General features: G+C 72.1%; 93 protein-coding genes, 2 tRNA genes, 1 other RNA gene, 1 pseudogene and 1 riboswitch (1 of these 98 running past the window's edge). Of the genes and pseudogenes, 28 read left to right on the plus strand and 69 right to left on the minus strand.

The genetic code is table 11. The annotated features are described in order from the left end of the window. The 6 genes from ACFWUZ_RS13545 to ACFWUZ_RS13570 all read right to left on the minus strand — a co-directional run. Positions 1–806, minus strand: partial view of an ABC transporter ATP-binding protein gene (locus ACFWUZ_RS13545; protein ID WP_384371553.1) — the 5' portion only. The gene continues 244 nt to the left of window position 1, outside the view; 806 of the gene's 1050 nt are visible here — the first part of the coding sequence; the start codon lies at positions 804–806; its stop codon lies off the left edge, out of view. Next, positions 803–1546, minus strand: coding sequence for a phosphonatase-like hydrolase (locus ACFWUZ_RS13550; RefSeq protein ID WP_384371555.1), 744 nt, complete (start codon positions 1544–1546; stop codon positions 803–805). Before ACFWUZ_RS13550 ends, ACFWUZ_RS13545 begins: the two co-directional genes overlap by 4 nt. 5 nt (positions 1547–1551) lie before the next feature. Next, complete coding sequence (locus ACFWUZ_RS13555) at positions 1552–2673, minus strand: TIGR03364 family FAD-dependent oxidoreductase (RefSeq protein ID WP_384371557.1); 1122 nt, start codon at positions 2671–2673, stop codon at positions 1552–1554. A gap of 148 nt (positions 2674–2821) precedes the next feature. Continuing rightward, positions 2822–3586: a GntR family transcriptional regulator gene (locus tag ACFWUZ_RS13560; protein ID WP_384371559.1), complete on the minus strand. Its 765-nt coding sequence runs from the start codon at positions 3584–3586 to the stop codon at positions 2822–2824. A gap of 206 nt (positions 3587–3792) precedes the next feature. Beyond that, the gene (locus ACFWUZ_RS13565; RefSeq protein WP_384371561.1) at positions 3793–4539 is read right to left on the minus strand and encodes a hypothetical protein; all 747 of its coding nucleotides are present in this window, start codon (positions 4537–4539) and stop codon (positions 3793–3795) included. Positions 4540–4742: 203 nt separating this feature from the next. Continuing rightward, positions 4743–6026: an ROK family protein gene (locus ACFWUZ_RS13570; protein WP_384371563.1), complete on the minus strand. Its 1284-nt coding sequence runs from the start codon at positions 6024–6026 to the stop codon at positions 4743–4745. A gap of 56 nt (positions 6027–6082) precedes the next feature. Between ACFWUZ_RS13570 and ACFWUZ_RS13575 the strand changes: the two genes are divergently transcribed. Next, a complete protein-coding gene (locus ACFWUZ_RS13575; RefSeq protein WP_384371565.1) occupies positions 6083–7210 on the plus strand; it encodes a Gfo/Idh/MocA family oxidoreductase in 1128 nt (375 codons plus the stop codon). 134 nt (positions 7211–7344) lie between these two features. On the opposite strand, the gene ACFWUZ_RS13580 is transcribed toward ACFWUZ_RS13575, so the two are convergent. Continuing rightward, positions 7345–8202: a fumarylacetoacetate hydrolase family protein gene (locus ACFWUZ_RS13580; protein ID WP_384371567.1), complete on the minus strand. Its 858-nt coding sequence runs from the start codon at positions 8200–8202 to the stop codon at positions 7345–7347. 524 nt (positions 8203–8726) lie between these two features. After that, positions 8727–9572: a class E sortase gene (locus ACFWUZ_RS13585; protein ID WP_384371569.1), complete on the minus strand. Its 846-nt coding sequence runs from the start codon at positions 9570–9572 to the stop codon at positions 8727–8729. A 47-nt stretch (positions 9573–9619) separates the two neighbouring features. On the opposite strand from ACFWUZ_RS13585, the gene ACFWUZ_RS13590 reads away from it, so the two are divergent. Next, a complete protein-coding gene (locus ACFWUZ_RS13590; RefSeq protein WP_384371571.1) occupies positions 9620–10618 on the plus strand; it encodes a tetratricopeptide repeat protein in 999 nt (332 codons plus the stop codon). 18 nt (positions 10619–10636) lie between these two features. Here ACFWUZ_RS13590 and ACFWUZ_RS13595 read toward each other — a convergent pair whose 3' ends face one another. Continuing rightward, a complete protein-coding gene (locus tag ACFWUZ_RS13595) occupies positions 10637–11014 on the minus strand; it encodes a very short patch repair endonuclease (RefSeq protein WP_384371781.1) in 378 nt (125 codons plus the stop codon). Between the two features lie 126 nt (positions 11015–11140). Then, the gene (locus tag ACFWUZ_RS13600) at positions 11141–11299 is read right to left on the minus strand and encodes a hypothetical protein (protein WP_384371573.1); all 159 of its coding nucleotides are present in this window, start codon (positions 11297–11299) and stop codon (positions 11141–11143) included. A gap of 242 nt (positions 11300–11541) precedes the next feature. On the opposite strand from ACFWUZ_RS13600, the gene ACFWUZ_RS13605 reads away from it, so the two are divergent. From ACFWUZ_RS13605 to ACFWUZ_RS13615, 3 genes are read left to right on the plus strand one after another with little or no spacing between them, the layout of a single operon-like run. After that, on the plus strand, positions 11542–13632 hold the full coding sequence (locus ACFWUZ_RS13605; RefSeq protein WP_384371575.1) for a helix-turn-helix transcriptional regulator: 2091 nt from the start codon (positions 11542–11544) through the stop codon (positions 13630–13632). Next, positions 13629–14603: a hypothetical protein gene (locus ACFWUZ_RS13610; protein WP_384371577.1), complete on the plus strand. Its 975-nt coding sequence runs from the start codon at positions 13629–13631 to the stop codon at positions 14601–14603. Before ACFWUZ_RS13605 ends, ACFWUZ_RS13610 begins: the two co-directional genes overlap by 4 nt. Further along, positions 14603–15499 (plus strand): DUF6339 family protein, encoded by an 897-nt coding sequence (locus ACFWUZ_RS13615; protein WP_384371579.1) that lies wholly within the window; start codon positions 14603–14605, stop codon positions 15497–15499. The genes ACFWUZ_RS13610 and ACFWUZ_RS13615 overlap by 1 nt, the downstream gene beginning before the upstream one ends. A gap of 296 nt (positions 15500–15795) precedes the next feature. Here ACFWUZ_RS13615 and ACFWUZ_RS13620 read toward each other — a convergent pair whose 3' ends face one another. Further along, a complete protein-coding gene (locus tag ACFWUZ_RS13620) occupies positions 15796–16860 on the minus strand; it encodes a DNA cytosine methyltransferase (RefSeq protein ID WP_384371581.1) in 1065 nt (354 codons plus the stop codon). A gap of 1151 nt (positions 16861–18011) precedes the next feature. Continuing rightward, the gene (locus tag ACFWUZ_RS13625) at positions 18012–18548 is read right to left on the minus strand and encodes a GNAT family N-acetyltransferase (protein WP_384371583.1); all 537 of its coding nucleotides are present in this window, start codon (positions 18546–18548) and stop codon (positions 18012–18014) included. Positions 18549–18715: 167 nt separating this feature from the next. Between ACFWUZ_RS13625 and ACFWUZ_RS13630 the strand changes: the two genes are divergently transcribed. Both ACFWUZ_RS13630 and ACFWUZ_RS13635 read left to right on the plus strand, forming a co-directional pair. Next, on the plus strand, positions 18716–18892 hold the full coding sequence (locus tag ACFWUZ_RS13630; RefSeq protein ID WP_384371585.1) for a hypothetical protein: 177 nt from the start codon (positions 18716–18718) through the stop codon (positions 18890–18892). Between the two features lie 50 nt (positions 18893–18942). Continuing rightward, complete coding sequence (locus tag ACFWUZ_RS13635) at positions 18943–19242, plus strand: hypothetical protein (RefSeq protein ID WP_384371587.1); 300 nt, start codon at positions 18943–18945, stop codon at positions 19240–19242. A gap of 821 nt (positions 19243–20063) precedes the next feature. On the opposite strand, the gene ACFWUZ_RS13640 is transcribed toward ACFWUZ_RS13635, so the two are convergent. The 5 genes and pseudogenes from ACFWUZ_RS13640 to ACFWUZ_RS13660 all read right to left on the minus strand — a co-directional run bounded on the left by ACFWUZ_RS13640 (position 20064) and on the right by ACFWUZ_RS13660 (position 25124). Next, complete coding sequence (locus tag ACFWUZ_RS13640; protein WP_384371589.1) at positions 20064–21410, minus strand: DUF445 domain-containing protein; 1347 nt, start codon at positions 21408–21410, stop codon at positions 20064–20066. A gap of 263 nt (positions 21411–21673) precedes the next feature. Continuing rightward, positions 21674–22309: pseudogene (locus ACFWUZ_RS13645) on the minus strand (DUF1707 domain-containing protein); the annotation flags it as partial. A 148-nt stretch (positions 22310–22457) separates the two neighbouring features. Beyond that, positions 22458–23426, minus strand: a complete 969-nt coding sequence (locus ACFWUZ_RS13650; protein ID WP_384371591.1) for an ATP-binding cassette domain-containing protein — start codon at positions 23424–23426, stop codon at positions 22458–22460. Positions 23427–23431: 5 nt separating this feature from the next. Next, a complete protein-coding gene (locus ACFWUZ_RS13655) occupies positions 23432–24334 on the minus strand; it encodes an ABC transporter permease (RefSeq protein ID WP_384371593.1) in 903 nt (300 codons plus the stop codon). Next, a complete protein-coding gene (locus ACFWUZ_RS13660; protein WP_384371783.1) occupies positions 24327–25124 on the minus strand; it encodes an ABC transporter permease in 798 nt (265 codons plus the stop codon). The genes ACFWUZ_RS13655 and ACFWUZ_RS13660 overlap by 8 nt, the downstream gene beginning before the upstream one ends. Positions 25125–25416: 292 nt before the next feature. On the opposite strand from ACFWUZ_RS13660, the gene ACFWUZ_RS13665 reads away from it, so the two are divergent. Further along, on the plus strand, positions 25417–27870 hold the full coding sequence (locus ACFWUZ_RS13665) for a transglycosylase domain-containing protein (RefSeq protein WP_384371595.1): 2454 nt from the start codon (positions 25417–25419) through the stop codon (positions 27868–27870). 3 nt (positions 27871–27873) lie between these two features. On the opposite strand, the gene ACFWUZ_RS13670 is transcribed toward ACFWUZ_RS13665, so the two are convergent. The 3 genes from ACFWUZ_RS13670 to ACFWUZ_RS13680 form a co-directional block, all read right to left on the minus strand. Continuing rightward, the gene (locus ACFWUZ_RS13670) at positions 27874–28194 is read right to left on the minus strand and encodes a multidrug efflux SMR transporter (RefSeq protein WP_030158619.1); all 321 of its coding nucleotides are present in this window, start codon (positions 28192–28194) and stop codon (positions 27874–27876) included. Positions 28195–28225: 31 nt separating this feature from the next. Then, positions 28226–28300, minus strand: a riboswitch (guanidine-III (ykkC-III) riboswitch). 86 nt (positions 28301–28386) lie between these two features. Then, entirely contained in the window at positions 28387–28689 is a 303-nt protein-coding gene (locus tag ACFWUZ_RS13675; protein WP_048475576.1) for a co-chaperone GroES, read from the minus strand. Positions 28690–28777: 88 nt separating this feature from the next. After that, positions 28778–29095: a DUF3618 domain-containing protein gene (locus ACFWUZ_RS13680; protein WP_384371597.1), complete on the minus strand. Its 318-nt coding sequence runs from the start codon at positions 29093–29095 to the stop codon at positions 28778–28780. A gap of 103 nt (positions 29096–29198) precedes the next feature. On the opposite strand from ACFWUZ_RS13680, the gene bcp reads away from it, so the two are divergent. The 4 genes from bcp (at position 29199) to ACFWUZ_RS13700 (ending at position 31259) form a co-directional block, all read left to right on the plus strand. Beyond that, positions 29199–29666 carry a thioredoxin-dependent thiol peroxidase gene (gene bcp, locus ACFWUZ_RS13685; protein WP_384371599.1) on the plus strand — a complete coding sequence of 156 codons (468 nt, stop codon included), beginning with the start codon at positions 29199–29201 and terminating at the stop codon, positions 29664–29666. A gap of 151 nt (positions 29667–29817) precedes the next feature. Beyond that, positions 29818–30465, plus strand: a complete 648-nt coding sequence (locus ACFWUZ_RS13690; RefSeq protein ID WP_384371601.1) for an HNH endonuclease signature motif containing protein — start codon at positions 29818–29820, stop codon at positions 30463–30465. Next, positions 30462–31127 (plus strand): HNH endonuclease, encoded by a 666-nt coding sequence (locus ACFWUZ_RS13695; protein ID WP_384371603.1) that lies wholly within the window; start codon positions 30462–30464, stop codon positions 31125–31127. Before ACFWUZ_RS13690 ends, ACFWUZ_RS13695 begins: the two co-directional genes overlap by 4 nt. 48 nt (positions 31128–31175) lie before the next feature. After that, a tRNA-Leu gene (locus tag ACFWUZ_RS13700) sits at positions 31176–31259 on the plus strand. A gap of 56 nt (positions 31260–31315) precedes the next feature. On the opposite strand, the gene rdgB is transcribed toward ACFWUZ_RS13700, so the two are convergent. The 4 genes from rdgB to ACFWUZ_RS13720 form a co-directional block, all read right to left on the minus strand. Beyond that, positions 31316–31930, minus strand: coding sequence for an RdgB/HAM1 family non-canonical purine NTP pyrophosphatase (gene rdgB, locus ACFWUZ_RS13705; RefSeq protein WP_384371605.1), 615 nt, complete (start codon positions 31928–31930; stop codon positions 31316–31318). A gap of 43 nt (positions 31931–31973) precedes the next feature. Beyond that, positions 31974–32369 (minus strand): hypothetical protein, encoded by a 396-nt coding sequence (locus ACFWUZ_RS13710; RefSeq protein WP_384371607.1) that lies wholly within the window; start codon positions 32367–32369, stop codon positions 31974–31976. A gap of 105 nt (positions 32370–32474) precedes the next feature. Continuing rightward, positions 32475–33200: a ribonuclease PH gene (gene rph / locus ACFWUZ_RS13715; protein WP_384371609.1), complete on the minus strand. Its 726-nt coding sequence runs from the start codon at positions 33198–33200 to the stop codon at positions 32475–32477. 152 nt (positions 33201–33352) lie between these two features. Next, complete coding sequence (locus tag ACFWUZ_RS13720; protein ID WP_008742596.1) at positions 33353–33586, minus strand: glucose PTS transporter subunit EIIB; 234 nt, start codon at positions 33584–33586, stop codon at positions 33353–33355. 230 nt (positions 33587–33816) lie between these two features. Between ACFWUZ_RS13720 and ACFWUZ_RS13725 the strand changes: the two genes are divergently transcribed. From ACFWUZ_RS13725 to ACFWUZ_RS13735, 3 genes are all read left to right on the plus strand, one after another. Then, positions 33817–35115 carry a PTS transporter subunit EIIC gene (locus ACFWUZ_RS13725; RefSeq protein WP_384371611.1) on the plus strand — a complete coding sequence of 433 codons (1299 nt, stop codon included), beginning with the start codon at positions 33817–33819 and terminating at the stop codon, positions 35113–35115. Between the two features lie 311 nt (positions 35116–35426). After that, the gene (locus tag ACFWUZ_RS13730; protein WP_384371613.1) at positions 35427–36707 is read left to right on the plus strand and encodes a PTS transporter subunit EIIC; all 1281 of its coding nucleotides are present in this window, start codon (positions 35427–35429) and stop codon (positions 36705–36707) included. Between the two features lie 93 nt (positions 36708–36800). Next, positions 36801–37709: a hypothetical protein gene (locus ACFWUZ_RS13735; RefSeq protein ID WP_384371615.1), complete on the plus strand. Its 909-nt coding sequence runs from the start codon at positions 36801–36803 to the stop codon at positions 37707–37709. A 240-nt stretch (positions 37710–37949) separates the two neighbouring features. On the opposite strand, the gene ACFWUZ_RS13740 is transcribed toward ACFWUZ_RS13735, so the two are convergent. Then, positions 37950–38702, minus strand: coding sequence for an MBL fold metallo-hydrolase (locus ACFWUZ_RS13740; protein WP_384371617.1), 753 nt, complete (start codon positions 38700–38702; stop codon positions 37950–37952). Between the two features lie 195 nt (positions 38703–38897). Between ACFWUZ_RS13740 and ACFWUZ_RS13745 the strand changes: the two genes are divergently transcribed. After that, positions 38898–39320 carry a hypothetical protein gene (locus ACFWUZ_RS13745; protein WP_384371619.1) on the plus strand — a complete coding sequence of 141 codons (423 nt, stop codon included), beginning with the start codon at positions 38898–38900 and terminating at the stop codon, positions 39318–39320. Positions 39321–39939: 619 nt separating this feature from the next. Here ACFWUZ_RS13745 and ACFWUZ_RS13750 read toward each other — a convergent pair. The 7 genes from ACFWUZ_RS13750 to clpS form a co-directional block, all read right to left on the minus strand. Then, complete coding sequence (locus ACFWUZ_RS13750) at positions 39940–40890, minus strand: PLP-dependent cysteine synthase family protein (protein ID WP_384371621.1); 951 nt, start codon at positions 40888–40890, stop codon at positions 39940–39942. Continuing rightward, entirely contained in the window at positions 40890–41177 is a 288-nt protein-coding gene (locus ACFWUZ_RS13755) for a MoaD/ThiS family protein (RefSeq protein WP_384371623.1), read from the minus strand. Before ACFWUZ_RS13755 ends, ACFWUZ_RS13750 begins: the two co-directional genes overlap by 1 nt. A gap of 92 nt (positions 41178–41269) precedes the next feature. Next, on the minus strand, positions 41270–41377 hold the full coding sequence (locus ACFWUZ_RS13760; protein WP_310941867.1) for a putative leader peptide: 108 nt from the start codon (positions 41375–41377) through the stop codon (positions 41270–41272). Positions 41378–41454: 77 nt separating this feature from the next. Beyond that, entirely contained in the window at positions 41455–41877 is a 423-nt protein-coding gene (locus tag ACFWUZ_RS13765) for a Mov34/MPN/PAD-1 family protein (RefSeq protein ID WP_384371625.1), read from the minus strand. A gap of 83 nt (positions 41878–41960) precedes the next feature. Beyond that, a complete protein-coding gene (locus tag ACFWUZ_RS13770; RefSeq protein WP_384371627.1) occupies positions 41961–43415 on the minus strand; it encodes an amino acid permease in 1455 nt (484 codons plus the stop codon). A gap of 318 nt (positions 43416–43733) precedes the next feature. Then, positions 43734–44336 (minus strand): DUF2017 domain-containing protein, encoded by a 603-nt coding sequence (locus ACFWUZ_RS13775; RefSeq protein WP_384371628.1) that lies wholly within the window; start codon positions 44334–44336, stop codon positions 43734–43736. Then, positions 44336–44650 (minus strand): ATP-dependent Clp protease adapter ClpS, encoded by a 315-nt coding sequence (gene clpS, locus ACFWUZ_RS13780; RefSeq protein ID WP_384371630.1) that lies wholly within the window; start codon positions 44648–44650, stop codon positions 44336–44338. Before clpS ends, ACFWUZ_RS13775 begins: the two co-directional genes overlap by 1 nt. An 80-nt stretch (positions 44651–44730) precedes the next feature. Between clpS and ACFWUZ_RS13785 the strand changes: the two genes are divergently transcribed. Beyond that, positions 44731–46059, plus strand: coding sequence for a nicotinate phosphoribosyltransferase (locus tag ACFWUZ_RS13785; RefSeq protein WP_384371632.1), 1329 nt, complete (start codon positions 44731–44733; stop codon positions 46057–46059). 119 nt (positions 46060–46178) lie between these two features. Beyond that, positions 46179–46772, plus strand: a complete 594-nt coding sequence (locus tag ACFWUZ_RS13790; protein ID WP_384371634.1) for an isochorismatase family protein — start codon at positions 46179–46181, stop codon at positions 46770–46772. A gap of 64 nt (positions 46773–46836) precedes the next feature. Here the strand turns inward: ACFWUZ_RS13790 and ACFWUZ_RS13795 are convergent, their stop codons facing one another. Together ACFWUZ_RS13795 and ACFWUZ_RS13800 are read right to left on the minus strand one after the other, a co-directional pair. Beyond that, on the minus strand, positions 46837–47148 hold the full coding sequence (locus ACFWUZ_RS13795) for a hypothetical protein (protein ID WP_384371636.1): 312 nt from the start codon (positions 47146–47148) through the stop codon (positions 46837–46839). A gap of 112 nt (positions 47149–47260) precedes the next feature. Beyond that, positions 47261–49615, minus strand: a complete 2355-nt coding sequence (locus ACFWUZ_RS13800) for an immune inhibitor A domain-containing protein (protein ID WP_384371785.1) — start codon at positions 49613–49615, stop codon at positions 47261–47263. Positions 49616–50054: 439 nt separating this feature from the next. Between ACFWUZ_RS13800 and ACFWUZ_RS13805 the strand changes: the two genes are divergently transcribed. Then, positions 50055–50318 carry a hypothetical protein gene (locus ACFWUZ_RS13805; RefSeq protein ID WP_384371638.1) on the plus strand — a complete coding sequence of 88 codons (264 nt, stop codon included), beginning with the start codon at positions 50055–50057 and terminating at the stop codon, positions 50316–50318. Between the two features lie 205 nt (positions 50319–50523). Here the strand turns inward: ACFWUZ_RS13805 and ACFWUZ_RS13810 are convergent, their stop codons facing one another. After that, positions 50524–51228, minus strand: a complete 705-nt coding sequence (locus tag ACFWUZ_RS13810) for an RDD family protein (protein ID WP_384371640.1) — start codon at positions 51226–51228, stop codon at positions 50524–50526. Positions 51229–51317: 89 nt separating this feature from the next. Then, entirely contained in the window at positions 51318–52856 is a 1539-nt protein-coding gene (locus tag ACFWUZ_RS13815; protein WP_384371642.1) for an RDD family protein, read from the minus strand. Positions 52857–53133: 277 nt separating this feature from the next. Between ACFWUZ_RS13815 and ACFWUZ_RS13820 the strand changes: the two genes are divergently transcribed. Further along, positions 53134–53613 carry an SsgA family sporulation/cell division regulator gene (locus tag ACFWUZ_RS13820; RefSeq protein WP_384371644.1) on the plus strand — a complete coding sequence of 160 codons (480 nt, stop codon included), beginning with the start codon at positions 53134–53136 and terminating at the stop codon, positions 53611–53613. Between the two features lie 36 nt (positions 53614–53649). On the opposite strand, the gene ACFWUZ_RS13825 is transcribed toward ACFWUZ_RS13820, so the two are convergent. Then, positions 53650–55053, minus strand: a complete 1404-nt coding sequence (locus tag ACFWUZ_RS13825) for an FAD-binding oxidoreductase (RefSeq protein ID WP_384371646.1) — start codon at positions 55051–55053, stop codon at positions 53650–53652. Between the two features lie 96 nt (positions 55054–55149). Here ACFWUZ_RS13825 and ACFWUZ_RS13830 point away from each other — a divergent pair, with 96 nt between their 5' ends. Next, on the plus strand, positions 55150–56727 hold the full coding sequence (locus ACFWUZ_RS13830; RefSeq protein WP_384371648.1) for a tetratricopeptide repeat protein: 1578 nt from the start codon (positions 55150–55152) through the stop codon (positions 56725–56727). A 274-nt stretch (positions 56728–57001) separates the two neighbouring features. Here ACFWUZ_RS13830 and hppD read toward each other — a convergent pair whose 3' ends face one another. Further along, complete coding sequence (gene hppD, locus ACFWUZ_RS13835) at positions 57002–58156, minus strand: 4-hydroxyphenylpyruvate dioxygenase (protein ID WP_384371651.1); 1155 nt, start codon at positions 58154–58156, stop codon at positions 57002–57004. 134 nt (positions 58157–58290) lie between these two features. Here hppD and ACFWUZ_RS13840 point away from each other — a divergent pair, with 134 nt between their 5' ends. After that, positions 58291–58767: an Lrp/AsnC family transcriptional regulator gene (locus ACFWUZ_RS13840; RefSeq protein WP_384371653.1), complete on the plus strand. Its 477-nt coding sequence runs from the start codon at positions 58291–58293 to the stop codon at positions 58765–58767. A 107-nt stretch (positions 58768–58874) separates the two neighbouring features. Here ACFWUZ_RS13840 and ACFWUZ_RS13845 read toward each other — a convergent pair whose 3' ends face one another. Beyond that, the gene (locus ACFWUZ_RS13845) at positions 58875–59672 is read right to left on the minus strand and encodes a S16 family serine protease (RefSeq protein ID WP_384371655.1); all 798 of its coding nucleotides are present in this window, start codon (positions 59670–59672) and stop codon (positions 58875–58877) included. A gap of 45 nt (positions 59673–59717) precedes the next feature. Continuing rightward, complete coding sequence (locus ACFWUZ_RS13850; RefSeq protein WP_007264382.1) at positions 59718–60359, minus strand: IclR family transcriptional regulator; 642 nt, start codon at positions 60357–60359, stop codon at positions 59718–59720. A 376-nt stretch (positions 60360–60735) separates the two neighbouring features. Here ACFWUZ_RS13850 and ACFWUZ_RS13855 point away from each other — a divergent pair, with 376 nt between their 5' ends. Continuing rightward, positions 60736–61773, plus strand: a complete 1038-nt coding sequence (locus tag ACFWUZ_RS13855; protein ID WP_384371657.1) for a hypothetical protein — start codon at positions 60736–60738, stop codon at positions 61771–61773. A gap of 71 nt (positions 61774–61844) precedes the next feature. Here ACFWUZ_RS13855 and ACFWUZ_RS13860 read toward each other — a convergent pair whose 3' ends face one another. From ACFWUZ_RS13860 to ACFWUZ_RS13875, 4 genes are all read right to left on the minus strand, one after another. After that, the gene (locus ACFWUZ_RS13860; protein WP_384371659.1) at positions 61845–63629 is read right to left on the minus strand and encodes a DEAD/DEAH box helicase; all 1785 of its coding nucleotides are present in this window, start codon (positions 63627–63629) and stop codon (positions 61845–61847) included. A gap of 136 nt (positions 63630–63765) precedes the next feature. Next, the gene (locus ACFWUZ_RS13865) at positions 63766–64149 is read right to left on the minus strand and encodes a type II toxin-antitoxin system death-on-curing family toxin (RefSeq protein WP_384371661.1); all 384 of its coding nucleotides are present in this window, start codon (positions 64147–64149) and stop codon (positions 63766–63768) included. After that, positions 64150–64347 (minus strand): Arc family DNA-binding protein, encoded by a 198-nt coding sequence (locus ACFWUZ_RS13870; protein ID WP_362056460.1) that lies wholly within the window; start codon positions 64345–64347, stop codon positions 64150–64152. A 43-nt stretch (positions 64348–64390) separates the two neighbouring features. Continuing rightward, positions 64391–65854 (minus strand): MFS transporter, encoded by a 1464-nt coding sequence (locus ACFWUZ_RS13875; protein WP_384371663.1) that lies wholly within the window; start codon positions 65852–65854, stop codon positions 64391–64393. Positions 65855–66035: 181 nt separating this feature from the next. Between ACFWUZ_RS13875 and ACFWUZ_RS13880 the strand changes: the two genes are divergently transcribed. Beyond that, positions 66036–66110: transfer RNA gene (locus ACFWUZ_RS13880), tRNA-Cys, on the plus strand. Between the two features lie 99 nt (positions 66111–66209). Here ACFWUZ_RS13880 and ACFWUZ_RS13885 read toward each other — a convergent pair. From ACFWUZ_RS13885 to ACFWUZ_RS13940, 12 genes are all read right to left on the minus strand, one after another. After that, positions 66210–66677 (minus strand): hypothetical protein, encoded by a 468-nt coding sequence (locus ACFWUZ_RS13885; RefSeq protein WP_384371665.1) that lies wholly within the window; start codon positions 66675–66677, stop codon positions 66210–66212. 260 nt (positions 66678–66937) lie between these two features. Further along, positions 66938–69271, minus strand: coding sequence for a hypothetical protein (locus ACFWUZ_RS13890; protein ID WP_384371667.1), 2334 nt, complete (start codon positions 69269–69271; stop codon positions 66938–66940). A 74-nt stretch (positions 69272–69345) separates the two neighbouring features. Next, positions 69346–69765, minus strand: coding sequence for a hypothetical protein (locus ACFWUZ_RS13895; protein ID WP_384371669.1), 420 nt, complete (start codon positions 69763–69765; stop codon positions 69346–69348). 53 nt (positions 69766–69818) lie between these two features. Continuing rightward, complete coding sequence (gene mycP / locus ACFWUZ_RS13900) at positions 69819–70988, minus strand: type VII secretion-associated serine protease mycosin (protein ID WP_384371671.1); 1170 nt, start codon at positions 70986–70988, stop codon at positions 69819–69821. A gap of 21 nt (positions 70989–71009) precedes the next feature. Further along, positions 71010–72467, minus strand: coding sequence for a WXG100 family type VII secretion target (locus ACFWUZ_RS13905; RefSeq protein WP_384371673.1), 1458 nt, complete (start codon positions 72465–72467; stop codon positions 71010–71012). Beyond that, positions 72467–72898 carry a hypothetical protein gene (locus ACFWUZ_RS13910; protein WP_384371788.1) on the minus strand — a complete coding sequence of 144 codons (432 nt, stop codon included), beginning with the start codon at positions 72896–72898 and terminating at the stop codon, positions 72467–72469. The genes ACFWUZ_RS13905 and ACFWUZ_RS13910 overlap by 1 nt, the downstream gene beginning before the upstream one ends. Positions 72899–73128: 230 nt before the next feature. Continuing rightward, positions 73129–75426, minus strand: a complete 2298-nt coding sequence (locus tag ACFWUZ_RS13915; protein ID WP_384371790.1) for a xanthine dehydrogenase family protein molybdopterin-binding subunit — start codon at positions 75424–75426, stop codon at positions 73129–73131. A 44-nt stretch (positions 75427–75470) separates the two neighbouring features. Next, complete coding sequence (locus tag ACFWUZ_RS13920; RefSeq protein ID WP_384371675.1) at positions 75471–77582, minus strand: 2Fe-2S iron-sulfur cluster-binding protein; 2112 nt, start codon at positions 77580–77582, stop codon at positions 75471–75473. Between the two features lie 20 nt (positions 77583–77602). Further along, complete coding sequence (locus ACFWUZ_RS13925) at positions 77603–78502, minus strand: FAD binding domain-containing protein (protein WP_384371677.1); 900 nt, start codon at positions 78500–78502, stop codon at positions 77603–77605. 254 nt (positions 78503–78756) lie between these two features. Continuing rightward, positions 78757–80388, minus strand: a complete 1632-nt coding sequence (locus tag ACFWUZ_RS13930) for a beta-N-acetylhexosaminidase (protein ID WP_384371679.1) — start codon at positions 80386–80388, stop codon at positions 78757–78759. A gap of 203 nt (positions 80389–80591) precedes the next feature. Then, on the minus strand, positions 80592–80876 hold the full coding sequence (locus tag ACFWUZ_RS13935; protein ID WP_384371681.1) for a DUF3039 domain-containing protein: 285 nt from the start codon (positions 80874–80876) through the stop codon (positions 80592–80594). A gap of 28 nt (positions 80877–80904) precedes the next feature. Further along, positions 80905–81465, minus strand: a complete 561-nt coding sequence (locus ACFWUZ_RS13940) for a YqgE/AlgH family protein (RefSeq protein WP_384371683.1) — start codon at positions 81463–81465, stop codon at positions 80905–80907. A gap of 262 nt (positions 81466–81727) precedes the next feature. On the opposite strand from ACFWUZ_RS13940, the gene murA reads away from it, so the two are divergent. Continuing rightward, complete coding sequence (murA, locus tag ACFWUZ_RS13945; RefSeq protein ID WP_031150226.1) at positions 81728–83071, plus strand: UDP-N-acetylglucosamine 1-carboxyvinyltransferase; 1344 nt, start codon at positions 81728–81730, stop codon at positions 83069–83071. A 319-nt stretch (positions 83072–83390) separates the two neighbouring features. Here murA and ACFWUZ_RS13950 read toward each other — a convergent pair whose 3' ends face one another. From ACFWUZ_RS13950 to ACFWUZ_RS13985, 8 genes are all read right to left on the minus strand, one after another. After that, positions 83391–83672, minus strand: coding sequence for an HU family DNA-binding protein (locus tag ACFWUZ_RS13950; protein WP_007264399.1), 282 nt, complete (start codon positions 83670–83672; stop codon positions 83391–83393). Positions 83673–84024: 352 nt separating this feature from the next. Further along, a complete protein-coding gene (locus ACFWUZ_RS13955; RefSeq protein WP_384371685.1) occupies positions 84025–85428 on the minus strand; it encodes an NAD-dependent malic enzyme in 1404 nt (467 codons plus the stop codon). Between the two features lie 472 nt (positions 85429–85900). Beyond that, the gene (locus tag ACFWUZ_RS13960; protein ID WP_384371687.1) at positions 85901–88207 is read right to left on the minus strand and encodes a HelD family protein; all 2307 of its coding nucleotides are present in this window, start codon (positions 88205–88207) and stop codon (positions 85901–85903) included. A 126-nt stretch (positions 88208–88333) separates the two neighbouring features. Continuing rightward, positions 88334–88903 carry a CGNR zinc finger domain-containing protein gene (locus ACFWUZ_RS13965; protein ID WP_384371689.1) on the minus strand — a complete coding sequence of 190 codons (570 nt, stop codon included), beginning with the start codon at positions 88901–88903 and terminating at the stop codon, positions 88334–88336. A gap of 282 nt (positions 88904–89185) precedes the next feature. Next, the gene (locus tag ACFWUZ_RS13970; protein ID WP_384371691.1) at positions 89186–89743 is read right to left on the minus strand and encodes a GNAT family N-acetyltransferase; all 558 of its coding nucleotides are present in this window, start codon (positions 89741–89743) and stop codon (positions 89186–89188) included. Positions 89744–89786: 43 nt separating this feature from the next. Continuing rightward, positions 89787–90938 carry a uroporphyrinogen-III synthase gene (locus tag ACFWUZ_RS13975; protein WP_384371693.1) on the minus strand — a complete coding sequence of 384 codons (1152 nt, stop codon included), beginning with the start codon at positions 90936–90938 and terminating at the stop codon, positions 89787–89789. Positions 90939–91043: 105 nt separating this feature from the next. Next, entirely contained in the window at positions 91044–92411 is a 1368-nt protein-coding gene (locus ACFWUZ_RS13980; RefSeq protein ID WP_384371695.1) for a nitrate/nitrite transporter, read from the minus strand. Between the two features lie 97 nt (positions 92412–92508). Continuing rightward, on the minus strand, positions 92509–93483 hold the full coding sequence (locus ACFWUZ_RS13985) for a LysR family transcriptional regulator (RefSeq protein WP_384371792.1): 975 nt from the start codon (positions 93481–93483) through the stop codon (positions 92509–92511). Positions 93484–93576: 93 nt separating this feature from the next. On the opposite strand from ACFWUZ_RS13985, the gene ACFWUZ_RS13990 reads away from it, so the two are divergent. Both ACFWUZ_RS13990 and ACFWUZ_RS13995 read left to right on the plus strand, forming a co-directional pair. Beyond that, positions 93577–94929 carry an MFS transporter gene (locus ACFWUZ_RS13990; protein ID WP_384371697.1) on the plus strand — a complete coding sequence of 451 codons (1353 nt, stop codon included), beginning with the start codon at positions 93577–93579 and terminating at the stop codon, positions 94927–94929. 46 nt (positions 94930–94975) lie between these two features. Next, entirely contained in the window at positions 94976–96340 is a 1365-nt protein-coding gene (locus ACFWUZ_RS13995; RefSeq protein WP_384371699.1) for an SH3 domain-containing protein, read from the plus strand. Positions 96341–96601: 261 nt separating this feature from the next. On the opposite strand, the gene ssrA is transcribed toward ACFWUZ_RS13995, so the two are convergent. The 5 genes from ssrA to ftsE form a co-directional block, all read right to left on the minus strand. Continuing rightward, positions 96602–96990: a transfer-messenger RNA gene (gene ssrA, locus ACFWUZ_RS14000) on the minus strand. A 127-nt stretch (positions 96991–97117) separates the two neighbouring features. Continuing rightward, entirely contained in the window at positions 97118–97603 is a 486-nt protein-coding gene (smpB, locus tag ACFWUZ_RS14005; protein WP_384371701.1) for an SsrA-binding protein SmpB, read from the minus strand. Positions 97604–97621: 18 nt separating this feature from the next. Then, positions 97622–98848, minus strand: coding sequence for a S41 family peptidase (locus tag ACFWUZ_RS14010; RefSeq protein ID WP_384371703.1), 1227 nt, complete (start codon positions 98846–98848; stop codon positions 97622–97624). Between the two features lie 67 nt (positions 98849–98915). Then, complete coding sequence (ftsX, locus tag ACFWUZ_RS14015) at positions 98916–99881, minus strand: permease-like cell division protein FtsX (protein ID WP_384371705.1); 966 nt, start codon at positions 99879–99881, stop codon at positions 98916–98918. A 9-nt stretch (positions 99882–99890) separates the two neighbouring features. After that, positions 99891–100580 (minus strand): cell division ATP-binding protein FtsE, encoded by a 690-nt coding sequence (gene ftsE, locus ACFWUZ_RS14020; RefSeq protein ID WP_384371708.1) that lies wholly within the window; start codon positions 100578–100580, stop codon positions 99891–99893. A 235-nt stretch (positions 100581–100815) separates the two neighbouring features. Here ftsE and ACFWUZ_RS14025 point away from each other — a divergent pair, with 235 nt between their 5' ends. Next, positions 100816–101007 (plus strand): hypothetical protein, encoded by a 192-nt coding sequence (locus ACFWUZ_RS14025; RefSeq protein ID WP_384371710.1) that lies wholly within the window; start codon positions 100816–100818, stop codon positions 101005–101007. The last annotated feature ends 144 nt before the right edge of the window (positions 101008–101151 follow it).

The following is a 101151-nucleotide window of genomic DNA, read 5'->3' on the forward strand; positions in this document are numbered from 1 at the left end:
GTGGAGCCGGGCGCCGCGCGACCGCGGTCGAGGGTCAGGGCCCGGCCCTCGAAGACCGCACCGGCTTCGGCCACGGTCACCGGCAGCAGGTTCGCGTTGCCGACGAAGGAGGCGGTGAACTCGGTGCGCGGGGCCCGGTACAGCTCCTGCGGGGTGCCGCAGTCCTGGAGCCGGGCCCTGTCCATGACGGCGATCCGGTCGGCCAGGGTGAGCGCCTCGACCTGGTCGTGGGTGACGTACAGGAGGGAGACGTCCGGGAGTTCGCGGTGCAGCCGGGCCAGCTCCGCCAGCATCCCGGAGCGCAGCTGCGCGTCGAGCGCGGACAGCGGCTCGTCGAGCAGGAGCACCCCCGGGCGGATGGCGAGGGCGCGGGCGATGGCCACGCGCTGCTGCTGGCCGCCGGAGAGTTCGCGCGGGTAGCGCCGGGCGTAGGCTCCCATCCCGGTCAGTTCCAGCGCTTCGGCGACCCGGCCGGGGACCTCGGACCTGGGCGTCTTCCGGGCCCTGAGGCCGAAGGCCACGTTGTCCTCCACCCGCATGTGCGGGAAGAGCGCGTACTGCTGGACGACCATGCCGATGCCGCGCTTGTGCGGCGGGAGCGCGGTGACGTCCCGGCCGCCGATCAGCACCCGCCCCGCGGCGGGGCGTACGAAACCGGCGACCGTGCGCAGGGCCGTGGTCTTGCCCGATCCCGACGGACCGAGCAGCGCCATCACCTCGCCGGGCTCGACCGTGAGGTCGAAGGAGTCCAGGACGGTCGTGCCGCCGTAGGCGACGGAGACGGACTCGAAGCGGATGCCGCTCATTCCGGCGCCGCCAAGGGGTCCAGGATCGCGGGGAGTTCGGCGACGGACCCGAGGACGTGGGTGGCGCCGTGCTCCGCGAGCGCCGCACGGTCGTGGGCGCCGGTGAGGACCCCGGCGACCAGGCCCGCACCGGCGCGGCGGCCGCTGAGCACGTCGTAGGCGGTGTCGCCCGCGACCGCGACCTCGCGCACGTCGGCCGCCGCGCCCGTGCGCAGGAACGCGGCCAGCACCATGTCCGGGTACGGACGCCCGCGGCCGCCCGCATCGGCGGGGCAGAGGGTGAGGTCGGCCAGGTCCTGCCAGCCCAGGGCGTCGAGGATCGCGTCCTGGGTGACGCGGGCGAAGCCGGTGGTCAGGACGACGGTGCGGCCTTCGCCACGGAGCTGTTCGACGGCCGCGCGGGCGCCGGGGAGCGGGGCGACGAGACCGCCCTCGACGAGCTCCGCGTAGGCCTGCTCGAAGGCTGAGTTGGCGCGCCGGGCGAGCTCCTCGGTGCCGAACAGGTGGCGGAAGACGGAGATCTTCGACTCGCCCATGGTGTCGCGGACGTACTGGAGCTTCTCGGCGTGGCCGGGGGTGCCCGGTTCGACGCCGAGGACGGCGGCGGCCCGTTCGAAGGCGCGCTCGACGAGGCCGCCGTCGGCGACGGTGGTGCCGGCCATGTCGAGGACGACCAGCTTGTACGCGGGGGTCGCGGGGTGTGTGGGGCTCGCGGGGTTCGCAGGGGGTGCGGGGTTCATCCGGCTCACCAGCCCAGTTCGTTCGCGGTGGTCTCGGCTATCGCGGGAGAGCAGGTCATGCCGCGCCCGCCCGGTCCGGTCACCAGCCAGACGCCGTCGGCCACCTGCCGGCGGTCGACGACGCGGGTGGTGTCGGTGCACTGCGCGTACACGCCCGCCCAGCGGCGGCGGATCTTCGGCAGCGGGCGGCCCAGGAAGGACTCGGCCACGGCGGCCACGTGCTCGTAGGGGTCTTCGAGGGTGTCGAAGGCGAACGGGTGCTCGTACTCGTGGGTGTCGCCGATGGTCAGTCCGCCGTCCTGGCGCTGGACCATCAGCAGCTGCATCTTGTGCGCGGCGGCGACGGGCGCCTGCTCCTGACCGGTGTTCAGTTCGTCGAGGGCGGGCGACGTGTAGGCGGGGTAGTAGCGGAAGCTGTCGGCGTCCGCGACCGAGGTGGTCAGCTGCTCGCCGAGCGGGTCCGTCTGCATCATCTGGAGCCGGACGCGGCGCACGGGCAGGTCGGGGACCAGCTCGCGGACCAGGCCGGACAACCAGGCGCCGGTGGCCAGGACGACCGCGTCTGCGCGGTGGACGTCGCCGTGGTCGTCGCGGACCGCGCCGGGGCCGGCCAGTGCGCGGACCTCGCGGCCGGGGAGGAAGGCGTAGCGGCCCGTGGCCCGGAGCGCCTCGCGCAGGTGCAGCTGCGCGGTGCGCGGTTCCACGGCGGCGTCCTGCCCGCACCACAGGGCGGCTTCGAACGCGCCGCGCAGGGCCGGGTTGGCCTTGCGCGCCTCGGCGGCGGTGACCAGCTCGTAGCCGCGGGCCGCGGCGTCGGGGCGGGCCAGGGCCGCCTCGGCGACCGCGTACTCGCGGGGCGTACGGACGGGGGTGAGGGAGCCGTTGGCCCGGAAGCCCAGACCGGGCACCTCCGCGCCGATGCGCTCCCAGAGCTCGCGGGCCCGCAGGGCGGTGTCGAGCTCCTCGCCCCCGGCCCGCCCGCTGACCCAGATCTGGCCGAAATTGCGCAGTGACGCGCCGCGGGCCTCCGCCTCTCGCTCGATCTGGACGACCTCGTGGCCGCGTTGGACTGCTTGCCAGGCGTGCATGGTGCCGACCACGCCGCCTCCGACGACTATGACTCTCACGGCGTCCACGGTGGGCGCGGGCCGTGACCCGGGGGGATCCGTCCGGCGACGCGCCGGTGAACAGCCCTCGACTCTTGGACTAGACCCGTTACCTTTCCGTGATGCCATCAGGCCCCTTTTCATAGGTTGCAGGTGGTTCGTCGCGGGACTATTCGGGCCGCAGACGGGTCGTGAAGCTGAACCGGTCCCCACGGTAGAGCGAACGCACCCGCTCCAGGGGACGCCCGTCCTGATCCCGGGAGAACCGGTGGATGAGCAGCATGGGCAGGGCGGGCGGGGTGCCGACCAGCAGCGCTTCGCGCGGGGTCGCGAGGACCGTCTCCAGCTTCTCGTCGGCGTCCCCGAAGGCGATTCCGAGCCGGTCGCGGAGGTAGCCGTAGAAGGAGGAGTCCGGCTGGAAATCGCTGTCCAGGCGGGGTGCGCGGGCCACCCTGATGTACGTGCTCTCCAGGCCGACCCGCTCGTCGTCGGCGAGCAGGACCCGCTCCAGGTGCCAGACGGGCTCATCCGGTTCGGCTCCGATGCCGGGGGCGAGCTCGGGCGGGCAGGGGAACTGCTCCAGGCCGATCAGGTGGCGGCCGGGGCGGCGGCCCTGGCGGCGGACGCCCTCGGTGTAGCTGGCGAGGGACAGCGGCTGCTCCAGCTTGGGGCCGGCGACGACCGTCCCGCGGCCGGAGCGGCGCAGCCGTCCCTCCAGCAGCAGCTCGCGCAGGGCCTGGCGCACGGTCTCGCGGGACACCTCGTACCGGTCGGCGAGGTCGCGCTCGGTGGGGAGGGTGCCGCCCTCCCCCAGGACGTCGAGGAGGTCGGCGATGCGGGCCTTGACGGCGTAGTACTTGGGGACGCGGCCGTGCTCGGGGATACCGGAACGGACGGGCGAGCCGGGGCGGTGCTGCGGGGTCTGTTCTTCCACGGAGGGACTCTATGCGGGGCGGGCGACGCGGCTGCGGGACGGTCGGCAGCGGTGCGGCCGGGCGCCGTTGGCCGCGGTCGGGCGGTGGTGGCCGCGGTGGGCCGCGGTGGCCGTGATGGCCGTGATGGCCGTGCCACCGGCCGCCGGCCGCGCGGGCGCCCGTACGGGGGGCAGCGCGCGGGTCGGAGCGCGGGCCGGAGCGCGGGTCAGCGCGCGGGGGTGCGCAGGCGCCGGGCTCCGAGCAGGAGTCCGCCGCCCGCGGCCAGCGCGGCCACGGCCCCCGCGCCGTACGCCCAGCCGCGGGGACCGGTGTGCGCCAGGGACCCGGCTTCCACGGGGTCCTGCGGGCCCTCGACGGAGAACCGGTAGCCACCGCTCTCCCCGACCCAGTCACCGTCGTCGCCCTTGCGCTGGACGAGGGCGGCATCGGCGACGACCTCGCCGGTGGGGGCGTCGGGCGCGAAGGCGAGGCCGACCTTCACGGTCAGGGAGCCGCCCGCGGCGACGGTGAAGCCGGGAAAGGCGTCGCCCCCGTCGAAGACGGCGACGATCTCGTCGCGGTCGGTCCCCTCCAGGCTGACGGGGAAGGTACCGCCAGGGGCGTCGAACTCCATCCGCAGATGGGCGGGGCGCAGCACCCGGGCCTTGTCGGTGAAGACCACGACGGGATGGATGGCCGTGCAGGCGGAGGTAGTGGTGTTGGTCAGGTCCAGGTACCAGCTCTGCGGACCGCCGCCGGTCCGGTAGACGGGCGGACCCCCGCGGATCCGCGCGCCGATGGGGAACGCGGTGCTCTTACCGTCCCCGCAGGTGGCCTCCGCCCGGGACGGCAGCGCCGGTGCGGGCCGGGCGCCGCCCCCCGTACCGACGTCCGCCACGGCGGTGGGGGCGGGGGCGGCGAAGAGGGCCGCGGAGAGTACGGCGGAGAGGGCAAGGGCTTTGCGTGGTCGCATGGAAGGCCTTCGCTGCTCGCCGGACGGGACGATGGTCGGACGAGGTGACAATCACCCCGGCCTGCCCGCACCCTCCCACGCACGCGCGAACGCCTGTCGCGCGCCGCGCTGGGTCGTACCGGTTTACGCCCGGATGGAGGCGGGGTCAAGGGGCTGCCGGGACGGGTGGTGCGGACGGCCGGAGCCTGGGCCCGGCGTGTGCGTCAGGTGCGGCCGAAGAAGGGTGCCAGCACCAGTTCAGCCGCCCCCTGCGCCACACCGGCGGCGGCCAGGGCGACCGCGGGCGGGGGCCGGTTCAGCACCCGGGCCGCCAGGACGGCGCGGACCCCCGCCAGGAAGACCTCCGGGGCCGCGGCCACGACCCGGCCGCCGAGGAAGACGCGCTCCACGTCCAGCAGGGCGACCAGGTTGGCCGCGCCCTCGCCCAGGATCCGCGCGGCCTCCGGCAGGTCGCCGCGGGCCACCGCATCGAGGCACAGCACCTCCGCGCAGCCCCGCGCCCCGCAGCGGCATTCCGGGCCGTCCAGGCTGAGCACCTGGTGGCCGAACTCCCCCGCCGCCGACCGGGCACCCCGGTACACCTCGCCGTTCAGCCACAGCCCGGCGCCGAGCCCGGTGGCGACGTGCAGGTAGACGGAGGCGCCGGGGTCGGCGGAGGCCGGGGCCGCGGTGGCGGGGACGCGGGCACCGGGCCCGGGCGGCGCGCCCGGCGCAGGCGAGGCGTCCGCAACGGGCGGGACGGCGGAGCCGCCCTCCGCGGACCCGCCGGGCGCGGGTGGAACGGGGGCGGCCTGAACGGCCGCGCCCGGGGCCACGGGCACGGCGCGCGCGGTCGAGGCGGCCGGGGCGGGCACAGGCCCGGCCGCGACGGCCGAGGCCGCCCCCGCGTTGGTGTCCTTGTCGAGCAGCACGGGCAGGCCGAGCCGCTCCTCCAGCACCTGCCGCAGCGGGAACCCGTCCCAGTCCGGGAACCCCGTCACCCGGCCCATCACCCCGGCCCGGTGGTCCAGCGGGCCGGGCGCGGCCACGCCCACGCCCAGCAGCGGCGGCCCGGCGGGATCGGCGATCCGCAGCACCGCCCGTACGACCGCCTCCACCACCGCGTCCGGGCCCGCCCCGAAGTCCAGCGGGCCCGCGCTCGTACCCGTGACGGCGCCCGCCAGGTCCACCCGTACCGCCCGGAGCTCGTCCCGGTCCAGGTGCACGCCGACCGCGTGCCGGGCCTCCGGGACGAGCCGCAGCAGGGTCCGCGGCTTGCCGCCGGTGGACGCGGCCCGGCCCGCTTCCGCCACGAACCCCTCGGCACCGAGGCGCACCATGATCTTGCTGACGGCCTGCGGGGTGAGCCCCGTACGCGCGGCGAGCTCGCTGCGGCCCAGCCCGCCCGGCCCGGCGCCGCGCAGCAGATCCAGCAGCAACGCCTCGTTGTACCCGCGCAGCGCGGGCAGGTTCGCTCCTCCGCGCGTCGGTCCACTACCCCTGTTCACCGGCCCATTGTCCACCTTCCTTGCACTTTCACAACACTGTTGCCAAAGTGGTCGCCATGAACGTCACCGCCCCCGCCACCCCGCTGCGCGTCGGCCTCATCGGCTACGGACTCGCCGGTTCCGTCTTCCACGCCCCCCTCGTGGCCGCCACCGAGGGGCTCGTCCTCGACACGGTCGTCACCTCCGACCCCGCCCGGCAGGCGCAGGCGCGCGCCGAGTTCCCCGACGTCCGCATCGCCGCGTCCGCGGCGGAACTGTGGGACCGGGCCGGCGGCGGGGCCGGGGAGGCCGGCGGGAGCGGCCCGGGTGCGCTCGACCTCGTCGTGATCGCCTCCCCGAACAAGACCCACGTCCCGCTCGCCACCGCCGCCCTCACCGCCGGCCTCCCCGTCGTCGTGGACAAGCCGCTGGCCGCCACCGCCGCGGAGGCCCGCGAGCTCGCCGCCCTCGCCGAGCGCACCGGAACCTTCCTGTCCGTCTTCCAGAACCGCCGCTGGGACAACGACTTCCTCACCCTGCGCCGTCTGCTGGCGGACGGCGAACTCGGCGAGATCCAGCGCTTCGAGTCCCGCTTCGAACGCTGGCGCCCCCAGCTCAAGGGCGGGTGGCGCGAATCGGGCGCCCCGGAGGAGATCGGCGGCCTGCTCTACGACCTCGGCAGCCATGTCGTGGACCAGGCGCTCGTGCTCTTCGGCCCCGTCGTACGGGTCTACGCGGAGACCGACACCCGCCGCCCCGGCGCCGAGACGGACGACGACACCTTCCTCGCCCTCACGCACGCCGGCGGCGTCCGCTCCCACCTCTACGTCAGCGCGACCACCGCCCAGCTGGGTCCGCGGATGCGCGTCCTGGGCTCCCGCGCCGGTTACGTGAAGTACGGGCTCGACCCGCAGGAGGGCGCCCTGCGCGACGGGCTGCGGCCGGCGCCGGGGCAGCCGTGGGGCGAGGAGCCCGAGCACATGTGGGGCCGGTTGGGCTCCGGCGAGTCCCCGCTCACCGGAGCCGGGACCCCGGTACGGACCGTGCCGGGTGACTACCCGGCGTACTACGCGGCGGTGGCCGCCGCCCTGCGCGAGGGCGGTCCGGCGCCGGTCACGGCACTGGAGGCCGCACACTGCCTCGACGTACTGGAGGCCGCCCGCAGGTCCTCCCGCGACGGGACGGTCGTCGAGCTCGGCGCGTGACGCCGTACGCACGACCACGCGCGGGCAGGCAGACGGGAGGGGCGGGGCCGCCGACGGCAGCCCCGCCCCTCCCCGCGTCCGGCGGACCGGCACGGTGCCCTACGCACCCGGCGGTCCGCTGCGCGCCTGTCCGCCTACGCGCCCTTGAACTCCTGGCGCTGACGGCCCAGGCCGTCGATCTCCAGCTCCACGACGTCACCGGCCCGCAGGTAGGGCTTCGGCTCCGGCTGGCCCATGGCCACGCCCGCCGGCGTACCGGTGACGATGACGTCGCCCGGGTACAGGGTCATGAACTGGCTCAGGTACCGCACGACCTCGCCGACCGGGAAGATCTGGTCCGCGGTGTTGCCGTCCTGCTTGAGCTCGCCGTTGACCCACAGCTTCACGTCCAGGACCTGCGGGTCCGCCACCTCGTCGGCCGTCAGCAGCCAGGGGCCGACGGGGGTGAAGGTCTCGCAGTTCTTGCCCTTGTCCCAGGTGCCGCCGCGCTCGATCTGGAACTCGCGCTCCGAGACGTCGTTGACCAGCACGTACCCGCCGACGTGCGCGAGGCCCTCCTCGGCGGAGGCCAGGTAGCGGGCGGCGCTGCCGATGACGACCCCGAGCTCGGCCTCCCAGTCGGTCTTCACGCTGCCGCGCGGGATCAGCACGGTGTCGTCCGGGCCGACGACGGTGTCCGCGGCCTTGAGGAACAGGATCGGCTCGGCCGGCGGCTCCGCGCCGATCTCCGACGCGTGCCCGAAGTAGTTCAGGCCGATGCCCACGACCTTGCCGATCCGGCCGACGGGCGCACCGATGCGCAGCCCTTCGGCGTCCAGGGCGGGAAGCTCGCCGGAGGCAGCCGCGTCGCGCACCCGGGAGAGTACGGAGTCGTCGGCGAGCAGGGCGCCGTCCACATCCGTGATCAGGCCGGACAGGTCCCGCAGGGTCCCGTCCTGGTCGAGCAGCGCGGGGCGCTCCGACCCGACGGGTCCGACACGCAGCAGCTTCATGGGCATTCTCCCGTGGTCGTGGGTGGTCGGCCCGTGGGCATGCCCAGGGGCCGGCCGATGGGTTGCGGCCATCGGAGGATTGGTCGATCCTCCAAGATGTCCACCCGATCCGCAAGACCCTGTTCACGGACTGGAACGCACCACTCCGTCGCCCTGCACGCGCTCCACCTGCTCCGCCCGCTCCTTGCGGTACGGGAGCCGGGCCGCTCCGCCACCGACCACGCGGTGGCGGTGAGAACGAGAGCAGGGGCAGGACGCCGCCCGGCTTGCGCAGGACCTCCTGCTGCCCGGCACTCACCTCGGCCGCGGCCGCGCGCCGCCCGCGCAGCGCACTCGAGGCGGCCACCGCCGCAACGGCCGCGGACAGCCGCGCACGCGAAGTCGGGCGGACACGAGGGTCGACAGCCGAGCCCTGCGCCCCTCCCCTCCCACCACCGGACACGAACCTCCGTACGGGATCCGCTGTTCCTGCCGGTACCGGCCCGCCCCTGCCGACAACGGGCAGGGACCGGGAACACCCGGGGTCAGGGCCTGAGGGTCCCCCACACCACCAGCCGGTACTTGGAGCTGTACTCGGGCGTGCACGTCGTGAGGGTGATGTAGGCGCCGGGCTCGCTGTACCCGTGGCCCGGCTTCACCAGGCTCCGCGGCACGGGCGCGATCACCCCGGTGTCCCGCTCGGTGGTCTCACCGAGGACCTGCCCCACCACGTACACGTACCGGCGCCCGCGCACCTCGACGATCAGCTCGTCCCCGGCCCGCAGGCGGTTGATGTACCGGAACGGCTCGCCGTGGGTGTTGCGGTGCCCGGCCAGCGCGAAGTTCCCCTCCGCCCCGGGCTGCGCCGTCCCGGGGTACTGGCCGGCGTACCCCCGGTCGAGGACGGTCCGCTTGTCGATCCCCTGCGCCACGGGCACGGCGACCCCCAGCCGCGGGATGCGCAGTACGGCGTACGCCCTGTCCTGGGCCGGCGGCGGAGCCGGCAGGCCCCGGGACGGCCGCCCCGTCCGACCGGCGGCAGCGGACGGACCCGCGGGCGGCGCGGCGGACCCGCCGGGCGGCAGGAAGGACGAAGCGGAAGGGGAAGGGGAAGGCGAAGGCGAAGGCGAAGGTGAGGACTCGGCCGAGGCCCCGGCGGCCGGCCCCTCCGCCCGCCATTCCCGCTCCAGGGCCCGGACCTGCTCCTGGGCGGCGGCGAAGGCCTGCCGGTTGGTCCACCACACCTGGTGGACCACCAGAAGGGCCACCAGCACGCCCAGCGTGGTGATCATTTCGGCGCCGACCCACAGCAGGCCCGCGAGGCCGGCGCGGCGCCCCCGCCGGCCGCCCCCCTGCACCACCACGGGTACGCGATCTCGCACGGCCCGCACCTTAAGTCCTCCCCCGCCAACTGACCAGCAGCAGTACGGTGTGAACCATGCGCCCCGACACGCCTGCCGAGCACATCGCCGAAGCCGAGCGCCTCATCCGCACGGCGACCCGCTACCCCGAGGACCAGGAGCCCTTGCTCCTCCAGGCCGCGGCCCACCTCGAGTTGGCCGACGAGCGCGACCGGGCGAGCACCCTCTACGACCAACTCCTCTCCTCCTCCCCGGCCGACCCGCACCTGATCAAGGCCCTGCAGGCGGCGAACCTCTGGGAGTACGGCCACGAGCCGGAGGCCCGCGCCCTGATCTCGGGCCTGCGCGCGGCGGCCCCGAAGGACCCGGCGCCCTGGGAGGTCATCGCGGAAGCGCTGGAGGCCCACGACGAGTTGGAAGCCTCGCACGAGTGCTTCACCGAGGCGGCGACCCTCCTGCTCACGGAGGACACCCCCCTCACCCCGGCCACCACGGCCCTGCTCACCGGCCGCCACCGGGTCCGGCGCCTCCTGGGGCGCCCGCACGACGACTGGGACATGGTCGCGGACACCCGCCACATCGGCCCGATCCCCCTCGACGAACTCCACGACCCGAAGCGCATCTGGGCCCTGGGCTCCGACGACCCGGCCGAGCTCCGCGCCGAGATCGCCCGCCTCCGCGCCGAACTGGGCGACCGCCGCGCGGCCCTCTCCCGCCCCTTCCCGGTGGCGATCCTGCACTGGCCCGCGCGCGAACTGGCGGAACTCCTCACCAGCTACCCGACGCTCGCCGCCGACTACCCCTCGCACGAGGCCCACCTGCTGGCCGTGGAGTCCGCCCTCCGCTCCCTCGCCGCCTCGGGCACGACCAACCTCGGCATCGTCACCGCGAGCGTCCCGTCCTACGAGGCCTTCGCCGCGTCCGAGAAGACCTCCCCGGCCTCCCCGTCCCTGCTGGCCGAATACGCCACCACCCTGGCCGCCCGCGGCAAAGCCACCCCCTGGCCCCCCACCCCCACCTCCCCCTGCTGGTGCACCTCGGGCAAGCCCTACACGGAATGCCACGGCACCAACTGACGTAAGGGCAAATGGAGTTCAGGCCCTGCTGTCCCGCAGGACCTGTTCCACCCGCCTCGCCACGCCCACGGGGGGCTCGTGTTCCCAGAAGCGGAGCACGAGCCATCCCGTCGCCTGCAGGTGAGCCGTCGTCTCGAGGTCTCGGGCCCGGTTGCGGTCGAGCTTCACCCTCCACCACTCCGAATTCGCCTTCGGACTGGTGGCATGTTCCGGACACCCATGCCAGAAACAGCCGTCCATGAACACAGCGATACGGGCTCCCGGGAAGGCGATGTCGATCGTCCGACGGGACATTCCGGGAACTTTCCACTGCAATCGATAGCGCAGCCCAGCAGCGTGCAGCAGTTTCCGAACGGCGACCTCAGGACTGGTGTCCCGGCGCGACTGTCGACTCATCCGACCGGCCACAGCCGGAGTGGAGGCCACCACGACGGCCGATTCCGCCCGATTCGAGGTCATTTCATCACCTTCGGTCACCCGATCCCCGACGAGACGTTTCTGCGCACCCTCGCACCGACCCTCTCAGGGAGTCGGACCCTCCGTCGTCGACGCGATCCGTACGACGCTCCCGTCCGTACCGTAGACGGTGAACACGGTCCGACCCTTGCTCATACTGGCTTCCACCCGGACCACCCCCTCCTCACCCTCCGGTACGGACACCTCGACCACGGCCTCGTTCATGGACACCTCCCCACCGGGAGTCACCCCGGGAGCCGATTGCGACGCCGCCGACCCTACCGCACCTGCACCCCAACAACTCAGGCACCAGCAGGGAGTTGAGCGCCACCTGACCAGTACAGTGTGACACCAGCATCGAGCCCGAAGGAAGGGTTTTCGATCCAGCAACTTCAGTTTTGTTAATTAGATCTTGAAAATTAACTGCGCTGGGGTAGGTTGGGAGCCAGACACAGGGAGGGGTGCGCATGCCGACGGACTTCGCAGACTGGCTCGCATACATGTTGGGACTACGAGGCCTCAGCCAGAAGGACCTGGCGGACGCGGTCGGCGTCACACCCGCGGCCGTGAACGGGTGGGTCAACGGGCGCGCGACACCGAGGTCGGAAAAGATGCTGGCCATCGCCGCCGCCCTGGAGGTCACCGGGCTCGACGCGCTGCACCACCGCATGCCCACCTCCGGTTCCGACGCACTCGAGTGGATCTTCCGCGCAGCCCCGGAGGACGGGGGGCGCGAAGGCGGGAGTGCGGCGGGCTTCGCGTTCGCCGCCAGTCTCGACGTGCTTGCGCGTGAGGCGACCCAGAACAGCATCGACGAGCGGCTCCCGGGCGGTCCGCCCGTGGACTCGGCCTACACCCTGCACGAACTGTCCGGACCCCATCTGGCGGATTTCCTCGACGCGGTCGGCTGGACGGCAGTCGAGGAACACATCGTCGCGGCGGCCGACCCGGGCCAGAAGGTGGGACGCGTCCTCCGGGACGGGTTGGAACTCCTGCACCGCGAGAAGCGTCTCGTCCTGCTGCGCGTCGACGACCGCCACGCCACCGGCCTGACCGGACCGGAATTCGGTGACGGCAGGTTCGCCCGGGTCGTCCGCCGTACGCTGGACAGCGGCAAGGCGGGAGGGCAGGGCGGTTCTTACGGTCTCGGCAAGGCGGCCCTGTGGGCGGCCAGCCGCTTCGGGCTGGTCCTGGTGAACAGCACCCTGTCGACGCCCGAGGACGGGCGCAGCGAATACCGCATCTCGGGCCGACTGGAACTCCCCTGGCACCGGCACGAAGGGTCGGAGTATGCCGGCCCGGGATGGTTCGGGGTACCTGACGCGGAGCGCAGCCACACCGCGCGATCCTGGTGGGGCGACGAGAAGACCGCTTCCCGCCTGCACCTCGCACGCGGGGACGATGCCCCCGGTACCAGCTTCCTGATCGTCGGTGCATACGACGGCTCCGGCCGCGCCGAGGACCTGGAAGCCATGTACGAGCTGTTGGTCGAGAGTCTGTCGAAGAACTTCTGGGCTGCGATGATCGGCGGCCGGGACGCCGACGCAAAGGTCCGGTGCTCGGTCGCGGCCTATCGCAACGGAGTGTCCGTCCGACCGCAGACGTACATCGATCCGCACGAGGTCGAACCGGCCCGCTCCCGGGCCGTGCAGGCGTTCCTCGACGGGGAGACGGTCGAGGAAGTGACTGATCGAGGGCAGGTCCTCCGGGCCGAAGTGCCTCTGGAGCTCCGTGCCCGCAAGGACGGATCCCTGGAGACGGGTGAGGGGTCCCATCGCGCTGTCCTGCTCATCGCCTCCACGGACGAGCACGATCCCCACCCCGACCAGATCACCTTCATGCGGTCGAGCAGGATGGTGGTGAAGTCGAAGAAGGTCGGCGAACTCCCGCTGGGACACCGGGCCTTCCAGGCCGTACTGCTGGCCGGCAACGCCACGTTGGAGGGCACACCCGAAGCAGCGGCTGCGGAACAGATGCTGCGGGCGTCCGAACCCCCGGACCACAACGACTGGGTGGGAACCGAAGACCTGACGGCGACCTACGAGCGCGGGGCTCGACAGAAGATCCTCGAGTTCAAGCACGAGGTCGAACAGAAGGTCCGCGAACTCCTTCGCCCGCAGCAGGGGGAGGAGGAGGAAGACGCAGGCCCGGTCGTCCTCACCGAACTCCTGCGCCTCGGCACCCCGAAGACCACCGGGGCACCGAAGGTCCGGGCATTCCCGACCGTCAAGGCCGTAGAGGGGGTGCTCGACGGAACCGGCGCCTGGAACCTCACCGTCACTGTCCGCATTCCGCAACAGCGCAGGTCCCCGGACCCCTTGGTGATCCAAGCCGTCCCCCGATTCTGGTTCGGTTCCGGACCGGGTGCCGCGGTCGCGTGGAAGGAAGTCATCCCTTTGGAACACTGTGATCTGACCCCTGGGGGCAACCTCGTGTGCGATGCACACGCGACCCAGGTCAGGTTCCGTGCGGTCACGGATGTCACCAGCCACCCGGTCGTAGGCGCCATGTCCCGCGTCTCGGTCGACATCCGCCGGACGCAGGAGGTCGTGGCGTGAAGTCGGTCTTCCCCTACCGTGTCCTCAGCGGTGACGTGCGACTGAGGGTCGACGGCCTGCTCGTCGACAACGTGCCGGCGGCCCTTGATGCCCATGTCAGCGACGCCCACCAGGTGGTCGCTCTGCAGGCATTGACGGCGAGCAACGAGAACTGGCATGAAGTCCGTCTCAAGGTGTCGGCGACCGCAGACGTCAACGAACTGGCCGACGGACCGTGGCACGAGGTCGTCTGCGTGGCCGTGGTGACCAACCGCAGGGCCAACGTGCACACCGCCGTCCGGCTGTCATCGGCCGGACCGGGCCGCTGGATCGGCGACGTGGAACTCCCTCGTGGCGAGCACGTGGGCCGGAGCGAACTCACCGTGCGCATGGTGGCCACCGTCGACGGGGTCCCAGGCCGCCTCATCGGCACGGCGGCCGACCCCTGGTACGTCTCGTTCACGGCCAAACAGCCGATCGCCGACCGGGTGATCCCCATGCGGTGGGTCGAGTTCAGCAAGCAGGAAGGCTTCGAACAGTACGTGGACGACCCCTGGTTGCTGGACTTCGACGCCGGTGAGCCCGTCCTCCACCTCAACTCCGAGGTGGACGGTCTGCGTGAGGCCTTGCAGCGTTCGGGGAACTCCGAGCAACGGATACTGGGTGAGGTTCTGGGTGCCCAGATCGCCACGGAAGTATGGGCGTCCCTCTTCGGCTCCGCCCTGTACGCCACGGAGCTGGACGGCGGGCAGGTCGTCTGGCCGGAAGGCTGGCTCGGTGACGTCCTGCGCGAACTCCTTCCCGACATGTACCCCGACGTGGACATGGAGGAGAAGCTTGCCGAGCTGGTCGTCGAGCGGACCGCCGGAGGCAGCGGCACCGATCTGCAACGCCGACTGCACCATGCAGCGGGTCGTCGTGCCCTGCGTACACGCAAACTGTCCACAGGTCTGCGTGACCTGCGACGACTCTCGACCAAGAAGGAGTCCTGATGACCGCCGCAGCCCCGCAGGCACCGGCGAACCGGTTGGGTCGGCTGTCAGACACCATGGCCGCCACCTTCCTCAGCCGCACTGTCGTGAAGGAAGAGGCCCCTGTTCCTGTGGAGCGGCTCCGGCAGGGCGTCTCGTACTGGTTCCCTGACGAACGACGTTGGTCGACCGAGGAGCTCGCCTCCCTCCTTGAGGAGGCATCCGATGTGATCTCGGCGGGCGGGACCCCCACCACCTCGGACCAGTGGCTCGCCCCTCGTCTCCACTCCACGTTGCGCCTCACTCGCGCCGAGGCCGCCGACAACCAGCTGTGGAACTACATAGGGCTGGCGATGGGATCCGAACTCGTCCGGCTGCGCTGGGGCAGGCCGGCAGACGGAAAGCGTGTCGTCGCGCAGGCCGCCCGCTTCGCAGGGCGTTGGGACATCCAGCACTTCTCCCGACTCTGGTGGGCGGCGGAACTGTTCCGGAACGGGGACGACTACGAGCCCGTGGTGACCGCCTGCTCCAACCAGGACGTCCTGAACACGGCACTTCGACTGAAGCTCATGAACCATCGGCCCACAGCCCAGGCGTTCCTGAGACTGCTTCAGAAGGGTGTGGTCCGCACCGGTCGTGAGGTCAACCGCCTCGTGCAGTCCGCCGGCAGCGCAAGCAGCACGATCGCCTTCGAGGTGGTGGCTCCGGACCAGCCCAGGGACCATGAGGCGCTGGCCGCCTGGATCGCCTCCCCGACCGACATGTACTGGCAGTCGAAAAGGTCCCCGCAAGGACCCTTCGACGGACGGGTCGACGAGCGCTCCGTGAGTCGTCTCGTGACACAGTTCGAAGAACTCTTCCGGACGGTACCCGCCGCTGACGGCACGGACGTCGGACGAGGGGTGACGACCGGATGAGTGGCTTACGGACCCGATTCCGTCCGGGCAGGATGAGCCCACTGCAGGCATGTGCTCGCTCCCGTCCACCCCGTCATCGAAATGCGCCACGCAGGTCGATTCGGTAGCGAGCGCGTGCACAACCGCGACGTCCCTCCGGAAGGCAGGAAGGTCCACGACCGGTCCACGACCCACCTTCCGGACGGACGTGGGAACCCTTGCGTGGAGCCGTCGCATCCGGAAGGCGGTCGGCAACGGTGACGGGTACGGAAGTCGGCGGCGGGCTCATCTGCAGGGGATCGGGCCCGCCCTCCGTGTCAGTCTTCCGTCACGCCGGCACCCCGAAGCGCCCGGGCGATCTGCCTTCCCACGGCAGCGGCGAGCGGTGGCGGCACGGCCTGACCGACCTGCCGGTACGCATGCGTCTTCAGGCCTTGGATCCGCCATGTGTCAGGGAAGCCTTGGACCAGCGCGGCCTGCGCCACGGTCAGGGCGGGCATGTCCTCGGGTTCCATGTCGAGACCCCATCCCTTACCTGACAGATCCCATTGGACGCTGGGTGTGGAACGTCCCTTCCGATCCTGCTGGGCGTCAGCGTTGGCGACGGTGTTCCCGTTGATCCCGATCGACCGCCAGATCGCCTTGCTCCCCGGGAGTCCCAGATCGGCGCCTCCTCGCCGGTCCGATCCACCGACGAGCGTGGGCGCGAACCGCTGGGCACGGGCGCGCCACCTGTCGGCATGGGCCCAGCCACGAGTACGCATCGACGCGTGGAGAACGTCACCCACCGCGAGAGCCTCAGGCGCCGACTCCGGCCACGCGAAGTCGTCCGCGTACCGCTCCTTCAGCGCCACCATGAGTCCATGCTCACGGTCTTGCGGAACACCGAAATCCTTGGCATTCAGAACCCGCCAGTGGAGCCGGTACCCGAGATGCTCCAACTCCTTACGGATTTCTTCACGCTCGGCAGCGAAGGCATCACTCTGGACCATTTCCGGCACATTGTCGAACAGCACCGCGCGGGGCTGAACCGGCCCCACCAGGTAGAGCGCACACCGGAACAGCTCCCTCTCCGCCCGGTCCTCCGGACGCTTCACCGTGGCCGCGGATTTGATGCGCGGCATACCGGCGGACATGAGGTCCACGTCATAGACCTCCGAGTGGTCCTCCGGTTCGAATTCCTCGAGCGACGCCTGAATCACGTTCCAATGTGGCCGATTCGTGGAAAGGGTCCTGCATGTCTTGGCATCCCTTTCCACAAGGGCGACAGGTGCGAACCCGGCCGACTCCAGACCGAGCGCCATGCCTCCCGCACCTGCACAGATCTCCAGGGACGTGAGCGATTCCTGTGCGACCATCACACTCCTGACAGAAAAGGTCATTATTTATCAATCCACTTCCCTCGCCAAGACCGATCTTCATCCTTTTCAGGCGAATCTTTTCGGCCCGCGGTCGTCGCTCCCCGCCCGCCGGCGTCACCCCGGGCCCGGGAAGAGGGGGAGTTGTTGGTGGCCGCGGGTCAGGGCTGTGGGTGGGGCGGGAGTGGGCCAGCGTGAGGAGGGTGCGGAGGGCGGCGAGGACCTCGTGGGGGGTGTCGCGGATCATCGACGGGGTGGCGCTGACCACCAGGATGCCGTGGGCCTCCAGGCGCAGCCGGCGGCGGAGGGTGGCGTGCCAGGCGTCGCGCGTGTAGTGGTACTCCGCCGAGTCGATCTCCAGGGCCACGCCCTCGTCGGGCCAGTACGCGTCCGGGCTGGCCAGGAAGGTGCCGTCCGGGGTCGAGAGGCGGGCGTTCCACAGCGGGGTCGGGAGGTCGCTCGCCTCCAGGGTGTCGCGGGCGCGGGCCTCGGCGAGGGAGCGGGTGCCGGCGATCAGTTCCGCCGCGGCCTCGCGGACGGCGGGCCGGGCCAGGAGCCGGGAGGCCCGGAGCTCGGCGTGCAGGTCGTGCGGGTGGCACCAGCCGGCCTGGACCACCTGGGCGAGGACCGAGCGGATCCGGTCGGGGTGTCCGGCGCGGGCGGCGAAGTCGGCCGCGGCCCGCACGGGGCGGGTGCTCGGGACCCCCGACACCGTGATGGTGCGCGGCCAGCGGGAGGTCGGGAGCGGGCGGACCTCGGGGGTGCCGGTGAGGCGGCGCGGGGCGCGGATCAGTACGTCGGCCGGGGAGTACGGGGCTTCGCGGACGCCGAGGAGGGCGAGGGCGGCGCCGCCGGTGAGGGCGGCCGTATCGCCGGAGAGGGGGTCCGCGGCGGGCTCGGCGGCGTACAGGACGGCGGCCAGGGCGCGTTGGCGGTGGTCCGGGGGCCCGGTCTGCAGGAGGTAGACCCGCGGCAGCAAGCGCTGCCAGGGGCCGCCCGGGCGGGTGCGGGAGGTGATCGTGGCGTCGGGGACGCCGGTGGTGACGAGCTGGTGGCGGGTGGCCAGGTTGAACTGCCGGCGGGCCACCTTGGTCTGCTGCCGCGTGGTGATCATGCGGCGGGTATGCCCGGCCGCGCACCGGCCCTACCCCGGCCGGCGCGGCACCCTGGCATCCCTAACGGTTCGGGTGGTCCGGGGAGAGGAAGACGATCACGCCGGTCTCGGTGCCGGGCCGGGCGGGGACCTCGTGCCAGCCCAGGCGCCGGTAGGTCGCCACGGTGTCGGTGGCGAGCCGGGAGGTCAGCACCCAGGCTCGCCGGTCCGGGGCGTCGGTGGTGATCTCCGTGAGCAGGGTCCGGCCGGTGCCGCGCCCGCGCGCGTAGGGACGGACGGCCAGCTCGTCTATCTCCAGGGCGCCGGTCAGGAGTTCCCGTACGCGCTCGGGTCCGAGCTGGGCCGCGACCTGGGCGTACGCACGGTCCTTGGGGAAGGCGGCCGGGGTGACCCAGCCCGTGGCGAAGCCGTCGATGCCGGTCGCGGACTGGGCCAGGGCGGTACGGAACCCCCGGCGCCGGGCGTCGGTCTGGAGGCGGGCCGCGAACTGGCGAATGGTTTCTTCGTCCTCGTTCCACGGTGGGGCGGAGAAGACGTCGGCGTAGGCGTCGACCAGTTCGTCCGCGAGGTCGAGGACGGCCTGTCCGTAGCAGATCACGATGTCCTGGCTCCTGGTGTCGGGTGGGGATTTTCCCCTTTGGGTGGGGAGATTGAATTTATGCCCCTCGGGTTCCAGGTGCGCACACCGCACGGATCCGGAGAGTGTGCGACAAATCCCCTCCTCGTGCTCCGTGTCGGGAGTCCCGGCGGCCGCGTTGAAGAGCCGTGGACAGACTGCTTCGCGCGGCCGGCCGGTGCGCGCTCGCCTTCCTTCTCGTGCTGGGCGTCGTGGCGTCGCTGCCGCGGGCCGTGCAGGACGCGGTGCCGGACGCCGTGATCGGCGGGGCCGTGCTCGTGCTGGGGGTGCTGGGCGCCCGCCGGGTGGCGAGGCGTCCGCGTTAGCCTCGTAGGACCGCTCAGCTCATAGGACAAGACGAACCAGGGAGTTCAACATGGCGCGAGTACCCAGTTCCGTGGTGGCGGCGGCCGGGCTGCTCGGCGGATACGCCGTCGCCCGGTGGACCGGGAAGCGACCGCTGGGCGGTGTCGTCCTCGGGGCGGCCGGGATCGCCGCCGGGCGGGAATGGCACCGCCGGGGCGGGGTGCCGGCGGCGGCCGGGCTCGGCACGCTGTACCTCGCCGGATTCGCCGGCGCGCACCCGCTGGCCAAGAAGGTCGGTGCCTGGCCGGCCGTCATCGGCGCGGCGGCCGTCGTCGCCGCCACGACCTGGGCCGTGTCCGACCGCACCTGACCGGCCGGTCGGCCCGACCGGCCGCCGCGGCCGACGCGGGTGGGCCGGGGCCGTACGAGCCCGCGCGGGAACGTCCCGGTACGGGTGCCCGTACGGGCCTGCGGACACGGCCGGGCAAGGGGCCACGGCGCGGCCAGGACCAGCCGGTCCCGTACGGTGCCGGGGCCCGCGCGGGTCTGCGCCCGCGAGCCGGCGGGGCCAGAGCGCCGTACGGCAGCCGGGCTCCGGCCGCGGGCAGCGTGCCGAGGCCCCGCGCCGGCTGTCGCCGGGGACGGGCTCGCCCCGGCCGTACAGGTGGCACGCCTGCCCCCGGCAGCCTGTCGCCGAGCCGCGGGCGTAGCAGCCGGGCACTGGCGGGCCGCTTGAGCCCCCGAGCGAACCCGGACGCCAGTCGCTCGCCGGGCCGCGGGGCGAACCTGAGCCATGTGACACCCCCCGGGCACGGGCAGGCCCGCCCCGGCACGGACAGATGCCCGCCCCGGCAGACCTGACCGCAGCCGGTACGCCGACCCGCTGCCAGCCGCGGGACGCAGGCCGACCCGGGAACCACACAGCCGGGGCGCCCGGCCCGCTGCCAGTCACCGGTCCGCGGCCCGTCCCCCTACGGACGCCCCCCGGCCCGACCCGGCCGCCAATGCCTCGCCCCACCCGGTCGAGCCCGCCCCGGTCGAGCCCGCCCCGGCCGAGCCCGCCCGCAGGCCGCCCCCGTACAGACGCCCCCGGCCCGGCCCGACCCGGCCGCCGAAGCCTCGCCCCGCCCGGTCGAGCCCGCCCCGGCCAGAGCCGGCCGGGTGCGGCCGGCCCCGGCCGCCAGCCGGCCCCTACGGCCAGAACGCCCGGGACACCGTGTAGATCAGCAGGCCTGCCAACGCGCCGACCACCGTGCCGTTGATGCGGATGAACTGCAGGTCGCGGCCGATGTGGGCCTCGATCTTGCGGGTCGTGTGCTCGGCGTCCCAGCCCGCCACCGTATCCGTGATCAGCGAGGTGATCTCGGTGCGGTACGTGGTCACGACGTACACGACCGCGCCCTCGATCCAGCCCTCCACCTTGTGCTGGAGGCGGCCGTCCGTGGCCAGGCGCGCGCCCAGCGAGATGAGGGAGGCGCGTACCCGCAGGCGCAGCTCGCTCTGCTCGTCCTCCGCCGCCGAGATGATCATCGACCGGATCGCGGTCCAGGCGGAGGCGATCACGTCCTGGACCTCGCCCCGCGCCAACAGCTCGGACTTGAGCCGCTCGACCCGGGCCCTGGTCTCCGTGTCCGACTGGAGGTCGGCCGCGAAGTCCGTCAGGAAGCGGTCCACCGCCCCCCGGGCCGGGTGCTCCGGCATGTCCCGCATCTCCGTGACGAAGCGCAGCAGCTCCTTGTACACCCGGTCGCCGATCTTGCGGTCCACGAATCGCGGGGTCCAGCCGGGCGCCCCGCCCTGGACCGCGTCCATCACCGATTCCCCGTGCGTGACCAGCCAGTCGTGCGCCTTGGCGCACACGAGGTCCACGGCCCGGTGGTGCCCGCCGTCGGCGACGACCCGCTGCAGGGTCTTGCCCATGGCGGGCGCGATCTCGGCGGTCTCGGCACGCCGGGTGACGGCCTCACCCACGATCGCCTGCACGTCGGAATCGCGCAGTACGGTCAACGCCCCGCGCAGCGCCGTGGCCAGCTCGGCGGTGACCCGGTCCGCGTGTGCGGGCTCGGCCAGCCAGGCCCCGAGCCGGCCGCCGATGCCGAGCGCGTGCAGCCGGGCCCGGACCACGTCGGAGGAGAGGAAGTTCTCGCCGACGAACTCGCCGAGGGAGATGCCGAGCTGGTCCTTCTTCGTCGGGATGATCGCGGTGTGCGGGATGGGCAGGCCGAGCGGCCGCCGGAAGAGGGCGGTGACGGCGAACCAGTCCGCGAGCGCGCCGACCATGCCGGCTTCGGCGGCGGCCGCGACGTAACCGGCCCAGGCGCCGGCACCGGTGTGCTGCGCCCACTTGGCCAGGACGTAGACCAGCGCGACCAGCACCAGCAGGCCGGTCGCGGTGGCCTTCATCCGGCGGACGCCGCGTCGGCGCTCCTCGTCCGCGGCGCTGAACACGAAGGCCCCGCCGGCCGGCGGCCCCGGTGGGGCCGGCGACTGCGGCGGTGCCGGCGGGGCGGCGCCTCCGGCTGCGGTGCGGTAATCCACGTGCTCCTGCCTTCCCCCGGGGGCGCCGGTTTTGTCTGCATAGCATCCGACTCCCGGGAGGCGCGAGGAGTTCCCGCCACGCCAGGTCGCTCCCGCGAAGGGGTACGGGGCCGGGGCCCCCGGGACGGCACCTCAGCCCCGCCCAGGGCCTCGACCGAGCGCCGAGCCGCCTCCCAGGACAAGGCCCGAGGCCCGGGCCCAGACCCCAGGGCCGAGCCCGGCAGGCCCCGCTAAAGCTCCTTGCGGGGCCTGCCGCCGCCCAGGGACTTCGGGCGCTTGACCTTGACCTCGACCCCGCCCCAGAAGGCGAAGCCGGTCACCACCACCCGGGGTGCGCCCGGATCGGCGGGGCCCCCGGAGTCCCCCTGGTCGAAGGCGCCCATGAAGCCGAAGCCCCGTACGTCGACCTCCACGCCCGGCGGCACGGTGATCTGGATGCCGCCCATGATGGCGACGCAGTTGATCACGACCTCGCGCTGCGCGAAGTTCGCGTACCGGAGGTCGAGCTCCCCGCCGCCCCAGAACGCCACGGCGTCGAAGCGGGCGGGCACCGTCCAGTGGCCCTTGCGCTGGAACCCCGACATGACGGCGACCGCCGCCGACGAGGAGCCCGCGCCGCCGATCCGGGCGGGCCAGGACGCCGCGTGGCCGGCGGCCACCGGCACCCCCGCTCCCCCCAGGGGCGCGGCGGCCCCCGGCGCGGCCGGCAGGTCCCGGGTCAGCGGTTCCAGTTCCGCGTACGTCCGGGACGTGTAGACCGCGTCCAGCCGCTCCTCGAATTCGTCCATGTCGAGCCGGCCCTCGGCGACGGCGTCCCGCAGACGCTCCACCACCCGGTCGCGGTCGGCGTCCGACGCCCTCAGCTCCGGCAACGGCTTCTCCGGCCGCTCGTCACTCATGCGCACCAGCCTATGCAGTCCGCCGGAGGAGTTGTATGACTTGCCCCTGATCAGCCCCTGACACGTACCCCGACTCACCCCCGAGACGCCTCAGGCGGCTACCCCGGAGACCGGCCCCGGAGCCCCGAGCCGCCCCCGCGCCGGCCCCTCACCCCCGCCCCGCGTACATCCGCGCGATCACGTCCTCGATGTCCGGCTCCCGCACCGACAGGTCCACCAGCGGATGGTCGGCCGCCACCGCCGCCACCAGCGGCGCCGCCGAAGCACCCGCCGGGAACGCCAGGTACTGCCGCGGCCCCTCGACCTTCACCACCCGCGCCCCCGCCACCTCGATCGGCGGCAGCTCCCGCTCCAGGTCCACCACCAGCGTCCGCTCGCTCTCCCCGGCCGCCCCCGCCGCGTGCAGCCCCTCCAGCCGCCCGTCGTACATCAGCCGCCCGTGGTCGATCACCATCACCCGCTCGCACAGCTGCTCGATGTCCTGGAGGTCGTGCGTGGTCAACAGCACCGTCGTACCGAGCTCCTCGTTCAGCTGCCGCAGGAAACCCCGCACCTTCGCCTTGCTCACCACGTCGAGCCCGATCGTCGGCTCGTCCAGGTACAGCACGTCCGGATCGTGCAGCAGCGCCGCCGCGATGTCCCCGCGCATCCGCTGGCCGAGCGACAGCTGGCGCACCGGTACGTCCAGCAGCTCGGCCAGGTCCAGCCGGTCCACGCAGCGCTCCATGTTCCGCGCGAACCGCTCCGCCGGGATCCGGTACATCCGCCGCATCAGCCCGTACGAGTCCTTCAGCGGCAGGTCCCACCACAGCGTCGTGCGCTGCCCGAACACCACCCCGATCCGGTGCGCGAGGCGCATCCGCTCCCGCGCCGGGTCGATGCCGGCCACCCGCAGCCGGCCGCCGCTCGGGGTGAGGATGCCGGTCAGCATCTTGATCGTGGTGGACTTCCCGGCGCCGTTGGGCCCGATGTAGCCGACCATCTCGCCCCGCGCGACCTCGAAGCTGATCCCGTCCACCGCCCTGACCTGGCGTTTCTCCCGGCGCACCAGGCCCACCCGACGCCGTACGTCGAACACCTTCTCGACCTGCTCCAGCGCGATCAGTGTCTCCGCCATTGCGGTCAGCTCCCCGTGCTTCGGTACGAACGGACACCCGCGCGCCACGCCAGCGACGCGGGCAGGAAGGCCAGGAAGGCGACCAGCGGGCTCGCGTACGCGACCCACCCCGGCAGCCCCAGCGGATCGGGCCGCCCCAGGATGTACAGGGCGGGCAGCCAGTTCACGAAGGCCAGCGGCACGACGAAGGTCACCCCGCGCAGCAGGTCCTTCGCGAACACGGTCGGCGGGTACTGGAGCATCGTGCAGCCTCCGTAGGTGAAGGCGTTCTGCACCTCCGCCGCGTCCCCCGCGAGGAACTGGAAGGCCGCACCGGCCACCAGGACCGCCCCGAAGATCGCCGCCCCCGCCACCACCATCACGGGCACCAGCAGCACCCGCCCCGCCGTCCACTCCACGTCCAGCACCGACAGCGCCCAGACCAGCACCCCCACCCCCTGCGCCACCCGCCCCAGCCGGCGCAGCGCGAAACGGTCCGCCGCGACCTGGGCGAGCACCGGGACCGGCCGCACCAGCATGGTGTCGAGCGAACCGTCACGCACCCGCAGCCCCACCCGGTCGGTATTGCCCAGCAGCAGGTCCGCCAGCCCCAGCGAGGCCGAACACGACCCGTACAGCAGGGCGATCTCGGGCAGCGTGAAACCGCCGAGGACGTCCACGTGCGAGAACATGACGGCGATCGCGACGAAATCCAGGAGCGTGATCGCCGCGTTCCCGAACGTCGACAGGAAGAACGAGGTCCGGTACGTCATCGTCGACCGGATCCACATCGCCGCGATCAGCCCGTAACCCCGCAGCCCCTCCCGCGCCCGGCTGCGCCGCGGCACCTCCAGGGCGCCCGGCCCTCCCGGCACGTCCGGAACCACCGGCCCCCGGCCGGGATCCCGCTCCACCACTGCCTCAGCCACCCTGGACCACGACCTTCCGCGTCGCCGCCGACTGCACCATCCGCCCCGCGCCCAGCAGTACGCACGCCCACCCCGCCTGGAACCCCAGCGCCCGCACCGCACCCCCCGCCCCGGCGTGCTTGCCCAGCAGTACGTCCATCGGCACCTGCAGCATCGCCGCCCACGGCAGCACCCGTACGAACTCCCCGAAGGCGCCCGGGAACACGGTCAGCGGCAGCAGCACCCCGGAGAAGAAGATCGACGCCACGGTCGCCATCAAGTTGATCCCGGACCCGTCCATCAGCCAGAACGCCGCCAGTCCCAGCAGGTAGCGCACGGCGAAACTGATGACGAGCCCGAGCGTGACGGACACCAGGAACAGCAGCCAGCGCACCGGGTCCACGGGCAGCGCCAGCCGGAAGACCATGGCTCCCGCCAGCAGCGGGACGACGCCGCGCCCCAGCAACTGGAAGGCCGCCCGCCCCAGATCGGCGGCGAGCCACCACATCTGGAGGTCCGCGGGACGGTACAGGTCGACGGCGATGTCCCCCGTCCGGATGCGCTCCTGCATCTCCTCCTGGAAGCCGCCGCCGATGAACGCCCCCGCGGCGAGCAGCGACTGGCTCACCCAGACGAAGGTCAGCGCCTGCGCCTGGTCGTAGCCTCCGAGTCCGGGCCGTTCGTCCCACAGCGCCACGTACGTGCAGGCCACGATGAAACCGAAGACGGTGTTCGTGAACACCCCTGCCAGCGTGGCCGTTCCGTACGTGGCGTAGCGCCGGAACCCGCCCGCCGCGACCGCCAGGTACAGACGCGCCCCGTCGCCCGCGCCCCTGCCCGGCCCCGATGTGCGACCGGATGCGCGAGCCGTTCCGCGCCCCGGCGCGGGAGCCGCTCCGCGATGCACCGCACCCCTCCGTTTCCCAGGTCGTTCCCACGACGTACCTACGTCGCAGCCAGATCGGCCAAAGCGCGCGAGCTTAGTGCGGAGGGGCGATCCACGCGACCGATTTACGCCCGTCCGACGCGGAATCACCGGCCATCGGGTAGACACCATGAGGTACAGAAGTGGATATTTCGTACGGCGTCGAGGAGCCCTGGAGATGAGCGACCAGTCACCCCCACCGGGCTGGACCCCTCGCGACCCGGACACGTCCGAAGGACAGCAGCCGCCCCGGGACGACCCCCCGCCCGCCACGGCCGGGCCCGGCGCCGGACCCGGCAAGAAGGCCCGCCGCAACCGGAAACGGACCGGCTGGCGCCGCGCCCTCCCGACCTGGCGCATGCTCCTCGGCGCCCTGCTGCTGGGCGCACTGCTGCTCGGCGGCGCCCTGACGGCCGGCTACCTGCTGGTCGACATCCCGCCGGCCAACGCCGCCGCCACCGCCCAGTCGAACGTCTACCTCTACTCCGACGGATCCCCCCTCGCCCGCGACGGCGAGGTCAACCGCGTCAACGTCCCGCTCTCCCAGATCCCGCGCACCGTCCAGGAAGCCGTACTGGCCGCCGAGGACCGGGACTTCTACTCCGAACGGGCGGTGGACCCCAAGGCCATGCTCCGCGCCGCCTGGAACACCGCGACGGGCAAGGGCACCCAGTCCGGCTCCACCATCACCCAGCAGTACGTGAAGAACTACTACCTCGGCCAGGAACAGACCATCAAACGCAAGGCCAAGGAGTTCTTCATCGCCATCAAACTCGGTCGCGAGAAGTCGAAGGACTACATCCTCGAGGGCTACCTGAACACCAGCTACTTCGGCCGCAACGCCTACGGCATCCAGGCCGCCTCCCAGGCCTACTACGGCAAGGACGTCGACCGGCTCACCACCGCCGAGGGCGCCTACCTCGCCACCCTCCTCAACTCCCCCAGCGCCTTCGACGTCGTCACCCACCCCCAGGCCCGCCCCCGCGCCCTCGCCCGCTGGAACTACGTCCTCGACGGCATGGTCAAGAAGGACTGGCTGCCCGCGGCCGAACGCGCCGCCACCCAGTTCCCCGAACCCGGCAGGTTCCGGCCCGCCGCCGGACTGTCGGGACAGCGCGGCTACCTCGTCGAAGCCGTCAAGGACTACATCACCGAGCACAGGATCCTCGACGACAAGACCCTCGCCGAAGGCGGCTACCGCATCACCACCACCATCGACAGGGTCCGCCAGAGCGACTTCAGCGAAGCCGTCGACGCACAACTCGTCAGCAAACTCGACCCCGTGGCCCGCAAGGCCGACCGGCTCGTCCGGACCGGCGGCGTCTCCATCGACCCCGCCACCGGCAAGGTCGTCGCCATGTACGGCGGCATCGACTACACCAAGCAGTACGTGAACAACGCGACCCGCCACGACTACCAGGTCGCCTCCACCTTCAAGCCGTTCGTCTTCGCCGCCGCCGTCGAGAACGACTCCCGCACCCAGGACGGCCGCCGGATCACCCCCCACACCGTGTACAACGGCGACAACAAACGCCCCGTCGTCGGCGGCCGGATCCGCTACAGCCCCGAGAACGAAGGCCAGGTGTCCTACGGCAACATCACCGTCAACACCGCCACCGACCTCTCCGTCAACGCCGTGTACGCACAGATGGCCGTCGACGTCGGCACCGCGAAGGTCAAGCAGACGGCCATCGCCCTCGGCATCCCCGAGAACACCCCCAACTTCGACGCCGGCCCGGCCATGGCACTGGGCACCCTGCAGGCCAGCGTCCTCGACATGACCCAGGCCTACGCGACCCTCGCCGACCACGGCCGCCGCACCCCCTACACCTTCCTGGAGCAGATCACCAAGGGCGACGACACCATCGGCCTGCCCGACCGCGAACCGGTCCAGGCCGTCTCCCGCGAAGCCGCCGACACCACCACCTCCATGCTGGTCAGCGTCGTCGACAACGGCACGGGCACCGCGGCCCTCGCAGCCGGCCACCCCGCCGCGGGCAAGACCGGCACCGGAGAACTGGACCGCTCCGCCTGGTTCGCCGCCTACACCCCGAACCTCGTCACCGTCGTCGCCATGATGGGCCAGGACCCGGACGACGGAACCCTCCAGTCCCTGTACACCGCCCTCGGCGAACCCCGCATCAGCGGCGGCGGCTACCCCGCCCGCATCTGGGCCGCGTACACCAAGGCGGCACTGGAGGGCAGCGACCCCCTCGACTTCGACCTCGAACTCCAGCCGGGCGCCGCCCAGCTCCCCCCACCGCCCCCGGCCGAGTCCGACCCGACGCAGGAGACCCCCGGCGAACGCCCGCCCACGCCCCCGGGACGCCCGACCCCGCCACTGCGCCCCACCCCGCCGACCGGCGGCCAGGACAACGGAGGCCGGGACAACGGAGGTCGGGACAACGGCGGACAGACCCAGGGAGGCCGGACCCAAGGGGGCCAGGACAACGGCGGACAGACCCAGGGAGGCCAGACACAGGGAGGCCAGACACAGGGCGGGCAGACGAACGGCGGCCAGACCGACGGCGGGGCCGCCCAGGGCAACCAGGGCGGCGCCACCACCGGCACCGAGGGCACCGACGGCGGCGCCACCGAAGGCCTGCGCCCCCCGTCGGCCTTCCTCGAATAGCGGTCAGTGACCGGAGGTCGCCTTCAGCCCCACCACGGCGACCAGCAGCAGACAGATGAAGAAGATCCGGGCGGCGGTGACGGGCTCACCCAGCACCGCCATACCGAGCACCGCCGCACCCGCGGCACCGATACCGACCCACACCCCGTACGCCGTACCGATCGGCAGCGTCTTCGCGGCGTAGGACAGCAGCACCATGCTCGCGACGATCCCGGCGCCCGTGAACACACTGGGCCACAGCCGGGTGAAACCCTCGGTGAACTTCATGCCGATCGACCAGCCGACTTCGAGCAGACCGGCGACGAGCAACAGAACCCAGGCCATGACAGGCACCTCCGGAACGAGAGCGGAACGGGGTGCGTCGTCTTGTCGTCAACCCGGTACGGCGCGTCTCGTCGGGGGTTCCCCTCCACCGTAGCAAAGGGCAGCCGAAAGGGCCGGTGACCTCGGCCACCAGCCCTTCCCCACACACCAGCTCAGAGATTCACAGATCCGGAGACCTGAAGACCCGGAGGCTCACAGGTACAGCCCGGTGGAGTCCTTCGACCCCTCCAGCCGCTCCGCGGCCACCGCGTGCAGGTCCCGCTCGCGCATCAGCACGTACGTCGCCCCCCGCACCTCGACCTCCGCCCGGTCCTCCGGGTCGTACAGCACCCGGTCACCGGGCTCGACCGACCGGACGTTCTGGCCGACGGCGACCACCTCGGCCCAGGCCAGCCGCTTGCCCACCGCGGCCGTCGCCGGGATCAGGATGCCGCCGCCCGAGCGCCGCTCCCCCTCGGGAGAGTCGGACTTCACGAGCACGCGGTCGTGGAGCATGCGGATGGGCAGCTTGTCGTGGGTGGTGTCGTTCTCGCTCACGACCCGAACCTACCCGCCCCCGCCCGCCCCGCACGCCCCAGGGTCGTCACCGCTTGCGGCGCGCCGACAGCACCAGCAGCCCGACCACACCCGCCGCCAGCAGAGCGACCGGCACGATCCGCTCGACGCGCGGAGCGCCGTCCTCGTGCCGCAGCCCGTCCTTCACATCCGTCACGAGCCGGTTCACCGCGACGAAGGCGCGACCGGCGGTGTGGTCGACCGTCGAGGCGACCCTGGCCTTCGCGTCCCCCATGATCGTCTTCGGGTGCATGCGCACGCCGATCTCGTCGAGCGTCTCGGCGAGCTGCTCGCGGCGGCGGACGATGTCCGCCTCGATCTGTGCGGGGGTCCTGGCTTCCGGCACCGCGCTGCCTCCGTCGTCGTGGTCTGTGGGGCGTAGTGCCCCATGAACAGGCTGTCAGCTTAGTCTCGTGACATAACGATGCCCTCCCGAGGAGACTGTTGAGATGAGCGAGCGACTTCAGCCGGGCGACACCGCCCCCGCCTTCACCCTGCCCGACGCCGACGGCAACGAGGTCTCGCTCGCCGCCCACACGGGCCGCAAAGTGATCGTCTACTTCTACCCGGCCGCCCTGACGCCGGGTTGCACCAAGCAGGCCTGCGACTTCACGGACAACCTGGACGCGCTGGCCACGGCCGGCTACGACGTCATCGGAGTCTCGCCGGACAAGCCGGAGAAGCTCGCGAAGTTCCGCGAGAAGGAGGACCTGAAGGTCACTCTGGTCGGGGACCCCGACAAGGAGACGCTGACGGCCTACGGCGCGTACGGCGAGAAGAAGCTCTACGGCAAGACGGTGACCGGTGTCATCCGCTCGACCGTGGTCGTGGACGAGGAGGGCAAGGTCGAGCACGCCTTCTACAACGTCAAGGCCACCGGCCACGTAGCGAAGATCATCAAGGACCTGGGCATCTGACGCCCCGCCCCACCCCGGGGAGCGGCCCGCACCATTCGGTGCGGGCCGCTCCGTTCATCGGGGAAATCGGGGCGGCGTAACCGTCCGACTATCGGCCCGTTACTCCGTGCGGGTGCCGCACACGCGGCCGAGCGACGGAGGAACGACAACCATGCCGATCAGCCCGTACACGAAGGAACGCCTGACGGAGGCGGCGGAGGGGGCCAGGACGCTGTCCGAGGCACTGGAGAGGCTGGGGGTGGACCCTGCGAGCGGCTCACGGGAGTACATCCGCCGCCGCATGAAGCAACTGGGTGTGGACCTCTCCCACTTCGAGCGCGACGGGGTGAAGTGGACCAAGGAGGTCCTGGCTGAGGCCGTCGCCGCTTCCACGACCATGTGCGAGGTGCTCAGGCACCTTGGCCTCGAGGTCGTGGGTGGCCACCACACCCACATCAGCCGCAAGGTGAAGGCCTTCGGCATAGACACCTCGCACTTCGCGCCGCCGCCAAGAACGGCACACATGCGGGAGAACCGACGGCGACGCTCCGCCGAGGAGATCCTTCGTGAGGACCGGTCCCCGAAGGCCGCCAGGGTGCACAACACCAGGCTGCGCCGCGCACTCCTGGAGTCCGGGCGCGAAGAGCACTGCGCCCTGTGCGGCATGGACGGCACGTGGCTGGGACAACCCCTGTCCCTGGAGATCGACCACATCGACGGCGACTGGCGCAACAACCGGGCCGGCAACCTCCGGTTCCTGTGTCCCAACTGCCACTCCACGACGGACACATACCGCGGCCGAGGCAAGGCACGGCGGTGACCGGCTCGGCCCGTTACACGCGAGAGGTCCTGGCCGAGGCGGCGGCGCAGTGCAGGGACGTCGAAGAGGTCATCGCGCGCTACGGCATGGAGCCGCACCCCCGGAGGCTGGGGCAGTACCTGATGCGCCGCTTCTCCGCCTACGGCATCGACGTCTCGCACTTCGAGCGGCGGCCTTACAGGCGTCACCAGAAACCGGACGAGGCCTCTCTGCGCAGCGCGGTCGCCGCGTCCGTGTCGTGGGCGCAGGCCCTGCGCCACCTCGACCGACCGGCCACCTTCGCGTGGAGGACATCGCTCAAGGCGTGGGTCAGTGAGTCGGGACTGGACACGTCGCACTTCCTGGGCCAGGCACACCAGCGCGGCAGACCAGGAACTGTTGCCGCCCGGCCGGCCGCAGAAGTCCTCGTCCGCCACGACGGACAGCACCGCACAAGGACCGCAGTTCTGCGCCGTGCGCTTCGCGAGATCGGTGTCCTCGACGTCTGCGACCGTTGCGGGACACCACCCGAGTGGTGCGGGCGCCCGATGACCTTGGAAGTCGACCACATCAACGGCGACTGGAGCGACGACCGCCGGGAGAACCTGCGACTTCTCTGCCCCAACTGTCATGCGCTGACGAGCACGTGGTGCCGAGGAGGTCGGCGCAAGCCAACTCGTTGATCTTGCCCCACCCGCACGGCCGCCTGCCGCTATCATGGCAGGCGGCTAGCGGCGGTGGCGCAGAGGTGACGCAGCAGACTTAGGATCTGTGGCCCGTGAAACGGCTTGAGGGTTCGAATCCCTTCCGCCGCACAGCGACGGCCTGCGAATCGAAGGAAGGATTCGCAGGCCGTTTTTCATGCCCCCCGTCAGCCCAGCAGTTCCCGGACCACCGGGACGAGGGCGCGGAAGGCCTGGCCGCGGTGGGAGATGGCGTTCTTCTCCGCCGGGGTGAGCTCCGCGCAGGTGCGGGACTCGCCGAGGGGCTGGAGGACCGGGTCGTAGCCGAAGCCGCCCGTGCCCGACGGGGTGTGGCGCAGGGTGCCCAGGAGGCGGCCTTCGACGACGCGTTCCGTGCCGTCCGGGAGGGCCAGGGCGGCGGCGCAGAAGAAGTGGGCGCCGCGGTGCTCGTCGGAGATGTCCCCCAGCTGGGCCAGCAGGAGCTCCAGGTTGGCGGTGTCGTCGCCGTGGCGGCCCGCCCAGCGGGCGGAGAAGATGCCGGGGGCGCCGCCGAGGACGTCCACGCACAGGCCGGAGTCGTCGGCGACCGCCGGGAGGCCGGTGGCGCGGGCCAGGGCGTGGGCCTTGAGGAGGGCGTTCTCGGCGAAGGTGACGCCGGTTTCCTTGACGTCGGGGATCTCCGGGTACGCGTCCGCGCCGACCAGCTCGTGCGGCAGGCCGGCGTCGGACAGGATGGCGTGGAGCTCGGCGACCTTGCCCGCGTTGCGGGTGGCCAGGATCAGGCGGCTGGGCGTGGAGGTCATGCCTCCATTATTTCGGTCCCGTGGGCCCGGTCCCGCGACCGGGTCAGCCCGGGGTGCAGACCTTGGAGATCTCGCTCGCCGCGTCGGCGACGGGCTGGATGTCGGGGGTGGCGTCGCCGCTCTCGATGGCGGTGCGGACGTTCTTGACGGCCGCCTCCATCGAGTCGATGGCCTTGCCCAGGTCGGCGTTGCCGGTCTGGTCGCCGATCTTCTTGAGGTTCGTCTCGATCTGGTCGAGGGCGTTCTGGGCGTCCTGCGGGCTGTTGCCGGCCTGGGAGACCGCCTGCTGGAGGTCGTTGGCGCCGTCGGTGATGGCCACGGCGGTGTTGGCGCAGTCCATGGCGGTGGAGATGGCGTCGCACGCGGTGAGGGCGGGTATCGCGAGGGCTGCGGCGAGGGCCACGGCGGCGATGCGGTGCTTCGGCTTGATCGGCTTCACTTCTGGTCCCCCGGGAACTCGGATGCGTGGACGGGCGCGCGGCTGTGACACCGTGCGCCCGTATCTGCGTAGACGCCGGGCCGGACCCGGCGGTTGCCGCTGGTCCTACAGTTCCAGTGCGCCGAGCTGGATGGCTTCCAGGTCCGCGCAGCCGCCGGCCGCGAGGTCGAGGAGGGCGTTCAGTTCCTTGCGGTCGAAGGGCTCGCCCTCGGCGGTGCCCTGGACCTCGACGAAGCGGCCGTCGCCGGTGCAGACGACGTTCATGTCCGTCTCGGCGCGCACGTCCTCCTCGTAGCAGAGGTCGAGGAGGGGGACGCCGTCGACGATGCCGACGCTGACGGCGGCGACGGTGCCGGTGAGGGGCTTGCGGCCGGCCTTGACGAGCTTCTTCTGCTGGCCCCAGGCGACGGCGTCGGCGAGGGCGACGTAGGCGCCGGTGATCGCGGCGGTGCGGGTGCCTCCGTCGGCCTGGAGGACGTCGCAGTCGAGGACGACGGTGTTCTCGCCGAGGGCCTTGTAGTCGATGACGGCGCGCAGCGAGCGGCCGATGAGGCGGGAGATCTCGTGGGTGCGGCCGCCGATCTTGCCGCGGACGGATTCGCGGTCGCCGCGGGTGTTGGTGGAGCGGGGCAGCATCGAGTACTCGGAGGTGACCCAGCCTTCGCCGCTGCCCTTGCGCCAGCGCGGGACGCCTTCGGTGAAGGAGGCGGTGCAGAAGACCTTGGTGTCTCCGAAGGAGATGAGGACGGAGCCCTCGGCGTGCTTGCTCCATCCGCGTTCGATGGTGACCGGGCGGAGCTGTTCGGGCGTGCGGCCGTCGATGCGAGACATGGCTGTGAGCCTAGTCCCTGCGGGGGAACGCGGAGACCCCGTCCGGGTGGTCCGGGACGGGGTCTGCGGTGGTTCCGGTGGGTTGCGGTGCGTCCGCGGTGTGCGGGGTTCCGGGGCCCGGGGGTGCGGCTAGGACGCGCGGGAAGCGCGGATCACATCATGTCTTCGATGTCGGCGGCGATGGGGTCGGCGTCGGTGCCGATGACGACCTGGATCGCGGTGCCCATCTTGACGACGCCGTGGGCGCCGGCGGCCTTGAGGGCGGCTTCGTCGACGAGGTCGGGGTTGACGACCTCGGTGCGCAGGCGGGTGATGCAGCCTTCGACCTCTTCGATGTTCTCGATACCGCCGAGCCCGGCGACGATCTTCTCAGCCTTGGTGGCCATGTGTTTCTCCCTGGGTGTTACGAAGAACGAGTCTCGGCGGCCGGGTGCGTACGGGTCCCTCGTACGCGGCCCGCATTTTCACGGTAACGCACGGTTGGCCCAGCTACGCGAGCGCATGACCGGCACCTGTCGAATGATGACGATCAGCTGCAACCTGCCCACAACTGGTCTACACCAGTGTGCCGCAACTGTGGCAACTGCCAAAAACGGGCCGGCCAGGAAGGACGCCGATGAGTGCGAGCCTCGCCAAGGACGCTCCGCAGCCCAAGTGGTGGAACGGCTTGTTCCAGGGGCTGCAGAAGATGGGCCGCAGCCTGCAGCTGCCCATCGCCGTCCTGCCCGCCGCGGGCATCCTGAACCGCCTGGGCCAGGACGACGTGTTCGGCAAGGACGGCCTCGGCTGGACGGACGTCGCCAAGGTCATGGCGAGCGCGGGCGGCGCCCTGCTGAACGCGGACCTCGGCCTGCCGCTGCTCTTCTGCGTGGGCGTCGCGATCGGGATGGCCAAGAAGGCGGACGGTTCGACCGCCCTGGCGGCGGTGGTCGGCTTCCTCGTCTACCGGAGCGTCCTGCGGGCCTTCCCCAAGGCGTGCCCGGAGGGGACCCGGGACATCCGGGGTGGCTGCCTGGGACCCGAGGACACCTTCGCCGAGTACACCTTCCAGAATCCGGGGGTCTTCGGCGGCATCGTCATGGGCCTGCTGGCCGCCTGGTTCTGGCAGCGCTACCACCGGGTCAAGCTGGTCGACTGGCTGGGCTTCTTCAACGGCCGCCGTCTCGTGCCCATCATCATGACCTTCGTCGCGATCGCCTTCGCCGTGCTCTGCCTGTGGATCTGGCCGCCGATCGGCGGCGCGCTGGAGAGCTTCTCCGACTGGTTGGTGGGTCTGGGCGCCTGGGGTGCGGGCATCTTCGGCGTGGCGAACCGTGCGCTGCTGGTGATCGGCCTGCACCAGTTCCTGAACGTGCCGGTGTGGTTCCAGTTCGGCACCTTCACCAAGCCGGACGGCCAGGTCGTGCACGGTGACATCCCGATGTTCCTGGCGGGCGACCCGGAGGCGGGGCAGTTCCTCTCGGGCTTCTTCCCGATCATGATGTTCGCCCTGCCGGCGGCGGCGCTGGCGATCACGCACTGCGCCAAGCCGCTGCGGCGCAAGGAGGTCGGCGGCCTGATGCTGTCGGTCGGCCTGACCTCGTTCGTCACGGGCATCACCGAGCCCCTGGAGTACTCGTTCCTCTTCGTCGCGCCGGTGCTGTACGCGGTCCACGCGGTGCTGACGGGCGTCTCGATGGCGGTGACGTGGGCGCTGGGGGTGCACGACGGGTTCAGTTTCTCGGCGGGCCTGATCGACTACGTCATCAACTGGAGCCTGGCGACCAAGCCCTGGATGATCATTCCGATCGGTCTGGTCTTCGCCGTCGTCTACTACGCGGTCTTCCGCTTCGCCATCACGCGGTTCGACATCCCGACGCCGGGGCGGGAGTCGGACGAGGAGATCGAGGAGATGCAGAAGGAGAACGTCAGGTAGTCGCGCGCGGTACGCGGCGGCCGGTCCGGCGGGGCTTCCGGTCCGTTCTCCAGGCCCTCGGTTCCATGGATCCGGGGGCTTCGGTCCTGTCCGGAGGTCCGGGGGGCCGGGTGTGCGGCGGCTGCGGCCGGAGTGTGGCGCAGGCCACAGGAAATCGAAGGTTCCTTATCTAACCCTCACCGTGTTACAACTGGTCTACACCAGAATTGGTGTAGACCACGCGGGCCCGTCTGTGCTCGCGTACCCCCCTTTTTCGAGACGCCGCCGTCCCCCGGCTTGCCCTGGCGGTGCCTTGCCCACTGGAGGAAGTTGTGACGACGGCCAGCGCTGCCCCGGCAGCCGAGAAGAAGAAGGGCGCTGGCGTGATGGCTGTCATGCAGCGCATCGGCCGGAGCCTCATGCTCCCCGTTGCCGTGCTGCCCGCCGGCGCGCTCCTGCTCCGCCTGGGTGCGGGTGACATGCTCGGCGACAAGGACGTCTTCCCGACCTTCGTCCTCAAGATCGCCGGTTACATGGCCGCGGGTGGCGGCGCGATCCTCGACAACATGGCGCTGCTGTTCGCCGTCGGCATCGCGATCGGCTTCGCGAAGAAGTCGGACGGTTCCACCGCCCTGGCCGCCGTCACCGGCTACCTGGTCTTCCAGAAGGTGCTCGCCACCTTCACCGACAGCAACCTCCCCCAGGTCGCCAAGGTCGTCGGCGGCAAGATCGTCAACGTGGACGCCCCGGTCAACGCGGGTGTGCTCGGCGGTGTCGTGATGGGTGTCATCACGGCCCTGCTGTACCAGAAGTTCTACCGGACCAAGCTGCCGGACTGGGCGGGCTTCTTCGGCGGGCGCCGCCTGGTCCCGATCCTGTCGGCCTTCGCGGGTCTGCTCACCGGTATCGTCTTCGGTTTCATCTGGCCGGTCCTCGGTACGGGTCTGCACAACTTCGGTGAGTGGCTGACCGGTTCCGGCGCCGTCGGCGCGGGCATCTTCGGTGTCGCCAACCGTGCGCTGATCCCGATCGGCATGCACCACCTGCTGAACTCCTTCCCGTGGTTCCAGGCCGGCTCCTTCGACACCCCCGACGGTGCCGTCCACGGCGACATCGCCCGCTTCCTCGCCGGTGACCCGAGCGCCGGACAGTTCATGACCGGCTTCTTCCCGATCATGATGTTCGCCCTCCCGGCGGCCTGCCTCGCGATCGTCCACTGCGCCCGTCCCGAGCGCCGCAAGGTCGTCGGCGGCATGATGTTCTCCCTCGCGCTCACCGCGTTCGTGACCGGTGTGACCGAGCCGATCGAGTTCACCTTCATGTTCATCGCCCCGGTGCTCTACGCGATCCACGCGGTGCTGACAGGTGTCTCGCTGGCCCTGACCTGGGCGCTGGGGATGCGCGACGGCTTCGGCTTCTCCGCCGGTGCGGTCGACTTCCTGCTCAACCTGGGCATCGCCAGCAACCCGTGGGGCCTGGCCGGTGTCGGCCTCTGCTTCGCGGTGGTCTACTACTTCGTCTTCCGCTTCGCGATCACCAAGTTCAACCTTCCGACGCCGGGCCGCGAGTCCGACGAGGAGCTGGCCGAGCTGGTGAAGGCCGAAGCCAAGTAGGTCAGGGCGCCCGCTCACCTCAGGACCGAAGTCCCCGCCTTTCCTTACGAAAGGCGGGGACTTCGGCGTTCACGGGTTCCCTAGCGTGGAGGCATGACCGAACAGCGCATCCTCGATCTCGACCGTGACCGGCTCGCCGCCCTGCGCGGCCGGGCCCTGACCCGGACCGTCGCCGCCGCGGAGGGGCGGACGGTGGTCGCCGAGGTGTTCGCCGAGCGTGCCGCCCTGTCCCCGCACCCCGACGGCCGCGGTGTGCACAACGCCGAGCTGGTGGCCGCGTTCGGCGCGGACGTCGTCGTACTGAACCTCATCGAACGGGCCTGGGACGGCGAGCGGCTGCGGCTGCCCGGACTGGGCGAGTTCGCCTCCTTCACGGAGCTGGCCCAGGTGATCGGGCGCCCGGTCGGCGTGAACCTGGAGCCCGGTGACGTACCGGAGATCCGCCGGGCGAAGCCCGAGTACGTCAAACGGCTGATCGGCATGGGTGCGGCGATGCTGTGCATCACCGCGAACCCGGGCACGGGCGGCTCGTACGGGGCCATGGCGCGGGTCACAGAGGAGCTGCGCCGGGGGCTCGGCGAGGACGCGGCGCTGTGGTCGGGGAAGATGCACCACGCCGGGCACCCGGAGCGGGTCACCACGGCGCGGCTGACCGCGCTGGCCGATGCGGGCGCGGACGGGGTCGTGATGCCGCTGCCCGGGACGCTGCCCGGGGTGACGCGGGAGCTGGCCGCCGAGGCGGTGGCGGCGGTGCAGGACGCGGGCGCGATCGTGATGGGCGCCATCGGGACCAGTCAGGAGGGCAGCCACGCGAACGTGGTGCCGCAGCTCGCGCTGAACGCCAAGGAGGCGGGCTTCGACGCGCACCACTTCGGGGACTCCTACGTGCCGGGGATGTGCGACCCGGAGGTGATGTACGCGTACTCGGTGGCGATCCGGGGGCGGCGGCACACCTGGAACCGGATGGCCCTCGGCGGTCGCCGGACCCGCCCCGCAGCGTGACCGCCCAGGAAGCGGCGAGGGCGGCCGCAGCGGCCCGGGCGAAGCCTTCCGTCCGGCTCCAGCAGCAGCCGGCGCATGGGGGGCGTGGTGCCCGCGGCGCGGTGGACGGCGCTGCGGTACAGGGCGGTCCGGCCGGCGAGCGCATCATGGGCCACCGGCGGGCGCCGGCCGTGACGACGGCAACGGTGCACGGTGCGCGCCCCCGGTCCGCGGGACGACGAGGATGCGGCTCGAGGAGGGTCAGACCTCGTAGACGGCGCCGGAGTGCGCGAGGTCGACCGGGCCGTCGTAGACGGCGCGGGCGTCGGCGAGGTTCTGTGCGGCGTCCGTCCACGGCGGGATGTGGGTGAGGACGAGGCGGCCGACCTTGCCGCCGCGGGCGTACTCGCCGGCCTCGCGGCCGTTGAGGTGGAGGTTCGGGATGTCCTCCTTGCCGTGCGTGAAGGAGGCCTCGCAGAGGAAGAGGTCGGTGCCCTCGGCGAGCAGGCCCAGCTCGGGGCAGACGCCGGTGTCGCCGGAGTACGTGAGGGAGCGGCCGGCGTGCTCGACGCGGATGCCGTAGGACTCGACCGGGTGGGAGACCCGCTCGGTGCGGACCTGGAAGGGGCCGATCTGGAAGCTGCCGGACTTCAGCGTGCGGAAGTCGAAGACCTCGCTCATCGAGCGCTCGTCGGGGACGTCCTCGTACGCGGCGGTCAGGCGCTTCTCGGTGCCTTCGGGGCCGTAGACGGGGATGGTGCCGCAGCGTCCGCCCTCGTGCCGGTAGTAGCGGGCGACGAAGTAGCCGCACATGTCGATGCAGTGGTCGGCGTGCAGATGGCTCAGGAAGATCGCGTCGAGGTCGTAGAGGCCGCAGTGGCGCTGGAGATCGCCGAGGGCGCCGTTGCCCATGTCGAGGAGCAGCCGGAAGCCGTCGGCCTCGACGAGGTAGCTCGAACAGGCCGATTCCGCGGACGGGAACGAGCCCGAGCAGCCGACGACGGTGAGCTTCATGGAGCGTGAACCTCCGTGGACGGTCCGTGGACGGAATGCGGGCCGTGCGTGGGTCGAGCGTAAGGCGCGAAACGTCTGGTCGCTCCTCCGCGGCGGGCCGTTGTGGGGGGAATCACCTGTGCTGTCACCCGGGGGAGCGACGGTGGGTACAGGCGTTGCCGTGCCGGGGCGTTCCCGCGCGGCTACGGTCGAAGCATGGACACGTCCTGGTGGCCCGCCGTGGCCGCGGTCGTGGTCGTGGCCCTGGTGATGCTGTTCGCGGGGCGGCGGCTGGGGCTCCCCCGGCGTCCTCCGGCAGCGCACGGGAGCGGTCCCGCGCCCCGGCCGCGGCCGGGCGAGCTGTGGTGCCTGGTGGACGGGCGGACGTGTCTGGTACTGGCGGTGGGGCCGGTACGGGCCCACCGGGCGCGGGTCGCGTGGATCACCGGGAAGTACGACGACCGGCGGGCCGGGGTGATCCCGCTGCCGCCGGGGACGGTGGGGGCGCAGGGCCGGGCGGGGTTCCTGGAGGCGGACCGGCCGGCGGAGGTGTCGCTGTGGGACTTCGGGACGCGGCTGGGCACGCTGGATCCGGCGGTGTGGGACGAGGTCAAGGGGCTCGGAGGTGGTGCCCTGTGACGCGGGTGGGCGGGTGCGGCGGGTGTACGAGGCGCCGGAGCCGGCGGAGGACGGGGTACGGGTGCCAGCCACGCGGCGCTCCTGGCGGAGCTCCTCCGGGACCGACCCGGCGATGGGGGGCTTGCCGATCGGGCCGGGCTTACGGCGTCCGCCTGACGGAGCCACCGCCGCGCGCGACGCGCCGCACCGTACCCGGGGCTCCGCCCCGGACCCCGTACGGCGCTCCGCGCCCGCGCCTCAATCGCCGGCGGGGCTGGATGTGCCCTCGGGGCAACCCAGCCCGGGCGCTGCCCGCACCCGCAGCCCGACGCCGACCTCTTGCCGCGCCCTCCGGGCAGAGCCCGACCATCAGCCCTGCCGGCCTCTGCGGCCCGACTCCGGGCAGAGCCGGACCATCAGCCCCGCCGGCGTTTGAGGCCCGGCTCCGGGCAGAGCCCGACCATCAGCCCCGCCGGCGTTTGAGGCGCGGGGGTCCGGGGGCCGGCCCCCGGCAGCCGGGCCGCGGGCGGACGACGAGCACGGCACGTCCCCAGCCCCGCCGGCGTTTGAGGCGCGGAGGGCCGGGGGCGGATGACGGGCGCGGATCGGCCCGGCCCGGGGCACCCACGCCCCCGAGGGGCTACGCCCAGAGCTGGCCCTGGAGGACCTCGATGGCTTCTTCGGTCGTCGCCGCCGTGTAGACGCCGGTGGACAGGTACTTCCAGCCCCCGTCGGCGACGACGAAGACGATGTCCGCCGACTCACCCGCGGCCACCGCCTTGCGGCCGACGCCGATCGCCGCGTGCAGGGCGGCCCCGGTGGAGACGCCCGCGAAGATCCCCTCCAGCTGGAGGAGCTCCCGGGTGCGGGTGACCGCGTCCGCCGAGCCCACGGAGAAGCGCGTCGTGAGGACGGAGGCGTCGTACAGCTCGGGGACGAAGCCCTCGTCCAGGTTGCGCAGGCCGTAGACCAGGTCGTCGTAGCGCGGCTCGGCCGCGACGATCTTGATGCCTTCGACGTGTTCGCGGAGGTAGCGGCCGACGCCCATCAGGGTGCCGGTCGTGCCCAGGCCCGCCACGAAGTGGGTGATCGAGGGGAGGTCCGCGAGGATCTCCGGGCCCGTCGTGGCGTAGTGGGCGCCCGCGTTGTCCGGGTTCCCGTACTGGTAGAGCATCACCCAGTCCGGGTGCTCCGCCGCCAGTTCCTTGGCCACCCGGACCGCGGTGTTCGAGCCGCCGGCCGCCGGCGACGGGATGATCTCGGCTCCCCACATGGCCAGCAGGTCACGCCGCTCCTGGCTGGTGTTCTCCGGCATGACGCACACGATGCGGTAGCCCTTGAGCTTGGCCGCCATCGCCAGCGAGATGCCGGTGTTGCCCGAGGTGGGCTCCAGGATCGTGCAGCCCGGGTACAGCCGGCCGTCCTTCTCCGCCTGCTCGACCATGTGGAGCGCGGGGCGGTCCTTGATCGAGCCGGTGGGGTTGCGGTCCTCCAGCTTGGCCCAGATGCGCACGTCGTCCGAGGGCGACAGCCGCGGCAGCCGGACCAGCGGGGTGTTGCCGACCGCGGCCAGGGGGGAGTCGTAGCGCATTACTTCGATCCGCCGGCTACGGCCGGGAGGATGGTGACGCTGTCGCCGTCCTTGAGCCCGGTGGAGATGCCGCTGAGGAAGCGGACGTCCTCGTCGTTGAGGTAGACGTTGACGAAGCGGCGCAGCTCGCCGCCCTTGGACTCGTCGACGATGCGCTCGCGGATGCCCTTGTGGCGGGTCTCCAGGTCCGAGAAGAGGTCGTCCAGGGTGGCGCCCTCGCCCGTCACGGCCTTCTCGCCGTCGGTGTAGGTGCGGAGGATGGTGGGGATGCGGACCTCGATGGCCATGGCTGGCTCCAGTGTCGTGAAGGGGCGTGAGAACGTGAACCGCGCGGTTCTTGTGCGCCCCCGCGCGAGAGGGGCTGTGGTGCGCTGTGGGCTCAGGCAGCGGGACAGATGGCGCTGGCGAGGCGGCACAGGTCGACGTGCAGCCGCGCCACGAGCAGCAGCCTGCCGGGCGTCTCGATGCTCACGTCGTGGGGAACCATGCGGTCATGTTAACGATTCCCGGTCCCCCGTTTGGAGTGTGATTCCGCATCGTGGACGCATGCGGCTCACATAGTGGTCAGTAGGCCTCGACGACCTGCACTTCCTCTTCCGTGATCACGCCTTCGACGATCCGGTACGAGCGGAACTGGAACTCCCCGAGGCCGTCCTCGTCCGCCGTGGAGACGAGCACGTAGTGGGCGCCGGGCTCGTTCGCGTAGGTGACGTCGGTGCGCGAGGGGTAGGCCTCGGTCGCGGTGTGGGAGTGGTAGACGATCACCGGCTCCTCGTCCCGGTCGTCCAGCTCGCGGTAGAGCTTCAGCAGGTCCTTCGAGTCGAACTCGTAGAACGTGGGCGAGCGGGCGGCGTTGAGCATCGGGATGAAGCGCTCGGGGCGGTCGGTGCCCGCCGGCCCGGCCACGACTCCGCACGCCTCGTCGGGGTGGTCCTGGCGGGCGTGCGCGACGATCTGGTCGTAGAGGGCCTGGGTGAGGGTCAGCATGAGCGACAGGATAGACAGACGGACCCCCGCGTACCGAGGAGTGGTACGCGGGGGTCCGGATGCTGGACAGGAGGTCCGTGGCGTCAGACGTCCACGCTCAGCGAGACCTTCACGGAGGAGTCGCCGCCCTGGCCGCGGCGCTTGGAGAACAGGTAGGCCAGGCCGAGGAGCAGACCCCACAGCGGGGCGCAGTAGAGCGAGACGCGGGCGTCCTTGTCGGCGCCCATCATCACGATGACCATGCCGATGAAGAGCAGGGCGAACCAGCTGGTCCACGGGGCGCCGGGGGCCCGGAAGGAGGACTGCGGGAGCTCGCCGCGGTCGGCCTTGGCGCGGTAGCGGAGCTGGCAGACCAGGATCATGACCCAGGCCCACATGCCGGAGATGGTGGCGAAGGAGACGACGTAGTCGAAGGCCTTGCCCGGGGCGACGTAGTTGATCCAGACGCCGACCAGCATCAGCGAGGCGGAGAAGGTGGTGCCGATCAGCGGGGTGCCGCTCCGGGTCAGCCGGGTGAAGATCTTCGGGCCCTGGCCGTTGAGAGCGAGGTCGCGCAGCATGCGGCCGGTGGAGTACATGCCCGAGTTGCAGGAGGACAGGGCGGCGGTCAGCACGACGAAGTTGACGATGGCCGCGCCGACGCCGAGGCCCATGCGCTCGAAGGCGGCCACGAAGGGCGAGACGCCCGGCTGGAAGTGGGTCCACGGGACGACCGACAGGATCATGATCAGCGCGCCGACGTAGAAGACGGCGATGCGCCACGGCACGGTGTTGATGGCCTTGGGCAGCGTCTTCTCGGGGTCCTTGGACTCGCCTGCGGTGACGCCGACCAGCTCGACCGCGAGGAAGGCGAACATGACGATCTGCAGGGTCATCAGCGTGCCGCCGATGCCCTGGGGGAAGAAGCCGCCGTCGTTCCACAGGTTGCTGACCGTGGCGGTGTCGCCCGCGTCGGAGAAGCCGATGGTGAGGATGCCGGCGCAGATCAGGATCATGCCGACGATGGCGGTGACCTTGACCATGGAGAACCAGAACTCCAGCTCACCGAAGAGCTTCACGGAGATCAGGTTGGCGCCGTAGAGGATGACCGTGAAGATCAGCGCGTACGCCCATTGCGGGAAGCTGTCATGGGTCCAGTACGCCATGTACTGCGCGGCCGCGGTGACCTCGGTGATGCCGGTGACCACCCAGAACAGCCAGTACGTCCAGCCGGTCACGTACCCCCAGAAGGGGCCCAGGAACTCGCGGGCGTAGTCCGAGAAGGAACCGGAGACGGGGCGGTACATGAGCAGCTCGCCCAGGGCCCGCATGATGAAGAAGATGACCAGGCCCGCGATGGCGTAGGCCAGGATGAGGCTCGGGCCGGCCTTCGAGATCGCCTTGCCCGCGCCCAGGAAGAGGCCGGTGCCGATGGCTCCGCCGATGGCGATCATCTGGATCTGGCGGGCGCCGAGCGTGCGGTGGTAACCCTCGCCGCTCTCGCCCGGGGTGCCCTCGCCGGGCGTCTTGCCGTGCTGCTCGACCTGCACTGAGGTCATGTCTGGTGCGCCTTTCTCCACGCCGACCCGCGCCTTCACTGGCTGCGGATCGGGTCCTCGATCCCCCCGGATACGGATGGAGTTGCACGCCGGCGGTCAGCCGGTCAAAGCGGGCCGGGAGACATGGGTGGCGTCCCGTCGGCGGTCGTGAAGATTTATCACGTGCTTACGGGCCGGTGAGGGAGGCGAATGTGACGTGGAGCACCGGAAATGGGGGACATAAGCCCCGGAACGCATCAGATCACCGCATGGCGGTGATCTGATCGTTATCCGGATTTGAGCGTCCGCTGAGCGAACGATGTACGCCTCGGAGGGTCCTCAAAGGGTTTCGATGAGGGTCTCCTGGAGACCGCCGAGCCACAGGTACGCCATCACCATCGGCTTGCGCGGGTCCTCGTCCGGCAGCCGGAACAGCACCGCGCTCTCGTCGTCCTCGGTGATGTCGAGCCGGGCCGCGATGGTCAGCCGCAGGTCGTTGAGGGCGCCGAGCCAGCGCAGCGGCTGTTCCCCGGTCAGCTCCAGCACCGCAGCACCGTCACCGGCGGGGGTGAGCCCGTCCAGACTCCGTACGACGGCCAGCGCGTCCTCGCGCTTGCGGGCGCGCAGGTCGTTCTCGGTGAAGCGGCGGAACTCCGCCGAGCGGGCCGTCAGCTCCGCCGGGTCCACTCCCTGCTCGGCGGCGCCGTCCGGGGCCCCGTAGGCGTCGGGGAAGAGCCGGGCCAGGGCCGGGTCGGCCGGGGGCTCGGAGGGGCCCTCGGCGAACAGTGCGGCCAGCGGGTCGGCGTCCTCGGCCGGCTCCGGGGCGCCGGGGCCGATCAGCTCCAGCAGCTGGACCGCCAGGGAGCGGAGGATGGAGATCTCGATCTCGTCGAGCGCGATGGCGGCCCCGCCGCCCTTCAGCGCCTGGAACGTGCCGCCCATCAGTTGCGGTCCTGGGTGAGCGTCGCCCACAGGCCGTAGCCGTGCATGGCCTGCACGTCGCGCTCCATCTCCTCGCGGGTGCCGCTGGACACGACCGCCCGCCCCTTGTGGTGGACGTCGAGCATCAGCCGGTGCGCCTTGTCCTTGGGGTAGCCGAAGTACGCCTGGAACACGTACGCCACGTAGCTCATGAGGTTGACCGGGTCGTTGTGCACCAGGGTCACCCAGGGGACGTCGGGTTCGGGGACCGCGAAGGTCTCTTCGGCCGATTCGGTGCGTTCGATCTCAATGGGAGCAACACTCACTTGTCCCATGCTGCCACTGCGACGGGCCGGTCGCACAAACGGGCCCTACATCTCGTCACTCTGACGAAATGTGCGCTAGCATCCGTGACATGAACCCTGCGGACCTGGGCCTGCCGGTGGACGTGCCGTCGACAGCGCTCTTCACTGACCACTACGAGCTCACGATGCTGCAGGCCGCCCTGGCGAACGGCACCGCCGACCGCCGCTCGGTCTTCGAGGTGTTCACCCGGCGGCTGCCCGAAGGGCGCCGCTACGGCGTGGTGGCCGGCACCGGCCGGGTGCTCGACGCGGTGGAGAACTTCCGCTTCGACGGCGCGGTGCTGGAGTTCCTGCGCGAGCGGGCCGTCGTCGACATGCGCACCCTGGACTGGCTGGCCTCGTACCGCTTCTCCGGCGACATCTGGGGCTACCCGGAGGGGGAAGTCTACTTCCCCGGCTCGCCCATCCTGCGGGTCGAGGGCAGCTTCGCCGAATGCGTGCTGCTGGAGACCGTGATCCTCTCCATCCTCAACCACGACTCGGCGATCGCCGCGGCCGCTTCCCGGATGTCCTCGGCGGCCGGCGACCGGCCGCTGATCGAGATGGGCGCACGCCGCACCCACGAGCTGGCGGCGGTGGCCTCCGCGCGCGCCGCGTACGTCGGCGGCTTCACCTCCACCTCGGACCTGGCCGCCGGCTTCCGGTACGGCATCCCGACGGTCGGCACCAGCGCCCACGCCTTCACCCTGGTCCACGACGACGAGCGGGACGCCTTCACCGCCCAGGTGGCCTCGCTGGGCAGCGGGACGACCCTGCTGGTGGACACGTACGACGTCGCCGAGGCGGTACGCACGGCCGTGGAGGTCGCCGGGACCGGCCTGGGGGCGGTCCGGATCGACTCCGGCGACCTGCTGCTGGTCGCCCACCGGGTGCGGCAGCAGCTGGACGAGCTCGGCGCGACGTCGACGCGGATCGTGGTCACCTCGGACCTCGACGAGTACGCCATCGCCTCGCTGGCCGCCGCACCCGTGGACGCGTACGGGGTGGGCACCCAGCTGGTGACCGGCAGCGGGCACCCGACGTGCTCGATGGTCTACAAGCTGGTGGCCCGCGCGACCTCGGCGGACCCGAAGGCGGCGCTGGCGCCGGTGGCGAAGAAGTCCACCGGCGGCAAGACCTCCATCGGCGGCCGCAAGTGGGCCGCCCGCCGGGTCGACGCGGACGGCGTCGCCGAGGCGGAGGTCATCGGCACCGGCCCGGTGCCGGCGGCGCTGGCGGACCGGCAGCTCCTCGCCCAGCTGGTCAAGGCGGGCGAGGTCGTCGCCCGCGAGCCGCTGGAGGCCGCCCGCGACCGCCACCGTGCGGCGCGCGCGGGGCTGCCCCTGTCGGCGATGCAGCTCTCCCGCGGCGAGGCCGTGATCCCGACGGAGTACGCGTAGCCCCCGCGGCGCCGTTGCGGGGATCGGGGCGGAGCCCAGTTTCGGGAAGGGGCGGGGTGGGGGAAGAGCCCCCGCGGGGCCCCGCCGCCGCACGGATACATCGAGCCGAAGGACACGTCATGCACCGCGCACTGATCGTCGTCGACGTCCAGAACGACTTCTGCGAGGGCGGCAGCCTCGCGGTCACCGGCGGGGCCGACGTCGCCGCCGCCATCACCGAGCTGATCGGCCAGGCCACGGCGGGCTACCGGCACGTCGTCGCCACCCGGGACCACCACATCGATCCCGGCCCGCACTTCGCCCGGCCCCCGGCCGAGCCGGACTACGAGACCTCCTGGCCGGTCCACTGCGTCGCCGGGACGGAGGGCGTTGGCTTCCACCCGAACTTCGCCCCCGCCGTCGCCTCGGGGGCCGTCGCCGCCGTCTTCGACAAGGGCGCGTACGAGGCCGCCTACAGCGGCTTCGAGGGGGCCGACGAGAACGGGGCGACCCTGACCCAGTGGCTGCGCGACCGGCACGTCACCGAGGTGGACGTGGTCGGGATCGCCACCGACCACTGCGTCCGGGCCACGGCCCTGGACGCCGCCCGGGCCGGCTTCGCCACCCGCGTCCTGCTCGACCTGACGGCCGCCGTCGCCCCGCACACCACCGCCCGCGCCCTGGACGAGCTGCGGGCGGCGGGCGTGGCCCTGGTGGGCGACCGGGCCGCCTAGGCGGCGCCGGGACGCGCCCGGAGGGCCCCGGGAGCACGGCGGGCCGGCAGGATCCGAAAAGGGCCTAGGTGCCGAGCAGGGCCCTGATCGGGTGCCACAGTTCCTGCGCGCGGTCCGGTGCGCAGCGCCACAGGAGGCCGTCCGGGTGGTGCAGGACGGCGGTGACCTCGTCCGGTGTCGGGGGCTGGGCGTTGCCCCGCAGGTACACGGCCCGCATGCCGAGGTTCCGCAGCCTGGTCAGGGCGCGGGCCCGGTTCGCGGCGTGCACCAGCACGCGGACGTTGCCGCTGTCGCCGTCGTCGAGCGCCGGCCTCGGCAGCGTGAGCGCGACCACCACGCTGCCGCCTGGCAACCTGACGAAACCTCCACCGGGCATGTCTGTCATCTCCCCCGTCAATAAGAAACTCGCACCACGCATCTAAACGCGATCGGCCGCCGCCCGCTAGAGGGCGACGGCCGATCATGCTTTGACCTGCGGCTTTACCGAGTTACTTCGAGGAGGGGCCGACCTCGACGGTCATGACTTCACCGTCGTAGGTCTCCTTCAGGATCTTGATCTTGGTGTTGGTGTCAGTGACCTTCACCGATCCGGTCGGGTTCTCGTCGTAGTAGTACTTGCCCTTGCGGTCGTCGAAGACCAGGTTGGCCGGCTTCGGCTTCAGGAACAGCGACTCGCCGTTCTTGTGCAGGGTGAACGCGTCCGTCGAGTAGGCGCTGAAGGTCGCGTCGTACGGCTGGATCTTGTTGCGCAGCAGCGTGCCGTCCGCCCACTTCATGGGCTTCGCGTTGGCGTCGACCGGGAGGATCAGACCCTGGCCGGGGTGCTGGCTGGTGTTGTTGTCCTTCTGCGAGGTGTCCCACTGCCAGATCAGCAGGCCGTCCTGGTAGGGGTAGTGCTCGACCCAGTCGGGACGGGTGTTGGCCCAGCCGAAGTTGTACGGACCCGCCTTGAGGGTGGAGTCGTACGAGACGTAGCGGCGGTTCTCGGCCAGGTAGTACTGCGCGTACTCCTTGGCGAAGCCGGCGCCGATGCGCGAGAAGCCCTTGCCGGTCCAGCCGTTGTCGCCGTTCTCGGCGCCGTCGGTGAACAGCGTGGCGCCGTCCGCGGTGATGTTGACGGCATCGGCGGTGAAGCCCTTGCCGCCCGCGCCGCCGTCCGTCTGGTAGCGGAAGCGGAGGTCGATCTTCTTGCCCGCGTAGGCGTCGAGCGGGAAGTTCAGCGACTTCCAGGCACCCGAGACACCGGTCAGCGACGGGCTGCCGGAGGCGTCGACCGGGAGGGCCGCGCCGTCGGCGGTGCCGGCGAGCGGCGTCCAGGTGGCGCCGCCGTCGGTGGACGCCTCGGTGTAGAGGTAGTCGTACTCGGCCTCGATGTCCCACCAGCCCTTGAGCGACAGGGCCGCGGAGGACTTGCCGGTCAGGTCGACGGAGCGGGTGAGGGTGTTCTTGAGGTCGTCACCCATGTTGCTCCACCACTGCGAGGAACCCTCGGCGGGAGCGACGACGTCCGTCTGGACCTTCTTCTTCGGCAGCTCGACGACCAGCGCCTGCTTGTCCTTGGTGTTGTACTCGGCGACACCCAGCTTGTGGGTGGACTTCGTCGCGGCCTTGGCCGTGTCGTAGTTCAGCCAGCCCAGCTGGAGCTTGTCCCAGGCGGTCATGTCGCCCGGGAGGTCGCCTATGGAGTCCTGGCCGGTGCCGAGCCAGGAACCGGCCGACATCAGGGACCAGAAGCCGACGCCGTTCTCGCCGCCACCGGAGGTGTCGTAGAGGTCCGGCAGGCCGAGGTCGTGGCCGTACTCGTGCGCGAAGACGCCGAGGCCGCCGTTCTCGGGCTGCATCGTGTAGTCGCCGACCCAGATGCCGGTGTCGCCGATCTGGGTGCCGCCGGCCTTGTTGTTCTCGGGGCCGGTCTTGCCCGCCTGGGTGCCGTAGGCGTACCAGCGGTGCGCCCACAGCGCGGTGGTGCCCTGCACGCCGCCGCCGGCCGACTCGTCCTCGCCCGCGTGGACGATCTGGAAGTGGTCGATGTAGCCGTCGGCCTCGTTGAAGTTGCCGTCGCCGTCGAAGTCGTAGCGGTCCCACTGGTCGTACTGGGCCAGCTGCGCCTTGATCTGGGCGTCGGTCCTGCCGGCCTTCTTCTGGGCCTCCGTCCACGCGAGGACGCCGTCCTTGACGGTGTCCCACACGTTGGAGCAGTTGGTCTGGCCGCAGTAGTTCGAACCGTAACGGCCCTCGTTGTACGGGACCTTCACCCAGTCGGAGACCTCGCCCTCGACCGAGTAGCGGCCCGAGGAGGTCTTCTCGTAGTAGGTCTTCAGCGAGTGCTTGCCCTGGCCGGTACCGAAGTACAGCTCCTGGAAGTAGTCGCGGCTGAAGTCCTTGCGCCAGGCGGTGCTGTTGTCCTTGGCGCGGTCCGGCTCGGCGATCGTGTTGTGCAGCGGACCGGGGGTGCCGCCGTACTTCTGGACCGGCGGCTGCGGGCCCTCCGGGCCGTCCGGGTCGTGCATGGTCGTGGTGTCGACCTGGTCGCCGAACTCGACGAGGATCGTGAAGATCTTGTCGGTCTTCTCACGGCCGAGCTCGACGTACTTCTTGTCGTCGAGCTTGACGACCTTCGAGGCACCCCGCTGCTCGACCTCCTTCTTGCCCTGCAGGACCTGCTCCAGGGCGGCCTCGCGCTGCTGCGCCTGCTGCTCGCTGAACGGGCCTTCGAGGTCGTGCTTGACGCGCTCCTTCGACGGAGCGGTCGGGTCCTGCCGGTCGGCGGCGGGCGGCGCGGACCGGCCCGGGTCGGCCTGGGCCGTGGTCATGAAGGCGCCCGAGGCCGCGGTGGCGGCCAAGGTCACGCCGATGGCGGCGGCACGCAGCGCGCGGCGGCGTACGGAGTTGCTGGTCACTTGATGTCGTTCCCCTCCCGCGGCCGCAACGTTGGTCGGAACGTCTCCATAGGAGCGGGGGGTTCCGCGCGGCGCGCGTCTCAAGTGACGACATTTGACCGGAGAGAACAAATAAAAGACAGACCTTGACTTGTTCCTTACAACTGCACTATGCGGGCGGCGAGTTCCGCTATCCGGACGTTCTCCCGTCATACCGGGCGAACGGGACTTCCCAATCCCCGTCAGGGCGCGAAGGATGACTCCGTGCGCCCCCCGTGCTGCGGCACCGTGGGTCAGGTCACGCTTACTGGCGGTTCCGCGCGGGCATCGGAGATCCTAGAGTCACTTGACGCGCGACCTGTTGAGCCGACTCCCCCTCCCGCCTTTGAGGACGGATATCGCCATGCCTCGTCCGACTGCCGCACAGCTCGCGTACGGGTCCGCCACCGTCGTCGTCTCGACGATCGCCATGCTGCTGCTCTCGAAGACGAGCACCGGACTGGGCGTCGCGGTCATCTCCGCGGCTGCCCTGGCCCTGGGCCTGCTCGTCGCCGTCACCGTGCCGGTCCCGAAGCGCCGGGGCCGCCGGGCGGCCGCGGCCGAGGCCTCCGGGGCGGGCGTGCCCGGCCGGCGGACGGCCGGCTCCGAACATCCCGTGCACCACTGAGGCGTTCACCACACCTCCGGAATCGCCTGCGGAAAAACGGCTGAAAACAGCCGCCGTTCACCGCCCCGCGGCAACGGTCGGCGCGAAGCGGCGTGGGCGGCCACCCCGGAGGGTGGCCGTGCGGGCGGGGGGGGGGGCCCCCCGCGCCCGGGGCCCCCCCCCCCCCCCCCCGCTTCGCGTCCGCGCGTTCTGTCCGCACGTGCCTCTAACGCGACTGGACCACCACGGTTTTGCCCACCTTGTCGTGCAGACCCTGCTTGTAGGGCTTGTCGACGAGGATCGAGATGACCAGTGCGATGGGCCACAGGCAGAAGCAGCAGATCAGCGTGGGCAGCCAGAGCGTGGCGGCGCGGCCCAGGGAGGCGTTGGACGGCGGGACGCTGCCGTCGTTGAGCATCGCGACGCGCAGGCCCATCGCCTTCTTGCCGACCGTCTGGCCGTTCTTCTTGGTGAACCACCAGTCGTAACCGACGTACGCGACGATCGCGATCAGCGTCATGATCAGGCCACTGCCGCTGTAGGACCGGGTGAAGACCTCGCTGAAGTCCTCGCCGTCGCTCGTCTCGACCGTGTACCGCTTCGTGCCGAACGCCAGCTGGATGAGGAACAGCGGGACCGCGATGATCAGTACGTCGATGATGCGCGCGGCGAGCCGCTTGCCGAAGTCGGCGAGCGGCGGCATCCCGGCGAGCGGATCGGGCATGCCGTAGCCGCCGCTCCCGCCGTACGGGTCACCGCCTCCGTACGGGGGAGGCGGCGGCGGGTATCCGCCGCCCGCGCCGCCCCCTCCGCCGCCGGGGGGCGGGGAGCCGTACGGTGAACCACCCGACGGCGGTGTCGGTTCCTGGGGCTTCTTGAGGAACGGATCGTCCTCGGGCGGCTGGCCCGGCGGCGGCTGGTCGGTACTCATGGCCCGAGTCGAACCCGGCTCCGGTACCCCCGCAACGGGAACGCGTCCGTTCGGGGGGCCGGGCAGGACGCACCCGCCCGGGACACCCCCTAACGGGCCACGTACGTCTTCGCCGCCTTGTCGTGCCAGGCCTGCCGGCGCGGGCGGTCCACGAGGCACCAGAGGCTGCCGGGGATGCCGAGGAGGGCGTACACCAGCCAGCGGCGCAGGGCGGCGCCGAAGGTGGGCGGGTGCAGGGTGGCGGTGGCCAGGACGCGGACGCCGAGCAGCTTCTTGCCGGGGGTGCGGCCCCACCGGGCGGTGGGCAGGGCCTCGTAGAAGACCCCGAAGAGGAGGACCGCGGCCAGGACCAGGCCGAGGTGCCCGGCGATGGTGGCGTCCAGCAGCCAGACGGTGGTGGCTCGGCCGCCGCCCCGGGCCGCGTCCACCTTGGCCTGGACGTGGGCGGTGGCCGCGGGGAGCAGCGGCCAGGAGGCCCCGGCGGCGACGGCGCCCAGGACGAGGGAGTCCAGGGCCCGGGCCACGGCCCGGCGGACCAGCCCCGCGGGGCGTACGGCGCGCTCGGCCATCCGCTCGAACACGGCGCGGGCGGTGGACTGCGGCCGCACCGCAGCCGCGGCCACTGCGGGTGCGGCCTCGGCCGCTCGGACGTCGGCCGCCTCGGCCGCTCGGACGTCGGCCGCCTCGGCCGCTCGGACGTCGGCCGCCTCGGGCGCGGACGGGCGGACTCCGGCGGGCCGCGGTGCCCACTCCTGCGCACGCGGGGCCCCGGCGGGCTCCGGAGCGCCGCGGCGGGCGGGCTCCGGGTCCCGCCCTGCGGTACGGGAGCCCGGGACGGGCCGGGGCGGGACCCAGTCCTCGGCCTCGGGGGCCTCGGCCGGTGCGGCGGGCGCGGGTGCCTCGGACCGCAGGGACCGCACGGCGGCCGGTGCGGCCTGGGCGGCCGGCAGCGCCGCCGGGGCCTCGGCGCCGCGCGGGGCCGCCTCGGGCCAGGAGGAGGTGATCCCGGACCCTCCCCCGGACCCGGACCCCGACCCGCCGGGGGCGTCGGGCCAGGCGGGGGCGGGCGCGGCCACCGCTGCGGCCGGGGCGGGGGCCGCCGGGGAGCGGGCCGACAGGATGCCCTGGGGCGGTGCGGGGAACCGCGTCGCCGGGGCCGCGGCGGCGGCGGCCGTACGGGCCAGGGAGATCCCCGCCGGGCGGACCGGCGCGGACTCCGGCGCGCGCTCCGGCTCGGGCGCCGGCTCGGGCTCGGGCGCAGGCGCCGTACGCGGCTCGGGCTCGGCGGGACCGCCCCACGAGACCCGGCGGTCGCGCGGCCCGCCGAAGCCGGCCTGGTGGGCGGGATCGGCCTGCCACACCGCCGGTTCGGGGTCCGGCGCCCGGTCCGGTTCGGGCAGCGCCTCGGTCGCGGAGGTCTCGTCCAGGAACACCGGCCCCGTCTCCTCGGCAGGAGCGGCGGGGGCGGCGGGCGCGGTGGGCGCGGCGGACACGGCCGGCGCGGCGGGGCGGCTCGTACCCGGGACCCAGGACGCGCCGTTCCAGTAGCGGACGTACCCGGGGATGGACGGATCCGGGTAGTAGCCCTCGCGGGCCGCTTGCCCGCCGTCACCAGGGGAGGCCGTCAATGTCCCCAACTCCGATCGTGGCTTGAGGCTTGTGCAGGGGAGGACCATAGCCAAGAACCGCGGCCCGACAGGTCCGGTAACGGGAGAATGCAAGCCTTCGGGCGAACCCCGCGCCATACGACTGTTTCCGGTCAGCCGACAGAAATCGGCCAATTTCTCTTTCGCTGCCGGAAGTCGCGTCATACCCCGCCGCCCCGGAGCTCTCTCCGGGTGTGGGGCGCGATCCGACCCCGCACACCGAAGCGAAGCGCACACAGCGCACCGAAGTGAGGCCGTCATGCACCACCCCGTCGTCGAGCGCGAGCTGGAACTCAAGCTGGTCCTGTCCCCCGAGCGCAGCGTCCCCGTCCCCGCCCGGCTCCTCTACGTCACGGACGACCCGTACGCCGTCCACATCACCTTCCACACCGGGTCGAGCACCCCGGTCAACTGGACCTTCGCCCGCGAACTGCTGGTGGAGGGGGTGTTCCGGCCGTGCGGCCACGGCGACGTCCGGATCTGGCCCACGAAGGTCGACGACAGGGCCGTGCTCTGCATGGCGCTCAGCTCCCCCGACGGCGACGCGCTGCTGGAGGCCCCCGCCGGCTCCGTCTCGGCCTGGCTGGAGCGGACCCTGCGCATCGTGCCGCCCGGCACCGAGGCCGAACGGCTCGGGCTGGACGCGGCGCTGGCCGAGCTGCTGACCCCGACCCCGGCCGACGACCTGTGGCTGCGCGACCCTTGGCCGTCGGACGAGTCGGCCGACGGGGACCTGTGAGGCCCGGGCCGGGCGCCGCGGTCCGGGCGGCGTACGTCAGAAGAGCTTGCCGGGGTTGAGCAGGCCAAGCGGATCGAAGGCGTGTTTGACGGCGCGCTGCATCTCCAGGCCCACCGGGCCGAGTTCCCGGGCCAGCCATTCCCGTTTCAGGACGCCCACGCCGTGCTCGCCGGTGATCGTCCCGCCCAGTTCCAGGCCGAGCGCCATGATGGCGTCGAAGGATGCGCGGGCCCGCCGCGTCTCGTCCTCGTCGGCCGGGTCGAAGCAGACCACCGGGTGGGTGTTGCCGTCGCCCGCGTGCGCGCAGACCCCGATGAGCAGGTCGTGCGTACGGGCGATGGCGGCCGTCCCGTCCAGCATCTCGGCGAGCCGCGACCGGGGCACGCACACGTCGTCGATCATCGTGGCCGGGCGAAGGGTCTCCAGGGCGGTCAGGGACATCCGGCGGGCCTGGAGCAGCAGTTCGGACTCGGCCTCGTCCTCGGCGGGAACCACGGTCGTGGCCCCGGCGGCCGTGCACAGCTTCCCCACGGCCGCCAGCTCCTCGGGGGCGTGCGGGGTGTCGAAGGCGACGAGCAGCAGGGCCTCGGTGGTGTCGGGCAGTCCCATCCTTCCGAGGGCGTTGACGGCGCGGACGGTCGTACGGTCCATCAGTTCCAGCAGCGACGGGGTCAGTCCGGCCTCCATGACGGCGCAGACGGCGGCGCAGGCAGCCGCGGCGGAGGGGAACTCGGCGGCCAGCGCGAGCCGGCGGGGCGGCGCCGGGCGCAGGGCGAGGACGGCCTGGACGACGACCCCGAGGCTGCCTTCGGAGCCGACGAAGAGCCGGGTGAGGTCGTATCCGGCGACTCCCTTGGCGGTGCGCCGGCCGGTGCGCAGCAGCCGTCCGTCGGCGAGGACCACGTCGAGGCCGAGGACGTACTCGGCGGTGACCCCGTACTTGACGCAGCACAGTCCGCCGGAGCCGGTGCCGATGTTGCCGCCGATGGTGCACTGCTCCCAGCTGGAGGGGTCGGGCGGGTAGTACAGGCCCTGTTCGGCGACGGCCCGCGAGAGCACGGCGTTGACCACGCCCGGTTCGACGACGGCGATGCGGTCGACGGCGGAGACCTCCAGGATCCGGTCCATCGCGACGAGGGAGAGCACGATGCAGCCGTCGGAGGCGTTGGCGGCGCCCGACAGCCCGGTACGGGCTCCCTGCGGGACCACGGGGACCCGTAGGGCGGTGGCGGTGCGCAGGACGTGCTGGACCTGTTCGACGGTGCGGGGCAGGACGACCGCGGCCGGGGTGCCGGCCGCGCAGAAGCCCGCCATGTCGGTGGCGTAGGAGGCGGTCACCTGGGGGTCGGTGAGCAGGGCTTCGGCCGGGAGGCCTTCCCGCAGCCGGGTGAGGAGTGCGGTGCGTGCGTCCGGGGACCGGGGGTCGAGATCGTCGTCCATGGGTTCAGCGTGGCAGTCGGGGCCATCGGTGTGAACACGCCCGCGCCCGTCTTCGGACACCTCGGAGAGTTCTTCATATTGACGCACAGTGACTCCATGCACCGTATCGACCGTATCGACGAGGAATCGCTGGAGCCGGCGCCGCCCGTGACCTTCACCGGCCGCAAGACGCTCGTGGCGGCCGCGGTGGCAGTGGTCCTGATCGCCGGGGCCTTGCTGATCCGGCCGGCCCGTACCGGTGACGACGCCCGCCCGCCGGGGCCGAGCGAGCGGGCCGCGTCGGCGGTCGGCATGGGCGCGCCCGCGGCGGCGGTGGACCTGACGGCGCTGATGGCGGACCGGGAGAAGTGGCTGGCGACGCACCCGGACGACGACGCGTCCTGGGCGGTCCTGGGCGCCGCGTACCTGGAGCAGGCCCGGCGGACCGCGGACTCGGGCTGGTTCCCGAAGGCGGAGAAGGTCCTGAAGCGCTCGCTGGAGGTCCGGCCGGCCGAGAAGGGCAACTTCGACGCGATGACGGGCATGGGCACGCTGGCCAATGCCCGCCGGGACTTCGGCACGGGCAAGAAGTGGGGCGAGCTCGTACGGGCGCAGGCGCCGCGGCGGTGGACGGCGTACCCGGTCCTCGTGGACGCGTACACGGGCCTCGGCGACTACAAGGCCGCCCAGAAGGCGATGGAGCGGCTGCTGGAGCTGCGGCCGGGCCTCGCCGGGTACCTCAGGGCCTCCCAGGTCTACCGGGACCGGGGCTGGCGCGAGGACGCGGTGATGTCGATGGAGCACGCGGCGGGCGCGGCGAAGTCCCCGGCGGAGAAGGCGTACACCCTGTACCGGCTCGGGGAGTTGGCGTGGGAGCGGGGCGACGCGGCGGAGGCGCTGCGGCTGTACGAGGGCGCGCTGCGGACGGATCCGGCGCAGGCGCAGGCGCTGGGCGGCCGGGCCCGGGCGCTGGGCGCGCTGGGGCGTCCCGGTGAGGCGGTGCGGGACTACCGGATGGCGCTGGGGCGGACTCCGGAGCCGCGGCTGGCGCTGGAGCTCGGCGAACTGCTGGAGTCACTGGGGCGGCACGAGGAGGCGCGTACGCCGTACGACATGCTGGGCGCGCTGGCCGCGCGGGACGGCAGCAACGGGGTCGACGACGACCTGGTGCTGGGCCTGTACGAGGCGGACCACGGCGATCCGGCGGCGGCGGTGCGGCGGCTGAGGCAGGAGTGGGCGCGGCACAAGAGCGTGCAGGTCGCGGACGCGCTGGGGTGGGCGCTGCACCAGGCGGGCGAGGACGAGGCGGCGCTGGAGTACGCGACGAAGGCCACGGAGCTGGGGCTGCGGAGCGCGGATTTCTCCTACCACCGGGCGATGATCGAGCGGGATCTGGGCGAGGAGGCGGCGGCCCGCCGCCACCTCCAGGAGGCGATGCGGACGAACCCGCACTTCTCGCCGCTGCGGGCGCCGCTGGCGAAGCAGGTCCTGGCGTCGATCGGGCAGCCGCCGCCGGGGGGTCCGGAGAACCTGGAGCCGGCCACTCCGTGGGTGGAGCCGGAGCTCCCGAAGGCGAAGCCCGTGGCCGAACCGAACCCCGCCGGGCCGCGCGCGGCGAAGCCGACCCCGAAACCGGAGCCGTCCGCGGCGAAGCCGGCCCAGCAGCCCGAGCCGCCCGCGTCCCCGTCCCGCTGACCCGGGCCGGGCCTCGCCACCCTGCCCCCCGGCGGGGTGGCAGTACCGCGGCGCGGCGGTACCGTCCCGGCCGTCTCCCCGCGCGAGCGGGCGCCTTCCGGCCCGCCGCAGGAAGACCCGGCCGCGCCTACGGTGGGGGCGCGGTCAGGGGCGGAGCCCCGGCAACGGCGCCGCACGGGCACGGCCACGGCGGGACCCCGCCCGGGGCGCGGCGCCGCAGCGGCACGTGCACCGCAAGGCCCCGCCAGGGACACGGCGGGGCCCGGGGCGGAGGCTAGAGGTTGCCGCGCTTGGCCTGCTCGCGCTCGATCGCCTCGAACAGGGCCTTGAAGTTGCCCTTGCCGAAGCCCATCGACCCGTGCCGCTCGATCATCTCGAAGAAGACCGTGGGCCGGTCCTGCACCGGCTTGGTGAAGATCTGCAGCAGGTAGCCGTCCTCGTCGCGGTCGACGAGGATCTTCAGCTCGCGCAGGGTCTCGACCGGCACCCGCGTCTCGCCGGCCCACTCGCCGAGGGTGTCGTAGTACGAGTCCGGGGTGTCCAGGAACTGCACGCCCGCCGCCCGCATCGACCGCACGGTCGCGACGATGTCGTTCGTGGCCAGTGCGATGTGCTGGACGCCCGCGCCGCCGTAGAACTCCAGGTACTCGTCGATCTGCGACTTCTTCTTCGCGATCGCCGGCTCGTTGATCGGGAACTTCACCTTGAGGGTGCCGTCCGCGACCACCTTCGACATCAGCGCCGAGTACTCGGTCGCGATGTCGTCGCCCACGAACTCCTTCATGTTCGTGAAGCCCATGACCTTGTTGTAGAACGCGACCCACTCGTTCATGCGGCCGAGCTCGACGTTGCCCACGCAGTGGTCGATGGCCTGGAAGGTGCGCTTGGCCGGCGGCTCGACCATCGGGTCGACGGCGACGAAGCCGGGCAGGTACGGGCCGGTGTAGTCGCGGCGCTCGACCAGGGTGTGGCGGGTCTGGCCGTACGTGGCGATCGCGGCCAGCACGACCGTGCCGTGCTCGTCCTTGACCTCGTACGGCTCGTCCAGGCCGCGCGCGCCGTGCTCGACGGCGTACGCGTAGGCCGCGCGGGCATCCGGGACCTCGATCGCGAGGTCGACCACGCCGTCGCCGTGGTCGGCGACGTGCTCGGCGAGGAAGCGGCCCCGGTCCGTGCTCGCCTTGATGACCGAGGTCAGGACGAAGCGCGCGGCGCCGTTGGTCAGGACGTAGCTGGCCGTCTCGCGGGTGCCGTTCTCCGGTCCGGAGTAGGCCACGAGCTTCATGCCGAAGGCGGTCGAGTAGTAATGCGCGGCCTGCTTGGCGTTGCCGACGGCGAAGACGACCGCGTCCATGCCCTTCACCGGGAAGGGGTCCGCCTCACGCGCGGTGTGGGGGGTGGTGTCCAGGTTCGTCAAAGACTCAGTCATGAGCGCAGACTCCCGCCGATCCACAAGCTGCGCAATAGTTTCGAAATCTGCTGTACATACTGTTCAGCTCCGGCGCAGGATGAGTGAGAGATCTGCGCACTATGACCACCGCCAGCGAGCTCCGGAGGCGCGCCATGGGAATCGACGACCTGGACGGCCGGCTCCTCGTCCTGCTGGCCCGCGAGCCCCGGATCGGGGTCCTGGAGGCCTCCCGGCGGCTCGGGGTGGCCCGCGGGACCGCGCAGGCCCGGCTGGACCGGCTTCAGTCGAACGGAGTCATCCGCGGGTTCGGCCCGCAGGTGGATCCGGCGGCCCTCGGGTACCCGGTGACCGCCTTCGCCACGCTGGAGATCAAACAGGGGCAAGGGGCCGACGTACGGGCCCATTTGGACGGCGTACCGGAGGTCCTGGAGCTGCACACCACCACCGGGCACGGGGACATGCTGTGCCGCCTGGTGGCCCGGTCCAACGCCGACCTCCAGCGCGTGATCGACCGGGTTGTCGGATTCGATGGGATCGTTCGGGCTTCGACGGCGATTGTCATGGAGAATCCCGTACCGCTGCGGATCATCCCCCTGGTCGAACAAGCGGCGGGGGACGACGGCCGCTGAAGCACGGCACGGGGCCGCCCGGGGCCGCACCGGCCCGGTCAGCTACCGCAGCGGCTGGGGCGGCAGCCTCGCTGGAGGGCGACGGCTGACGCCCGTACCCGCGCCCGTCAGCAGGACGGGACGGCCTCTCCCCGGTTCAGCGCGCGCAGGGAGTCCACCGCGTCCGTCAGCGAGGTGACGGGCACCAGCCGGAGCCCCTGGGGCAGCTCGGACAGGGCGTCCGAGCACTCCGCCTCCGGTACGAGGAACACGCTCGCCCCGTCCCGGTGCGCGGCCTGGGTCTTCAGCGCCACCCCGCCGACCGCGCCGACCGCGCCGTCCGGGCTGATGGTCCCCGTGCCGGCGATGGTGCGGCCGCCGGTGAGGTCGCCGCCGCTGCCGTCGCCGTCGAGTTTGTCGACGATGCCGAGGGAGAAGAGGAGGCCCGCGCTGGGCCCGCCGACGTCGGCGAGGTTGAGGTCGACCTTCACCGCCCCAGGGTCCTTGTGCAGGTAGCCGAGCGCCGCCCGGGCGGCGGTCGACTGCGACCTGGTCATTTCCTCCAGGTTGTGCTGCTCGACCTGTTCGGTCGTCTGGCCGGACGGGTAGATGGCCTCCTTGGGCATCACTGCCCGGTCGGCCCGGAACCAGCTGTCGACGAGCTGCCCCAGGGCCACCTTCTCGGACGGGCCCGGGGCCTGGATCGTGGTCATGAGCAGCTGCCCCTCGGTGTCCCGGACGGGGGCACCGGTGACGCTGATCACGTTCTTGCCGTCCCGGGCGCCGAGCACGTCGGCCGTGAGCCCCGGCTGGGCCAGCACGAAGGGCAGCGGCGCGAAGGCCGCGACGGCCAGCAGGCCGACCACGGGCACGGCGCAGACGGCCAGGGCGGCGGGACGCGGCAGACGTGTGAGGCGAGAGAGCACCCCGTCAATCTATCGGTCCCTCCGCCCGGCCCCCGGGCGGGCGGCTCAGCGCAGCGCGTCGGCGACCTCGCGGGCCGCGTCGACGACCCGCGGCCCGACCCGCTCCGGTACGGCGTCGGCCAGCATGACGACGCCGACGCTGCCCTCCAGCCCCGTGATGCCGACGAGCGGCGCGGCTGCACCGCTGGCGCCCGCTTCCAGCTCCCCGTGGGTGAGGGTGTAGCCCGGTTCGATCAGGGAGCCCTGACGGGCGGCCAGGATGGCCCGTCCGGCGGCACCCCGGTCCAGCGGGTGGCGGAAGCCGGCCCGGTAGGCCACGTGGTAGTCCGTCCAGGTCGGCTCCACGACGGCCACGGCGAGCGCCTCGGTGCCGTCGACGAGGGTCAGGTGCGCGGTGGCGCCTATGTCCTCGGCGAGGGACCGCAGCGCGGGCAGGGCCGCCTCGCGGACGAGCGGGTGGACCTGCCGGCCCAGTCTGAGCACGCCGAGCCCGACCCGGGCCCGGCCGCCGAGGTCGCGGCGGACCAGGGCGTGCTGCTCCAGGGTGGCGAGGAGCCGGTAGACCACGGTGCGGTTGACACCGAGGCGGTTGGAGAGCTCGGTGACGGTCAGACCGTGGTCGGTGTCGGCGAGCAGTTTGAGGACTCTGAGCCCTCTGTCGAGAGTCTGGGAGGTTTCCGCGGTCACGACGCCTCTCCCTCTTAGGTGGGCGGCGGTGACTCTCGGGGTGGCACGCCGCCGGTCCCGCGGCAGCGCACGGAGAGGCCGCCGGTAGCGGCCATAGCACCGGCTGCGCTCCCGCGGCGGCGCTGCCACGGTGCGTTCGATGCGGGGACATTAGCGAGCGGGTTCGCTGAGCGGAAGGGCTCGTCCAGAATCCGGGCGCCTGCTGCCCGTTTGTGCCGGTTGATGATCGGCACCGGTGTCAATTTGTAACCTCCTTTCGCCACAACTCCTTTACATGCCCATTACTCTGAGCAGGTTCAAAAAGATGTTCGGTAGGCCTGGGGGGGACGTGCGCACGCGCGACACCCAGCGCCGCACGGAGGGAAACCCACCACTCATGAACTTCAAGCGCCTGGCCGTCGTGGCCGCCGCCGCCGTCGTCGGCCCGACGGTCCTGATGGCCACCCCGGCGATGGCCGACGAGGCCCAGAACCCCGCCGTCTCGACGCCGGACACCGCCCCCAAGGACGACGCGGCTGCCGCCGAGACCCCGGCGAAGGAAACCCCGGCAGCGGAGGCCCCCGCCGCCGAGCAGCCGGCCGCCGAGGCCCCGGCCCCGGTCGTCCCGCCCGTCGCCCCGGCCCCGGTCGCCCCGGTCCTGCCTCCCGTCGCCGACACCCCGGCCCCCGCGCCGGCCCCGGTCGTCCCGCCGGTCGCGGAGGCCGACGAGAACCTGGGCGAGGAAGAGGACTGGGTCGCCACCGGCCCGAAGCTCGGCCTCAACGGCATCCCGACCACCTTCAAGGCCGGCGGCGACTGGACCCAGTTCCAGGTCTCCATCGACAACACCACCGGCAAGGCCCACTCGAGCTACGTCCTCGTGCTGGCCGTCGCCAACGAGTCCCTCGAGCTGGAGCGGAACGACGTCCAGGTCCAGGTGTTCTTCGGTGGCGCCTGGCACAACGTCGAGATCATCGACGACGGCGGCACGCCCGTCGCCCTGCTGACGGACGACCTGCCGATCCCCAACGGCGTCAACCTCGACCTCCAGGTCCGCATCAAGTTCCACGCGGGCGCCCCCACGGGCGAGATCGTCATCGCGGCTGCCGGTGGCAGCAACGAGGACGAGAACATCTGGTCCGACACCGTCTGGACCGAGGCGAAGATCGTCAAGGGCGGCAACACCACCAAGCCCAACGGCGGCTCCAAGCCCGTCGAGCAGGCCGGCCACGTGACCACCCCGAACGCCGGCTCCGGCTCCGGCTCCGGCTCCGGCTCCGGCTCCGGCTCCGGCGCGGTCACCACCGCCGGCCAGCTCGCCGAGACCGGTAGCGACGCCGCCACCACCTGGGCGCTCGGCGCCGGCGGCGTGGCCCTGGCCATGGGCGCCGCCCTGGTCGCCGGCACCGGCCGCCGCCGCCGCCCGACCGCGTAACCCTCAGGAACACATGCGAACGGGGTCCGTGCGAACCTCCGCACGGACCCCGCTTCGCATTCTGTGGGACATCACCGCATCCGCGTGGCCCACTCCTGGACCTTCTTGATCCGCTCGCGCAGCTGCCCCGCCGTGGCCTCCGCGCTCGGCGGCCCGCCGCACACCCGGCGCAGCTCGGTGTGGATCACCCCGTGCGGCTTGCCGCTCTGGTGGACGTACGCGCCCACCATCGTGTTCAGCGACTTGCGCAGCTCCAGCAGCTCCTTGTGCGAAACCACCGGCCGCCGGTCGGCCGGCAGCTCCAGCAGGTCCGCCTCCGCGTCGGGCTTGCGCCGGCTGTGCGCGATCTGCCGCGACTGGCGCTTCTGCAGCAGCATCTGCACCTGGTCCGGCTCGAGCAGCCCGGGGATGCCGAGGTAGTCCTGCTCCTCCTCGCTGCCCGGGTGCGCCTGCATGCCGAACTCGGCGCCGTCGTAGAGGACCCGGTCGAAGACCGCGTCGGACTCCAGCGCCTCGAAGGACATCTGCTCGTCCTCGCCGGTGTCCTCGTCCTCCTGCTTGTTCGCCTCGTCCATCTCCTTCTCGGACTCGGCGTACGGGTCCTCCTCGCCCTGCTTCTTCGGCTTGTCGAGGACGTGGTCGCGTTCGACCTCCATCTCGTTGGCGAAGCCGAGGAGGTAGGGGATGGTCGGAAGGAACACGGACGCGGTCTCGCCGCGCCTGCGCGATCGCACGAAACGCCCGACGGCCTGCGCGAAGAACAGCGGGGTCGAAATCGTCGTCGCGTACACGCCGACCGCCAGCCTCGGCACGTCGACGCCCTCGGACACCATGCGGACGGCGACCATCCAGCGGTCGTCGTTCGCACTGAAGTCGTCGATCCGCTTCGACGCGCCGGTGTCGTCGGACAGGACGAGGGTCGCCTTGGTGCCGGTGATCTCGCGGATCAGCTTGGCGTAGGCGCGCGCCGAGTCCTGGTCGGAGGCGATGACCAGACCGCCCGCGTCCGGGATGCCCTTCCTGACCTCCGTCAGCCGCTGGTCGGCGGCGCGCAGCACGTTCGGCATCCAGTCGCCGCGCGGATCCAGCGCCGTGCGCCAGGCCTGCGAGATGGCGTCCTTGGTCATCGGCTCGCCGAGCCGGGCGGCGATCTCGTCGCCCGCCTTGGTGCGCCAGCGCATGTTGCCGCTGTAGGAGAGGAAGATGACGGGCCGCACGACGCCGTCGCCCAGCGCGTTCCCGTAGCCGTAGGTGTAGTCGGCGGACGACCGGCGGATCCCGTCGTTTCCCTCCTCGTACGCGACGAAGGGAATGGGGTTGGTGTCGGACCGGAACGGCGTACCGGTCAGGGCCAGGCGCCGGGTCGCCGGGTCGAAGGCCTCCAGGCAGGCCTCGCCCCAGGACTTCGAGTCACCGGCGTGGTGGATCTCGTCGAGGATGACGAGGGTCTTGCGCTGCTCGCAGCGGTTGCGGTGCAGCATCGGGCGCACGCCGACACCGGCGTAGGTGACGGCGACCCCGTGGTAGTCCTTGCTGAGCGGTCCCGCCGAGTACTCGGGGTCCAGCCGGATGCCTATCCGGGCCGCCGCGTCCGCCCACTGCTTCTTCAGGTGCTCGGTGGGGGCGACGACGGTCACCTGCTGCACCACGTGGTGGTGCAGCAGCCAGGAGGCGAGGGTCAGCGCGAAGGTGGTCTTGCCGGCGCCGGGCGTCGCGACCGCGAGGAAGTCCCGCGGCTGGGTCTCGATGTAGCGGTCCAGCGCTCCCTGCTGCCAGGCGCGCAGCTTGCTCGCCGTACCCCACGGGGCACGGCCGGGGAAGGCGGGTGAGAGGTGGTGGGAGGCGGTAGTAGTCACGGTCTCCGGTTCGGGCTCTCGGCGTACTCGCGTACTGGTGCGGGCAGTCGTACGTAGGACAACCGGGCCACCCTACCGGGACGGGCCCGCCCCTCGCGGAGGGACGGGCCCGTGACCTCGGGCGGTGCGGCGAGCGTCACATCGCTTCGTGCAGCGCCCGCAGCCGGCGCGCGATCTGCGCCACGTCCTCGAGGCTGCCGGTCGCCACCTCGATCACCAGCTTGTACGACTCGTCCTGATCGATGTCGATCATTTCGGTCCCGTTGAAGTCGAGGAACACGACGGTGCACATCCACGCCATGCGCTTGTTGCCGTCCACCAGGGGGTGGTTGACGGCGAGCGACTGGAGCAGCGCGCCGGCCTTCTCAAACAGGTCCGTGTACGCCTCGACCCCGAACATCTGGGACTGCGGCCGGTGCACGGCGGAGCTGAGCAAGCCCAGGTCGCGGACCGCGACCTGCTGTCCCGCCATGGCGAGCTCCGCCAGCTCCAGGGCTTCCTGGACGGTCAGGTACTTCACTCACTCCCCCAGGCGGCGCAGCAGGTCGGCGTGACCCTTGGCGTACTTCTCGCCCAGCCGGCGGACCGTCTCGCGGTCCGCCTCCTGTTCCAGGTAGCGGTCGATCGCCTGAAGCACTATGGCGTGCATGCTGCGGCCCTCTTCCTCAGCGCGGATCTTGAGGGCCTCTTGCTGGTCGTCGCGGAGACGCAGGTTCATCGCCATACCAAAACGGTACCACTTCGGCGGGGCCACCGTGGTACTACTCTGCGGCGGACGCAGGGGCCGGCTCCAGCCGGGCCGCGACCCAGGCTCCCACCAGCGCCACGCACGCCATCGGCAGGAAGACCACCACGAACGCGGCGGGGTGCGAGGGCGCTCCCCCGGCGGTGACGGCGTGCGCCGCCCCCACCGCGCCCCCGCCCAGCGCGGCGAACGCGGCCCCGCCCGCCGCCAGCAGGACCACGTTGGCCAGCGCGTCCGAGATCTGCAGCGACGCGGAGTTGGCCCCGACCTCCTCCGGCGCCGACAGCTTCAGCAGCAGCACGCTCGTCGAACCGATCACCAGGCCCATGCCCAGGCACCCCACCGCCCAGGCCAGCGCCAGCGTCCACACCGGCACGGACTCGATGAGCACGGCCGGCGCCGCGGCGATGGCGATCGCCACCATCACCATCCCGACCACCATCAGCCGCTCCCGGTACGGCGCCATCCGCCCCTTCGACTGCACCCACGAGCCGCCCGCCCAGGTCACCCCGCCCAGCGCCAGCGAGAACCCGGCCAGGGTCGGGCTCAGCCCCCGCTGGGTGACCAGCATCAGCGGTACGAAGCTCTCCGCCGCGATGAACGAACCCGCGGCCACCCCGCGCAGCAGCACCACCGACGGCAGGCCGCGCCGCGCCCGGTAGGTCCCGCGCGGCAGCAGCCCCAGCACGGCAGGCACCAGCAGGGCCGCGCCCGCCGCGGCCGGCAGCAGCGACAGCCACCGCAGGTCCTGCGCGGCGTACTGGAGCAGCCCGGCCCCGGCCGAGATGCCGAAGGCCAGCCGGATCCGCCGCCGGTCGAAGGCCACCCCCTCGCCGCCCACGGGCCCGGAGGCGGTCCGCCGTATGGCCGGCAGCGCGACGACGAGCGGCACCACGACCAGCACGGGTATGCCGAGGAACACCCACCGCCAGCCGAGGTGTTCGGTGACGGTCCCGGAGGCGAGCGGTCCGACGATCGACGGCACCACCCAGCTCGCGGCGAAGGCCGCCATGATCGCGGGGCGCAGCCGCTCCTCGTAGGCCCGGCTGACGACCACGTACAGGGCGACGATCACCAGCCCGCCGCCGAAGCCCTGCACGGCCCGGCCGAGCACGAACACCCACATCGTGCCGGCGGTCCCCGAGAGCACGAGTCCGGCCGCGAAGGCCGCGATCCCGCCGGTCAGCGGCCGCAGCGGCCCCTCCCGGTCGGCCCACTGCCCGGACAGGACCATGCCGAAGAGGCTGGTGGTGAAGTAGGCGGAGAAGGCGAAGGCGTAGAGCCCGATCCCGTCCAGCTCCCGGGCGGCGACGGGCATGGCCGTACCGACGGCGGTGGCCTCGAAGGCGATCAGGAAGATGACGGAGATGATCCCGACGCTGAGCGTCCGGTACGCGGGGCCGAGGATGCCGACGGGTGACGGGGTCGGCGGGACCGGTGCGGTCTTCTCGGGCACGCGGGGTTCGAGGGGGGCGCTCATCGCCCCAGCGTAAGGTGCGTACCTCTGCCGCGACCCTGTCAATTCGACCGATCCCGCACTCGGTCCGCAGACCTAGGCCGCCGGGGACCGTGAACGCCGCATGGCAGTCGTGTTGCGGCGCCCGCGCGGCCCTTCCCCCCGCCGGCGGGCGGCCGTACGGTCGTGCACATCACCACCCCAGAGCCGTGTGCCCGAGTGGTTGAGGGACTCGCCTGCAAAGCGAGTTACGCCGGTTCGATTCCGGTCACGGCTTCCAGACGGGCCGCTCAGGGCCAGGCGCTCCCTGAGCGGCCCCCACCATGCCCAGCGGCCTCCGGCCGGGTCCCGCCGCTCCGGAACCCGCCGGGCGGGGGCCTCACGGGCTCGGGCTGCCGCTGGGCTTCGGGCTCGCGGTGGCTTTCGGTTCCGGAAGTCCGGCGGCGTCGGCGGGGAGAGCGCCGTCGTTCACGCAGCCCAGCTCCTTGGCGACGGCCAGCGCCGCGGAGTGGGTGACGGCCAGGTAATCCTGAGCCGGAACGGCTTCACCTTCGCTCTCGCCGGACCGTGCCTGGAAGGCCACTGTGATCTGCAGAGGTATGTCCTGAGTCGAGCCGACTCGGGAGCTGACGCAGTCGAAGGTGAGGTCGACGTCCTTCCTCCGCACGGAGAGGTGCGCGTCCCCTGCGCCCACGCCCGGGAGGTCAGCCGGAAGCGCGGCATGCTTGCTGTAGGCAGTGAACATCAGTCGCACCGTGCGGTTGTGAAACCCTGCCGAACCCGAGACCTTGCATACCGGCTGGGGCATGTCCGGGATCTTCTTGCCTGCCTGGTACGCCTTCTCCATGGCCTGCGCGACTGCTCGGACGTCCGCGCCCCTGTCCTCGTCCGGCACCTGAAAGTCAGTGGACTGGAGCACCCGCTCCAGAGCCTGCCCACCCTGACCCGTGAAGAGCCCGGCACAGGCCTCCCCAGCGGTGAACAGTCTCGGAGCCGTAGAGCGCGGTGGCTGCTCCGGTTCCACGGTGGAGCAACCGGCAGCCGCCATACCGAGGACGGCGAGTGCGACAGCGGGAGTAGCCAACGGCCATCGCATCCGCTTGGGATTCACTTGGCGCCCTTCGTCTGCGGCTCGTGCCCCTGCTGCCGGGCGGTGGAGTTGCCGGTCTCGTATCCGACACGCATCGACTCGACGAAGTCGTTGCCGAAGTCGCTGTTCGGATCGACGTTGTGCCGCCTCATGAACTCCTTCATCGGCGCCTCCGCGCTGTGCTCGCCAGCCTGGAACATGGACTTGTTGCTGTCGTGCGTCTCGCCCTCGCTCTTGTCCTTGTGCTTCTCCACGGCCTTGTCCGACCACTCGCCGATGACCTGCGAGGCGGCCTGCTCCACGGCGCCGCTGCCGAGGTCCACGGCCATCGGCACCAGGACCGCCGCCGCGCCCGCCGCGGCCACCGTGGCGGGCAGGAAGGCGACACCGGCCGCAATGGCGGACGTCGTACCGAATTCGACCCAGGCGGACTGCTTCTCGTGCGCCTTCTCGTATTCCTCGTGCTTCTTCTCCCCGACCCCCTTGACCTGCTCCGCCCTGGACTCGTCGAGGATCCCCTGCACCTCGGCGGTCGTACGGATGGCCGCCCTCGCCTTGCCTTCATCGATCTTGCCCTCGTGCACGCCCTGACTCTCCAGAACGCTCACGGAATAGACGCGTTCCGCAGTGGACACCGTGGCGTAGGCGTCAGGGTGCTGCCCGAGCGCCGCGAGCAGGTCACGAGCCTCTTCGCGCCCGATGTCCGTGTGTGCTTGATTCTCACCGTGAGAATCGGTGAAGACGCTCTGCTTCGGATCGGTGGCCAGCGCGGCGTTGACGTCGTCGATGTAGCCGGCCGTCATCCGGCCCAGGCTGTCGGCAAGGGCCTCGTGCTGCTTGAGCAGCCCCGCGTCACCGCCGTACTGCGCCACGACCGACCTCATGATCTTCGCGGTGTCCTCGCTCCGCTTCAGCTCCGGTGACGGATCGTCCCAGGCGTGGCCGAGCGTCGCGGCTTCCAGGGCGTGGCCCAGGGCATCGGCCATGTGCTGCTTCGCCTTCTCCGTACCCTTGGCGTCCAGGTCGTGGGAGTCGTTCAGGCTCTCGTACCGCTCGTTGGCGAAGTAGTCCAGGTAGTTCGTGACGTCCTTGCCGAGGTTCGGTACGCCCGCCTTGACCGTCCCGTCCTGGTTGTAGGCGACCAGGTCCGTCTTTTCGCGCTTGAAGAACTCCGTTGCCGCTTCCGGGCTGTGCCCCAGCGCCTCCAGGAAGCTGTTCACGGGGTCGAAGCCGGCGCCGCTCCCGCCGGAAGGGTTGAACTGCGTCGGATTCAAGCCGTTGACGGCCTTGTTCTGGAAGAAGAACTGCTTGTCCTTCGCCTGGACCTGGGTGGCGTGATCCGCGATGGGGACGAGGAAGCGGGCGTCGTAGTTCCCGTACCGCATGATGCCGCCGAGGATCTGGTAGCCGAAGGGGTGGTTCCCGTCGTGCGGCACCAGCGGGATCCGCTCCGTCCCCAGACGCCTCAGGTCCTGGGCGAAACGGTCCGGAAGGTGTCGTGGGTGGTCGGGGTCGGTGGCGGTCGCGAGGTTGAGGCCCAGGTTCTGTTGCAGTTCTTGGATGTCCTTGAGGCGCTGCTGGTCGTAGCCCCGGGAGCCGGTGTCGACGGAGAGCTGCCCGAAGAATTCGAGCGTGCCCTTCGGGCCGAGCGCCTCGTAGAACGCGGTCGAGAACTCGGGAACTGCCTGATTGTCACTCAGGAGCTCGTTCAGCTCCACGAGCTCGTCGTGGGTGAGGCCGCGCCCCTTCTTCGCGAGTTCGGTGGCCCGGCCGGCCTGCTCGGCGTCGAGGCTCCCGTACTTCGGTCCGCTGAAGTCGTGCCCGTCGGTGACGTTGGCGCCGAGCATGCGGGCCAGCGACTGGTCGACGTCGTCGCAGTTGTCGATGATGGCGTCGATCTTCTGCTGCCACAGGGCCCGGTTCTCGCGCAGGGACTGCTGGTAGTCGGGGTCGTGGCGCGCCGCGTTCCGGTCGCCCTCGGTCGCGAGGGGGATCGCGGAGACCCGGCCGGAGGCGTCGACCTGGAAGCCGGCGGCGGGGGCCTCCTCGCCGGCGATCTTCTTCAGCTGCTCCTTGGACGACTTGAAGACGGCGAGGCCCTCGGTCAGGGCCTGGTGGACGCCCTTGGCCTCCTTGGCCGCGTCGTCGAACTCCTTGGCCGTCTTGGTGACGAACTCCCGCCCCACCCCGGCCGTGACCCCGCTCCACTGGGCCTTGTCCGCCTTGGCCTTCATCCCGTTGCGGGCCACCTCGGCCAGCTCGTCCAGCTTGTCGACCATCGCCTTCCAGTCGGTGACGGCCGTCTGGAGCTTGTCGACCGGTGCGTTGATCACGTTCTCGTACGTCAGCACGTGCCGTTACGCCTTCCTGTTACCGCGCGCCAGCGCTCTTCAGGGATGCCGCAGAGTCAGCTACTTGCTACTCACTACTTGAGGTACTTGTCGATCGCGGCGCTGGTGAAGTCCGCCACCAGGTGCTGCTCGTCCTTGGCGTGCGAGCGCACGGAGTAGTTCAGGCCGTTGGAGATGTTCGCGCAGGCGGCCACGAGGGTCTTCACCTGGCTCTCCCAGAGGTTGTTGACCTTGAGCAGGGCGGCTCCGCTCGCGAAGCCCTCCTTGCTGAGCGCGCCCGCGGCATCGGCGGTCGCGGTGGCGGCGTGCTTGCCGTCCGTCTGCAGCCGGGAGTGCAGCTTGTACGCCTCGGAGCCGATGCCGCCGATGTGGTCCTGGTTCAGCTCCAGGTCACCGGTGCCGCCACCGGGATCGGCGGGGACCCGGTTGAGCCGCATGGATACGTTGGCCGTGGCGGAGGCGCGCGCCGCCGACCATTCCTCGTCGAACGACATCGCGTGCACTCCCGTGTCAGGTGGGGCCGGATGGAACGACCAGATCGAGTCGGTCAGCGGTTGGTGCGCCGTACGACAACTGCGGTGACGGCTCCGCCGATCAACAGGCAAGCTCCCAGCCCGAGGCCGATCCAGGGCAGCATGCTGCCCTCGTCCTTCTTCTTCGCCTCGGCCCGGGGCGCAGGCGTGGCCGGGCCCTTCCCGTCCGGGGAGGCGGAGGGGGCCGCGGCGCCGGCGGCGGCGAGGTCGGGCAGCGGGAACACGTCCGCCGGACCGGGATCACCGGGCGTCGGCACGGCGATCCGGGGCCGGACGACCCCGTAGCCGACGTAGTCGTTCCGCTCGGCCCCGTCGACGGGCTTCCCGGCGGTGTTCAACAGGACCCGGAGCACCTGGTTGTTGGTCCAGTCGGGGTGCGCGGACCAGAGCAGGGCGGCGGAGGCGGAGGCGAGGGCGGAGGCGTCACTGGTGCCGTGGGTCTTGCACAGCCCTGTCTTGCCGGTGCAGGCCGTGACGATGTCGATGCCGGGGGCGGACAGGTCGATCTGCGGACCACGCTGCGACTCGTCCGTTGCCTCGCCCTTGGCGTCCACTGCGCCCACGCCGATGACACCGGGCGTCCCAGCCGGGTACTTGAGGGTCGCGTTCCCGTCGTTGCCAGCACCAGCGAAGATCAATTTTCCTTTCGAGAGCGCGTACTTGACCGCCTCCGCCCGCTCCCGATCGTCCTCCGGCTTGCCTCCGATGGCCAAGGAAATATTGATGATTCTGGCGTCCGAGTCTGCCGCATATCGAATGGCCGCGACCCAAGAGGGAGTTTTGATTCCGTCCATCACGTCGGGCACCCGGATCGGAAGAATCTTGGCGCCGGGTGCAAGCCCGTAAGCACCATCACCACTCGGGTGTTTCCCCGTGCCGGCGATCATGGCTGAGACACCGGTGCCGTGCCCGTTGTAGTCGTTGTCCTTGTCACCAGGGGCATCACCAACAGGGAAGACCGCGCCGGGAAGTACCTGTCCCTCAAGTTCGGGAATGCGGTTGACGCCGGTATCGATCACCGCAACGGTGATGCCCTTGCCGGTGCTGATCTTCCAGATGTCGTCAGCCTTCATGGCGTCGAGATGCCATTGCTGCGAGCGAATCGTGGCCGCGTGGGCCGGGGTCGCGGCGACCCCGGCCAGCAGCAGACCCACCAGGGCCGAGGTCGCCTTGCGCATGCGCATCCCGTGCAATGTCCGTTCTGCTCAGTCGATCACCGGCGGAACAACGCGACGGTTGCTCTGCCAGGTCTCTTCGTCCTCGGCCAGGTAGTCGGGGCGTTCGCCCCCCTGCTCCTCGCGCCGCTGTCCAGGTGTACGTGCGCCCGCACCCGCGTGACCCATGGCACCGGCTGCGCCGCCGTGACCGTTCCGGACGAGACCCGAACCGCCTTGGGTGAACGGCTGCCCGCCCGCCACCGGGCGACCGCCGACCGACCCTGCCGAGCGACCGCCGACGGTACCGCCAGGCTCCGTCGCCAGTCGACGGCCGACGGGGGACCCGGCCTGACCGCCGTGCGGACCGGCGAGTCCGGCGCCCATGCCACCGCCCATGCCGCGGCCGGCGTGCTGGCCTTCCGTGCCGATGACCGTGCCGCGCGGGAGGCCCGCGCCGGGGCCGTTCGGAGTCACCGGCCTCCCGCCCATGATCCCGGCGTCGCGCGGAGGAAGACCCGGCGGGCCGACGAGCTTGCCGCCCGGACCGTGGGGACCGGTCGGTCCCGCGAAGGGACCGCCGGGGCCGGTGAGCCCGGGGGCCTTCACGTTGCGGACCGGCGGGAGCGTCACAGGCGGGACGAACGGGCCGGGGGTGGGAAGGACAGGGCCCGGTCCACCGGGCACCGGCCCGGTGGGGAGACCGGTCGTCGGGGGCAGGGTCGGGTTCGGAGGCGCGATGACGCTGTCCAGGTCCACGTCGACCTCGCGGTCCGGCAGCCCCGGCAGGGGAGGCAACACAGAGCCTGTCGGCGGGGGCGTACCGTCCGGCTGCGGCGGGCGTCCCGGCACCGATCCGGGTTCCGTCGGGGAGACTCCACCGGGGCCCTCAGGCCTGCCGTACGAGGAACTGGACGAGCCAACGCCGCCTCCTCCCCCTCCGCCAGGCCTGGCGAGATCCTCCTGGCCGTAGACCATCGGCGGCACGAGCACCGGCGGAGGCGGCGGGAACGTCGGAACCTTCGCCTTGTCCATCTCCTTGGACGACAGGTCGTACCTGCCGGCCAGCTTGTTCATCGCGTCCACGGCCCGGGCGTGGTCGGCGTTCAGCTTCGCCACCGCGTCCATGCCCCGCGGCGTCTGGAGCTCGGCCCTGAGAGTGGCGTCGGCAGCAGCGTTGTAAGCGGGCATGTTGCCCTTACCGCCGGGGTCGGGCTTGACCTCGCTCATGACCTGGGCGGCTTCGGTCATCTGCTTGCCGCCGGCTTCGCTGTACTCGGCCAGCACCAGCGTGGCGCTGCCCATCTTGTTCACCCAGTCCGCGAAGGCGTCGGCGGCTTCACCTTCCCAGCCCTTGACCTTGTGCCTCTTGAGGTCGTCGCCGATCTTCTTGAGCGTGACCGATGCATCGGTGAGCAGCGCGCCCCGCGACCGCACCGCTTCGGGGTCGATCGCAGCGATCATCGCGTGGAGCTGTGCGTGCGTGTAGCCCTCGAAATTCGTCGCCATCAGACCACACCGCCCTTGTTCGTACCGTCTGCCTTGTCCGCGTACGGGTCGCGTTCCCGTACGTACTCATCGGTCGCCGTTTTGGCAATGGCGACCATGCGGCGCTTGGTCTCGTCGTCCACCTCGCCGTAGCCCTTGCCCGCCGACAGGATCGCGATGCCCAGGGCTTCGATCTGCCCCGCCAGCCCCTTCGACAGCTTCTTCAGCTCCGAGTGGACCGTCTTGTACGTGTTGAAGAGGGTCTCGGCCTCCGGGAAGTCCTTGCCCAGGGCGCCTGCCGGCAGGGTGCCGTCGGCCAGCTTGCCGTGGTCCGCCGGGGACTTCCCCAGTGACGTCAGGAGGCCGTCCACCACGACCTTGTAGTCCTTCAGCGAGTCGTACTCGACCTTCAGCGCAGCGGCCCGCGCCGACTGCGCCTCCGCCTGCTTCATGATCAAGGCCGCTGTGTCCGTTGAGGGACCGTCAAACAATGTTGGCCCGTTGTCCGCTGCCATGATGGCCTCCCCGACTCCCCGTCTCCCCGTAGGCGCGGCGTCTCCGCCGCTCCCCGTCCCCGTTCACAACCGTTCGCACGCGCGCGTGGACGGTCGTACTGATCACTCTAGCGACCGGTACCGACAGCCCCAAGCCCAGGATTGCACGTGCAATGCGGGTCACATGGTCACGAGTTGGGTGCCGCCACCGCCGCAGACGGCCGGATCGGGAGCCTGTTCACCGGCCGGCCCGTGGCCGCGCGCACCGCAGAGGCTACCGCCGCCGGGGCCGTCACCACAGGGATCGCGCTCGCCGCCTTGGCCCCGAAGGGCGCCACCACGTCCCGTTCCTCGACCAGTTTGACGATGCGGACCACCGGCGCGTCCAGCGAGGTCGGCAGGGTGTAGCCCGTCAGGTCCGGGTGGCGGACCAGGCCCGAGACCGTACGGAGGTTCTCCGTGAGGGCCGCGCCCACGCCCTGCGTGACGCCCGCCTCGATACGGGCCGCCAGCTGGCGGGGGTTGAGGATGCGGCCCACGTCCTGGGCCACGGCCAGCTCCACCACCCGTACCGAACCCAGCTCGATGTCCACGTCCACCACCGCGCGGATCGCGCAGAACGCGAGGCCGACGAAGGCGTCGCCCTGGCCGTCCGCGTCCAGGGGCTCCGTCGGGTGCGGGCGGCACTGGGCGGTCGCCCAGAGTTCCTTGCCCTCCATCGCCTCGGGCACCGTCATCGAGAAGGCACCGTCGTACGAGGTGATCCGGCCGTCCGTGATCTGCAACAGCTCCGTGGACATGCCCAGCTTGTGGGCCATCGGCTGGAGGAGCTGTGTACGGACCATCTTCGCCGCCCGCTCGACCGCGCCGCCCGACACCCACGTGTGGCGGCCGTGCGCCGACGGACCCGCCGGCGGCTGGTCGGTGTCGACCGGGGCCATCACCACCTCGTCGACGCCCAGCGTCTCCTGGACGATCTGGCGGGCGAGCGTGGCGAAGCCCTGGCCGGTGTCGACCGCCGCGCAGATCACCGTCGCCACGCCGTCGACGACCTTGACCGTCGCCGTCGACACCTCGTCGGTGCCCTCGGCGCCGAGCATGTGGACCATGCCGACCCCGTACCCGACGCCGCGCCGCACCGCGCCCGGCTCGCCCGCGCCCTCGGGGCCGCCCGGCAGCAGCCACTCGTCCTCGGGGGTGTCCTTCGGCAGGGCGGGCAGCTCGAAGTCGCGGACCGCGCGCAGCAGTTCCGCCACCGGAGCCGGGCAGGTCACGGTCTGGCCGGTGGGCAGCAGGTCGCCCGTCGCCAGGACGTTGCGCATGCGCAGTTCCGCGCCGTCGATGCCGAGGGCCGCCGCGAGCTTGTCCATCTGCCCCTCGTACGCGGCGCACACCTGCATCGCGCCCTCACCGCGGACGTGGCCCGACGGCGGGTTGTTGGTGCGCACCGCCCAGCCCTCCACGAAGGCGTGCGGGACGACGTACGGGCCGCAGGCGAAGGCCACCGCCGCCGCCAGCGACTCCGCGGACGCGTCGGCGTACGCGCCCGCGTCCATCAGGATCTGCGCCTCGACCTTGACCAGCCGGCCCTCCGCGTCCGCGTGGTGGCGGTAGCGCAGCAGCGTCGGGTGCCGGTGCGTGTGGCCGAGGAAGGACTCCTCGCGGGTGGCGACCATCTTCACGGGGCAGCCCGTCCGCAGGGCCAGCAGGCCCAGCGGGAGCTGGAAGGCCGCGTCCTCCCGGTCGGCCGTCGCACCGGGGACGCCGGTGACGACGACCCGTACGCGGTCGGGCTCCAGCCCGAAGCAGGCCGCCGCCAGGTCGCGGTCGGTGTGCGGGTCGGTGGAGGCGGTGTACAGCTCGACGCCGCCGTCCGGCCTCGGCACGGCCAGGCCCGCCTCGGCCCCGATGGGCGCCGGGTCCTGGCGGCCGATCCGGTAGAGGCCCTCGACGACGACCTCTCCGGTCGCCTCCGGGTCGCCGTAGCGCAGCGGGATGTGCCGGATCAGGTTGCCGTCGGGGTGCAGGGCGGGCGCGCCGAAGGACTGCTCGGGGTCGGTGACCGGGTCGAGGAGTTCGTACTCGACGGCGATGGCGGCAGCGGCGAGCCGCGCCGTGTCGGGGTGGTCGGCGGCGACGGCGGCGATGGGCTCGCCGTGGTGGCGTACGACGTCGTGGGCGAAGACCGGGCGGTCGGCGACCCGGCGGCCGTGCGTGGTCGCCCCGGGGACGTCGGCGTGGGTGACGACGGCGCGGACGCCCGGCATGGCGGCGGCGGCCGAGGTGTCGATGGACAGGATCCGGGCGTGGGCGTGCGGGGAGCGCAGCACGGCCGCCCAGAGGAGGCCCTCGGCCCACAGGTCGGCGGCGTAGGGGAAGGTGCCCTCCGTCTTGGCGCGGGTGTCGGAGGCCGGGACGGAGACGCCGATGCCGCGCGGTGCCTGCTGCTCCGCGGTGTCCTCCGCCGGGGCCGCCAGGGCCGTCACCGTGGTGTTCAGCGCCGTCGTCGCCGTCGCCGCGTCCTGCCCGCTCACGCCGTGCCTCCGTGGTGGATGCCGCCCTCGCCGGGCGCTGCCTGGTGCGGGATGCGCGGCTCCGGGGAAGTCTGCGGGGCCGCGGACTCGGCCGCCGTGCCGGACGCCGCCGCCTCGCGTTCGGCCACGACCTCGCGCACGGCGTCGATGACCCCCGCGTAGCCGGAGCAGCGGCAGAGGTTGCCGCACAGCGCCTGGCGGGTGTCCAGCTCGCTGGGGGCGTGGTTGCCCTCCAGCAGGTCATGGATGGTCATGGCCATGCCGGGGACGCAGAACCCGCACTGGACCGCGCCCGACCTGCACAACGCTTGCTGCACGTCCGACAGTTCCCCGTCGGTCGCCAGACCCTCGACGGTCCGGACCTCGCTGCCGGCGGCCGTTGCGGCCGGGACGAGGCAGGAGGCGACGAGACGGCCGTCGACCTGCACGGCGCAGGCGCCGCATTCGCCCTGCGAGCAGCCGTCCTTGGCGCCGGCGAGGCCGAGGCGCTCGCGCAGCACGTAGAGGAGGGACTCGCCGATCCAGGCGCCGGTGACCGGGCGGTCGGCGCCGTTGACGCGCAGGACGTAGGAGGCGTGCGGGTGCTCGTGGTGGGCGACGGCCCCCGCTGCGGTTCCTTCTTCGTACGCCGGCTCCCCGGGCGGGAGACCTTCGGCGGTACCCGCGTCCGGAGGTGCCACGGCGAGATCGGCGGTGCCCTCGTCCGGCGTGGGCGCGGCCTGGGTGTCCTCGGGGTCCGGGGCGCCCTCTGCGGGCCCCTGCCCGTCCACCGGCCCGTGCTCCGCCCCGCCCGCCTCGGACGCGTGACCCGGCTCGGGCGCGTGACCCGGCTCGGACCCGTAGCCCGGCTCGGACGCATGACCCGGCTCGGACGCGTAGCCCGGCTCGGACGCATGACCCGGCTCCGGCGCGTGCCCCGCCTCGGACGCGTAGCCCGCCTCGGACGCATGACCCGGCTCGGACGCATGACCCGGCTCGGGCAGGTGACCGGGCTCCGGCGCGTGGCCGGAGTCGTGCCCGGTCTCCGGGGCGTGGCCGGGGCCCGGCTCCGGGGCGTGGCCGAAGGCGGCGAAGCCGTGGCCGTCGCTGTCGCCGGGCCGTGCGGGCGCGGCGGGGGGCGCCACCGCGGCCCGGTTCACGCCGAAGAGGTCGAACACCGCCGGGGGTGCGTCGGGGGCCCCGCCCGGCTCGGCGGCTTCGGCGCCGGGGTGCGGCCGTTCCCCGGCGACCGGTGCGGCCGCCGGGCCGTGCGCGGCCTCGATGTCGTGCGGGGCCGGCTCGCCCTCCGGCAGGGGGGTGCCCACGCCGGGGCCGCCCAGCACGCGCGGGCGGAAGCCTGCTCCGGCGCCGCCCGCCGGCCGTGCGGAGGCCGCGTCCGCGGCGGCGGCCGCCACCGCGTCGTCGGTGCCCGGCAGCGTGCCGGGGTCGTGGTCCCCGCCCGGCTGGGCGTAGCCGCGGGCGGCGTCGAAGTCGGGGTGGTTCGCCCACGGGGCGGGGGCGCCGCCCGGCAGGGTCGCCGGGGCCTGGCTCCAGTCGGCCGCGTAGGCGCCCTGTCCGAAGTCCTCGGGCTGGCCGGGGACCTCCGGCACGGCCCACTGGCCGGTCGCGGAGGCATCGCCCCCGGGTTCGTCGTGCGCGGCGTCGGGGAAGCGCCACTCCGCGGTGGCGCCCGGGTCGTGGCCGGTCTCGGCCGCGGTCTGATCGGCCGCTGCCGGGTCCGCGTAGCCGGAGGAGGCGAAGGCGGCGGCAACCGAGGCCGGGATCGGGATCGACGCCGGGATCGGTCCGCCGACGGGGGCCGGGCCGGGAGCCGGTTCCGGCTGCGCGGCCGTGCCCGCCTCGGGCCACTGGACCGGGATGCCCCAGGTGCCCGTGGCCGCCGGATCCGTGGTGGCGGAGCCCAGCGGCACGATCATCGGCGGCGGCACGTATCCGTGCCCGGGGGCGGCCAGCGGCTCGCCGGTGTCGAGCGCGTCCAGCATGTCCTGGGGCAGCTTCACGAAGGCCGTCGCGTCGGAGTCGTACTCGCCGCCGTGCGGCACCGGCTCCCAGCCCCAGTCGGATCCCGTCGGGCCCGTGTCGCCCGGGCCCCCAGTCGCTCCGCTCACGTACCCGTTCCCGTTCCCACTCATGAGGTCAGCGCCCTCCCCAGGGCCCTCCGTGCCAGCACGGCGACCGTCCGCCGCAGATGCAGTACGCCCGGGGCCACCGGTTCCCCCTGGTCGGGTACGCAGGCCGCCGCGACGTAGTCGCCGAAGGCCTCCAGCGCCTCGGGGGCCAGGGCCCGTTCCCCGTCCCAGTCGATCAGCGAGGCCACCCACTGCTCGGCCTCCAGCGGCCGCAGCGGCATCGGGGCGACCGCACCGATCGCACAGCGCACGCCCCGGCGCGCGGGGTCCAGTACGAGCCCCACGGACGCGACGGCGCGGCCCGGGCCCGTGCGCCCGGTGGCCTTGAGGAAGACCTGCGGGGCGTGCAGCAGCGGCACCCGCACGAAACCGATCAGTTCGCCGGGCCGCAGCATCTCCCGGCCGGCCAGCAGGTGCGAGACCGGGATCTCCCGCTGCCCGACCGGGCCGACGATGACGAGGACGGCCTCCAGCGCGGCCAGCACGGGCAGCGCGTCACCCGTCGGCGCGGCGGTGGCGATGTTCCCGCCGAGGGTTCCGGCGTTGCGGATCTGCGGGGGCCCGGCGGCGCGCGCGGCGGCGGCCAGGGCGGGGATCAGAGCGGCGAAATCCGGCCGCCCCATCCGTGCGTGGGTGAGGCCCGCGCCGAGCAGGGCGTGCCCGTCCTGGTACTGCCAGCCGCGGATCTCGTTGATGCGGCCGAGGCCCACCAGGGCGGCGGGCCGCAGCAGCCCGGCGTTGACGGCGGCCATGAGGTCGGTGCCACCGGCGACGGGCACGGCGGCGGGCATGGCGGTGAGCGCCGCCACGGCCTCGTCGAGTGAGACCGGCAGCGTCACGGACTGCGCCGGCTGCGGCCCCTGCGGTGCGTGCACTGCGTGCGGTGCGTGCGTGGTCAACCCAGCTGCCCCTTCCCGATGTCCCGGTCCCGGCGCTCGCGCCTGTTCCGCCGTACGGTACGTGCTCACCGCCGGGACGTGGCAACTCTGGCACATCTTCCGTACGGCCCGGCGCGAGGGTCGGCCGGGCGCCCCGGCGCACCCCCGCCACCGCTTCCCCGCACGTCACCGGCGCCCCGGTCCCGCCCAGGTCACCCGATCGTCCGCTTTTCCCCGTATAAGCGGAAATCTAGGAAGAGTTCCTCTTCCCGTCGTCACACGTTCGGCGGGGTTCCCTCCTTCGGGCGTCCGAGCACGCCCGGGCGTTTCTGCCACGGCAGCGGGCCGCCCGGTGGCCGGTAGCCGACCCCGAGCGCGTCCAGTCGCGCGTAGTGCCCCGCCATCCGCGCCTCGAACCCCGCGAAGTCGCGCTCCTCGGGCGCCGCCCGCCGCGACCACACCACCTCGGCGAAGGCGGCCAGCCGCGGGAACACCTGGTAGTCGACGCGGTCCTGGTTCTCCGTCACCTCGGTCCACACGTTGGCCTGCGCCCCGAGCACGTGGGCGGCCGCCCGCTCCGACAGCTGCGGCGGTACGGGCTCGAAGCGGTAGACGTCCTCCAGCGAACGGACGTAGGAGATCGGCATCGGCTCCTGCCCGCCCGGCGCCTGACGGTAGTCCAGGTAGACGTGCTGCTCGGGGCACATGACCACGTCGTGCCCGGCCTCGGCCGCGGCGACGCCGCCCGCGTAGCCCCGCCAGGAGGACACCGCCGCCCCGGGCGCGAGCCCGCCCTCCAGGATCTCGTCCCAGCCGATCAGCCGTCGCCCCCGCGCGGCGAGCCAGCCGTCGAAGTGCCCGATGAACCAGGACTGGAGCCCGTCCTCCCCGTCCACGCCCAGCTCCCGGATCCGCGCCTGGGCGGCCGGGGAGGACCTCCACTGGGCCTTGGGGCACTCGTCGCCGCCGATGTGGACGAAGGGCGAGACCTCGGCGGGGAAGAGGTCCAGCAGCTCCTCGAAGACCCCTTCGTAGAAGCGCAGCACGGCTTCGGTGGGTGCGAGCACGTTCTCGCTGATGCCCCAGTCGTCCCACACCCGCAGGGCGGAGGTGTCGACGACGTCGGTGTTCCCCAGCTCCGGGTACGCGGCGATCGCGGCCTGCGAATGCCCCGGCACGTCGATCTCCGGGACCACCCGCACGTGCCGCTCGGCGGCGTACGCGACGATCTCGCGGAGGTCGTCCTGGGTGTAGTAGCCGCCGTGCGGGGTCTCGTTCCACAGCGGGGAGGCCCGGTGCCCCCACCGGCTGCGCGCCCGCCACGCCCCCGCCTCGGTCAGCCGCGGGTACCGCTTGATCTCGACCCGCCAGCCCTGGTCGTCCGTCAGGTGCAGGTGCAGCACGTTGAGCTTGTGCGCGGCGAGCAGGTCGATGTACCGCAGCACGCCGTCCTTGGGCATGAAGTGCCGGGCGACGTCGAGCATCAGGCCGCGCCAGCCGAACCGGGGGGCGTCCGTGATCTCCGCGTACGGCAGGCTCCAGGCGCGGCCGGGCAGCGGGGCCCTGCGGTAGGCGCCCGGCCCCAGGAGCTGACGGAGCGTCTGCGTCGCCCAGAACAGCCCGGCCTCGCCCGCGGCGGTCAGCTCGACGCCCGTGGCGTCGACCGTGAGGGCGTACGCCTCCGGGGATCCGGCGGGGTCCGGGTCGAGGCGCAGCCGTACGTCGGCGGTCCCGCCCGGCCGGGCGGCCGGCAGGTCCCAGCCGGTGGCCGCGCCGAGCTCGCGGCGCAGCCGGCGGGCGGCGCCCTCGGCCCCGGGCCCGGCGCCGAGCTGGGGTTCGGGCCCGAACTCGAAGCGGAGGCCGTCCTCGTGGAGGACGGCGGTCCGGGGGGCGGGGATCAGGTCCATGCGTCAGCCCTTCGCAGCAGCCCGTTGCATCCTGCGCAACAGCCGTTTCGAAGGATGCTCCTCAGCGCAGACCCTAGTACGCCGAAGGCCCCCCGGGTACGCCACTGCGCACCCAGGGGGCCTCGGTCCTGCGGGAACGACCGGCCGCGGGCCGGGCAGCCGGGCCCCGGGATCGGGCCGGACGGCCGGACGCGGGAGCCGGACTACTTGCCCTTGCCGCCCTTGTCCTTGTCCCCGCCGGGACCCATGGACTCGTAGATCTCCTTGCACATGGGGCAGACGGGGTACTTCTTCGGGTCCCGTCCCGGTACCCAGACCTTGCCGCAGAGCGCGACGACGGGGGTCCCGTCGAGCGCGCTCGCCATGATCTTGTCCTTCTGGACGTAGTGGGCGAAGCGCTCGTGGTCGCCGTCACCGTGCGACACCTGCGGCGTCGGCTCTACGAGGGTCCCCGTGCCAGTCCCGCGCTCGGGCTCAAGAGTGCTCATGGACCCAGGGTACTGAACCCCGGCCGCGTCAGTTGAGCGACGGGTCGTCCGGATAGGTGGCGACCATCGCAAGGTCACTGCGCTGGCGGCGCAGCACCGCCCTCCACAGCCGTTGCGGATCGGGGAACGACACGTCACCGGGCTCCGACTCCACGACGTACCAGGCGCCCTCGCCCACCTCCGCCTCCAGCTGGCCCGGCCCCCATCCGGAGTAGCCGGCGAAGATGCGCAGGCTGCCGAGGGCCGCGGCGAGCAGTTCCGGCGGGGTCTCCAGGTCGACCAGCCCGATCGCCCCGTGCACCCGGCGCCAGCCGAGGGGGCCGTCCTCGCCGGGGATGACCGCGATCCCCAGGGCCGAGTCGAGCGCCACCGGGCCGCCCTGGAAGACCACGCCGGGGTCACCCGCCAGGGGGGCCCAGGGCAGCAGGACGTCGCCGACGCCCACCGGGGTCGGCCGGTTGAGGACCACGCCGAGCGAGCCCTGCTCGTCGTGATCGAGCAGGAGCACCACGGCCCGGTCGAAATTCGGGTCCGCGAGGGCGGGCGTGGCCACGAGCAGTCTCCCTGTGAGGGAGGACACCTCGGTCATGCCGCCATGATCTCGCACATTCGCCGTTCCGGGGGCGCGGGCGGCGAGATCGGACCGTACGCAGCTCAGGGCGCACGGCGGCGGAGCGGGAGCAGGCGCGCGGACGCAGGCGGAACGCAACACTCCGCCATGGGATGGGTACGGAGGGTGCTGTACCGAATTCATGACAGTCCTACGGCCGCGTCAGCCATACAAACAAAGGGGTGGTGACCCTTACTCTTTTCCCTGGCCCCCTGCCCACCCCTCCCGGAACGCGAGATTCATGACCGGCATCAGTGACGATGTACTGCTTGTCCACGGCGGCACCCCGCTCGAGGGCGAGATCCGAGTCCGCGGTGCGAAGAACCTCGTACCCAAGGCCATGGTCGCCGCGCTGCTCGGCAGTGGACCCAGTCGGCTGCGCAACGTTCCCGACATCCGTGACGTGCGCGTCGTGCGCGGTCTGCTCCAGCTGCACGGGGTGACGGTCCGTCCCGGCGAGGAGCCGGGCGAGCTGGTGCTCGACCCCACCCACGTCGAGAGCGCGAACGTCGCCGACATCGACGCGCACGCGGGCTCGTCGCGCATCCCGATCCTCTTCTGCGGCCCCCTGCTGCACCGCCTCGGGCACGCCTTCATCCCCGGCCTCGGCGGCTGCGACATCGGCGGACGGCCGATCGACTTCCACTTCGACGTGCTCCGCCAGTTCGGCGCGACCATCGAGAAGCGCGAGGGCGGCCAGTACCTGGAGGCCCCGCAGCGGCTGCGCGGCTGCAAGATCCGCCTCCCCTACCCGTCGGTCGGCTCGACCGAGCAGGTGCTGCTGACGGCCGTCCTGGCCGAGGGCGTCACCGAGCTCAGCAACGCCGCGGTGGAGCCGGAGATCGAGGACCTCATCTGCGTCCTGCAGAAGATGGGCGCGATCATCTCCGTCGACACCGACCGGACCATCCGGATCACGGGTGTCGACAGCCTCGGCGGCTACAACCACAAGGCCCTCCCGGACCGTCTGGAGGCCGCCTCCTGGGCGTCCGCCGCCCTGGCGACCGGCGGCAACATCTACGTGCGCGGTGCCCAGCAGCGCTCGATGATGACCTTCCTGAACACCTTCCGCCGGGTCGGCGGCGCGTTCGAGATCGACGACAACGGCATCCGCTTCTGGCACCCGGGCGGCCCGCTCAAGGCCATCGCGCTGGAGACGGACGTGCACCCCGGCTTCCAGACCGACTGGCAGCAGCCGCTGGTCGTGGCCCTGACGCAGGCCTCCGGCCTCTCGATCGTCCACGAGACGGTCTACGAGTCCCGGCTCGGCTTCACCTCGGCGCTCAACCAGATGGGTGCTCACATCCAGCTGTACCGCGAGTGCCTGGGCGGCAGCGCGTGCCGCTTCGGCCAGCGCAACTTCCTGCACTCGGCGGTCGTCTCCGGCCCCACCAAGCTGCAGGGCGCCGACCTGGTCATCCCCGACCTGCGCGGCGGCTTCTCGTACCTCATCGCGGCCCTGGCGGCCGAGGGCACCTCGCGGGTCCACGGCATCGACCTCATCAACCGCGGTTACGAGAACTTCATGGAGAAGCTCGTGGAGCTGGGCGCGAAGGTCGAACTGCCGGGCGGCGACCTCGTCTGACGCCCCGCCCGGGCGCCCCGCACCGGCGCCTGACGCACCGTCCGCACAGCCCCCCGGGCCCCGCAAGGGCCCGGGGGGCTTTCCCGTGGGCCCGAGGCGGGCGGGGCGGGGCCCACGGGGCCCCTGGGGCCCCTCAGGAGGCCCTGGCAGGCGCCTCGTCGGGCCGGGGGGCCCGGCGGGCGTCCGGCCGGCCCGGGGCCCGGACAGGCCGAAGGGCGGCCATCCCCACCGGGGATGGCCGCCCTTCGCCGTTCTGCGCAAAGCTGCGCCACTACTCGCCGTCCCGAAGGCCTGTGCGGCCTTCGGCGCCGGGGCAGGACTACTTGCCCTTGGCGGCTTCCTTGAGCTTGGAGCCCGCGGAGACCTTCACGCTGTAGCCGGCCGGGATCTGGATGGGGTCGCCGGTCTGCGGGTTGCGCGCGGTGCGAGCGGCACGGTGGGTGCGCTCGAAGGTCAGGAAGCCGGGGATGGTGACCTTCTCGTCGCCCTTGGCGACAATCTCGCCGACGGTCTCGGCGAGCGCGGCCAGAACGGCGTCGGCGTCCTTGCGGGTCACCTCGGCGCGCTCGGACAGAGCGGCCACCAGCTCACTGCGGTTCATGTTGTACTCCCGTGTTCAACTTGCCTTAGAGGCGTGAGATCGAAGCCGATGCTGCCAGGGCCCTCGGACAGTCCCCGGACCCGGGTCTGAACGTCAGACCCTCTCGCCCGGTTACGCATCCTGCCCCCACCAGCGGCGGGAAAGCCAATCCGGCACCCGCCGGGGTCACACGAAAAGCGCCACAGTCACGCCGCGGTGACGCTCCGTCCGCACTCGCCGGATGCGGACCGCGGACCTCGCGGGCATCCCCGCAACCCTAGAGGCGCCCCACCGGGCCCGCATCTCGCGACGCGCCGGGACCGGAGGGCCGTGAGGGCCGTCACAGACGGCCCCCGGCCCCGCCGAGCGCCCGTCAGACGGCGGAGGCCGCCTTGCGGACGGCGCCGGCGACCGCACCCGCGACCTTGTCGTTGAACACCGAAGGAATGATGTAGTTCGCGTTCAGTTCGTCCTCGCCGACCACGTCCGCCAGGGCGGTCGCGGCGGCCAGCATCATCTCCGTGTTCACGGTGCGGGACTGGGCGTCCAGCAGGCCGCGGAAGACACCCGGGAAGACCAGCACGTTGTTGATCTGGTTGGGGAAGTCGGAGCGCCCGGTGGCCACGACAGCGGCGGTCTGACGGGCGACGGCCGGGTCCACCTCGGGGTCCGGGTTCGCGAGCGCGAACACGATCGCGCCCTCGGCCATGGCCGCCACGTCCTCGCCGGAGAGCACGTTGGGAGCCGAGACGCCGATGAAGACGTCGGCGCCGACCACGGCCTCCTTGAGGGTGCCCGTGTAGCCCTCGGGGTTGGTGTTGTCGGCGATCCAGCGCAGCGGGGAGTCCGGGGCCGCGTCGACGAGGTCGGGGCGGTCCGCGTGCACGACACCGTGGATGTCGGCACTGACGGCGTTCTTGACGCCCGCCGCGAGGAGCAGCTTGAGGATGGCCGTACCGGCCGCGCCGGCGCCGGACATGACGACCTTGACGTCGCCAACTGCCTTGCCCACGACGCGAAGTGCGTTGGTGAGCGCCGCGAGCACGACGATCGCGGTGCCGTGCTGGTCGTCGTGGAAGACGGGGATGTCGAGGGCCTCGCGCAGCCGGGCCTCGATCTCGAAGCAGCGCGGCGCGGAGATGTCCTCCAGGTTGATGCCGGCGAAGCCCGGGGCGATCGCGCGGACGATCTCGACGATTTTGTCGGTGTCCTGGGTGTCGAGGCAGATCGGCCACGCGTCGATGCCCGCGAAGCGCTTGAAGAGGGCCGCCTTGCCCTCCATGACGGGCAGGGCGGCCATCGGGCCGATGTTGCCCAGGCCCAGGACGGCGGAGCCGTCCGTCACGACTGCGACGGAGTTGCGCTTGATGGTCAGGCGGCGGGCGTCCTCGGGGTTCTCGGCGATCGCCATGCACACGCGGGCCACGCCCGGGGTGTAGATCATCGAGAGGTCGTCACGGTTGCGGATGGGGTGCTTGGACGCCATCTCGATCTTGCCGCCGAGGTGCATCAGGAAGGTACGGTCCGAGACCTTGCCGAGGCTGACGCCCTCGATGCCCCGCAGCTTCTCGACGATCTCGTCGGCGTGCGCGGTGGAGGTCGCGGCGATGGTGACGTCGATCCGGAGCTTCTCGTGCCCGGAGGCGGTCACGTCGAGGCCGGTGACCGAGCCGCCGGAGGACTCCACGGCGGTGGTGAGCTGGGAGACCGCGGTTCCGCTCGCGGGCACTTCCAGGCGGACCGTCATCGAATACGAGACGCTGGGCGCCGTTGCCATGGCCGTGTTCCTCTTCTGTCCCTGGTTTTCGCTGTACACACAGGGTCCCGCGCTGCACCGGCCGAGAACGTGCCGGGTGCGGCAGGACCTGTTGTCCGATCGTCCCACCTACCAGCCGGTACAAGGTAACCAGCTACAAACTTCGGAAAGACTCTTCCACCATACGAGATAGTAGGGCCCGGTGGAATGGTGGATTGACACAAAACAGGTCCGCGTCCTCCACCTGGTGGAGGACGCGGACCTGTTGATTCGTCTGGCGGCACCGACCCGCCATGCTCGCCTCGCGGCAAGTGGTCGCTCTGAGCGACGAAGGTTGGGCCCGGGGGCTTGGATCGAGTCGGTGCCGTAACCCAGGCTAACAAAGGATCGCCGAATGCGAGCCCCCTCCCGCCCTCCGGTTCTCATCCCACGCGCCTGGCCGCGGGCCAACCGGCCGTACGGTGGCGCCCGCCGCCGCGGGAGCCGGTGTCCGCTACGGCTTGAGCAGCTCCGGCACCCCGTCCGCGTCCGGCCGGTCCCGCTTCGCCGCCACCACCGTCAGCTGCTGCGTCGCACGCGTCAGCGCCACGTACAGCACCCGCAGCCCCGCCGGGGACTCGTCCGCGATCTCCGCCGGGGAGACGACCACCGTCGCGTCGTACTCCAGGCCCTTGGCCTCCAGGCTGCCCAGGGCCACCGCCCGCCCGCCCAGGCCGGCGAGCCAGCCCGCGGCCTCCGCGCGCCGGTCCATGGCGGTGACCACGCCCACGGTGCCGTCCACCTGCTCCAGGAGCCTGCGCGTCTCCTCGCGCACCGTCTCGCCCAGGTCACCCGCGGCGGCCGTGAAGCGGGGCTCCAGACCCGTGGAGCGGACCGCCGACGGCGGCTCCATGCCGGGCATCGCCAGGCGCAGCACCCGGGCCGCGACCTCGGCGACCTCCGCCGGGTTGCGGTAGTTCACCGTGAGGGTGAACCGGCGGCGCGGCCGGCTCCCCAGCGCCTCGTCACGGGCGGCGGCCGCCTCCTCGGGGTCGGTCCAGGAGGACTGCGCCGGGTCGCCGACCACCGTCCAGGTGCCGTGCCGGCCCCGGCGGCCCACCATCCGCCACTGCATGGGCGTCAGGTCCTGGGCCTCGTCGACGATGACGTGCGCGTACTCGGTGCGCTCCGCCGCGAGCCGCTCGGCCCGCTCCCACTGGGTCTCCTCGCGGGTCGGCATCAGCTCCTCCAGCCCGCTCAGCTGGTCGAGCGGGTCCAGCTCCCGCTTGCGCCGCGGCCGGGCCGGGGCGCCCAGCAGCTGCTGCAGCTCGTCCAGCAGCGCCACGTCGTGCACCGACAGCGGCCCCTTGCCGTCCGGGCCCACGCGGCGCAGCGAGCGGGCCAGCTGGCGGGTCTCGCGCGGGTTCAGGTCCCGGCGGGACCAGCGGCCGAGCCGCCGCTCGTCCGCCATCGCGGCGAGCACCCCGCGCGGGGTCAGCTCGGGCCACCAGGCGTCCAGGAAGCCGACGAAGGAGTCCTCGGTGGAGATGTCCTCGTCGAAGGCGGAGCGCAGCTCGGCGGCCAGCTCCGGGTCGCTGTGCCGGCCGGCGCTGCCGGACTTCGCGTACAGGGCGTCGAGCAGCAGCTTGCGGGCGCGCGGGCGCAGCAGGTTGACGGGCGCGGTGCCGCTGAGGACGTTCTGCCGGATCCGGTTCAGCTCGGCGGCCTCCAGCTCCTGGCGGCGGCCGAAGGCCACCACCCGCAGCCGGTCGGGTGCCGCACCCAGCTCCAGGGCCCCCCGTACGGCCTTGCGGAGCACCTTGAGCATCCGGGAGGAGCCCTTGATCCGGGCCACGGCCGGATCGTCGTACGTGGTCGCCTCCGCCCCGTCGACGAGCGAGCCCAGGGCCCGGATGGCGACCTGGCCCTCCTCGCCGAGCGAGGGCAGGACGCCCTCGGTGTAGGCGACGAGCAGCGGTGTCGGGGAGACGATCAGGATGCCGCCGGAGTAGCGGCGCCGGTCCTGGTAGAGCAGGTACGCGGCGCGGTGCAGGGCGACGGCCGTCTTGCCGGTGCCCGGGCCGCCCGCCACCTCGGCCACGGAGGCGGCGGGCGCGCGGATGACGAGGTCCTGCTCGGCCTGGATGGAGGAGACGATGTCCCGCATCGAGTGCGTACGGGCCCGGCCGAGCGCGGCCATCAGGGCGCCGTCGCCGATGACGGGCAGTTCCCGGCCGCCGAGGGAGGCGGTGACCTCGGGGCGCATCAGGTCGTCCTCGACGCCCAGCACCTTGCGGCCCTTGGAGCGGATGACGCGGCGGCGCACGACGCGGCCGGGCTCCTTGGGCGTGGAGCGGTAGAACGGCGCGGCGGCCGGCGCGCGCCAGTCGATGACCAGCGGCGCGTAGTCGGAGTCGAGGACCCCGATGCGGCCGATGTGGAGGGTCTCGGCGATATCGGCCGTGAGGTCCTCGCGGATCGCGTCGTCGGCGGGCTCCACGGAGGTGTAGGCGCCGTCGGGCCCCCGCTCGCCGTCCTTGCCGAGCACCAGGTCGATGCGGCCGAAGAGGAAGTCCTCGAACTCGTTGTTGAGCCGGTTCAGGTGGATGCCCGCGCGGAAGACCTGCGCGTCGCGCTCGGCGAGCGCACCGGGTGTCCCCACCTGGCCCCTCTGGGCCGCGTCGTTCATCAGGAACTCGGCCTCGTGGATCTTCTCCTCGAGGCGTCGGTACACCTGGTCGAGATGCGTCTGCTCGACCGCGATCTCCCGATCGCGGACGGAATCCGCCGTGCTGTCGACAGCGGCATTCTGCGCGGCCACCAAGGCCCCCTTCTGACGTGCATGGGCGACCGTCAACCGTACGCGAACCGGGACCCTGTCCGCACGCCCGTTCCGGAACCGGGGGGTGTCCTGTCGATCAAGCCGGGCGGCGGCCGCCCCGGCGGGTCAGGCGGAACCGGCCGCCAGGACCCGGCGGCGGTGCCGGGCGACGCGTTCGCGGTTGCCGCACCGTTCGCTGGAGCACCAGCGGCGCCGGTGGCCGCGGGAAGTGTCGAGGTAGATCCGGGTGCAGCCGTCTCCCTCGCAGGCCCGCAGCAGGGCCAGGTCGCCGGGGTCGGTGAGCAGCTCCACCGCGTCGCGGGCGACGGCCGCGAGGAGCGCGCCGCATTCCACGCCGCCGCACAATTCCCGCACCAGGTGCCCTTCTTGATCCCGTACGGCACACAGTCCCGGGGGTGGACCGGCAGCCAGCGCGTTGACCCGGGCGAGGGCCGGCGCCGTGCCGCCGGACGGCGCGGCGCCGTCCAGTTCCGCCCGGACGAGGGTGTCCACGTCGCCGCGCAGGGACCGGAAGGCCGCGACCCACTCGGGGCCAACGCGGGTCAGCGGCGTCCCGTCGGGGACCAGGCCGGTCCCGGCGAGCCACAGCCGCAGCCCGTCGCCGTCCCGGATCCCCTCGTGGGGGGTGAAGGTGGCCACCAGGTCCAGGCAGACCCGCCCGGAATCGAACCTCATGCCCGTCACCGCCTCGCGTAGTGGGGCGCCTCCCCAGAGTGCCGCTCGCCGCCGCGCAACGGAACCCCCCGTGCGGGTGCGGGCGTACCGCCGCGCGGAGCTTCCCGTCCAGCCGCAGCCGGCACACGGCATCAGCCGAATCCGGCCCCGCCGGCGATGGGGGCGCGGGGTCCGGGGCAGAGCCCCTGGTCCGCCCGCCAGGCGGCTGGTGCTGTGACCGCAAAGGCCCACCGGGCCGCGCCGCCCGGCACACCTTTCCGGCCACGGCGCCAGGCCCTGTCGTCACAGTGCCTGGTGCCCCGGCGGCTCGTCGTGCAGGAGCCGCTGGAAGAGCCGGTGGTCACGCCAGGCACCCGCGATGTGCAGGTACCGCGGCGCGAGGCCGTACTGCTCGAAGCCGGCCTTCGCCAGCACCCGTTGTGAGGCCAGGTTGTCGACGAGGGTCCCGGCCTCGACCCGGTGCAGGCCGACCTCGTCGCGGGCGATCCGGCAGACCTCCTCGACGGCGGCGGTGGCCAGCCCCCTGCCGTGCCAGGCCCGGTCCACCCAGTAGCCGACGCCACCGCTGCACAGCGGCCCCAGGACGATGGAGCCGAGGTTGATCGCCCCGACCGGCGCACCGGTGGCCGTCTCCACGAACACGTACGGGAGCAGCCGGCCCGCGTCCCGGTCGGCGAGCGCGCCCTCGATGCGGCCGCGCTGGCCCTGCTCGGTGTAGAACGCGGCGGGGCGGACCGGCTCGACGTGCGCCATGGCCGCCCGGTTACGCGTGAACGCCTCGGCGAGCCCGGCCGCGTCGGCGCGTTCGAGGGCCCTCATCTCCACACCGTCAATGATCATTGCAGCACGCTACCGAAGCCGCCCGGCCCGCCCGGCGCCGGGTTCAGTCCGGTGCGGAGTCCCCGTACTTGACCTCCCCGCCCGCGTCCAGCGCCAGCCGGTACCCCCGCTTGACCACCGTCTGGATCAGCTTCGGCGCCCCCAGCGCCACCCGCAGCCGGGCCATGGCGGTCTCGACCGCGTGCTCGTCCCGGCCCGCCCCCGGCAGGGCCCGCAGCAGGTCCGCGCGGGCCACCACCCAGCCCGGCCGCCGGGCCAGCGTCCGCAGCAGGGCCATCCCGGCGGGCGGCACCGGCCGCAGCTCGGCGTCGACCAGCGCGGCGTGCCCGCGGATCTCCAGTCGGTGTCCGGCGACCGGCAGCACCTTGGCCCGGCCGGGCAGTTCGCGGCAGAGCAGCTGCACCAGCGGGCCCAGCCGGAACCGCTCCGGCTGCACCGTGTCGACGCCGTGCGCCTGCAGCGGCAGGGCGGTCACCGGCCCGACGCACGCCGACAGCACCCCGCCCCGCAGCGCGGCCAGCACCTCCTCGTGCAGGTGGCGCTCCTCGGCCCGGGAGAGCAGGGAGGCCGCGGCCGGCGCCGAGGTGAAGCTGACCGCGTCCACGCCGCCCGCGACCATCGCGTCCAGCAGCCGGTCCAGAGGTCCGAGGTCCTCCGGAGCCATCCACCGGTACACGGGGACGACCACCACCTCCGCCCCGCCGGCCCGCAGGGCCTCGACGAAGCCGGGCAGCGGTTCCCCGTGCAGCTGGATCGCGATCCGCCGCCCGGCCACCCCGGCGCCGAGCAGCCGGTCCAGGACCTCGGCGAGCGATTCCGACTGCGGGGACCAGGCCTCCACCAGCCCGGCGGCCCGGATGGCTCCCTTGACCTTGGGCCCGCGCGCCAGCAGTTCGGCGGCCCGCAGCCGCTCCAGCAGTTCCTCGCCGAGTCCCCACCCGTCGGCGGCCTCGATCCAGCCGCGGAAGCCGATGGCGGTGGTGGCGACGACCGCGTCCGGTGCGCAGTCGATGAGTTCCTTGGTGGCGGCCAGCAGTTCGCTGTCGTCGGCCAGGGGCACGATCCGCAGTGCGGGTGCGTGCAGTACGGAGGCTCCGCGGCGGCGCAGCAGGGCGATCAGTTCATCGGCCCGGCGCGCTGCGGTGACTCCGACGGTGAAGCCCGCGAGCGGACCGGTCTGCCTGTCGTGGTCCATCGTGACCTGCCTTGCCCAGTGGGTCGGTGTCGCATCGCGGAACCGAGCCTGCCAACACGGCGTGTCAGGCTCGGTTCCACCGTATTTCGGTGCGGTTAAGCGCTGTTACACCGAGGTGAGCTGCGGCTTCGCCGTCTCCCCCGCAGCGGCGGCCGCGGGGGCCGCGGGCCGGCGAAGGTATACCGCCCACGTCACGGCGCAGCACACGGCGTAGCAGCCGAGGAAGGTCACGAAGGCGGCCGTTCCTGAGCCGGTACTCATGAACGCCTCGCGGAAGACCAGGTTGATGCCGAGACCCCCGAGCGCGCCCACCGCGCCGATCAGCCCCATGGCCGCCCCGGAGAGCCGTCGCCCGTAGGCCGCCGCGTCCTCGCCCCTCATCCCCCGGGCCAGCGCCTTGGCCTGGAAGATGCCGGGGATCATCTTGTACGTCGACCCGTTGCCGAGGCCGCTCAGCACGAACAGCGACACGAACCCGATGAGGAAGACGGGCAGCGACTCCCGTACCGAGGCGAGGATCACCAGCCCGGTCGCGGCCGCCATCGCCACGAAGTTGCCGAGCGTGATCCGCGCGCCGCCGTAGCGGTCCGCCAGTGCTCCGCCCACGGGCCGGATCAGGGAGCCCAGCAGCGGTCCGATGAAGGTGAGGGAGGCGGCCTGCAGGGGGCTGCGGCCGAACTGCGTCTGGAGGACCAGTCCGAAGGCGAAGCTGTAGCCGATGAAGGAGCCGAAGGTGCCGACGTAGAGGAACGCCATGATCCAGGTGTGCGGTTCGCGCAGGGCCTCGCGCACCGCGCCGGTGTCGTTGCGTACGGGCGCCAGGTTGTCCATGCGCAGCGCCGCGAGGGTGGCGGCGAGGATGACGAGCGGGATGTACGCGGCGAGCAGCAGGCGCGGGTGGCCCGCCCCGGCGGTACCGATGACCAGCAGGGCGACGAGCTGCACCACGGGAACGCCGATGTTCCCGCCGCCCGCGTTCAGCCCGAGGGCCCAGCCCTTCTTGCGCAGCGGGAAGAAGGCGTTGATGTTCGTCATCGACGAGGCGAAGTTCCCGCCGCCGACGCCGGTCAGGGCGGCCACGGCCAGGAAGGTGCCGTACGAGGTCCCGGGCTCCATGACCACGAGGGCGGCCACGGTCGGCGCGAGCAGCAGCAGGGCGCTGAAGACGGTCCAGTTCCGGCCGCCGAACCGGGCGACGGCGAAGGTGTAGGGGACCCGCACCAGGGCTCCGACCAGGGTGGCGGTCCCGATGAGGAAGAACTTTCCGGCGGCGTCGATCCCGTACTGCGGCCCCATGAAGAGCACCATCACGGACCACAGCGACCAGATGGAGAACCCGATGTGTTCGGAAAGGACCGAGTAGAGGAGGTTCCGGCGGGCGATCCGCTCCCCCGACTCCTTCCAGAAGGTCTCGTCCTCGGGTTCCCACCGCTCGATCCAGCGGCCCCCCTTACGCGGTGCGGTACCGGTCATCACACGCCTCCACAGCTGTCGCGTCCGTGGTGACGACCGTAGGAACGGCGCGTTTCGGCCTCGGTCCCCGCCGGATGACCACTGCGAAACCTTGCACTCACCCGTCGCCCGGTGCAGGTGTGAGACCGGCCGGCACCCAGCTGCCGGGCGGCACCTCCAGCCAGTCCCGCTCGGCCGCCAGGGCGGCGGCCGCGGCGCGCAGGGCGTCCAGGCCGGGATGGCTGAACCCTTTCCGCCACACCATCGACAGCGGGGACAGCGGCACCGGGGCGGTCAGCGGCCGCTTCACGGACCCCGGCATGTCGAGGAAGTCCACGGTCGCCAGCACGGGATTGCGGGTCTTGGCCATCACCCGGCGGAACTCCTCCTTCCCCACGGCCACCGGAGCGGGCGGCGCCGCCTCGATGCCCCGCCCGGCGAACAGCTCGCGCGCCAGCCCCGTCCACTCCAGGGTCCGCGGGTTCCCGGCCCCCGTGTACACGCGCTGCCCGGCCAGCGCGTCCAGCGGTACGAGGTCCCGCGCGGCCAGGGGGTGGTCCTCGGGCAGCACCACGGCAAGCGGCTCGTACCGCACGCGCCGCCGGGCGAGCCGGGCCCGCAGCGCGGGGTCCAGCCCGTCGGCGTACCCGAAGGAGACGTCGAGCCGTCCGGCGGCGATCTCGGCGGCGGCATGGGTGAGCCCGCTCTCGAAGCGGGCCATCAGCTCGCAGTCCGGGGCGAGTTCGCGGGCCCGCTCCAGCACGGTGCGCCCGGTGCTCGGCCCGTCGGTGTTGAGGTCCACGAGCAGCGCCCGGGGCCCGGCGGCGGCGCCGAAGGCGGCGGCCAGGTCGTCGTGGGCGCGCAGCACCCGGCGGGCCAGCGGCAGCAGCCGGTGCCCCTCGGCGGTGAGTTCCACCTGCCGGGTGGTGCGCGTGAACAGGGGAGCACCCAGCATGTGTTCGAGCCTGCGGACGTCCCGGCTGAGGGCCTGCTGGGCGACGTACAGGCGGGCGGCGGCGCGGGTGAAGTGCAGTTCCTCGGCGGCGGCGACGAATCCGCGCAGCAGCCGGGGTTCCACGTCACGGGGTATCACCGGGTTCACCCCGGGAGACTAACAACGAAAGGGCGTGAATGGCCTCGGAACAGGTGTTGGACCGCGACGGGTGCCCGGACCGAGGCTCTTCCCATGCCCGTCACCCCGACCGCCTCCCGCTCCGCCGCCGCGCCCGCGCCCGTGCCCCGCATGACCGTCACCGGCGCCACCCTCGTCCTCGTCGCCCCGGCCCACGACCACGACCGGGCGCGCACCCGCAGCCGTACGGGCACTCGTGCCCCCGGGCCGTACCGCCGGCTGTTCGACCTCCCCGGCACGCGCGCCTTCACCGTCGGCAACCTCCTCGCCCGGCTGCCCATGGGCATGTTCGGGATCAGCGCGGTCATGATGATCGCCGGGCAGCGCGGCTCGTACGCCCTCGCCGGTGCGGTCGCCGCGACCGGGCTCGGTGCCACCGCCTTCGTCGCGCCCTGGACGGCCCGGCTCGTCGACCGCCACGGCCAGGCACGGATCGCCCTCCCGGCCACCCTGATGGCGGTCCTCGGCTCGCTCGCCCTGGTCGTGTGCGTCCGGACCGGCGCCCCCGCCTGGACCCTCTTCGCCTCGTACGCGGCGACCGCCACCACCCCCAACATCGGCGGGATGTCCCGCGCCCGCTGGACCCACCTGCTGCGCGACTCCCCCGCCTCGCACCACACCGCGATGTCCTTCGAACAGGCCGCCGACGAACTCTGCTACATGCTCGGCCCGGTCCTGGCCGCCTTCCTCTGCACCGCCGTCTTCCCCGAGGCGGGCACCCTCGCCGGCGCCGCCCTGCTCCTCACCGGCATGGTGGTCTTCCTGTCCCGCCGCTCCACCGAGCCCCCGGTGACGGCAGCGCCCCGGCAGGGGTCCCCGCTGCGCACCCTGGCGCCGCTGCTGCTGCTCTTCCTCGCCATGGGCCTGGTCTTCGGCTCGATGGAGGTCACCTCCATCGCCCATCTGGCATCCCACGGCCTGGGCGCCGCCACCGGCCCGGTCCTCGCCCTCCAGGCGGCGGGCTCCTGCGCGGCCGGTCTGCTCTACGGGACCCTGCGCCCCCGCTCGCTGCGGGCCTGCGTGTGCGCCCTGGCCGTGATGATGGCGCTGCCCTGGGCGGCGGCGGGCACCGGCTCGACGGCCGCCCTGGCCGTCGCCCTGCTGCTGGCCGGCATGGCCACGGCGCCGACGATGGTCACCGCGATGGCCCGGGTCCACGAACTCACCCCCGAGGGCCGCCTCAACGAGGGCATGACCCTCGCGGTCACCGCCATCCTCGCGGGGATCGCGGCCGGTTCGGCGACCGCCGGCCTGACCGTCGACCGCCTGGGCACCGAAACGGCTTACGTACTGCCCGCGGTGGCCGGTCTGATCGCCCTTCTGGCCAGCGCGACGGGCCGATCGATCCGGCGGCCGGGTGATCGCTCCCGCGTGGTACTCACCACCGACGCCCGGGATCCGCAATAACTGGGGTGTCTTCCCCAGCGCCCTTCCCTTTGCGGAGGAACCACCCTTGCCTGCTTCCCGCTCCGTGCCCGCCGCCCTGATCGTCGCAGCCGTCACCGCGACCTGTCTGGTGCCGGCCGTTCCGGCTCTGGCCGACGCGTCGAACATCCGGTTCTCCCAGCCGTACGTCCCCTCGATCGCGCCCGGCGCGACGGGCCGCGTCGTCATCGCGGCCGCCACCGGGGCGGACCCGGCCGTCAGCAGCACCTTCCGGATCGCCGCCCCGGAACGGACGACCTTCCCCGAGGCCGGGTTCTACTGGAACGGCCTGCGTGCCACGGTCCCGTGCACGCGGTCCTCCGACGCCCGGCTGCTGACCTGCGAGGCCGGCAACCGCGCCGGCTTCTCCTTCCCCGCCGACGAGCAGACGCGGCTGGGCGTGTCCGTACGGGTCGACGCGGACGCCCCGCAGGGCACGACGCTGCACGGCGGCGAGTGGGCCACCGGCAACGAGGCGCCCGCCCTGTTCGCGGTCAGCACCCCGGTGACCGGCCCCAAGGGGGACAAGGGCGACGACGGCAAGCCCGGGAAGCACGGCCACCACGGCAAGCCCGGCAAGCCCGGCCCCAAGGGCGAAAAGGGCGACACCGGACCCGCCGGGCCGAAGGGCGACCGGGGCCCGGCCGGACCCGCAGGCCCCCGCGGACCCGAGGGACCGCACGGCCCGGGAGGCGGCCCCGCCGGCCCCAAGGGCGACAAGGGTGACAAGGGCGACACCGGACCCGCCGGGCCGAGGGGCGACTCCGGCCGTCCGGGCCCGGCCGGACCCCGGGGCCCGCAGGGCACGCCCGGCCCCGCCGGACCGCAGGGACCCGAGGGCCCCGAGGGCCCGGCAGGACCGGAAGGCCCCCAGGGACCTGAAGGACCGCAGGGCCCCGAAGGCGGACCCGCCGGCCCGGCAGGCCCCGAAGGACCCCAGGGCCCGGCAGGACCCGCCGGACCCAAGGGCGACAAGGGCGACAAGGGCCCCAAGGGCCCCAAGGGTGACACCGGCAGGCCCGGCCCGCAGGGCCCCAAGGGCCACCCGGGCAAGCCCGGACCCCAGGGCCCCCAAGGCCCCCAGGGGCCCCAGGGGCCGAAGGGCCCGAAGGGTGACACCGGCAAGCCCGGCAGCTGCAAGACGTGCGGCGGCCACCACGAGACCCCGAAGGCGAAGGTCGTCTCCAACAAGCAGGAGCTCGGCGTCCGCTCCGGCCCGGGCGCGCAGTACGCGAAGACGGGCAAGCTCAAGGGCGGCACGGTCGTCGCCCTCCAGTGCAAGGTCAACGGCCAGAAGGTCGACGGGAACTCGATCTGGTACAAGCTCGCCGACGGCAGCGGCTGGATCGCCGCCCGCTACGCCCTGAACCTCAACAAGGTTCCGTTCTGCTAGCAGCAGGCCGGCAGACGTGACGAAGGCCCCGCGGCCCCGCCGCGGGGCCTTCGCCCGTGTCCCCCGCGGACGACGCCCGGCTCCGCTCCCCCGCCGACGCCCGGGACCCATGGAGGGCGTGGCGCGTGACCGGGAGAGCGCACCCGCGGTCACCACGTCCGGGGACGAACTGAGCGACCTGGCCGGGGGCGAGGACCGGACATGCGAAGACCCCCTGGTCCGGCGACGCAGTCGCAGACCAGGGGGTCCATCCACATGGGGTGGTGGAGATGGCGGGAATCGAACCCGCGTCCAACGGTGCAGAAGCAGGGCTTCTCCGAGCGCAGTCCGCTGCGCTTTTCTCAGCCCCGGAGATCACACGGACAAGTCTCCGACGGGCTCAGTCACTGTTTGGTTTCCCTCCAGCCCCCGTGACCGGGGCTAGAGGTTTAGATCCCTAATTGACGCCAGGATCCGGACCGGGACCACTTCCGGGCTGACGCTCCTCACAGAGGCTTCAGCTCACTGTTATTAGGCAGCGAGGGTGAAGCGGGAGTTATCGCTCTTGGAGTTGGCGATTATTGTTTGCGACATGTGGTTAGCGAGATCATTGCCGCTTCCTCGGCTCGCTTCCCCTGCATCGACATCCGCTGTCGAAACCGATCATCCCCATGTTTCACGCTATTCAGTTCTGTACAGCTACAACCGGATACTGCTGGTACTGCACGAACCGCGCCGCCCCCGAGGGGGTGGTGCTGCCGCCATGGTACGCGAAGTGGACCACCGCGTGCCAGGAGATTAAACCGTACCTCGCTGCTTGCGGCGGATCGCCGAGATCGCCCGGTTCGTCTCGCGGGTGTCCTGCTTCTCGCGCAGGGTCTGCCGCTTGTCGTACTCCTTCTTGCCCTTCGCCAGCGCGATCTCGACCTTGGCCCGGCCGTCCTTGAAGTACAGCGACAGGGGCACGATCGTGTGACCCGACTCGTCGGCCTTCCGCTCCAGCTTGTCGATCTCCTCCCGGTGCATCAGGAGCTTCCGCTTGCGCCGCGCGCTGTGGTTGGTCCAGGTGCCCTGGCTGTACTCGGGGACGTGGACGTTGTACAGCCACGCCTCGTTGGCCTCCACGGACACGAAGCCGTCCACCAGCGAGGCACGTCCCTGGCGCAGGGACTTGACCTCGGTACCCGTGAGCACGAGACCGCACTCGTAGGTGTCGATGATCGTGTAGTCGTGCCGCGCCTTCTTGTTCTGGGCGATCAGCTTGCGCCCTTTTTCCTTAGCCATAGTGCGGTCATTTTCGCACTACGGACCCACCCCGAGGCCACCCAATACCTGCACGGCCCGTTCCTCGACGCCGTCACCCGCCGCCAGGTCCGGGGTGATGCCGCCGCCGTCGAGGCTGCGGCCCGCCGGGGTGCGGTACGTGCCCACCGTCAGCTCGGCCACCGAGCCGTCCGGTAGCTCCGTGGGCATCTGGACGGACCCCTTGCCGAAGGTCCTGGTGCCCACCGCCACCGCCCGGCCCCGGTCCTGGAGCGCGCCCGCCACCAGCTCGGCCGCGCTCATCGTGCCGCCGTCCACCAGCGCCACCAGCGGCCGGGCGGTGTCCCCGCCCGGGGCCGCGTGCAGGGCGCGCTCGGAGCCCCGTACGTCGTACGTGGCCACGAGTCCGCCGTCCAGGAAGGCGGAGGCCGCCGCTACCGCCTCGGTGACCAGGCCGCCCGGGTTGCCGCGCAGGTCCAGCATGACCCCGGCGCCGGGCGGGGCGGCACGGACGGCGGCCTTGACCTGCTCGCCCGAACCCCGGGTGAAGGAGGCCACCTTGATGACGGTGATCCCGCCCGGCAGCTGCCGCACGGTGACGGCCTCGGTGCGCAGGTGCTCGCGGCGGACGGTCTCGGTGAGGTCGGCGCCGTCGCGGCTCAGTTTCAGTACGACGGGGGTGCCGGCCACGCCGCGCAGCAGGGCGATCACGTCGGGCACGGCCAGACCCGTGACGGTCTGCCCGTCGACGCTCAGCAGCCGGTCCCCGGCGCGCAGTCCGGCCCGGGCGGCGGGGCTGTCCGGCTGGACCTTGTCCACGTCGATCCTGCCGCCGGGGCCGCGACCCGTCCAGAGGCCCACGCCGGTCCAGCTGCCGTCGAGGTCCTCGGCGAAGGCGGCGTACTCGCCCTGGTCGTAGACGGTGCCCCAGCGGTCGCCGCTGCGGCTGACCACCTCCTGGGCGGCCTTCTTCCCGGACTTCCCCTCGGCGACGGCCTCGGCGGCGGCGCGGGCGACGGCTTCCCGGTCGGCGGTGCCGGGGGTACGGGGCTCCTGCGCCGAGGGGTCGCCGGCGGCGGGGTCGGACCCGGAAGCGGAAGAAGAAGCGGAGGAGGAAGCGGAAGCAGCGGCGGCTCCGCCCCGGTCCCAGCAGCCGGTGCCCGCGGCGGTGGCGACGGAGGCGAGGAAGACCAACGTCAAGACGGCCCCGCGACGCAGGTCGCGGGGCCGGAGACAGAAGGCGGGGACACTCGGCAAGCCCAGCATGCCGCCGAGTCTAGGACAAGCCCCGTGCCGGTACGGATGGTTGACCGGACCGCTCGGGGGGCGCTCGTCACACCTTCAGGTACTTGCGCAATGCGATGAAGGCGGCCATGGAGGGCATCACCACGCCGATGGTGAGCACCAGCGGCAGCTTGGCGAGGACCGAATCCCAGCCCACGAACTTGACCAGTTCCATCCGCTCCCGCAGGCCCACGCCGTGGTCGATCACGAAGTACTGGCCGAAGCCGAGCATGACGCAGGCCAGGACGGCGCCGATCAGGCCGGCGACGGCCGCCTCCATGATGAACGGCACTTGGATGTAGAAACTGGAGGCGCCCACCAACCGCATGATGCCGGTCTCCCGCCGACGGCTGAACGCCGAGACGCGCACCGTGTTGACGATCAGCAGGAGGGCCACGACGAGCATGACCAGCATGATGCCGAGGGCGGCCCAGTTGAGCAGGCCGAGGTACTTGAAGAGGCTGTCCATCTCCCGGCGCTGGTCCTGTACCTCCATCACCCCGTCCCGGCCGGTGAAGGCACTGGTGATGATCTTGTACTTCTCCGGGTTCTTGAGCTTGACCCGGAGGGACTCCTGCATCTGGTCCGGTGTGATGGAACCGGCCAGGGCGGTGTGCCCGTACTCCTGCTGGTAGTGCTTGTAGGCCTCGTCGGCGGACTCGTGATGGACGCTCTCGACGAGGTCCATCCCCTTGAGTTCGGCCTCCAGCGCCTGCCTCTGCTCCGGGGTCGCCGCCCCCTTGGAGCAGGTGGCGACGCCGACCGCACCGGCGCCGCCGGCGTCCGGCTTGCCGGCGGCGCCGGCATCCTCGGCGTCCTGCTTGTTGCAGAGGTAGATCGAGACGTTGGCCTTGTCGTACCAGTAGCCCTTCATGCTGCTGACCTGGTCACTCATGAGCAAGGAGCCACCGAACAAGGACAGCGAAAGGGCCACCGAGATGATGACCGCGAAGGTCATGGTGAGATTGCGACGGAGACCGACGCCGATCTCCGACATGACGAACTGGGCGCGCATGGCGTCCTTTCAGTGCTGGTAGCCGTAGACGCCGCGCGACTGGTCGCGCACGAGACGGCCCTGTTCGAGTTCGATGACGCGCTTGCGCATCTGGTCCACGATCTGCTGGTCGTGGGTGGCCATGATCACCGTGGTGCCGGTCCGGTTGATCCGGTCCAGGAGCTTCATGATCCCGACCGAGGTCTGCGGGTCGAGGTTGCCGGTGGGCTCGTCCGCGATCAGCAGGGCGGGGCGGTTGACGAAGGCGCGGGCGATGGCCACGCGCTGCTGCTCGCCGCCGGAGAGCTCGCCCGGCATCCGTCCCTCCTTGCCGCCCAGGCCGACCAGCTCCAGGACCTGGGGGACGGCCTTGCGGATCTCGCCCCGCGGTTTGCCGATGACCTCCTGCGCGAAGGCGACGTTCTCGGCCACGGTCTTGTTGGGCAGCAGGCGGAAGTCCTGGAACACGGTCCCCAGCTGGCGCCGCATCTGCGGGACCTTCCAGTTGGAGAGCTTGCCGAGGTCCTTGCCCAGCACGTGCACCTGGCCGTGGGTCGCCCTCTCCTCGCGCAGGAGGAGCCTGAGGAAGGTGGACTTGCCGGAGCCGGAGGAGCCGACCAGGAAGACGAACTCGCCCTTGGCGATGTCGAGGGAGACGTCTCTGAGTGCGGGGCGGCTCTGCTTCGGGTAGGACTTGGAGACACTGTCGAATCGGATCACGGGTGCACCACGGTCGCCGGGAGTAGGTGTGCGTGACCATACGCGAACGGGCGCGGGGTGTGGACCCGGCATTCGGAGATGCCCGATATGTCCACGGGTCCCGGTGGAGCCCGACCGTGATGGTCCCCAGGGGCCGCGCCGAATGCCGTCGGAGCTGGCACAGTGGTAGGGGGAACGGACCCGTTCCCCGCGCCGTTGTCTCCACAGGAGACCAAGGGGACGAGAGGAGGAGCGCATGACATATGACCGGCTCGTGTGCGCGAACTGCGCCGCACCCGTCAGCCAGGGCCGCTGCCCGGTGTGCCGGGCGAACCGGGAGCGCCTCCAGCAGGAGGGCCCCTTGTCCGGCCTGACCCCCGTGGCGCTCATCGCGCTTCTGGTGGTCCTCGTGGCCGCGCTGGCACTGGTGGCTCAGCAGACGGCATAGGCGTCGCCGCAGCCGGCCCCCGCCTCGCCAGGCGGCCCGTGCGTTCGCGCCGCGTACCGATCACCGACATCACCGGTACGAGGAGGGGCGCGGCCCCCCCAGGGGTGCGGGCCCCCCCACGGAACCGGGGGGGGGCGGGGGTAA

The organism is Streptomyces sp. NPDC058646 (assembly GCF_042716875.1).
Lineage (GTDB): Bacteria > Actinomycetota > Actinomycetes > Streptomycetales > Streptomycetaceae > Streptomyces.

Excerpts from the sequence above, each read along its gene's own strand:
- ACFWUZ_RS13550 (WP_384371555.1), bottom strand. The coding sequence starts at position 1,546 with ATGAACCCCGCACCCCCTGCGAACCCCGCGAGCCCCACACACCCCGCG.
- ACFWUZ_RS13565 (WP_384371561.1), bottom strand. The coding sequence starts at position 4,539 with ATGCGACCACGCAAAGCCCTTGCCCTCTCCGCCGTACTCTCCGCGGCC.
- ACFWUZ_RS13575 (WP_384371565.1), top strand. The coding sequence starts at position 6,083 with ATGAACGTCACCGCCCCCGCCACCCCGCTGCGCGTCGGCCTCATCGGC.
- ACFWUZ_RS13580 (WP_384371567.1), bottom strand. The coding sequence starts at position 8,202 with ATGAAGCTGCTGCGTGTCGGACCCGTCGGGTCGGAGCGCCCCGCGCTG.
- ACFWUZ_RS13590 (WP_384371571.1), top strand. The coding sequence starts at position 9,620 with ATGCGCCCCGACACGCCTGCCGAGCACATCGCCGAAGCCGAGCGCCTC.
- ACFWUZ_RS13595 (WP_384371781.1), bottom strand. The coding sequence starts at position 11,014 with ATGAGTCGACAGTCGCGCCGGGACACCAGTCCTGAGGTCGCCGTTCGG.
- ACFWUZ_RS13600 (WP_384371573.1), bottom strand. The coding sequence starts at position 11,299 with ATGAACGAGGCCGTGGTCGAGGTGTCCGTACCGGAGGGTGAGGAGGGG.
- ACFWUZ_RS13605 (WP_384371575.1), top strand. The coding sequence starts at position 11,542 with ATGCCGACGGACTTCGCAGACTGGCTCGCATACATGTTGGGACTACGA.
- ACFWUZ_RS13615 (WP_384371579.1), top strand. The coding sequence starts at position 14,603 with ATGACCGCCGCAGCCCCGCAGGCACCGGCGAACCGGTTGGGTCGGCTG.
- ACFWUZ_RS13620 (WP_384371581.1), bottom strand. The coding sequence starts at position 16,860 with ATGACCTTTTCTGTCAGGAGTGTGATGGTCGCACAGGAATCGCTCACG.
- ACFWUZ_RS13635 (WP_384371587.1), top strand. The coding sequence starts at position 18,943 with ATGGCGCGAGTACCCAGTTCCGTGGTGGCGGCGGCCGGGCTGCTCGGC.
- ACFWUZ_RS13650 (WP_384371591.1), bottom strand. The coding sequence starts at position 23,426 with ATGGCGGAGACACTGATCGCGCTGGAGCAGGTCGAGAAGGTGTTCGAC.
- ACFWUZ_RS13665 (WP_384371595.1), top strand. The coding sequence starts at position 25,417 with ATGAGCGACCAGTCACCCCCACCGGGCTGGACCCCTCGCGACCCGGAC.
- ACFWUZ_RS13670 (WP_030158619.1), bottom strand. The coding sequence starts at position 28,194 with ATGGCCTGGGTTCTGTTGCTCGTCGCCGGTCTGCTCGAAGTCGGCTGG.
- ACFWUZ_RS13675 (WP_048475576.1), bottom strand. The coding sequence starts at position 28,689 with ATGCTCCACGACCGCGTGCTCGTGAAGTCCGACTCTCCCGAGGGGGAG.
- bcp (WP_384371599.1), top strand. The coding sequence starts at position 29,199 with ATGAGCGAGCGACTTCAGCCGGGCGACACCGCCCCCGCCTTCACCCTG.
- ACFWUZ_RS13690 (WP_384371601.1), top strand. The coding sequence starts at position 29,818 with ATGCCGATCAGCCCGTACACGAAGGAACGCCTGACGGAGGCGGCGGAG.
- rdgB (WP_384371605.1), bottom strand. The coding sequence starts at position 31,930 with ATGACCTCCACGCCCAGCCGCCTGATCCTGGCCACCCGCAACGCGGGC.
- rph (WP_384371609.1), bottom strand. The coding sequence starts at position 33,200 with ATGTCTCGCATCGACGGCCGCACGCCCGAACAGCTCCGCCCGGTCACC.
- ACFWUZ_RS13720 (WP_008742596.1), bottom strand. The coding sequence starts at position 33,586 with ATGGCCACCAAGGCTGAGAAGATCGTCGCCGGGCTCGGCGGTATCGAG.
- ACFWUZ_RS13725 (WP_384371611.1), top strand. The coding sequence starts at position 33,817 with ATGAGTGCGAGCCTCGCCAAGGACGCTCCGCAGCCCAAGTGGTGGAAC.
- ACFWUZ_RS13735 (WP_384371615.1), top strand. The coding sequence starts at position 36,801 with ATGACCGAACAGCGCATCCTCGATCTCGACCGTGACCGGCTCGCCGCC.
- ACFWUZ_RS13740 (WP_384371617.1), bottom strand. The coding sequence starts at position 38,702 with ATGAAGCTCACCGTCGTCGGCTGCTCGGGCTCGTTCCCGTCCGCGGAA.
- ACFWUZ_RS13745 (WP_384371619.1), top strand. The coding sequence starts at position 38,898 with ATGGACACGTCCTGGTGGCCCGCCGTGGCCGCGGTCGTGGTCGTGGCC.
- ACFWUZ_RS13750 (WP_384371621.1), bottom strand. The coding sequence starts at position 40,890 with ATGCGCTACGACTCCCCCCTGGCCGCGGTCGGCAACACCCCGCTGGTC.
- ACFWUZ_RS13755 (WP_384371623.1), bottom strand. The coding sequence starts at position 41,177 with ATGGCCATCGAGGTCCGCATCCCCACCATCCTCCGCACCTACACCGAC.
- ACFWUZ_RS13760 (WP_310941867.1), bottom strand. The coding sequence starts at position 41,377 with ATGGTTCCCCACGACGTGAGCATCGAGACGCCCGGCAGGCTGCTGCTC.
- ACFWUZ_RS13765 (WP_384371625.1), bottom strand. The coding sequence starts at position 41,877 with ATGCTGACCCTCACCCAGGCCCTCTACGACCAGATCGTCGCGCACGCC.
- ACFWUZ_RS13770 (WP_384371627.1), bottom strand. The coding sequence starts at position 43,415 with ATGACCTCAGTGCAGGTCGAGCAGCACGGCAAGACGCCCGGCGAGGGC.
- ACFWUZ_RS13775 (WP_384371628.1), bottom strand. The coding sequence starts at position 44,336 with ATGGGCGGCACGTTCCAGGCGCTGAAGGGCGGCGGGGCCGCCATCGCG.
- clpS (WP_384371630.1), bottom strand. The coding sequence starts at position 44,650 with ATGGGACAAGTGAGTGTTGCTCCCATTGAGATCGAACGCACCGAATCG.
- ACFWUZ_RS13785 (WP_384371632.1), top strand. The coding sequence starts at position 44,731 with ATGAACCCTGCGGACCTGGGCCTGCCGGTGGACGTGCCGTCGACAGCG.
- ACFWUZ_RS13790 (WP_384371634.1), top strand. The coding sequence starts at position 46,179 with ATGCACCGCGCACTGATCGTCGTCGACGTCCAGAACGACTTCTGCGAG.
- ACFWUZ_RS13795 (WP_384371636.1), bottom strand. The coding sequence starts at position 47,148 with ATGCCCGGTGGAGGTTTCGTCAGGTTGCCAGGCGGCAGCGTGGTGGTC.
- ACFWUZ_RS13805 (WP_384371638.1), top strand. The coding sequence starts at position 50,055 with ATGCCTCGTCCGACTGCCGCACAGCTCGCGTACGGGTCCGCCACCGTC.
- ACFWUZ_RS13810 (WP_384371640.1), bottom strand. The coding sequence starts at position 51,228 with ATGAGTACCGACCAGCCGCCGCCGGGCCAGCCGCCCGAGGACGATCCG.
- ACFWUZ_RS13820 (WP_384371644.1), top strand. The coding sequence starts at position 53,134 with ATGCACCACCCCGTCGTCGAGCGCGAGCTGGAACTCAAGCTGGTCCTG.
- ACFWUZ_RS13825 (WP_384371646.1), bottom strand. The coding sequence starts at position 55,053 with ATGGACGACGATCTCGACCCCCGGTCCCCGGACGCACGCACCGCACTC.
- ACFWUZ_RS13830 (WP_384371648.1), top strand. The coding sequence starts at position 55,150 with ATGCACCGTATCGACCGTATCGACGAGGAATCGCTGGAGCCGGCGCCG.
- hppD (WP_384371651.1), bottom strand. The coding sequence starts at position 58,156 with ATGACTGAGTCTTTGACGAACCTGGACACCACCCCCCACACCGCGCGT.
- ACFWUZ_RS13840 (WP_384371653.1), top strand. The coding sequence starts at position 58,291 with ATGGGAATCGACGACCTGGACGGCCGGCTCCTCGTCCTGCTGGCCCGC.
- ACFWUZ_RS13855 (WP_384371657.1), top strand. The coding sequence starts at position 60,736 with ATGAACTTCAAGCGCCTGGCCGTCGTGGCCGCCGCCGCCGTCGTCGGC.
- ACFWUZ_RS13870 (WP_362056460.1), bottom strand. The coding sequence starts at position 64,347 with ATGAACCTGCGTCTCCGCGACGACCAGCAAGAGGCCCTCAAGATCCGC.
- ACFWUZ_RS13875 (WP_384371663.1), bottom strand. The coding sequence starts at position 65,854 with ATGAGCGCCCCCCTCGAACCCCGCGTGCCCGAGAAGACCGCACCGGTC.
- ACFWUZ_RS13885 (WP_384371665.1), bottom strand. The coding sequence starts at position 66,677 with ATGGAGAAGGCGTACCAGGCAGGCAAGAAGATCCCGGACATGCCCCAG.
- ACFWUZ_RS13895 (WP_384371669.1), bottom strand. The coding sequence starts at position 69,765 with ATGTCGTTCGACGAGGAATGGTCGGCGGCGCGCGCCTCCGCCACGGCC.
- mycP (WP_384371671.1), bottom strand. The coding sequence starts at position 70,988 with ATGCGCATGCGCAAGGCGACCTCGGCCCTGGTGGGTCTGCTGCTGGCC.
- ACFWUZ_RS13905 (WP_384371673.1), bottom strand. The coding sequence starts at position 72,467 with ATGGCGACGAATTTCGAGGGCTACACGCACGCACAGCTCCACGCGATG.
- ACFWUZ_RS13910 (WP_384371788.1), bottom strand. The coding sequence starts at position 72,898 with ATGAAGCAGGCGGAGGCGCAGTCGGCGCGGGCCGCTGCGCTGAAGGTC.
- ACFWUZ_RS13930 (WP_384371679.1), bottom strand. The coding sequence starts at position 80,388 with ATGGACCTGATCCCCGCCCCCCGGACCGCCGTCCTCCACGAGGACGGC.
- ACFWUZ_RS13935 (WP_384371681.1), bottom strand. The coding sequence starts at position 80,876 with ATGAGCACTCTTGAGCCCGAGCGCGGGACTGGCACGGGGACCCTCGTA.
- ACFWUZ_RS13940 (WP_384371683.1), bottom strand. The coding sequence starts at position 81,465 with ATGACCGAGGTGTCCTCCCTCACAGGGAGACTGCTCGTGGCCACGCCC.
- murA (WP_031150226.1), top strand. The coding sequence starts at position 81,728 with ATGACCGGCATCAGTGACGATGTACTGCTTGTCCACGGCGGCACCCCG.
- ACFWUZ_RS13950 (WP_007264399.1), bottom strand. The coding sequence starts at position 83,672 with ATGAACCGCAGTGAGCTGGTGGCCGCTCTGTCCGAGCGCGCCGAGGTG.
- ACFWUZ_RS13955 (WP_384371685.1), bottom strand. The coding sequence starts at position 85,428 with ATGGCAACGGCGCCCAGCGTCTCGTATTCGATGACGGTCCGCCTGGAA.
- ACFWUZ_RS13965 (WP_384371689.1), bottom strand. The coding sequence starts at position 88,903 with ATGAGGTTCGATTCCGGGCGGGTCTGCCTGGACCTGGTGGCCACCTTC.
- ACFWUZ_RS13970 (WP_384371691.1), bottom strand. The coding sequence starts at position 89,743 with ATGATCATTGACGGTGTGGAGATGAGGGCCCTCGAACGCGCCGACGCG.
- ACFWUZ_RS13975 (WP_384371693.1), bottom strand. The coding sequence starts at position 90,938 with ATGGACCACGACAGGCAGACCGGTCCGCTCGCGGGCTTCACCGTCGGA.
- ACFWUZ_RS13980 (WP_384371695.1), bottom strand. The coding sequence starts at position 92,411 with ATGACCGGTACCGCACCGCGTAAGGGGGGCCGCTGGATCGAGCGGTGG.
- ACFWUZ_RS13990 (WP_384371697.1), top strand. The coding sequence starts at position 93,577 with ATGCCCGTCACCCCGACCGCCTCCCGCTCCGCCGCCGCGCCCGCGCCC.
- smpB (WP_384371701.1), bottom strand. The coding sequence starts at position 97,603 with ATGGCTAAGGAAAAAGGGCGCAAGCTGATCGCCCAGAACAAGAAGGCG.
- ACFWUZ_RS14010 (WP_384371703.1), bottom strand. The coding sequence starts at position 98,848 with ATGCTGGGCTTGCCGAGTGTCCCCGCCTTCTGTCTCCGGCCCCGCGAC.
- ftsX (WP_384371705.1), bottom strand. The coding sequence starts at position 99,881 with ATGCGCGCCCAGTTCGTCATGTCGGAGATCGGCGTCGGTCTCCGTCGC.
- ACFWUZ_RS14025 (WP_384371710.1), top strand. The coding sequence starts at position 100,816 with ATGACATATGACCGGCTCGTGTGCGCGAACTGCGCCGCACCCGTCAGC.